Origin of the sequence: Paenibacillus sp. Y5S-9, from assembly GCF_036894235.1 — a bacterium.
Lineage (GTDB): Bacteria > Bacillota > Bacilli > Paenibacillales > Paenibacillaceae > Paenibacillus.
Window position 1 is genome coordinate 2,018,500 of sequence record NZ_CP145887.1, and the last position, 115,343, is coordinate 2,133,842.

Genomic DNA, 115,343 nt, shown 5'->3' on the forward strand with positions numbered 1-115,343 from the left:
TTCACTCTGTACATTTCAATCGTTAGCCGGTCACTGTCTACCCGTTCAAATGGAACGCCAAGCTTGGATGAAATCCGTTTGTTGTAGATCGTTTCCGGACGATCCGCTTGGGCGGAAGCCTTCTGCACAAGTGTAGACATCGTACTTGTTGTTTTATTATAGAGCTGTGTCGTTCTTTTAATAGAAGAAGAAGTCTGGACAGCAGCATCTTTTGCCCCCGCAAGCTCTTGGCTAATTGCTTGGGTCCGGGGTGTAATCGTATCCTCTGACAGTTCGGTAGGCATCAAACCTCCGGGTTCAAGTGGAGGACGAAACAGCAACAGGCATAATATCAATCCAACAAAAGGAGCGAGTGCAAGCATAAAAAAACGATTAACCTGTTTGACGGGTGTAATCATTTGAGCAGGTCCATCTTTTTCTGGAGTGTCTCCAGTTGTTTTTTGACTTCGCTCAGCTGGGTATACAGTTTGTTGCTGTTATCCGTTTTGTCACTTGCATTATCCTTGGTGAAAGTCAGCAATTCATTGAAGGATTGAACCTGTCCCTGCAGGTCTTCTACTTCCTTGGATATCGTTGTTAGCTGATTTTCGTAGTCGGTTTTTAGCGCTGCAATCTGCTGCTGATTATGGGCTTGAAGCTGGTTAATCATCTGTTGTTGGAGATGGTTACTATAATAGTAGGTTCCAACGACTCCTAGTGCAATGAGGACAATCCACATTACCAGAAACAGCTTGATTGAAGATCCAGCCTTGCCTTTGGCGCTCCGGGTGTGATGGATGTCAGAGGACGGGGCAGATGGTTTCATATCATCACTCCTGGTCATTTATAGGTACAAAAAAATTTCCAGTCCTCATTCTATCATGCCCCTATTGATTACGCAAAAATGAAATTCTTTACTTAATAGAGTAAAAAGAGATTGCATCGGAAGGAAGTCCTAGGATACAATTTCTTATAGATGCAATAAGTAGGAACTTTGGGCAGGTTTTTCGACTTTTTTAGATAGAAATGCAGGAAATTTATACTATATTTTGACCTTTCCGGGGATGGGAAGAGGGACGTCATGGTGTTTTTATAACAAAATACAGTGAAAATAGAGCTTTTTTATCGGCTTCCTCCTGTATTTTTCTGTTTTTCGACATAATCCGACCTATGCTTCTTCTATACTCGGACTGTCGCATAGACAATGGAATTATCATGACAGAAGCTAGAAGTTATTTGTCCAATACATAACAGGGGGAACAACAATGAAAAAAGTATGGCAGGTGGTCATCATAGATATCCACCCCACCAGCATGCTCGGTACAAAATTGATTTTGGAAGAGCAGCAAGATCTGACGGTACGTGGCATGACTTCGACCGGAACAGAAGGGCTCGAACTGGTGAATATTCACCAGCCTGATCTGATTCTTATGGATTATCGTCTTCCGGAGGGTCAGGCAGATCAATATATTGCCCAGATGAAGAATCTGTCAGCTCACAGTCACATCATCATTTTGACGGATGAAGACAATGTGAAGTTGTTTCGTCATCTGATGAGTCTTGGTGCAAGCGGCATGTTATCCAAACAGGCTTCCCCTAGCCAGCTGATTCATCTGATCTCTGGGTTACGTGAGGGCCATGTGTCCATTCCATTGTCGTGGTTAAACAGTGCGGAGTGGGCGCAACCTGTGGAGTCTCCGACAGAAGCACGTGTCATTGAATTAACAGAAACCGAAACTTTTATCATGGAAAGAATTGTTCAGGGTGTAACCTATGATAAAATAGCGAATGAGATCAACGTTAGCAGACGTTCCATTGATAATTACCTGCGTAAAATATACGTGAAGCTGGAAGTAAGCAGTAGAGCACAGGCCATTGAACGTTATGCCTTGCATGCAAGACAAGTGAAGACGGGATCCTGACGAAACAGGTTTGTTCTTCCCATGATCACAACAGTTCGGTATGCATCCGGTCATATTCGATGGCGCGCAGGAATAGGTTGTAGGGCTGCGGACTGCGAGTACAGTTTCGGAATAGGGACGAAAGGGGAACGGATCGATGAAATATTTCTTTGCTTCCCGTACCAACAGGCTTTTGTCATCACCACTGAGGGATATACGTGAGATGTCTGGCAGGGATTATTTCATTTCTCTGGCAGAAGAATTGCCTGCGGAGGAGTTGTTTCCTTTCAAATTGTTGGAAGAAGCAGCCGTGTCTGTCTTTAGTTCAGGCCCCTCCGCATTGCAATATGGAGAGCCAGCAGGCTATACGCCCCTAAGAGAGTGGTTGAACAAAGACTGGAATGCACGCAAAGGCATACGAACGGTACCCGAGCAGATTCTGTTGACCACTGGTACCCAGCAGGCCATCGATCTGGTGATGCGTCTATTACTTGAGCCCGGAGATTCTGTACTGGTTGAACATCCCACATCTCCAGGCTGTCTTGAGGTTCTGGAGATGCAAGGAGCCAAGATTGTGCCCGTAATGGGTGATCGGGACGGCATATTGCCAGACCTTTTGGAGCAACACATGCAGCAGGTTAGACCGAAGCTGCTTTTTGCTGCACCCAGTTTCTCGAATCCGACCGGTGCTTTGTGGAGTATGGAACGGCGGGAGGCTGTCCTTGAGCTGTGTTCGCGCTATGGTGTACTGCTTGTGGAAGATGATTCTTATGGAGAGCTCCATTTCGATGGCCTTGAGCCAACGGAATTCTATCGTAAATATCCTTCACTCTTTGCACTGGATACCGCCGATCAGGGTGGACATGTTCTCTACATTGGTTCATTTAGCAAAACGGTAGCGCCCGCTCTTCGAACCGGATGGGCCGCTGGACATCCTGCGCTGATTCAGGCAATGGCCTCGGTTAAACGGATTGCAGATGGTCAGTCCAGTCCGATGAATCAGCGGCTGTTATATCAACTGCTTGCCCATTCCCCTTTTCGTTGGAGTGATCACCTATCCATGTTGAATCGGGAGTATAAGACAAGACTCAAACTGATGCTTGAACTGTTGAAAAGACCGGGCTGGAAAGGGTGTCAGTACAATATCCCTGAGGGCGGAATGTATCTGTGGGTACAGTTGCCGGAAGGATTAGATAGTGGCGCTCTGCTTAAGGCGGCTTTGCCCAAAGGTGTATCTTTTCTTCCTGGATCACTATGCTCCACAGGTGTACAGGATCAACGTTACATTCGATTGAACTTTAGCCATCCGGGCCGTGATGAATTGCTGCTAGGCATGAACCTGATCAGTGAAGCCATTTCCGAATTTACGGCTCGTAGCTAAGTCAGATCAAAATTAGATTTTGTAGCAAAAATTAAAATTGGTTCATGACCAAAGTGATTACGTTATTGCATCCACTAACATTTTTATATATAATATGAATTAATGAGTTGTTGGTTTCTTTATATAAGCTGCAATGGTGGCCAGTTCAGAAAAAGCACTCATATATTTTATCTAACGGGGGAAAATTCAACATGTCTAATATTTTATTTGTTAAAGCAAATGACCGTCCTGCAGATCAAGCAGTCAGCGTTAAATTGTACGATGCATTCTTGAGCGCATACAAAGAGTCCCACCCAGGTGACACAGTTACTGAGTTGGATCTCTACAATACAGAATTCCCATTCTATGGTAACACTGCTATCACAGGTACTTACAAAGCAGCTAACGGTTTTGAACTGACAGCTGACGAGCAAAAAGCAGCTTCACTTGCAGCGCAATTGCAAGATCAATTCCTGGCAGCTGACAAAGTTGTATTTGCATTCCCACTGTGGAACTTCACTGTTCCAGCTCCATTGGTAAACTACATTGCTTACCTGAGCCAAGCTGGTAAAACATTCAAATACACTGCTGAAGGTCCTGTAGGACTTGCTGGCGACAAAAAAGTAGCTTTGCTTAACGCACGTGGTGGCGTTTATTCCGAAGGCCCAATGGCAGCTGCTGAAATGTCCCTGAACTTCCTGAAAACAGTTATCGGCTTGTGGGGCATTCAAAACCCTGAAGTGGTTATCGTTGAAGGACATAACGCTTCTGCAGATCGTGCTGAAGAAATCGTTACTGCAGGTCTGAAATTGGCTTCTGAAGTAGCAGTAAAATTCTAATAACACTCTTCTATATAGAACACATCAAAACACCTGTAGTCTCCAGTGGAGATTACAGGTGTTTTTTTGCATTCTCATTTTTTTCACATCCGTTACTTCAGATGATTCGGTTCAGATCTTGCCTGTATTTTTCAAGTAAAACTCCGCTGCTTCAGCGATGTGTGCAAGGTCGTCCTTATTTTCATCAGATACAGAATACGTTACATCAAGTTCATTAATGGTTCGTTCGATCATATCATTATCCTCAAGCATGTGTGCATGCTCGGTTAACGCCTGTACTCCCTTAATCGTCAAAATATACTTTCCACGGGAGAGGCGTTCAAACCAGCCATAATAATTTTTTTGCAGAATCGCTGCTGCAGAACCTACGCCTGTCTGTCTGGCAAGGTTGGCCGGGGAGGCTTCTCCGTTCGTTCGTAGAGCGGATGCGACACGTAAAGCCTTCTCACGATATGCTGTGACCAGCTGTCTTCGTGTACTGCCTCCCGTATTGTAGTCTCCACTGCGTTCGTCGAATTCTTTGAGCAATCGTTTCCGCCGAACACCGCTTTTGCGGACAAATTGATTGGCGCTAGTAAGGGGCGTCTGAGCGGAAGGTTCGCACAGTACATCAATTAGAGGGGCTTTGGTTTTGTAAAATGTGACAGTCAGCAGCCCCAGACCAAGTTGTCTGCATAGTGCAGTCAGTTCGCTCCAGCGTTGGTTCACGGCACCGCGTTTGCTACGATTGCGCTCGACGGCTAGATACACGAACGGGCTAAGCTTCAAGCGCTGCATGCCCTGCAACAACAGGGAGAGGTTAAATGTTTTTTTCATCTCCACAATCAGTGGTTCGTCCTGGTCCGATCTGACTCCGACGAGGTCACAATGTCTGACTTCCGCCTTGACGTCGAAGCCGCGCTGCTCGAAGAAAGCCTTCACAGGCGAATATAATTCGGTTTCGTATTGCACTGCCATCGTCCGTGCTCCTTTACTGAAGTGGCCTGTCTCTGACCATGTGTTGTCCGGTTTCCTGAATTTAGAACCCTCATTATATCATATTCGTTCTTTTTTTTCTGAAGGCACAAGATGTCTGATAGAACAGGGAAAAGCCAAAATTCGAAGCGGTTGATTGAAAAAAAGAGGTCAACTTATCCGAATTGCCGCATAGGTATGTAATACACTTTTCACAACAAAACAAGACGTTTGGACAGAGGGTGGCGGGACTACACAGGACCGCAAGATTGGTATTCAAGCAGGAGCCGCAATTCTATTGATTTCTTCATACCATTCGGAATGGTTGACAATCACACTAAAGGAGCCATGGGAGGTACCAAGCATGAATATTTTTGAACGCGTTGCGGAACATCGGGCAGAGAGTGACCGTTTGACATGGAACGGAACATTTGAAGATTATATTGCACTGCTGAGAGAGGACCCGACTCCGGCAATGACGGCTCACGCCAGAGTGTATGAGATGATTGAATCGTTTGGCGTGGAAGAAGTAGGTGGGCATAAGCGGTACAAGTTTTTTGAACAGGAGATCTTTGGGCTGGATCGCTCGATTGAGAAGCTGGTTGAAGAATACTTCCACTCGGCAGCACGTCGTCTGGATGTACGTAAGCGGATCTTGCTCCTGATGGGTCCTGTAAGTGGAGGGAAATCGACGCTGGTGACACTGCTGAAGCGGGGGCTTGAACAGTTCTCGCGGACAGAGAAAGGTGCCATATACGCCATTGATGGATGCCCGATGCATGAGGAACCGCTGCATCTGATTCCACTGGAGCTTCGCCCTGAAGTGGAAAAGGAAATTGGAGTCCGGATTGAAGGTAACCTTTGCCCATCTTGCCAGATGAGACTGCGTACCGAATATGGTGGTGATATCAGCAAGGTGCCGGTGGAACGGGTCATTGTTTCCGAAGATAATCGGGTGGGGATAGGAACATTCAGTCCATCCGATCCGAAATCACAGGATATTGCCGATCTGACGGGTAGTATCGACTTCTCCACCATTACCGAGTTTGGTTCCGAATCCGATCCACGTGCCTACCGTTTTGATGGGGAGTTGAACAAGGCGAACCGTGGGTTAATGGAGTTCCAGGAGATGTTGAAATGTGATGAGAAATTTTTATGGAATCTCCTGTCGCTCACGCAGGAAGGGAACTTCAAAGCAGGACGCTTCGCCTTAATCAGTGCGGATGAGATGATTGTGGCGCATACGAATGAATCGGAGTATAAGTCTTTTATCTCCAACAAGAAGAATGAGGCACTGCAATCCCGGATGATTGTCATGCCGATTCCGTACAATCTGAAAGTGTCCGAGGAAGAGAAAATCTATGCCAAGCTCATTCAGCAAAGTGACATGAAGCATGTTCATATTGCACCGCATGCCCTGCGGACTGCAGCCATTTTTTCCATACTTACCCGCTTGAAGGAAACGAAGAAACAAGGCATGGATCTCGTTAAAAAGATGCGCATGTATGATGGTGAAGAAGTGGAAGGATACAAAGAAGCCGATCTGCGCGAGATGCAAAATGAGTATTTGGATGAAGGGATGTCCGGCATTGATCCACGGTATGTCATTAACCGGATCTCAAGTGCTTTGATCAAGCAAAATCTTCAGTGCATTAACGCGTTGGACATTCTGCGGGCGATCAAGGACGGTCTGGACCAACATGCTTCGATCACAAAGGAAGAGCGGGAGCGTTATCTGAACTTTATTGCTCTTGCACGCAAGGAGTATGATGAACTGGCCAAGAAGGAAGTACAGAAAGCATTTGTGTACTCATTCGAGGAGTCGGCAAGGACCTTATTTGAGAATTACCTTGATAACATTGAAGCATTCTGCAACTGGTCCAAGATTCGTGACCCGCTCACGGATGAAGAGATGGACCCGGATGAGCGTCTAATGCGATCCATTGAGGAGCAGATCGGGATCTCCGAGAATGCAAAGAAAGCGTTCAGAGAAGAGATTCTGATCCGAATCTCGGCATACTCCCGCAAGGAGCGCAAGTTCGAATACAGCAGCCATGACCGTTTGCGTGAAGCGATTGAGAAGAAGTTGTTCACCGATCTGAAAGACATCGTCAAGATCACAACCTCAACCAAAACACCGGATGCAACCCAATTGAAACGTATGAATGAAGTCATTAAACGCTTAATTGAGGAACATGGATACACCGCAGCCAGCGCGAATGAACTGTTACGTTATGTGGGCAGTCTGCTTAACCGCTAATCGGCAACGAACCATTCCGGATCAGGCTCCTGATGCCTGTTGTGAGGCTCCTTCACAGCAGGGTCAGGGCCTTTTTAATTACATGAAGGTCATATTAATCTAAAAAAGCTGACAAATAAGGTTAATTTTAAAGAGAATTAGTTCTAATGGTATATGTATATTTAGGTATTTTAGTCTATAATCAATACATATATTTACAATTTAAAGTAATTTAGTGTTTATTAAGGAGCTGACTGAACCAGATATGAGCAGTATTTCCGCAACAAGACAGAAGCAACTTGATTACATGGGATTAACCGCAGGGGATCTAAAACTGCTTGCCGATCATCGGCCTGTTTTTAAAAAAGTCGTTAATGAAGTGGTAGATCATTTCTACAATCATGTGGGAAATTATCCTGAATTGGTAGATCTGATCGCAAGATTCTCTACCATTGATCGTCTAAAAGAAACACAGAAGATGTACTGGTTATCAATGACTGACGGAATAGTGGATGACGCATATATTGAGCAACGGATTGCGATTGGACTTGTGCATTCACGGATTGGTCTGTCTGAAGATTATTATCTGGGTACCTATATGGTCTACCTGGATATTGCAACGAGCATATTCCAACAGGTTATCCCTGATTCCTGGCATCTTGTCATTCAAGCGCTCAGCAAAATGTTTAATCTGGATTCACAGCTTGTCCTTGAAGCCTATGAGAAGAAAGAAAAAGAAAAGTTACATCAGCTTGCCGATGACCAACAACATACATTGCAGGCGATTACGCAGATTACCCAAGAGCTTACAGGCATGATTAGTGAATTAAATGAAAGTGCACTGGCGATATCAAGTGTAGCCAAAGAAACAGCGGCTTCTCAGGATCAGGCACAGGTTCTGCTCAAGGAATTGACGGGGGAGATCCAGCAGATTGGTAAAATGGGTGAACTCATTCGCGAGATATCGGATCAAAGTCATCTTGTCGGCCTGAATGCAGCGATTGAAGCTGCTCATGCAGGAGAGTTCGGACGTGGCTTCGAAGTAGTCGCTAGTGAGGTGCGCAAGCTTGCAGCCAGTTCCCGGGATGCCCAGGGTAAAATTCAGTCTAATCTGGAGCAGATCATGAAGAAACTGAGCAGTGTGCAGCAGGAGTCGGATCATACGTCTCGCGGAGCACGTAGCCAAGCTTCACGCTCGGCTGAACTCGCTGTATTTGCAACAACAATGGAGAAACTGTCTCTGGATTTGAAGAATCTGGAACAGCAGGAATAGAGCTTAAAAGCATTAGGAACCTTCCATACCGTTTCAGGCTGTTTTAAGCTATAATGGGTAGACAAACCTGCCGATGTTATAGAAAATGCAGCCGGAGACAGGGGATTTGAAAGAGGTTGAGGTGATCAGATGGCTTCTATCCATGATGTAGCCAAGGAAGCGGGAGTATCTGTTGCAACCGTTTCCAAAGTGATAAACGATTATCCTGATGTAAGTGAAAAAACACGCAAAAAAGTCAATATAGCCATCGAATTATTGAAATATCAACCCAATGTGGTCGCACGTGGACTTGTCAAACGCCGTTCATGGACGGTGGGAGTACTGTTAACGGTTCCGTTTACGAACCCTTTTGTGTCGGAGTTGCTGGAGGGGATCAAGACAGCGCTGGAGAACAGTGGATATGATCTGGTCCGGTTGTCTACTCGATTCGATGATCCGGCGTACTCGTTTATCAAACATTGCCGCAGTCGTAATGTGGATGGCGTTGTGGTATTCGGGGAAGGCAGAGAAAACGCGAGTATTCAGGAACTGGTGGATGCGGAGATTCCAACGATGTTTATCGACACGGATATGTTGGGCAAGCGTGCCGGGTACATTACTACGGATAACGCGAACGGGATCTCAATGAGTGTCAAACATCTGTATGAGCTAGGACATCGCAAGATTGCCTATATCTCAGGGACGTTAGGACCTGCCGTAGCTAATCTGCGATTGGAAGGATATCGGGAAGGGCTGCGAGAATGCGGCATCCCGTATTCTACGGTATATCTGGAAGTCTGCGATTATTCCTTCGACGGAGGAAGCAAGGCTGCCCGACGATTACTGGCACTTCAGGATCAACCAACGGGAATTGTCTGTGCATCAGACATGTCTGCTTTTGGTGCGATTCATGAAATTGAAAAGCATGGATTGAGTGTACCAGAAGATATCTCGGTTGTCGGGTTCGATAACACGTATTATGCTGAGGTATTCAAACCGGGGTTGACCACGGTGAATCAGAATATCTATTCCATTGGCATTAAGTCCATCGAATATCTGATTGCCATGATCGAGAATCCATCTTATTCTCCTCCTGTGGTGACGGAACCTTCCAATCTGGTCATTCGTCAGACGACAGCACCCTTAAAAGCCTAAAAACGTAAATAGTAAAGATGTTTACACGAAGCACAGCTAATAAGCTGTGCTTTTTGTCGTTCTATATCTCATTTGGAAACATATGGTTTATGGAGTGGTGCAAGTCCTATAGTTTAACGGGTAAACAAAGTTTACTGGCAATCGTATAATGAAAGTGCTTACAATCTTCTGTCCATTAGCATCTATCCATCCTGTATAACGATCTTGTAAAGGGCTGGCACATGGCAGAGTAAAGGTTATTCTTCACAAACAACGAACCAAGGAGGAGATCGGATGCATTTGAGAAAATGGTGGAGCTTGTGCTTGTCGGCTGTATTGATCTTCAGTTTGTTCCCAAGTGTGGGAACAGGAGGGACACGTGCTGCGGCTGCGGACGTTAAGACTGGCGATGATGAAGTACTGTTCAAGGCTGATTTTGAAGATGGTGTGTTGGGACAATGGCGTCCACGTGCGAGTGAAAAGCTTGATATCGTATCGCAAGTAGGTCACGACAGTACACGCAGCCTGAGAACCTCTTCCCGTACCGAAACGTTCCATGGACCCTTAATTGAAGTAATAGACCATGTACAGAAGGGCAGCACGGTTCATATTTCGTTTTGGGCCATGTACGATGAAGGACCGGACAGTCAGGTCATTAACGGTTCACTGGAGAAAGAGTACAATAACGACGCATCGAGTCGAGAATATGCTACGTTTGCCTCTGCAACGCTGAACAAAGGACAGTGGAAAAAAATCGAGGCAGATGTGGTGATCCCTGGAGAAAATAGCGGCATCACCGGATTCCGCATGTATGCAGAGACACCTTGGAAGACGTCAGCGGAAGTGACGTCGGCGGATACGATTACTTTTTACGTGGATGATGTTCTGATTACGGAAGCCGAAAAAATTGAAATAGAGCCGAACATTCCGAATCTCGTGGATGTTGTGGGACAACACTATGCAATGGGAGCGGCTATCGACCAGTCTGCACTGGATGCGGAAGATCCGCATTCCCAGCTGTTGACGAAACATTTTAATAGTATTACAGCTGGAAACTTTATGAAAATGGATGCGATGCAACCTCAGGAAGGACAGTTTGTCTGGTCAGAGACAGATCGCCTGGTGAAGTTTGCCGAAGCAAATGACATGGAAATCAGAGGTCATACGCTGTTATGGCATAGTCAGGTGCCGGACTGGTTCTTTACAGATCCAAATGATGCATCGAAACCTGCCACGCGGGAACAGTTGCTTGCACGGATGAAAACCCATATTCAAACCATCGTGACCCGGTACAAAGGAAAGGTTCATACATGGGATGTTGTCAATGAAGTCATCTCAGACGGAGGCGGCTTGCGGAATGAGGCCAGTAATTCCAAGTGGAGAGATATTATTGGGGATGTGGATGGCGACGGAGATGACAGTGATTACATTGAGCTGGCTTTCCGATATGCACGTGAGGCAGACCCTGATGCTGTACTGGTGATTAATGACTATGGAATGGAGGGCAATGGAAACAAGGTGAATGATATGGTGAAGCTTGTAGAGAAGCTGCTTGCCAAAGGAACACCGATTGATGCGGTTGGATTCCAGATGCATGTATCCATGTACGGACCGGATGTAAAGCTCATTCGTGAGGCTTTTGAGAAAGTGATCGCTCTTGGTGTGAATGTACAGGTTACAGAGTTGGACGTTTCGATCTATTCAAGCAATTCTGAACTGGAGATGCCTGTCACAGATGAATTAATGCTGCAACAAGCTTACCGTTATCGTGAACTGTTCGACCTGTTCGATGAGCTGGGAAAACGCGGCGTAATGGACAGTGTTACAGTATGGGGACTTGCGGATGATGGTACATGGCTTGATAATCATCCAGTCAAAGGACGCAAAGATGCACCATTGTTATTTGATCGTAAATTAAAAGCAAAACCGGCATTTTGGGCACTGGTGGACCCTACCACCCTTCCGATCTATCGTAATGAATGGACAGCATTGAAGGCCAGCCCTTCTTTCCCGGATCACAAAGGACAGGAAGATATTCTTTGGGGTGCTGTGAAAGGGCTTGAAATTAATCATCTGGCAGATGGTACATCTACGGTTACGGGTGAGGCTCGTATGATGTGGGATGCCAAAAAGGTGAATTTACGAGTGGAAGTGAAGGATACCACGCGTCGTAAAGGTGATCAGGTGCAGGTTTTCCTCGCGGAAGAAGTCAAGGGGACAGGCGCTGCAACTTCTGAAGCTGATCTGTCTGCCAAGAAGAAAAATCCGCCGTCTGCAAATGGTCAATATACGTTCAAACGGGATGGCGGTAAAGGCAAAGATAAAAATACTTACAACGTACAGGAAACAAAAACTGGTTATGTTGTATACGCATCACTGCCTATGTCAGCTGCTTTACTTACCGAAGGCCAAGTCTTGTCTCTGGATTTTCGGATTACGGATGAATATGCTGCTGGAAAGACAGCGACCATCGTTTGGAATGATATTTCCAATCAACAGCCCGACAAACCAGCCAACCGGGGCAAACTGAAGCTGGGTTCTGTCTTGAAACAAACCAAGGTCACTTATGGCAAACCTGTAATTGATGCGAAAAAGGATAACATCTGGAAAAACGCTGCATCTGTTAAAACGGATGTCTGGGTGGTCGGAAACTCCGGTGCAACGGCAACGGCACAGCTGTTATGGGATGAGAAGTTCCTGTACGTATTGGCAGATGTGAAAGATCCTTTGCGAAGCAAATTAAGTTCTAATGCACATGAGCAGGATTCGATCGAGATTTTTATCGACCCGAGCAAAGATCAGACAACATTCTATCAGGAGGATGACGCTCAGTACCGGGTCAATTTTGATAATGAGGCTTCTTTTGGAGGAAACGCACGGAAAGAAAGCTTCAAATCGGCTACCCGATTAACAAGCGGAGGGTATACAGTTGAAGTGGCAATCCCACTAGATAGCGTTCGTGCTGAAGGTCAAAGATGGATTGGATTCGATCTGCAAGTTAATGATGATGGTGCGGGGGATGGCAAGCGAAGCAGTGTGTCCATCTGGAGTGATTCATCAGGTAATTCTTATCAAGATACTTCCGGTTTTGGCAGTCTGTTACTGACTCGCAAATAGAATATTCAGTTGTGAATTAGAATATGAGAATGTTAGCTATTCGACATCGTATATCTGGAAATAAGTGTTGATTTTAAATGCTGGGACGTTTAGACTATATACATTCAAATAAACGGGTTCCAATGTATGACAACGGCTTCAACTAAGTCTGTGGTCACGAGTCAAATGATGCGGAGGGAGTGCCTGTCATCCAGACAGCGCACTCGCTTCTTTTTTACATTTTTGCATACATACAAGGCATTTCCCGGTTGAAAGGACAGAGTGAGTGGAGCACCTACATGGTACGTACAACTTAGAACTTGTTATTTTATCCTATATTATTGCATCGTTAGCTTCATACGCAGCCCTTGACCTTGCAGGCCGTGTAAGTCAGGCTAGCGGGGTGGCGCGGAATGTATGGCTTACCTGCGGTGCAGTCTCGATGGGGCTGGGAATCTGGTCCATGCATTTCGTAGGTATGCTGGCTTTTGTTCTGCCTACGCAAGTCTCCTATTCCACCGGTAAGGTTGTTTTATCTGTTCTACTTGCTATTGTCGCATCGGGGGTGGCCTTGAACATTGCGGGTAGACAATCCGGCAAGATAAGCAAGCTCATGATTGCTGGAGTACTGATGACAGTGGGGATCAGCTCGATGCATTATGTAGGAATGGCAGCGATGTCGACTCCGGTTACGTATGAACCAGGCAGAGTGGTGTTATCCATTATGATTGCAGCGCTTGCTTCATTTGCGGCATTGTGGCTCATGTTTTTCTTCCGTTATCATCAATCAAGACATACCTGGGTTTACAAGATGGGCAGCGGTCTTATTATGGGTGTTGGAATCTCTGGTATGCATTATACCGGGATGTCAGCCGCACATTTCCATCATTCACATGGCTCGATGGCAAGTTCAGGTATGCAGATTGAGCCAGGCATTCTCGCCTACTTGATCGCATCGGGCACATTTATTGCTTTGGGCTTGACGTTGTTTGGCATATTTATCAATCAGCGAATGTCACAGAAAGATCGACGGATTCATGAGAATGAGCAATGGTATCAGGCCCTGTATCATAACCATTCGGATGCTATTATTTCAGTGAATAAGGAAGGTATTGTCAAAGGGATTAATGCTGCTGTAACAACAATCACCGGATATCCTGAAAAAGGGGTCATGGATCGTTCCATTGATGAGATCGCTCAGCAAATCGATATAGAGTGGATAAGTGAATTTGATTCCATCGATTGGAATGATCATGGGCTGGAGCAGGCGCACTACATGGCCAAAATGAAAGACGTGCAGGGTGAACTTCTGGACCTTAGTATTGTTGTAGTTCCTGTTGTCATTGATGACAGACATGTGGGAAGTCACATTTTGATCAAAGACGTTACGGAGGAGAAACAGGCTCAGGAGAAGATTCGTCACCAAGCTTTGCATGATCCGTTGACGGGGCTGCCCAATCGGCGCAAGTTGGATGATGTGCTGGCTTGTACGATTCACGATTCAGCAGAAAAAGGGAATACTTTTGCCGTTATGGTGATGGATATAGATCGTTTCAAGATGATTAATGATTCGCTGGGACATTCCATTGGAGATGTATTTCTAAGAGAAGTCAGCAGCCGGATCATGAAAGCCATAGAAGCTTCTGATCCCTTGGCTATGGAGAATGTCATGCTGGCCCGGATGGGCGGTGACGAGTTCACACTCGTTGTGACCCAGGATCAAGCGACAGAAGTAAGAGTGGCAGAACTTGCAAAACAGATTGTTGAAGCCATTCAGTTACCTTATCGACTGAAGGAGAACGACTTTTACGTAACCGCCAGCATTGGAATTGCGATGTATCCGGATCATGGAGTGGGCGTGGATGCTTTGCTGAAACATGCGGACTCCGCCATGTATGAAGTGAAGAAAAACGGCAAAAATGGTTTCCAATTCTACACTGCCCAACTGGATTCCGAACTATATGAACGCATTGAGCTGGAGGGTTATCTTCGTAAAGCTTTGGAACGTGATGAGATGGTCCTGTATTATCAACCACAGATTCGTACCGAGGATAGCCGCATGATTGGTGTAGAGGCTCTTATACGTTGGAACCATCCACTCAAAGGTCTGCTCGCACCCAATGTGTTTATCCCGCTTGCAGAAGAGACAGGCATGATCTATGAGATTGGCAATTGGACGCTGCGGGAAGCATGCAGGCAGATGAAACTCTGGCATGCCAGCGGCGGACCACTCATTCCGGTATCGGTTAACTTGTCCAGCCAGCAGTTCCACCAATCCAACTTGGTAGAACAGGTCAAGAATGCACTCTTGGAGACAGGGCTGGATGCTCGATATCTGGAGTTGGAAATAACAGAGAGCATGATGATGGATGCAGCCGTATCCACGGCGATTCTTAATGAACTGACAGCACTGGGTGTCAAGATCAGCCTGGATGATTTCGGTACGGGATACAGTTCACTCAGTTATCTGAAGCATTTCCCGATTCACAAGCTTAAGATTGATCGTTCGTTTGTGACGGACATTACAGAGAGTCACAGCGATCAAGCCATTGTGGCGACCATTATATCGATGGCACAGAATCTCAAGATGGAAGTGATTGCCGAAGGCATTGAGACGAAAGGTCAGTTGGATATTCTGATGCAGAATGATTGCCGCGAGATTCAGGGATATTATTTCAGTCGGCCACTGCCGGCAAGTGAAGTGGAGCATGATTTTTTTGTGCCGCTGCGATTGCAGGGTAATGGTACACCGCCGGTACCATCCTAATTTTATGTATGCCAAGCGGCAAGTCCCGGTGTATGTCGGGAGCTTGCCGCTTTTTTTGTTTTTTTATGGTATGTCGCCATCCTTCATACGTGATACGAAGGTTCTCTTTTTTAAAAGGGAAAGGGCTGTTGGAACCTTACAAAAACTTGCGGTGGTGCTTCTTGCCATCATACGTAAACCAGATCGGTTTATCCTCGACACGTGTCTCCACATGTACGGTACGTCCCCAGAGGCGATACAGATAAGGCAGGGTGCGTTCCATATATTTCAGATCCAGCTCGATGCCCTCATATTGATGTTTGAGTACGAGTTCACCGGTCCGCAGATAGTCAGCATCTTGCACGACTAAGTAAGGAGAGCCGCCGTTGACACGTGAAAATACGAGCTGATCCCGTATGTTCTCCCAGGACTTGTCGGTGATTTTCCAGTCCGGCCCTTTTTTCTCAAATACGTAGAGGTCGAGATCCTCGGTTAATTGTTTGGTCATGTAATTGCGGATAAAGGAGGTATCGGAATCGAATTCACGCACCTCGAACATTTTGGCACGACCTTGGCCTGGTTTACGTCCCCAACGTTCCTGTTCTTCACGGGTTGGGTTATCCCAGCGCCGTTCAATATCCTCGAAAATCTTCAATCCCAAATAATACGGATTCAGACTTTGTTTGGATGGCTGCACCACGGAGGAGTTGAGCTTCGCAAATTCGATTGTATCCTCACTGTTCAGATCGAGTTCACGGATAATGCGTTGATGCCAGTAGGAGGCCCAGCCTTCGTTCATGATTTTGGTTTCCATCTGTGGCCAGAAATATAACATCTCTTCACGCATCATACTCATGATATCCCGCTGCCAGTCGGTCAACACTTCCGAGAACTCTTGTATAAACCACATGATATCCTTCTCCGGTTCAGGCGGAAAGTGATGGACCTGAATACCTTCCGCGGGTGCTTCTTCGGTCTGCACGTCATCAAGTGACCACAGATCATCATAGCGACCTTCCGGCCGTGGTGCTTTCTCACCGCGCTGCTCCCGCATTTTCATCTCCATATAGCGTTGTTTGTCCAAATGACGGGGTTTAATCAGCTGTGGGTCTACATGTTCCTGAATTGCAATCACGGCATCGATAAATGCTTCAACGGCTTCCGTTCCATACTCCATCTCATAATTGCTGATCCGATCCGCCGTAGCGGCCATACTTTCGACCATATTACGGTTGGATTTGGAGAAGCGGGCATTGTTTTTGAAAAAATCGCAGTGTGCCAATACGTGGGCTACGATCAATTTGTTCTGAATCAGGGAATTGCCGTCCAGCAGGAAGGCATAACAAGGGTTGGAGTTGATGACAAGCTCATAAATTTTGCTGAGTCCAAAATCATATTGCATTTTCATCTTATGAAATGTTTTACCAAAGCTCCAGTGGCTGAATCTGGTCGGCATGCCGTAGGCTCCAAATGTATAAATAATATCCGATGGGCAGATTTCGTACCGCATGGGGTAATAATCCAGTCCAAAACCATTGGCAATCTCCATAATCTCGGCAATAGCGTATTCTAGGTCGCGGATCTCATCTGTCATCTAACGCTGCCTCCTTCCCGTTTCTGGAAAAAGCTGCGCAAAGCTTTGTACACTTCGCCTTTTTCTTTGATCACATAATACATGAACTGATCCATCTTGATATGACGGTAAGCCGACATCAGTGTGCTGCTGCGGTTGTACTGATTCACTTCGCCGTATCCAAACATATTGCTACGCTTCATTAACTCGCCGATCAGCTTCACACACCGTTCGTTATCCGAGGTCAGATTATCCCCGTCAGAGAAGTGGAAAGGGTAGATGTTGTAGCTAGAAGGTGGATACCGGCTGTCAATAATATCCAGTGCCTTCATATATACAGAGGAGCAGATGGTGCCTCCGCTCTCGCCACGGGTAAAGAACTCTTCTTCGGTTACTTCCTTGGCTTCCGTATGATGGGCGAGGAAAACAATCTCAACTTTCTCATACTGACGGCGTAGAAAACGGGTCATCCAGAAGAAAAAGCTGCGCGCGCAGTATTTCTCAAACGAACCCATGGACCCGGATGTATCCATCATGGCAATAATAACGGCATTGGATTGTGGAATGATTTTATCTTCCCAAGTCTTGTAGCGCAGATCATCTGGACTGATGTGATGGATGCCTGGCGTACCGGTCGTTGCATTGCGACGCAGATTCTCCAGAATGGTACGTTTCTTGTCAATATTGGACTGCATGCCTTTTTTGCGAATATCGTTGAAAACTACGGTATGTGTCTCAATCAGGTCTTTGTCTTTCTGCTTCAGATCGGGTAATTCCAGCTCAGCGAAGAGCATATCTTCCAATTCCTCAATACTAACTTCGGCTTCCACAATATCATGACCAGGCTGATCGCCAGCTTTTTCGCCTTTGCCGGGTTTCTGCGAAGCAGAGGGATCACGACCGATGACGTCTCCGACCTGACTGTCACCGTCTCCTTGACCGACATGTTTTTGCTTCTGGTAGTTATACACAAAACGGTACTCATCCAGACTGCGGATTGGTACCTTGATGATTTGTTTTCCATCAGACATGATGATGTTTTCTTCCGTAATCAGATCAGGCAGATTCTGCTTGATGACATCTTTCACCTTTTGCTGATGGCGCTGTTGGTCCTGGTACCCTTTGCGGTGAAGCGACCAATCTTCCTTCGACACGACGAACGAGTAAGGCTGGTGTGAATTTGACATGTAGGCACCCCCCATTGATTACGCGGCACAGTTTGGCCTGTCGGTAATTAAGTATATTCACGGGCGAGGACGATATGTGATGAGAGTGGATATAAAATGATACAATTACGCAAGTTCACCTCAGAGGTAAGGTGAGTCGTAAGAGCAGAACTGCTCCATTTTTTACAGAAACAGTGAACAAGTGTGATATCCTTCCTTTACAATAGGAGAAAGACATCGATCTGGCATCTGATAGAGGTTGTTTAAAAAGGCCAATTACACTTTTTGAACACAGACTATAGAGATGCATGAAAAGGAAGGATTTATGTGAATAAAAAGGCGATCAAGGCTTGGATTATGTATGATTGGGCCAATTCGGCTTATGCAACAACAGTACTGGCGGCAGTATTGCCCGTATTCTATGCTTCGGTGGCTGCCGCAACACTGGATACGGATACCGCCGCCTCCTACCTGGCTTATACACACTCCATTGGCATGTTGTGCGTAGCTCTGCTAACACCGTTGCTAGGCACGCTGGCTGATTTGTCTGGACGGAAAGGCGACTTCCTGCGTGTATTTGCAATTATAGGCGTCCTTGCCACATTGGGATTCAGCGCAATCGGTGAAGGGGACTGGTTCCTTGCTTCCGCGTTGCTTGTCATATCTACGATTGGTTTTGCGGGTGGTAACACCTTTTACGATGCAATGCTGCCGGATCTGGTACCTGTGGAACGAAGAGACATGATATCCTCCAAAGGTTATGCCTATGGTTATATTGGAGGAGGTTTGCTGCTTGCGGTGAACCTGCTGATGATTCAGCAACCGGGCTGGTTCGGGATGAGCAATACACTGGCAGGCACAAGACTTGCATTTATCTCCGTCTCGCTGTGGTGGTTATTGTTCTCGATACCGATCTTTCGTCATGCTCCGAGACGGCCTGCTTCACCGGATCTTCCCGTAACGTGGAAAGGGTATGCTGCGGTGGGAGTGCGCAGACTGCGGCAAACCTTTCGTCAGATGCGGCGTTTTCCCCAGTTAATCCGCATGTTGGTGGCTTTCTGGTTTTTTAATGACGGCATTAATACCATCATTCTAATGGCTACAATTTATGGGACAAGTATAGGTATAGGCACAGCCGACCTGATGCTCGCACTACTGTTAACCCAGTTCATCGGGTTCCCGTGTACATTGTTACTGGGAGCATGGGCACAGCGTTGGGGAGCAAAGCAGGTATTAATCGTTAGCTTATCGGTCTACATATGTATTGTAATTCTCGGTTATTTCATGACACAAGCGATCCACTTCTATGTGCTCGCCGGGTTGGTTGGTGTTGTGCAGGGGGTGAGTCAATCCACAGCGCGTTCCCTATTTAGCAATCTGATGCCGGCAGGCAGAACAGGAGAGTATTTTGGTTTTGTGAATATTACAGGCAAATTCTCTTCGATCTTTGGTCCATTTGTGTTTGGTTATGTTGGGCAAATAACAGGTTCCACACGTTGGGGTATTCTGTCGTTAATTTTCTTTTTCGTCGCGGGTATTGCCGTATTGTTAACCGTGAAGGTACAGGAGGGAATGCAGGATGCTACACGTGCAGATCAGGAAGAAGAGCGAAATAGGAGCGCTGGAGCTCCTGGGAAAAGTTCAAATATAAGGTTTACCTGATGGTTGTTCACCCGTTTTCATATTAAGTTTCTCAACGGATTACGTATGGCTTCAGGCATTGTTCCTCACAGAACATGTCTGGAGCTTATTCGCGTTTGTGCAATCAGAACATAATTGATTATGAATAAGTGCTTAAATGACAGACAGCAGAATACAGTGAAAGAGTATGAATTTATGAAAAGGTGAAAATAAAAGATTGACATGATACATTTTGTATCATAGAGTAAAACTATAAATACATATTGTATCTGAGAGTTGTCGAATGTAACCATGTGTTTTGCCTCATTCCGGGGGGAGCTTCCGACGGAATATTGCAAAATGCTGACCTATAGCTTGCATATTACTCGTTTTGCCAAACACAAAGGTAGAGTCTGGTCTATCCCAGCTACATATTTATACTAATGAATAGAGGAGAGGCTGCCATTGATCGACGCTCAAGGTAACGGACTTGTTTTCTTACTATGTGTTCCCCGCAGTGGTAGTTCCTTATCCACCGTAATGCTGCAAAATCATAGTCGTATATTTGCCACCCAGGAAATGTGGTTTCTGATGAATCTTGTCGATTTACCCAAGGCTGATTCACGTGCTTATGGTGGTAGCTCCATCATTCGTCAGTTCTACAATGCCATGGTATCCGAGGATGTTTTCGAAAAGGCGTGCAGAAGTTTTGCTCTTGAAATCTACAATGGATTCCTGGAAGGGAGCGGAGCAGACTTCATCGTTGATAAATCTCCACGATACTATTACATGCTGGAATGGCTGGATCGTCTGTTCCCTCAGTCCAAGCGTATTCATCTCCAGCGTAATCCTCTGGCCGTAGCTGCATCATTCAAAAAGGTAAACCGCCACACAGGAGAAGGATTCGACCTGATTCATAGTCTGCAGAGCCCCAAATTAAATATGAAATCCGTAGATCTCACACTTGGGATGCTCCGCTTGAATGATTATTTTGCCAAACCACATCCCAATGCGTATGAATTGCAATATGAACGATTGGTATCCAATCCTCAGGAAGAACTTGAGAAACTATGCGCGTTTCTGGGAATTCGATATGAACAGGGTATGGAGCAGTATGGACAGTTTCTGGACAGTGCCAAGTCTGACATGTTCTACAGTATGGGTGTAGGTGATCCATTCCTCTCTTCGCATCAAGAGGCACATCAGGATTCTGTTAACAACTGGAAAAACATATTAGAACCCCATGAAGTTGAACTTTATTGCCGTGTGATGGGGGCAGATCTGTTCCACCGGATGGGATACAGTGAACAGCTGGCAGAAGCCGAACAATGGACGGGTGTACATTATGATGCAAGTCCAGATCAAGAGGTCATTGACCGAATCACGCATCAGTTGACAGCAGCGACCGGTTGCCAGTGGCAACAGCAATACCGAATGCAACCGGCAGATTCTGTCGTTCATGATCCGCTTGGGAATCTTAATGACCAAGTTGCCGAAGAACCGGAAAAGACAGACCCGACGCTAGCTGCACTGGTAACGATCAGACAGCTGCAAGCCGCATTACGGGCAGCAGATCATCGTCTGGAGCGGGGATACAGTGAGCGAGAACGCTTGAAAGTACAGCTGGCTTCTGCTCAAAGCAAAATACAGCGTATCAAATCATGGGTACCATTTGGTCATCAGATCAGCGCCTGGGCTTCACAGCGCAAGATTCTACGGGGAGGCAAGTCATGAGCGCCATAGCAGGAATTGTTCACAACGATGGTCAGCAGGCGCTATGGGAAGACAGCTGGCGTCTGTACGCAAGCCTGGGGCATGTCCCTGCGGATACAACAGGAGTGTGGAAAGGCAATGAGGCGTTCCTCAGCTGTCATGCCCAATGGATTACACCGGAATCGGTTAGCGAGAAGTTGCCTTTATATGATGAGGAAAGTGGTCTGACCATCACGGCAGATGCGATTCTGGATAACCGGGAACAACTGGCAGATCAATTACAGATATCCAGAGCTGAACTGGCTATGTTGGCGGATAGTGAATTGATCTTGCGTGCCTATCAGCGCTGGGGAGACGATGTGGCTGTCCGATTGCTGGGGGATTTTGTATTCGCGATATGGGATGACCGGAATCGAAAACTGTATGCAGCAAGAGATATTACAGGCATGAGAGCTTTTTATTACCGACATGATGGTTCACGTTTTGCCTTCTGCACACTCATGAATCCGTTGCTCGGGCTTGAAGGGGTACATAAAGAACTGGATGAGACCTGGTTGTCCGAATTCCTTGCCATTCCTGACATGCATGATTCAGCAGATATCAATTCGACCGTATATCGGGGAATAAGCCAGCTGCCTTCTGCACATACACTTGTCTTCCGGGATGGGAGACTGGAGCTGAAGCAATATCATCGCTGGAATGAAGTCGAACCTCTAAGGCTTAAATCCGATGGTGAGTATGTAGAAGCGTTTCGGGAGGTCTTTGGGCAGGCGGTTGGATCACGACTACGAACGCACAGACAGGTGGCTGCTGCATTAAGTGGCGGACTGGACTCGGGAGCCGTGGTTGGTTTTGCTTCCGGAACACTGAGAAGTCAGGGTAAACGGCTGCAGGCCTATAGTTATGTTCCCGTACCGGATTTTACAGATTATACGTCGAAAACGTTGCTCGCAGACGAACGGCCTTTCATACGTTCAACCATTAATCACGTCGGCAATATCACGGAGAACTACCTTGATTTTGAAGGCAGAAGTCCACTTAGTGAAGTAGATACCTGGCTCGACATTATGGAGATGCCTTATAAATACTTTGAAAATTCGTTCTGGATTCGCGGATTCTATGAAAAAGCGAGCCAGCAAGATGCAGGCATCCTGCTCACAGGCGCACGTGGTAATTTCACCATTTCCTGGGGGCCGGCTCTGGATTATTACGCCAGTCTACTGAAAAGTGGTCGGTGGTACCGCTGGTTCCGTGAAATGCAGCAGTATAGTGAACGAACGGGCATGCCCTTCTCCCGTATAGCCAAGATCACCGGGAAAAAGGCATATCCGGAATGGTTCAAGGCGCAGTCCAAAGGAGCAAGCCAGGCCGCTTCTGTACAGTTGATTCATCCTGACTTTGCGCAGAGAACAGGTGTACTGGAACGACTCAAATCCATTATCGTTCTGCAGGGCGGTGCCCAGGCTGATGCACTCAAAGTGCGTGCCGAGAAATTCAATAATCTGGCCATTGCAAACAAAAACGGCGCTGTAGCCACAAAATGTTCTCTCCGTTATCGGGCTTGGGAACGTGACCCGACCTCTGACGTCAGAGTCATCCGATTCTGCCTGTCTGTACCGATTGAACAATATGTGAAACACGGGACGGATCGTTCATTGATTCGCCGGGCTACTTCACCGGAGTTGCCTGACAAGGTCAGACTGAATCAACGGGTACGGGGTGTGCAGCCGGCAGATTGGTTACATCGCATCATTCCGAATTGGGATGCCTTTACGGCTGAGTTGCGTGCTTTGTGTTCTGACAGCAAGGTCGCTGGCATATTAAACACGGAGCGTATCAAATCTGCCCTGGCGAACTTTCCGAGTCCGAGACCAGAGCTTGCTTCACATCCAGATCTGCGATTGATGATGCATAGTCTGATTGTCTATCGGTTCATTCGGAAATTCTGAATGAGGGCACATGAAAGGAGGTGAATACGATGCAAATGGAAAAAAAGGAATGGCAAGCACCAGCTCTTGAAGTGTTGGAAGTCAATCAAACGATGGCCGGTACTGGCTACAGACAAATTGACTGGGTAACGGTTCACGATGCGGATCTGTACGATCCAACTTCCTAAGTTGTTAAGTTTTATGAAGTGTCATCATACTTAAAGGGCGGAAATGCAACAAATCCAGCTTTTCGCCTCCGCCCTTATATTGAGCAACATGAATATAAGGGCTTTTTTTACATTTTATTACGAAGGAGGCGTCGTTCATTGTTGCCTGTGCATTATGTGGCGTATGGTCTACGCTGGTCGAGCCAAATTCGAATGCCTGAACTACAGATCGCACCCAAGGATGCAGAGACTGATTTTGATGTCGTGGATGTGCACATCGAGTCTTCAGATCTGACCCCATTGTGGGAGGATTGGGATGTAGGCAACGACAACTTTGTGGCACGAGAGGGCAGTCTTTTTTTCAAAATCGAAGATACAGGTCTGTTTCTAATGGAGCAAGGAAAGCGCATTGTCGTATCCCCTATACCGGGTGCAGATGAGAAAAAGGTCAGATTATTCATTCTGGGCACATGTATGGCGGTCATTATGATGCAGCGTGGCATTCTTCCACTGCATGGTAGTGCAGTGGTTATTGATGGCTGGGCTTACGCATTTGTCGGACATTCGGGAGCAGGCAAATCGACACTGTCGGCCGCACTGGCATCACGCGGATATCCGCTTCTCACCGATGATGTTGTTGCACTGACCTGGGATGCCGGGGGAAGAGCCATCGTATCACCTGGTTACCCACAACAGAAATTGTGGCAGCCCAGTCTGGATGGTTTCGGCATGAAGGAGCAGGATTATGCAACGGTTCACGCAGAGATTACGAAGTATGCGATACCTGTTCAGCACTATTTTCATGAGATGGCCGTACCCCTAGCTGGGATATTCGAACTTGCTCCACAACCAGAGGAGAACCATACATCTGTTCAACTGGTTGAAGTGACGGGGCTAGAACGACTGCATCTGTTATGCTCGCATACGTTCCGTGGTGGGCTCGTTGCAAGGCAGGGGCTGGCACAGTGGTTGTTCGAGACGGCTTCAAGACTTTCAGCAAGTGTGGAGATTGGCAGATTGGTCAGAACGGGTGCGGAGTTTACAGCATTTGAGATGGTGGATCGGATCACAGATCATATACGTAAAGGAGTGCATACAGGACAATGACAGCGACTACGCCGATGAATGTGGAAGACCGGGTAACCCGGAAGGAAGGCAATCTGGTCAGTGATATGGGCAGTGAGAAAGTCATGATGAGCATTAGCTCTGGAAAATACTATAATCTGGGGAGTACCGGTGGACGAATCTGGGATCTGATCGCAGAAGAACGCACGCTGGGTGAAGTTGTTGAGGTACTTGCAGCGGAGTATGAGATTGAGCCAGATGTATGTCGTGAGCAGGTGGTGCAATTCCTGGAACATCTGTCCCGTGAAGGTTTAATCGACGTTACTCGCGGAGTGTAGAATCATGTTGCGAAAAATAAAGGTTTATCTCTCGCTCCCGCGGTCGATGCGTCGACTGGTATGGGAGGCCTATATCCTCCTTGGCTGGGCACGCATTCAGAAGGCTATGCCATTTGCCAAAATCGCGCCAGGGCTGGGTACGCCTATGGTAGAAACACCGATGACAGGACTCGAACGCAGCGAGGTCATCACCATACGGAATATTTCCAAAGCAATTTCGCTCGCCAGTAAATATACGTTATGGGAAAGCCGCTGCCTTGTAATGGCGATTGCCGGGATGAAGATGCTTGAGCGACGCAAGATAGAGAGTACGTTATACATGGGGACTGCACGGAATAAGCAAGGACATATGATGGCTCATGCCTGGCTGCGAAGTGGTAAATTGATCGTGACCGGAGCTGATACTATGGACCAATATACGGTTGTCGGTGTGTTTGGCAAACGGTGTCCGGAGAAGGGATCTGGGGAGATTGTCTATGATACATGAAAGTGAACTCTATTCATCAGGGTTTCCGAAGGAGCTTAAGCTGATTTTGAGCATGATTAGAGGTGATCTGACGACTCTGTCCCCTGAAGAATTCAAGGCGGGTTTGCAAGGAACCGATTGGCAGCTCTTTCTGCGGCTTGTCTATCATCACCGCTTATACTCTGTCCTTTATTTGAAAATGAAAGAATTAAACTCTGCAATCATTCCTGTAGATGTTATGGAGAGTCTGAGACAACAATATACGGTCAATACGTTTCGCATGTTACATCTAACAGCTGAAATGGAGCAGGTGTGTGGAGCTTTCCGTGAACGCGGCATCCGCAATATTACACTAAAGGGGCCAGCGCTGGCTCATGACCTCTATGGGGACGTATCCATGCGAACCTCCAAAGATCTGGATATCCTGATTCCTTTGGCTGATGTAGAAGCAGCTGAGAACATTCTGGCTACCCTCGGATACGTATCCAAGGAAGGGGAGCGGGCACCTACAGTGCGCAGCTGGAAATGGCGGGAACATCATATCTGTTACACCCATCCGGTCAAACGGACTCAAGTGGAGATCCATTGGCGTCTGAATCCGGATTCGGGTAAAGAAACCGATTTTGAATTGCTGTGGAAACGCAGCCGGTTCAGTTCATACACACAGACACCTGTCCGTATGCTTGAACAAGAAGATCTATGGGCCTATCTCGTAACCCATGGAGCACGTCATGGCTGGTTCAGACTGCGCTGGTTACTGGATATCGACCAGATGATCCGCAGCATGCCACTTGATGTGAAGAAAGTAGAACGGCGGCTGAAAGCGGAGGGACGTTTATCAATCGGTTCACAGGCTCTTTATCTGGCCTCGGAGCTGCTGAATACGCCGCTGGATGTAGAGTACAGGTCCTTAATGTCCTTGAGTGACCGTACAGGCAAGCGATTAGCCAGCGAAGGCGCAAAGTTCATGAACGATATGCTGGAAAGTCCGGCTGATATGAAGTCTTATCAATCGTATTTGTTTAAACTTCGAAGTACAAAACAGAAATGGTTTTTCTTTATTGAACGTTTATATCCAAGTACATGGGATGTGGATCAATTGCCGCTTCCGCGTTCTTTGTTTTTTCTGTACTTTCCGTTACGTCCGTTTCTCTGGTTCTGGCGGCGAATTAAAAGGTATACGGTGACGGAAAGGGGTAAAGTATGATCTCGGAATTAAGGTATTTCATGCGAAAGTTGCATCATGTTACGGGGCCCATTTTATATTGGAATCTGCTAGGGATGATCTGTATCAGTCTCATGGAAGGGATCGGCATCTACATGCTTGTTCCGATGCTGAGTCTGATTGGCATATTTGAGATGGGCTCCACAGGCTTAAACATTCCCTGGCTTGGCGACGTGTTGAATCGTTTTTCTGAAAATAGCCAATTGTTACTCGTATTGTTCACCTTTGTGTTGATTGTCTCCGGACAGGCTTGGATGCAGCGTCTCCAGACGATCCGTAATACTCGAATCCAGCAGCAATTTGTACGAACGCTGCGCATGGAAACCTATGGTGCCATTATCATGGCGCAATGGTCATTTTTTCTCCAAAAACGAAAATCCGATTTTAACCATATATTAACGACTGAACTTGCACGTGTGAGCCAGGGAACAAGCATTATGCTGCAAATGGCAGCCTCTCTGATCTTTACGGGAATTCAGATTGGTCTCGCTTTCTGGTTATCCGCCAAGTTGACGGCACTTGTGCTGGTCTGTGGATTGTTATTATTTTTTGTATTACGAAAATTCGTCAAGCGGGCCAAGCAGATCGGGGACCAGACCTCTGAATTCTCGCAAAGTTATTATAACGGTATTACCGAGCATTTCAACGGCATTAAGGATATTAAGAGCAACATGCTAGAGCGGTCACATATGAACTGGTTTGAGCGTATGTGCAGACAGATTGAACGCAACGTCATTCAATTTAGTCAATTGAACAGTGGAACACAGCTGATTCACCGGATGTCCGCGGCAATCATTATTGCGGCATTCATCTATCTTTCTCTCCGTGTAATGACGGTGCCTCCAGCAAGTCTGCTGCTCATTATCCTTATCTTTTCCCGATTATGGCCAAGATTTACGGCGATTCAGTCCAATCTGGAGTACATCAGCTCCATGCTGCCTGCATTTCGGGTAGTCAGAGAACTGCAAGCGCAGACGGCGAAGAGTCGTGAAATTAGTGCAGAGATTGCTTCGGCAGGAGACGTTGGAACTGATGGCATTCAACCTATGGAACTGAAGGAATCTATCACGTGTGAGGATGTCTGCTATCGCTATGAGGGAAGTGATACATACTCATTGAGAAATGTGCAAGCTTCGATTCCAGCAAGGGGTATGACCGCAATTGTAGGTAAATCCGGGGCAGGCAAGAGCACGCTGATAGATCTGATTATGGGCCTCGTGAGGCCTGAAACTGGTCGTATTCTGATTGACGGTGTTCCTCTGTCAGAAGAACGATTATTGAGCTGGCGAAGTTCCATCGGATATGTCTCCCAAGACCCATTCCTATTTCATACAAGTATTCGTGAGAATCTGCGTCTGGTTGATCCTAATGCAAGTGAAGAGCAGATGTGGCAGGCTTTGCAATTTTCCTCTTCTGCGGCTTTTGTGAGGAAGCTGCCTCAGGGTCTGGATACGATTATTGGTGATCGGGGTATTCGGCTATCCGGGGGCGAACGTCAGCGATTGGTGCTTGCTCGGGCCATGCTGCGTAATCCTTCGGTCTTGGTACTTGATGAAGCAACAAGTGCGCTCGACAGTGAGAATGAACAGTACATTCATGAGGCGCTGGAACGGCTAAAAGGACATGTGACCATTATCGTGATTGCACACCGATTGTCCACGATTCGGACGGCAGATCGTGTCATTGTGCTTGATGAAGGTCGGGTGATTCAAGAAGGCGGGTACCAGCAGTTATCTACTGATCCGGTAGGGACGTTCAGCAAGCTTCTTAATATGCAAGCGGGTGTTGTGGGGCAGTAAAGTAGGTTATGACATAAAGTAAAGAGGCGCGCCACTATGGGCGCGCCTTTCATGTAAGTAGGTTAGTATAATGAGCAAGAATTAATGGACCAGTTCTGTATTGGAAGGGCGCGGAAGCTGGAGAGCTCCGATCTGTTCCAAATGTTGTACGATCTCTTGCACGGCTTTCTCAATGGAAGATTGCTCCGTATCAATGATGAATGAAGGAGATTTTGGTACATCATAGGGGGCGGAAATGCCTGTGAAATGCGGGATGTCACCGTTGCGAGCTTTTTTATACAGCCCCTTGGGATCACGCCGCTCACATTCTTGAATTGAACAGCGCACATAGATTTCAATGAAATCATCTGGTTCAAATAACTGTCTGACCATCTCCCGATCCTGTTCATGAGGAGAGATAAAAGCCGAAAGTACAAACAACCCGGCATCTACCATTAACTTTGATACTTCACCGATTCGCCGCAGATTTTCTTGACGATCCCCTGCTGTAAAACCGAGATCACGGTTCAGTCCATGACGTACATTATCCCCGTCAAGAACATAACAGCGTACGCCTTGGTCGTAGAGATATTGCTCCAGGGCAAATGCAAGGGATGACTTTCCTGCACCTGATAACCCGGTAAACCATATGGCACGACTCCGGTGCCCATTATGCTTCTCCCGGTCTTGTCTGTTGATGCTGGATGATTGCCAGGTTATATTGCGCTCTTCCTTCGACATGAGTATCCCGCCTTTTCCCTACCATGGTATGTATAATATTTTAACATATTTACAAGATTATAGCACCTTACAGATTTCTTCAAAATAAGCGTGAATCGACAAAATATCGGGTATAGATGTAGTACATACATAAGCATTATGCATATATCCAAGGAGTATTTGCATTGAATGATGCAAATGCCCACAACGCAGGAGGAACAATGTCATGAACGAAAACATACAAAACATACAAGTTGGATTCAAATGCCCGGATTGCCAGCAGGATGTCCGAGCGGAATTTATAGATGAACAGGTCCGCACGGTTCGTTGTAAAGGTTGTGACAGAGCGTATACACTTTTGAAGCCAACCATTGGTGATGAAATTCTACTGGATTGGGAGCAGGAAGCTTTGTACCACAAGCTGAGGGCAGAACGATCTGAATTGGATAATCACAATATGTCGGCCTTGATTATCAAAGTTATCGAGCTGCTTACATGGCGTGATCGAGGAGATGGACAGACCCGTGCCATACAGACCGTGAGGGAATGGCTTGCTTCCAGTGGCAAACCCCAGACCTTACTTGAATTGTTTTATCAATCTCCGCCACAACCTGAAAATAAACGTTTCGATCGCTAATGATTTACATACATTGGCCGTTCCTGTGGCATATTACCTGAAGGTATTCGTGTGTGCAAACGACTAACCGAATTTTTCAGGAACAGGAGCGGATAGAATGAAGCGAATGGTTCTATATATACTGTTGGGACTGTTATCCATCAGTATGGTACCGGCACAGACTGAAGCATCACCGGTTACCGGAGCGTATCACTTTGGCTTCAAAAAAAGTCAAAATGGTCAACTGCCCTCCATTGATCAGGAAGGCTTTAAATCGATCTTACAACATAACGATGCCATTTTCCTGGGGGATACAAAGCAGAAGGAATTGTATCTCACGTTTGATAACGGGTATGAGAATGGATTCACACCTGCCATACTGGATGTTTTGCGTACCAAGAAGGTGCCAGCTGCTTTCTTTGTGACAGGTCATTATCTGAAAGATCAGCCTGAGTTGGTCAAACGTATGGCGGCTGAAGGTCATATTGTGGGTAATCATTCATGGAGTCATCCGGATATGACCCGCATCTCCAATGAAAAACTTAGAGAGGAACTTGAGAAGGTTAAGTCGGAGGTTAATCGGCTGACGGGTCAACAAGCGACCTTTCTACGTCCACCACGAGGGATCTTTAACAATCGCACGCTTGCGGAGAGTCATGCTCAAGGGTATGTGAACGTGTTCTGGTCTGTTGCTTATAAAGATTGGGATACTAATGTGCAGCGTGGTGCACAATATGCTCATCAACAGGTACTGAAGCAACTTCATCCGGGGGCTGTCATTTTGCTTCATTCGGTATCCAAAGACAACACGGAAGCACTGGCTTCCATTATTGATGAGGCACGTAAGCAAGGTTATGCATTTAAAAGTCTGGATGATCTGCGGACCAAAACTTATTGATCCATTATCATAATGAGCAATGGACCAAATGCAGGTCATACAAAAGTTTAGCAAAATATTAAAGGGCATCCTGAGCGATTAAGCTCGGAATGCCCTTTTTGGTTGTATGGGTACGCCCGTCCAAGTATTGGATGTAACCACAACAGATCCAGAAGAAAGGATTGGGTAATACGATCCGATATTACGTGTAATACTATAAAACAGTGTTATAGATGATTCCAATCGTTTTTGGGCCGCAGTGGCTGCATATTACACATCCAGCAGTGGTTAGTTCCACTCGGGCACCCGTTTGTTCCTGCAAAGACTTCTGCAAGTCAAGCGCATCCTCTTCAGCCATGGTGTGCACAACAATCAGCAGGTCTGGATCGATCTGATCCTTCTGGCTTAGCGTATTATTCAGCATTTGTTCCAGAGCTTTCTCCCGTTTACCGCGCACTTTATAGGCAGGTGCCATCTTGCCATCCGTTACCCGGATGACAGGACGAATCTTCAACAGGCTTCCAATCAGGTTCTGCATGCCCGAACAGCGTCCGCCTTTGTGCAGATACTCCAATGTATCGATGACAAACTCCGTGCGTACATTTGATTTCATCGCCTCAATCAGGTGTGTAATCTGAGTCAGGTTTTGTCCTTTATCAGCAGCATGTACAGCTTTCATCACCATCAGCGCAATTCCTGATGAGAGATTCTGTGAGTCAATGACAGAGACTCGACCTTCCGGGAACTCGGAACTCGCTAGTCGTGCATTTTGATAGGTAGAGGAAAGTTCAGAAGATAAGCTGATATATAGAATCTCATCCCCTTGATCTATGTAAGGTTGAAATGCCGTTATGAAATCAGCGGGGGAAGGTGCAGCTGTTTTGGGAAGACGCCCATCTTGGCTGACACGTTCATATAGCTGTTCAGGCTTAATCTCAGCACCGTCTTTCAGTGATTCTTCACCGAACACGACATATAAGGGGATGATACCGATATCGTGCTGCTGGATCCATTCTGGGGCCAGATCACTTGTGCTATCCGCAAAAATTTTGATTCGTGACATGTCAATCTCCTTTGAAAACAATGATTTTGGCAAAAAATATAGATTATACTTATGTGTAAACCCATTCATTTTAATTATAAGGAAACATGACGTTGATGCAAAGCATTACATCAGCGTCATGCCTACCAAAATAAGCCCAACGAATAACAGAATCATGATTCCATTTAATATGGTTCCGATAATGGCAAAAACTTTCTTTCGATTCTTGAGGACAAGACCAATAATTCCGACGATGCCTCCGGCCAGATTGAGTATCAGGCAGACCAGAATGGCTAATGAAGCCAGAACCACTGCTGGATGCAAGGCTATCTCTTCTGTCTGCAACGGGGTTAGAACTCCGATGGACTCGTTTACAGCCATGGTGGCAATAAAGAATATCAGAATATAACCCAAGATTGCAACCAATCCAATGACAAAGCTGGCGATTCCAGGTCCGGAATGTTTCAGTGGTACCATTGGTTGTCTCTCATGATCTGGCGGGTATGCTTCATACCCATTGTTATTGTATGGATCTGCATGGCCAGGGTTCTGACCCGTGTTGTTATAACCTGAATTATAAGAATCGCGATTATCCATAATGTTGACTTGCCCCCCTTAATCATCGTACTGAGTGTTATTAACCTAATCGATGAGTAATGATTCTCTCTTAAAATACAACGATGACATACCTGTTTACTTTTCCATAAATATCGATAAAAATCAAGGATTTACGCCAGTTTTCTACGATATATTACGATATATAGGGTAGGGATAGGATTAGTAAGTATAAACATACATATGTTCTATGAAGCTCCACCCCGACTGGTAAAGAAGGAGTGGATTCGCTACAATAATAGGAGTGAAGAGTAGTTGAATTAAGGGAGAGAACTTACATGCAACGAAGATGGATGATGCTTGGAGCTGTAATGACCATGCTGTCGGTGGCGATTGGTGCGTTTGGTGCTCACATGCTCAAGGATACGATTGGGCCCGCGGCCATTGCTACATATGAGACGGGTGTGCAATATCACATGATTCATGCATTGGCTTTGCTCATTATTGGCTTAACGGCTGGTCAACTTGGGGCATCGACGAAATTGAAGTGGGCAGCGCGTCTGTTGTTTATCGGAATTATCGTGTTCTCGGGCAGCCTGTATGTGCTTAGTATTTCTGGCATCAAGATTCTGGGTGCCATCACACCGATTGGTGGGGTAGCCTTCATTGCCGGATGGTTGTTATTGGCATTAGATGTATGGCAACGAGGTAAGGATCGCTCCTGATCGGTCCAAACCAATCTCGGAAGGTTCAATCCTGCATGAACTATAGAACTAAAAAAGCAACTTGCGTTAGAATGTCCCGTCATTCTAACGCAAGTTGCTTTTTGTTTTAATCGGATGAAGTTAGTTACAGAAACTCATCGATTTCATTGGTTCGGAACGTATACACCTGTTTTTCATCGACATGGTAGATGCTCACAATACTGGTATCTCGATCAAAATTCAGAATACGGCAAGGAATACTCTGATGTTTACCGTTTTTGTTATTGACAACAATACGGGTGAGTTTATTCTCTTTAATGAGCGTGTCAATCCACGCGTCAAACGAGTTTCCATCGGAAACATTGGATGTTTGGGTGGCAGGCTTTTTCTCGCTAACCGGTTTTTCTTGCTGATTCTGTGTTTTGACTGGAGCAGGTGAGGCAGGTGTCTGAGGTGCAATGGACGCCTTCTGTAATGCGTTGGCTTGTGATTTTTTGCGTTCGTTGTGAAGTGTAACGAAAGAGTCCTTCTTGGACTGGAGTGTCGCTTCAATAATTTTGCCTAGCTCTATGCCGGATTGAATCCGAAAGTCCGCAATTTGTTCTTCATTGTTTATGAACTCCAACAGGGACTGCAGTGCCAATGCATTTGAGCGGCTCTTAATAAGTATATCGACATTAAATAAAAAGCCGATGTCCTCTTGATTGGATAAGGTTTCTTTCATTCATCCCAGCCCCGTTAAAAAGTATGTCAGCTCAAAAAAACGCTTCAATTCACTATATCATTAAAAAGGAAATTATCATAGTGCTAGAGACGCAGAAATATGCCGATTCGAGATGAATCCAGTCCCGGAGTGCCCCTTAAATTCTCCCCAGAGAAGACCAAATATTCTTCTTTTTTCATCCCCTGATCGTCCTGTTTGCCTGCGCCAGTCGTGCGGGTCTAATCTATAATTTATTTAATCAGGACAGGAAGCAACAGGGGGAATCGGGAATGGGCAATGCATATCAGGATCGATTGAGATACGTTTATAAAATTACATCTTCCAGAATTAGAAAAGCGGATTATGATCTGCATCTTACTTATCAGGAAGCGACAGTAAATGGAGAAGTGGCATCTATTGGAAACCATCAGGTGTTTCGTTTTATAGATCGTATTCGAGGCTACAAGGATAGAGAGGCAGATCTGGCTAGAATCAAGTTGGAAATGCAGCAGTTAAAAACCTTGAAAACCAATGCTGAACATAAAAGAACAATGAAGAAATTGCATGAAGAACTGAAAAATCTGAAGTTTGCCGATGATTACCTGCTGGTAGTCATTGAAAACAATAAAGACTATGACCGGCTGAATTCATCGAAAGCCTTCTCCATCAACGGCAAGAAATACAAGCGTTTATTGGCTACAACAGGTGGAGCCAAAAGTTCGACGGTCATCTATGTGAATGAAGATATTCACCCGCTTTTGGAGAAACGATTGAATAACGGCAGAGACCCAAATAAGGAGTTAGTTCCTGCCAAACTGGAGGCATATAAGGCCTTGGCTTGTAGTACAAGCACACCTGTGTCACATCCCGAACGTGTATTGGTTGTTCAAGATTGCATAACTGAATTTGGCGCGGACATCATTCAGATTGATGATACCGAGACAGAGTACCCTCGCATTGAGAGTAAGAAAAATGAGCCTATTCAGATGAATATGAGTGATGGGTTCGGTCTTATCTCTCCTGCACTTAGTGAACGATGGGCAACCGAGCTGGGACATGCATATATCCCAAGTGGCTTCTGTATCCGTAATAGCTTCTGTAAAGGTATGGTCTTTACATTTGATTATCACCAATTTGCTGATCGAGTTGCAGGCAAATATATGGTGGACGATGCCTGGGGTAATCCTGTGGATATTCGAGAGGTAGACCTCATCATCACAACGTCCATGCTAAAACTCTGGAGCTCGTACAACAGTATCGACGATTATCTGTTATGTTGCGGTTATTATGGCTACACGTTCAGCGTTACGAAAGTTACACCCGAAGAATTGGAGGATGAGCGTCATTTAAACTACCAGTTTATTCAGTCGCTCCAATTGGATGATAACGAGATTGGTGAACTTATTCGTCCCACGGTAGACTCGATTAAAGATGTACTGGGTGAAGACTATCGCAAGGCACTTTTATTTCTCAAAGGAATTCACATTCATGAGAACGATTATAGAAATAGTCCAGATGATTATATTAAAGGGTTGATGGTAGACCCACGACTTATAGATGATCCTTTTGTGCGGAGCAAAATTCATACCTTAATACGTAAGCGAATGAATGAAGCCAAGATCGGAGTTCTAAGAGTGAAAGGCAATTTCAGCATTATATCTGGCGATCCCTATACATTGTGTCAGAGCATTTTTGGCATACCTTTAACAGGATTGCTGAGCTCGGGTCAGTTCTACTCCAGATATTGGAATGAACGCCATGTGGGCCGCGTAGCTTGCTTCAGAGCTCCGATGACTTGTCATAACAATATTAAGGTGCTTCGTTTTCAAAATACAGATGAGATGCAGCATTGGTATCGCTATATGAACACGGTCACGATCTTAAATTCATGGGATACGACGACACATTCCTTAAATGGTGCAGATATGGATAGTGATCAGGTCTTAACTACAGACAACCACACAATTCTTGGGGCAATTCAGGAGCTTGATGCGATTGTATGTGTACAGAAAACCTCAGCCCAAAAAATTCCGGATGAAAAGGATCTGATTCAGGCCAACAAAGACAGCTTTGGTGATCTGATCGGTTTTACAACGAACAAAATTACATCAATGTTTGATGTATTAGCCAATTATGAGGAGCATAGTGCAGAATATCAGGAAATGATGTACCGAATTCAATGTGGTCAGCATTATCAACAAAATGCTATTGATCAGGCTAAAGGGATTGAATGTAAAAAAATGCCGAAGCATTGGTATGATATTCGCGCTGCGGTAACGGACGAGTCAGCCTTGAAAATGGTAGCACACAAGAAGCCTTATTTTTTCATATACAATGACCCGGAGCAGAAAAAAGAATATACCACCTATGTAGAAAAAACGAGTCAGAAGTGCTTGCAGTTATTTGGCATGACTGTGGATGAGTTGTATTCGAAGAAGGAGCTATCTCCGGATCAGGAACAGTTCCTGGCACAGTATGCACAGAGAATGCCTGTATCCACGGCACCATCTGTGATGAACCGGTTATGCCATCAAGTGGAAGACGAGTTCAACAAGTTAAAGTTAAAACAGTCCGAGAGCCAGTTTGATCATACGATATTGATGAGTACCAAGAAATACTCCCAAGCTCGTTATAAAGAGATTCAACGTTTATATCAGATGCATAACGAAGAGCTACGTAGCTATATGACTAAATTGCGCAAGAGTAAGGTGAAAAAGGAAGAAAGATCAGCCCGATGGCAGTTGTTTGTTTCACGTTTCAAGGAGCAGGCACTGGAGATCTGCAATAACGAAGAAGATCTTTGCAATATGATTGTGGACATGTGTTATCGAAATGCCGAGAAATCAAAGCAATTTGTATGGGATGTCTCCGGGGATCAGATTATTCGCAATCTATTGCTCAGCAATGATCACATCATCCATTATCCGGTTAGAGACCCGGAGGGCGATATTGAATACGCGGGAAGAACCTTTAAAATGACCCAAATGCATGTGAAGGAGCAACGCCCTTGAAAATCATTCTGAATGAACGTCATCATGCGGAGCAGGCCATTACACATGGGAAAATGGATAAGAAGCCAACTAAAACGTTGGCATGTCTGGTTAAATATGAATTTGAACAAGGGAAGAGCGAGCATGAAGTTCATATGTCATTAGACCAATTTATGACCCAACACTATCCAGATTATAATACTGTTCAATGGGATATGTATCTAACACGTGTCATCAATCAGACCATGAGCTGGATAAAAAGGAGAAAAGAAGATCAGAAAAGTACAATGATAGAAATTAATAAAATACCGATAACGGTTGCTGAACTCCAAAAGATCAAAGCATTAAAAAGCATACGACTAGAGAAATTAGCATTTGTAATGCTTGTGTATAGCAAAATCAACAACCTTATCAACGAAAATAGTACGTATTGGGTTAATAACGATTTGAAAGAAGTATACAGTGATAGTCAAATGGCAGTTAGTAAAAAGGATCAAGGGCTGTTGGTGTATAAACTGATTCAACAGGGTTATCTCACAGGAAGCAAGCGAGTGGATTCAACAAATGTACAAGTGCAGTTTGCTTGCGAGAATGATAACATTGCTTTTTATTTGGAGCGTTTCGATGATTTTGTATTAGAGTACCTACGATGGAAAGGCGAGAATATTAAGATCTGTACCATCTGTGGTAAACGTATGTTGGCCAAGTCCAATCGAATGAAGTATTGCAAGGACTGTAAGAAAGCTGGATATCATCAAGCGGATCGTACATATCTTGCATTAGTATGATTGAGCAGTTTCTGAAGCAAATCATGGTCGTATTGATCATGGTTTTCTTTTTTATTTTCTGGTCTGCGTCTCATTAGAAAATACCTTCTAAGCCTGTCACAACAAGGGTTTCCACGTTTGTTCAAGAGAGTGTTTAGTGATAGTCAAAGGGAAAAGACTCCCATGAAGGGACCTTTGCTGTCTAGTTACCATTTATGTAGAAGGGGGACGTCAATTGGAAATGAATCCTAGTTGTTCTGCCAAAAGTTATTTTAAGCAGACACAAGTCAGGGCTGCTCCATTACTCAAAAAAGAAGGTGCTGTATGGTTCGATCCACATTCATTCAATTAAGTAGCACGAGAGAAAAGATTATTGACAAGTTGCTGACGTCAAAGGATCTGATGAAGGCTGTTGCTTATGATACAGCGGACTATCTAGAACAATCCATTGTAGCTGATCCGAAACAATACATATACAAACGGATTTTCCCGCACCGGTGCAATCCCGATGAAAATGAAGATGTACTGAAAACTGTAGTTTCTATCTCACTTGAGAATATTTTACCTGTTCAGCATCAGTATAAAGCAGGAATTCTATGTTTTAATGTGTACACTCATCGTCAGCTATGTCAGTCCAATAGTGAGCTGTTACGCACGGATTTTATTATCAGTAAAATTGATGAACTTTTCGCCAGGAATCAAGATTTAGGCTTGGGACGATTGGAGTTTTATAAGATGGATGTTCTGGATATAAACTCTAACTACTATGGGGATAGCATTGCCTATCGCATGCTGGATTTTGCTTGATGAATGTACAGTACATCAAATTAAGAACGCTGGCTAACAAACCCATCGTATTTCAAGGTCTTAATATTTTTCCCAAGTCACTGGATGAAATCGTTGAAGAAGGATATGAGAACTTTAATGAAAAGCTAAATCTGGTCAGTCTTAGGATAGAGGATATTTATCCATCCCTTTCACTGAAAGAGTATGATGGTACGTTGATCGAACTACTATTATACAGCAGGAACGAAAGCTTGGTTGCTACTTATCTGAATGCCTTTCATTATTTTCTTAACGTTGCAATTCAATTCAATTATTCGGATTCATGTATTATGGCTGGTGACATCGGCTTGTCCTATTCGGATCTGGAACATATCGTCAAAATTATTCAGATTCAACATTGTGTAGTGACTAAACAGGATGATGATTTCAATCCACTCAATGAGCGAGCAAGTGCATTAAGAGAAAAGATGCTTGCACGGAAACGCAGAGTGCGTGAATTAAAAGAAAGTTCATCGTCGGAGGATGCTTTAACTTTTACCGATTTGATATCCATCTTGAGTTCTAACGCCAATGGAATCAACATTCTTAATGTATTTGATCTGAATTTCTTTCAATTCAATGATCAGTTTAATCGTATGAAGCTATTGGATGATTATGAAGTTAACATTCAGGCTTTATTGCATGGGGCCGATTCCAAAAGTATTAAGTTAAAACATTGGATTTCTCCATTAAATTAACAAGCAGATTTACCAATCAAATTAAACTATATAAAACTATCGGAGGTATTTTTTTATGAGCAGATATGGATCACGTGAAATTTTGGATGTAGTATTGAAAGATGTTAAGACTGGGGAACCGGTTGTTTATTTGGAAAGTTTGACGACATCGTCGATGGAGTTTGCTGGACAGACCGTATATGCACGTGGTGGAAAAGGGCATCCGAAGCTAATTGGCTGGGATTCTGAGAAAGATGTAACCATGACAATGGAAGATGCGTTGATCTCTAAAGAATCCCTCGCTGTTCTTACAGGATCTAAATTTGTAAAAGGAACCAAACCTGTGCATAAAAAAGAGGTTCTTGAAGTGAGTAAAACAGGAGAAATCAAACTTAGTCATGCCCCACTTACATCCAAGTTGGCGCATTTCTTCAAAACATCAAACGGATCATCTATGGATGCCAAACTTACTGCCTCTCCTATTACAGGTACTACTGTGACATTTACAGAATCCACTCTCAATGAGGGAGATAAAGTTATTGCTGATTATTACTATGCAGCGCCAGATACTACGCAAAGTATGACGGTTGCTTCGGATGTGTTCCCAGGAACGTACCTTCTTGAAGGTACGACGAATTGGAAGAATGAAGATGGCTTCGACGTAGAGGCTGTGTACACTATTCCTAAACTGAAAGTAATGCCTGGATTCTCGATTGGGATGGCATCAACGGGCGATCCGCAACCATTTACATTTACTTGTGAAGTGCTGAAGGATACTCATTCCAAAGCGATGGTTGTTATCGACGTATTGGAAGACTAAAATTTAGGTGCAAGGATGGGGCTGGACCAACTATTGGTTCAGTCCTTTTCTGTGTTTATCCGAAGTAGCTTGAGCATTTTACAGAATTATATCACCTCGTCATATGCTTGAAATGTTGCGTGTCTTCATTCATGATCATGCGGCTTTTTCTATGTTTCGCCTGATATCATTAATAATTTGCTCAAGTACAGAGCCGTAATATCAGGAAGTTCTTATTTTAATCGGACCCTTAAATCAGAATCAGGAGTGATCATATTGACTACGACAAAAACAAAAAAATTAACGGCAGCAGCTCTAAGTACGCTAGATGCAAAAAACAATCAGCGCAAAATGATTTATGTAACAGACCATCAATATGAAGTCCAGATTCACACCTTTTTTCGGAAATCGCTAATTGATAATGTCAACACCAATTATTTATCTCTAATTGATCAACTTAGACAGAAAACAGATGTTACGGATCAAGTCATCAAAGATACAGTTGGGTTATATAACACACTTCTTCTAAAAGAATTCTCGGATCTTCCGATTCCTAGAAAGCTGGATGTGGAAAAACTCATCAAGGTAACCAACATGTTGTTAGATAACGGAATTATGGAAGAAGTACTGACACAGTTCCCGGATGTGGAACTTAGAAAGCTTGAAGAACAGTTCAAGGCATTGCAAGAGAAAATGGCAACAATGGTATCCGAGTTGGCTATGACACGTGCACAACAGTCAACAGACGAGACTATTTAACGAAATACATCTATAAAAGGAGAGTACTCATGTTAGTGTTTTTGAAAGCAAATTTGGAAAAACACATTGTATTCCTTCACCAGCTCAAGCTGGAAGCCAAGGAAAGCCGTATACGGACTCGGTTTAAAAAACTATTGGTTGAACACTATCAGCAGTTTCATGAAGAAATGGAAGAGCTGAAGGAGCAACACATGTTAAAGAACGAAGACGGCAGTTTTGTCTTAAGAAATGGCAACATGGTGCCACGAGATTCACTAACACTTCAAACAGAGCTGCAGGAGCTGCTGGAAGAGCAAGTGATGATCGAGTCCACTGCTGAACGTATGCCAATGTTACAAGCGATGTACCGAATCCTGCAGAGTTGTTCATTGCAGTTGGAGGGAGAAACAGCGGATGTCTACGACCAACTGTGCGAACAGTTCGAACAATACGCAGAATAGGGGCAATTCGTTGAATTGCTTCTTTTTGTCATAAGAGGAGTGATTAATGAATGCAGAATGAACTGGATTTAAATATAGATACCAATCAAATGATTACAGATTTGAATAAAGCTCTTCGAGAACTTTCAAATAAAATGAGCAAACTTGAGGTCAAAGTTGATTTTGATCAAAGTTTTGTACAAGGAATGAACTCTTATGCAGAGGGCATGAACAGATTGAATCGTACCATGGTTCAGAATCAATTGATGATGCAGAGTTCACTAGATGAATATAAACGAATTCAGACGATTCAAGAACGTCAGCGTCATATGACCGATGCTGAGACAGCAGCTTATGAGAAACAACGCAAATCCATTAAACGTCTGGAACAAGATCTAGAAGGCTATACAGTGACCAAGAGTAAAGCAAACAAAAATCAATTGGGTGAAATTACCGGCTACTCTAAAACATATAAAAATGATGCAGGTCAACTTCTTACCGTGAATACCAATAACGACGGTGAAGTAAGAAATTACGATAAAGTGATGGAGCGTGTAGGTCAACAGCAACGTCTCCTTAATCAACAAAACCGCTTGAACCAGCAACGCGAAATCATTCTCAGTGAAGAACAGGCCACGCGCAGAGCTTTGGAACAGCAAACAAGCCGAAACAACGAGTCCAAAGATCGAGCACATCAGCAAGCACTGCAACAGAATGCAAAAATGGATACAAATCTGCGTAATTCCATTAAGGAAACAGAAGAAAGAATTGCTCAGGCAAGTCAAAAATACAGTTTGAATGGAACAGTATCCAATGGGTTAAGATCTTTAAGCAATGAAATGCTGACACTTAACTCATCCATGTCTACGGTTGGTTATAAAGCATCTGCGGAGCATTTAGCTCGAGTCAACGAGCAGCTTAAAGCAACTACGCGCTCGTCTTCTGCAGCAGGCGGAGAAATCAAAACCTTGGGTGAAGTTATGCAGGGTGCCTCAACCATGGCTGGGGGATGGATGAGAAATGTAACCTCATTGATTCAGCCCATGGATGTCTTAAGAAAAGCAGTTCAGTCCATCATTCAAATGGATGGTCAGATGAATCAGTTAGGACGAACAATAGGGAAGTCATTCAACGAAGAGCGAATGTTGGATGGTAGTATCAATATTGCTCAATCTACGGGACGTAGCATGTCTGAGGTAAACGGGAATTTAATCGGCTTTGCCAATCAGGGATTTAACGAGTCAGATACACTAAGTCTTGGGAAAGCTGCAAGTGTGCTTCAGAATATATCCAACTTGACGCCAGGTGATTCGGTCAATACACTTACTGGCGCAATGGCTTCATTTAACATCGAAGCTAATAAGAGTATGGGAATTGCAGATAAGCTCAAGGAGGTTAGTGGGAACTACGGTGTTTCAAGTAAGGATCTGGCATTATCCTTAACTTCAGCTGGCGCAGCAGCAAAATCCTTTGGAGTTTCGATTGAGGAGCTACTGGGAAATACAGCAGCTATTAGCAGTATTACTCGGGAAAGTGGGGATGTCGTCGGACGAGGACTGAAGGCGATATATACTAGAGTTGGCTCGGATGAACAATCTGCCGGGGCTCTACAATCCGTAGGGATCTCCAAAGCTGACAAAGATGTGATCACGGTACTGGATGAACTGGCGGGGAAATGGAATCAGTTAACGAAAGCTCAGCAGCAAAATACGGCTTTCAGCTTGGCAGGACAAGATCAGACAACAACGTTTACTGCGTTGATGCAGAATTGGCAAATATCAGTGAATGCATCGGAATCAGCCCTTCATTCCCAAGGGGCGGCAATGAAAGATAATGAGCAATATATGGGTTCACTCGGTGCACGAATTCAAAATATGCAGACCGCTTGGGAGTCACTCACACTTGCGCTGGGTAACGCATTGGTATCAGACAGCATTATCACCATTACTTCACTTGTTACCGGTTTACTGAACTGGATGGCACAACTAAATAGCAGCTTTGCATTATTTGGTCTCTTAGGCATGGCCGTAGGTTTGTTAAGCGCTTCTTTACGAATTTTGGTAGTGGAGATTGCGAAGGCCGTTCTTGGTTTAATGGGAATTCCTGCTGCAACCATTGCTGCGAGTGCGGGTACCAAAGCGTTAAGTATGAGTCTTACTATATTAAAAAATTCTTTTAAGGCATTACTAGCTAGCACTGGTGTAGGACTTGTATTTGCACTGATCGGTACCGGTTTAGAGTGGTTAATGAATAAGTTCTCAAACGCGACTCAAGCCACCGAGGATTTTTCTGATCAAACAGAAGCGTTGAATCAGAAGGTATACGATCTCAATGGTTTGAAGTCTTTGTCAGCAGAGTATGAGGAACTTTCCAACCAGGCATCGCTTAATTATGAAGAAAAAACAAGGCTTGCTCAACTTGAAAGCGAGTTGTCTACCAGATACGGAATTACAACTCAGTCACTCAATGGTCAGACCAAATCTCTGAGTGAGAATACAGAAGCAATTAAAGGGAAAATCGAACAACTTGAGACAGAAATTGAGAACGAAAGATTCAAGGCTGAATTGGCATATAACAAACAGTCACGGGATATTGAGGGAAGATTAGCTGGTAATAAAGAAAAAATTAACGATAAAGAGAATTTAGTAGAGACAATTGATGTTAATTACAAAAAACAACTTAAATTGTTGAATTATTATAATCAAATAGGACCAGAGAATTATAGTAAACCTGATTACGATCAAACGGTGTACAACGTGGAATTTGGTGCCAAAAAATTCGAAAGTGAGAAAGCGAAACTTGATAAATTAAACGAAGAATTCCAAAAAGATATCAATATTAAATCTGATGCAATCAAAGGAGCTTATCAGAGCTACATAGATCTACAAGAAGCAGAAGGGACCGAGGTTAAGGCCTCAACCCGGAAGTTTGTCGATATCTATGTTGAAATGGCAGCACAGAGTGAAGCTACAGCTTTTCAGATTAAAGACGATGCAAAAGAAATATTCAATGCCCTCCAGAATCAAGAATTTAAAACACCTGAAGAAGCAATGACATTTCTACAGCAGTTGCCTAACGTTGGTGATATGACTATAGATACGTTAAATAAAGTTAATCAAGCAATCGCGGAGATTAATTTAGCACCGTTAGAGGAACCTATCAAGGTAAATACCGATTTAAGTAAATTCACCAGTGAGGTCAATAGTGTTACCTCAGAGATTGGCAAATTGAATTCTGTTATTCATGACCTATCCAAAGGACAGTCTTTGTCTGCAGATGAGATGAATGCATTAATTCTGAAATATCCCGAACTTGCTAAGCATGTGAAACAAACCAAAGATGGCTATACAATTGAGAAATCAGCCTTGGAGAGCTTGAAGAAAACAAAAGTAGATTATATTAAAACGTTAGGGGTGCTTTCACAGCAGGAATTGGTCAATAATAACCAAGCACTCGTGGCTAAATTGAGAGCTTGGGGCATCGAGATTGACGCTCTCACGACACTTGCAAAATTAAATGCTGCCAAAGCTCAGGTAAGGTTAACACTTGCTGCAGACGTTAAAGTTGAAGATTACACAGAAAAGGGAATAGAAAATCAAGCAGTACTAAATCAGTCCGAAAAGGAGCTTCAGAAACTTATAGCTCCTTTTAATGAACTTTTGGAACGTTCTTTTGATGCAAGGGCTAGTATAAATAAGTTAACTGATTCAGTAGATTTATTGGGTATTAGTAATGAGAAAAACGCGGGGTCCTCTGATAAGGCTACAAACTCCGCCAAACAAGCCAATAACACGTATACAGAAACCACGGAGGTTCTGACCGAACTCCAGAAACAAATTCAAGGTGTAGATAAATCCTTGGATGATCTGCACAATAGACAAAAGCACATGGAAACCAGTTCAGCTGCATATCGAAAATCTCTGATGGAAGAAAACTCACTGATGGAGAAAAAGATAAACCTCCTGAAGAAAGGCGTTCAGAATCCTGAGAAGTTGATATCTACCAAGATAAAAACAACTAAGGAATCAGATGATATTGCTTCTGAGAACGTTCCTACTACAATGAATTCATCAGGGAGTTACTCAGGTAAGTATGCAAACTACATTAACAAATATGCTGAGCAATACAATGTTGACCCAAAATTGATAGCAGCTATCATACAAACAGAGAGCAATTTCAAGCCTACTACAAAGTCTCCAGCAGGGGCGGCAGGGTTAATGCAATTAATGCCTCCTACGGCTAAGGAACAAGGGGTGAAAGATAGTTTTGATCCTGAGCAGAATATCAAAGGGGGCACCAAGTACTTTAAGTTTCTCTTGGATAGATACAAAGGGAACGTTGAGCATGCTCTAGCTGCGTATAATGCAGGGCTAGGGAATGTTGATGAATGGATCAAAAATGGAAATATGGATAAAATTCCATTTAAAGAGACCTATGATTACGTTCCAAAAGTATTAAATAACTATGACACCCTTAAGGGGAAGGCACCTAAGGTCGCTGCGCCTTCAACAAAAAAGAGTGGCGGAAGTACTTCTGAAATAATACCAGCAACGTCAGAAGAAAAGAAAAAGGCAGAAGAAGCAGGAAACAAGGAGATTAATGAACTCCTAAATCTACAAATCGATAATCGGTACAAGCTAATCGATTCCTGGGCTGAATATTACGAATTGGCAATCGATAAAGTACAGACAAAGATCGCAAAATCTACAAGTAAACAATCCATGTTATACATTAATTCTGATGAATGGCGCAAAGAAGAACAATCACAAATTAGTTATGTTGGTCAACAAATTAAATTGAGAGAGCAAGAGATAGCCAAGATTAAGCAACTGCTTAAAGATAAGAAAATAACTTCAGAAACGTATAATAAGCAAATTGCAGACCTGGAATCAAATAACGTAGGGGATGAATCTCAAATTTATGCTAAAAGAGAGAAAGTGATAGATTCATATATCGGAAGTTATAATGACAAGCTTTCGGAACAAGATCATCTAGTTTCTCTTTCAAATGCAAAATTGAAGACCATGACCGAAGGATCAGCAGAATATAATAAGGAACTTGCAAGCCAGATTCCTATTCTACAAGAGAAAAACCGTATCACAGAAGCAGAGATTAAATATGTAGAGCATCTGCTTTCAGGGGGCAAATTAAACGCTGATCAGACCGTTAAATATACTAAAACGCTGAAAGATTTAAACATAGCGCTAATAGACAACAATTCAGCTATGAGTGACGTAAATGAGAGATTAAAAGCCTTGCGTGAAAATGCCGCAGACAAAATTATTGAAGATTTCAAAAAAGTCATTGAGCAGCAGCGCGACTTTGCTATCGATGCCATTGATGAGCAGCGGAAAGCTGAAGACGAACGTCATAAAGAGCGAAATAAACATCTGGATGATGAGCAGAAGAAGTTCGAAACGCACATTAATGCACGGATAAAAGCACTGGATCGTGAAAATTCTTCTGTCGATTATGAGGAAGAGTTGACCAAGAAAAAGAACGAACGTCAGAAAATTGTGGACAAACTTAACGTTTTATCTTTGGATAACTCCATGGAGGCTAAGGCAAAACGAAAAGATCTGACAGAGCAACTCTCAACCGTAGATGAAGAAATCGCTAAGTACGAACGTGATCGTGAGAGAGAGCTTGTTAAGCAGGGACTACAGGACCAACTTGATGATCATAAGAACTACACAGATAAGCTAAAAGAAGAAGATAGCGATCTTCATGAGACAACGCTAGCTAATCTGGATGATGAGAAGAAGAAAACAGAACGTTACTACAAGGACATCCTTGAGGACCAAAAGTATTTTTATGATTTGAAGCAAGGATTGATGAGTAACGATGCTGCAGTCGTCAGTGCAAAATTAACCGAAATAGGAGACAGGTATAACGAATTATTTGCTAGCATTAAGCAGCATGCATTTGAAACCTCTCAAGAAATGCAGAACATGACGTACAACTTTCAGCAATCGATGGAAGGCATAGGGAAATTTAAAGCAGGAGACTATTCATCATCCCATTCAGGATCACAGGGTAACAATAATAGTGGAACAACCAATGAATTTAAAATTCAAGGCACGATGGAAACGAGAAAAGCGTGGACACATTATCTGAGTAATAAGGATCAAGCTGAAAAAATCCGAAAAGAAATGTCTTTATATAATACAGACTCTTATAAATATCAGAAACTGGAGAAGGAATTCAAAAAACTGCAAGAGGAGAACCAGGGATACCGGGATAAATATAAATTTCCTGACAATAGCTTCGCAGAACTGGCTAAGCTAAATATCTTCTCTGCGAATACTGGTGGTATGACTCCGTCGTTTGCAGGAGGAAAATTCCTGCTTGCCCATGAGAAAGAGTTGATTCTGAATCAATCGGACACATCCAATCTTCTGAAGATTGTAGATGTTGTTCGGGGGATCACAGATCGAATCAAAACTGGTCTTGATTTCAGCACATTTAAATTTTCTGAGAATAGAGTTGCCGGAAATACAGATAACCGAATCCAGATTGATAAAGTTGAAATTATGGCTAAAGATAACGATACCGGAATGAACTTGCTTGGGAAATTCGAAGAAGCGTTGAATAATAAATTAAAGTGGAGAACCATTTAGGGGAGGGCAGAAGCCCTTCCTTTTTATATTTGAGAAAGGAGTGAAGCCATATGCCAGGTGTTATAGATTATCTTAGAAAACCTATACAGCCCCAATATTTTTTAGCAAAGCCGAATCGGGAGATCATTAGCAAAATGAGTGAGATTTGCCATGACTCCATGAGTGTACGATTAAATGATGTTAGCGAGTTATCGTTCTCTATACCGTACCAACTGGATATTGCCCATGTCTTGCACAGAAACAAAAATGTAGATCTGATCAAAGAACGATATTTAATAAAAATGGTGCAGGGTACCAAGATAGAGTGGTTTACGGTAAATAGCCTAGGGGATGATCTGGGTGATGCGGACATGCTAAACGTCCGTTGTTACTCTCTAGCCAGGGAATTGTCAGACAAGCGTATCCATAGTTATCTTGCAGAATCGTATCATGCAGAACAAGTGTTGACGGAACTGCTGGCCAACACGCTTTGGAACATTGATTATCTGGATGCCGATTTTAAATTAAGTTACAGGACATTCGATTTTTCATCTAACAGTGCGCTTGAGGCTGTATTCTCGGTAGCAGAGACATATAACGCGATTGTTCATTTTAATACAGAAAAACGACTAATCAGTATGACCAAGCCAGAACTGACTGGAATTAATCGAGGACTCACCGTGGGTTATGGGAAATTGTTAAAAAGCATGAATCGAGAGACAAGTGCTGAGGAAATGGTTACGAGATTATATGCCAGCGGCAGAGATGGTTTAGGAATTCAGAAAGTGAATCCTACAGGACAGAATTATATTGAGAATTTTGGCTACTGGTTGTATCCGTTTGAACGCGATTCTTCTCGTAAAGTCATTACCTCAAGTCTTTGGATGTCTGATGGACTGTGTCATGCTTTACTTGATTACAATAACCTAGTTGAGTCTAACAAGGAGAAGTTCAATCAGTATCTGGCTCAGCTTCAACAGTATGAAAAGGATCTGATTCCACTACAGATTGATCTGAACAAGTTACAAAACGACGAGGCTGTATTGGAGGAAGTAACACTTTCCCAACAGTTTGCTGATAAAATGTTTTTTGAAAAATATACTCATTCGGGCAACTCATCTCGAACGTTTCAACTTAATTCAGATTATGCATATGCTGTCATGATACGACTTGAGCCTGCTGCTGGAGTATCCATTTCAGTGAATGGAACATGGGTCAATGCTGTATCTGGAAAATGGACGATGCTAACCAGATCTAAGGGAACTGATTCGGTTACGGTAAGTTTAAACGGGGGTGCAGCAAGTTGTTTCATTCAGGTAAACACAATAAGCCTGGTTGAGTACGAAACCTCTTCCAATGAAACTGTCATTGTGGATCGATATAGTTTGGATCAGAAAAAGAACCAGATCTCCCTGAAAGAGGTCGAAATTTCAAACCTGAATAGCAAGATTATAGCGGTGAAGCATCAAATTACACAGCTACAGACCTTATTAACGGCTGAGAACAACTTTTCCTCAGAGCAACTACAGGAGCTCAACTACTTTGTTATTGAACGAGAATTTAATGAAGACAAGTACATTGATGAAAAGGATCTGTATGAGGCAGCTCTTGAAAAATTCAGGGAACTACAGGTGCCACAACTTTCTGTGGATATAGATATAGTTAACTTTCTGGAGATTGTGGAGGAACAGCTTAATTGGGATAAACTCAATCTTGGGGATTATGTCAATGTGAAATATGAATCAGTTGGTATTGGTGTGACCGCCCGTATCAGTGAGATTCAATATAACTATGATTCGTCTTCCATCAGTCTAACATTATCCAATATCAAAAATGTAAATGATGAGTCTACCCGAATCGAGAAGTTTCTAAATGAAACCAAGAATACCTCGATCATTGTTGATGCCAATAAGACAAAATGGGGTCAAGCTGTCGTTGATTCATCCGATATGAGCAAGCTGTTCGACCGATTTTGGAATAAGGTTACGAATGAAATTAATATGTCCATTAACAACACAGTGGATATGAACAACAAGGGGATTACTATTACCGATCCGGATGATCCATTACGTTTTCTACGTTTGACAAACGGTGCACTGGGCCTTACACGATCCGGGGGGCTGAGATACGAAACAGCCATTACGGCAGATGGACTGATTGCTGAAATGGTGCTAGGCAAGATCATTCTGGGGCAGCGGGTTGTAATAGGAGATACAACAGGTGTGTTTACTATCGAGGGGTCCAGATTGATGATTGATGACCGTTGTGGACGTGAAGTTGTGAAGCTCGGATTGCTCACGGAGCAACCGGATCGTTTTGGATTTTTCCTGAATCGGTACGGTTCATCTAACTGTAATGATACGACCAAAGTTAATCGGGTTTCTATGACAGCAGATGAAGGATTCATCATCGAACGTTTTCGTAACGGGATTGCAGACAAAACATTCGGTACTTCGCTTGATGGTGATCTGTTTGTCAAAGCTGGCGTGGATGATCAGGTCTTTACAATTGATAAAAATGGTTTGGCTCTCGGGTCCAGTGTATGGGCGAGGGCTCCTTTTCATGCGGATTATTACGGTAATGTCTGGATGAATAAACTGTATGCAGATTCAGCAGAGATTCAAAACTCTTTGTTCAAAGATGGCCAGATCGAAGGATCATCATTAACCTTGCGAGATGGGGCCGGTGTGATGAAAATGTTCCCATTGAAAGGATTCTGGGCAGGCGCAGAAGAGTTTGAAGATGCTGTTGCATCCATTGCCATGGACGGTACTGCCAAATTCAAAAAGCTGAAGATAACGGATAATCAAAATACGCTGTTGATTGATTCGGAGCAACGTAAGATATTCATGAATCAATGGGACATTGTAGGTGCGGGAGCGATCGATGCAGAACTGATCGCTGCAACGATGGTTACGGCAGAGGATGGTTTCATAAGTTCAATCGTGTCTGGGAAAGTTTCGACTTTGACGCGGGCAGCAGTACAAGGATGGTCCAACTACATCAAGATTGAAGGGAAAGAGTTAACCTTTCTGACGAGTATGGTTGAGGCAGGAACGGGTACACATAAGGCATTATCGGATGGACGTAGGTTATATTGGCGTAATGCCAGTCAATCTGGTGAAATGACAACGGATGTAACCAGCTGGCCAGTGATGGTCTATGGAATGACAGACAAGACCAAAATGAAGCTGTATTTTGAAGGAGATGGACAGACAGCCTATCCGATTATAAGTATGGGTGAGGGAGACGCAAGGCAATATGGCAAAGGTCTAATAACCAAACCCAACGGGTCCCTCGAACTGTTATATTCGGCACAATCCAATGGAAGAGGAAGAAGTCTGAAATTCATGGATGACAAAGTGATTATGGAGTCTGAATCCGGACCAGTTGAAGTAAGCGGTAAAGAAATTATTTTCAAAACAGAAGCCGGTTCAACCATTCATATGAAAAACGATGGTGATATTGAAATCAAAGCTAATCGCAATATTAAAATTAACGGCCAACGTATAGACCTGAATTAACAGTTGATCTGGAAAGGAGGTGATTACGATAACCATTAGGGATGCACTTTATTTTTCGTATGCAGGCCAAAAATCTGTGGACTTTGGCATCATTAATGTCAATCTTAGCAGCGGTATGTTGGAAGAGAACTTTGCGCCTTCCCGGAGTATTGTAGAAGAGAAAATCAAGGGAAGGGATCAACCTTATTTTATGAGGACTGAGGTTGAACCGCTACAATTTTCGGTCTCTTTTGCATTTGAAGAGAGTTGGGACTCAGACAAGATCAGGGAAGTGGCGAGATGGTTAACGCAGCATGACTATTATCAGGAATTAACATTTACTACCGAAGAAGGGTTGAATCCTGAAAGGATTTTTTATGCACTCGTTGTAGATGAAGCAACACTTATACACAATGGACTGAGGCAAGGTTACATTACATTGACGTTCAGATGTGATTCACCGTATGCCTACTCCCCGGTAATGACAACGCGAACGTATGAATGGAAAGACCGGATCTATGAGTGGAAACCGACTTTTCAAACAGGGATAGATTCCAAATCGGTGATTGTGAATTCAGAAGGTCATCTCACTCTAAATACGAACCGACCTAAATGGAGCGATTACCCCAAATATACAACATGGATTGAACTGAACTGAATTCGGAAAGGAGAGAATTATGTCAACCAATACATCCAAGCTTCAATTAAAAATACCAGCATTTACAGATGAGATTGAGAACACCATTCGAGATTTGGGTGAAAACTTTCAAAAGTTGGACCAGATATCCGATGACTTTGTAACAGACATCCCTATTCGTGGAGACTATCTGCAAAATGCGACACTACGTAATGCCAACTGCGTATATGGCAGTTATTACGGCTGGGTAAACACACGTACTGGTAAAGCTGCTCCCAAATGGGAGAGTGTGCATTCTTACAAAAATGGAGATTACATCGTGCCAACGGTGGATAATGGTCATGTGTATCAATGCATCCAGTCCGGTTACTCCGGTTATCGGGAACCTGTTTTCCCAATATCAGAAGGGTCTGAATTTCAGGATATTCGGGCAACGAGTCAGTGGGCTTCAACCACCTTGTATCAGAAAAATGATATGGTGTTGCCTTCAGTAGATAACGGCAGGTACTACATATGTATCCAGGCAGGAGAGTCCGGTGATCAAGAGCCAATATGGACTACGATTGATGGAACAACAACGTATGACAAGAATGCAGTCTGGTCCACCCATCGAATCGCAAAATGGAAAGAAATCGGTTCAGCTGCCTGGTTTCGACCTTTTGGGAAGATTGAGTAGGTGTTTATATGGCTAATTGGCTGTCAGTAACACATCAGAAAGGTCATTATGAATCTCGTCCAATTCAGATTCCTATTGAATCAGGAGGCGTGTTAAGTCGGGTGAGTTGGGTTAGTGAAGTTAGTTCGGAGAGTTCCAGAATTACCGTACAGACGAGACATTCAATGGATGGAATGGAATGGAGTTCTTGGGAAACGTGCATCAATGATGGAATTGTACCTGGACTGAATGAAGACACAGCGGTCGATCAGCATCATTTTATGTATCGTGTCTTGTTTGATACAAGTGACTTGAGTAAATCACCGAAATTGAAAGAAATCACTTTTTCGTTTGAGCCGGTTCTTGTGATTTTCAATAAAGGAGATCAGGTCTGTAAGCCTGAAATTTGGATTCACAAGCAAGGGAACGGTGACTTTCAGATTGACAATCAATCCCGGTATGCTCAAGAGTTTCGTTTCAAGAATCTGGTACATGATGAGGAAGTGTATGTGGATAACGAGAGACAACATATAGAATCCTCTCTTCCCGTAACGTATAGATATAAGGATTTTAACGATCAATTTCTAAGTTTGTCTGTTGGGAAAAATATTTTGCGTGTTCGTGGAGATGCACGAATCCAGTTCAGATATCAATTCAAGTTGTTACAGTAGGAGGTTATATGACTGGAGTAGCTTATAATGGTTCAAGTGTAAGTCAGACAAGTAAAAGTGGGCATGTTACATACGACATTGAAAATTGGATAGAACCTTTTTGTACAGTCAGGGACGAAGAAACAGGGGCATGCCTGGACTGGGGAGGTGGAATTTGGACTTCAGGTGGCAGTGGAAGCACCAATGCAGTCATATCCTCATCGGGGACGGTATCCAACTCCACTGTGTATGTGAACGGACGGGCAGTTACATGTGTGAACGACCCTTCTCCAGATACATGGACGGCAAGTCCTGCTGTACCAACGAGTAATGGTTCAACAAGATATATTAACATAAGACCCTCCACATCGGGCAGTGGACAGGGAAGAGTTGCATCAGGGAGTACGACCGTATTTGCAGGAGCTAAAGCCATTGGCAGTGTCAATTCGACAGTTACTACATCATTGGGTACTTCGGCTCGAATCACGACTGGAAGCATCAATGTATATACAAACTGAGTATTAAACGAAAGGAGGTGAACTATTGTCAAATTTACATACACATATGCAGTATAATGATCCTCTCACAATTATTGCCCGCAAGGGGGATGCTGTAGATCCATTTGTGGATCGGACAGATTCGTTACCTGTCATTAATAGCATGATTACTTTACTTGAAATCCCTTCATCTACCGATAAGGTTGTTATTAGTGGTTTTGTTGAGATTGACCAACATGTATATGAGAAAAAACAGAAGTTGTCAGAGAATGAGTTTCTCGTTCATTATGGCATGGGTACCATTCAATTTCACCCTTCTCAAGAAGGGAGGGTTCATCTATGTCGCTATAAAGGTAGAGGACTCATTATGTATCCTGCTTCACGAATTTATGCAATGATTACACGTAATCCAGATGTTGTCAAAACATTGCAAGATTTTATAGAAGAATCACAGCGTAAGCTGGATGAGACGCAGCTGGCGATGGAACGAGTAGAAGAAGTCATTCAGCAGTCCATAGACCAGACAGGGCAAGCGCGGCTTGCTACGGATCATGCCAACCAGGCAGCAGATGAAGCGTTAGAAGCTGCTAATCGAGCCAAAGATGCCTATCAAACCACTCGACTCGTGTATAAAAGTCCGGTATCGGATCTTCGTGAACTACGGGACACTTACCCTTTTCCTGAGACAGGATGGACGGTTCAAACTTACAAGGATGGCATAAGATATCGTTATAATGGAAACAACTGGATTGAAATTGATGTGTTTGGCCAGAATTTGCAGGTAGTTAATCCGTATAAGGATGGCTTAATGAGTATAGCCGAGCATCTGAAGTTAAACGAAATTCCACTGGAAGTCCAAGACCGTGTAATTGTATTTTGCAAAGAGTCTTATGTCTTTCAGGAAGTCATAGGGGTAGTAGCTCCTTTCCCATTCCATGGTGAGATCCTGGATGTGAAGGGTTTTTGTGGTGTCTATGGAGAAACAGAGACGGAGATCAGAATTGAGAAATCCAGAGATTTAATCAACTGGGTGGATATCATGGACTCTCCATTGGAGTTTAATGCACTAGCTCATGTTGACAACAAAAAGGCAAAGTTTAGTAACAAACAAGTTTCGGCAGGGGATTTATTTCGGATTCAAATTATCAAAGCAGGACTTGATATTCAACATCTTACAATTCAATTAACCATAAGAACATAAAAAAAGGAGATTGATTATTATGACACAACCAATTATTACATGGATGGACGCAACACATAGCAAGGAGATTGTAGCACCGTTTGATTATGGTGTTATTGATGCAGATACCAAAAGTGAAATTCGTATTTTTAATGTGTGGAACAACAAAGGTGGTGCGACGGATGTGTCCAAAATGGAGGATTGCACTTTTACAACGCGGGATATGGACGGGGGCACTGGTGATACGGTTAAATACGATATCGAAGCTGTTAAAAACAACTGGTTTCATGTGCAAGTGGACTCACTTGGGGAGAACGATTTGGATGAAGAGAGCTCTCGTGTAGGCAAGGACTTTTCGAAGCCTATTGGAACTACGGGCAAAACTACGGTGGATCATTCAGGAACACCTTATGCAACACCGCTAGTACCGGGTGCAAAAGAGATTTTGGGAGTCAACAACAATGGAAATCAACAAGACGCCGCAGGTAACTATGTAACGCTGTCTATTCAATGCGAAGTACCCTTGAATGCTCGTAGTGGTAAACAAGAGTTCAAGAAACGTATCTCCTATCGTTACGTTTAAGAAAAGTTAATGATGCAGACAGGCTATTATAGCCTGTCTTTTTATTTATCTATGAGGAGGAAAAACTGTGATTTTAGGTCAGAAACAGTACTCTCGTTCACCTGTATCTCAAGCTTATATATGGATTGCCGATTATTATGATGGAACGTATCTGAGTGAGTATGATCTTCAGACACAGCATCCACACCGCTTTTATGATATCAACAAAGAGAAGTTGGTGTTATTCGGATTGATGGGTCAAGGATCCCAAGTTTATTACAATGTTGCCAATGGGGTTTTTCACATTAATGCTGATCGTTACTCCATATCTTATGAATGTGAGGGGCAGGAGTACCCTTTAACCGGGAGAACGTTTGTATACAATGACATCATTCAATTCAAAAATGGATCCTCAGAAGCGAATATGGCTGGATTTTCAGGGCAAGGGAATTCAGGGGCTTTCAGAAATACGATTGAATGTTTTAACTTTGGTTACAAAAAAACAATGAACCTGAATGATGCACAAATTAATTTTCAATGCGTATGTTCCCTGCCTCTAAAGGAATCCGTATTCTTTCAAATAAAAATTTCTTCTAACCTGGACTTGCCTGGGCAACTCGTTATTCGTAAAAATGGGTTTGTCGTAGATCGAATCATAGCCCCTCTGAAGGCAAATCATGCGGGGATCATAAACTGGGACATTCGTTGAGCTGGATTTTGATATGAGATAGGTGGTGAAAATATGGCAATTCAAGAAATTGCACTGGATATAGATCTATCTGTAGGTGTTTTTCAAGATACGATAGTTGAGGATCAGAGGTTGAAATTAAGAGAACTGGGTCATGATGTGGACGGGAATTCAATCTATCCTGCTACTGGATCTTGGGAGTCCACCGCGATTCGAATTCAGGATAAGATCGCATCATTTAAAGGTGTGGCTGCAAAGGTAGATGTTGCGGGGGGCGCAGCATACAAGATTTACTGGAGTACATCTGAAGACGGCTTTGAGTGGCTGGAGTATGAGGAAATCTCTGCTAGTAGCACTATGTCCAAATCGCCTGCAAAGTATGCGAAGGTGAAAATTGAGATTTTTGCAGAAAAGAAATATTCGAACTTTTACATAGACGATTTTAACAAGAAGGATAAATACAGTAATTCTTTTATTGAAAGTGAATCTGGTTCACTAGGCTTAAAGAAACTATATCAATTGAACATGGAACGAGCCTTGGATACTCCAACAGGGATGGTGCTACGTCAGAAGGTTGAAAAAGCGAAATTTCAAAAAGTAGATAGAATCAGAGTGAGTAAGGGGTGATTTTATGGCAGTTCCAGCGACTATAGGCGTATTGAGATCGAATATAAGTGATATGGAGATTGGCGACTATATTGTATGGAGATATGATTCTTCTGGAGAGCAATTTATAGATGGCACTCTAGGAATAAACGAAATACCTGTAAATGGGTTGGTTGGTACTACAAGTTTAAACAACTACTACTGGTACGCTATTAAAGTAGATAAAGGTCTTTTAATCTCTGATCGCATTAGACATCATACTGTCACTTGGGATTCAATGAATGCAAATAAGATTATCGAAGGGTTGCCTAAAACCTTTGGTGGTGTCTCAGGAATTGTCCGTAGTATATCTGGTGGAGTAGGATATGCAGATAAGGATGGAAAACTGAGTATGAAGGACTTAGGATTGGGAGCATTCCCTACAATTAATGAGTGGGATGTGTATATCAAAAATGGTCGTTTGGGTGGAAAGGTAAAGCCCAATGACGATAATGTTTGGCATCATCTAAATGTTTTTTCTTGGACTAAAGAATCTCCAGCTATTGGCACATGGACTACAAATGCTGGAACATCATTAAGTGCAACTAATACTTCAAGAATTGTACGTGGATATGAATCAAGATCAGACAATCGAGGTGTAGCTTTTACAGGTTCTTCGGCATCACAAAACTATATTGGTTTTCGTCCAGTATTTGAATATAAAGAGGTGTAGTAGATGGCAGTATTAGGAGATCAATTAGTTGCACCCGAATCAGGGTGGAGACGCTATGATGATACACATGTTGGCTTAAAGTTTACAGGAACTTGGACCACCCCATCCCCATCCAATACAGTTTATTATGGTGGCAGTATAAGAGTAACTAGCCGAGCTGTCGACAATAACTATGTTACATTTTCTTTTTTCGGAACAAAGCTTAGGATTATCTCTGACTTTTACTCAGATAGGCATTCTGATAACTCTATCACGATAGATGGTGTAACAGAGATGTATAGTGCGTTTCGTGCAGTAGGTTCCCCTAGCCTTCAGCAATCCATAGTGTATGAAAAGACTGGATTACCTCTTGCATTTCACACGGTTACTATTGCAACAGGTCATAATCGGATAAATTTCACTTTAGATGCTATAGATATTGATGAAACGGGGTATCTGTATGGACACGCTCTAACCTCCCCTGAAACAGGATGGAGAAGATTTGATGATACACACGATGCTTTTGCTTATCTTGGAGCGAATTGGATTGCTTATACAGGGGCAAATCAAGGTATTTACAACAATAGTCATCACTATACATCTCAAGGAAAAGGTGACACTGAAATTAGGTTTAAATTTTACGGAACCAAATTTAGACTAATTTCAAGCATAGGTCCGGCTTTTGCAAATGATATTTCAGTGGTCATTAATGGAGTAACTGAGAAGTTTAATCCAAGAATGCCAACGACAGCAGACGAAAGACAGAAAGTAACCTATGAAAAAACCAATCTACCATTAGGTATTCATGAAGTTAATCTTATCAGCGGAACGAACGGAGATTGGAGGTTGGATATTGATGCTGTAGATATTGATGATAACGGTTATTTGGTAGCACGTGTCGGACAACAACTGACAACACCAGAGCCAGAGTGGAAGAGGTATGACACGGATAACTACGCACTGTATTTGGGTACAGATTGGAAGACAGTAACGAATTCCACGGGGCGTGTATTTGAAGGTGGCTCAGTTAGGTATAGCAATGTAACTGGGAATTATATAAAATTTTCTTTTACAGGAGACAAGCTTAGACTCATTGCAGAGTATGGTAGCGCATATGATACAAATGTTGAAGTTAGCATTGATGGAGTAATAAAATATATCGACCTAACAACTTCATCTTCTTCTAATCAATATCAACCTCAAAGGATCGCTTTTGAACAATTAGGTTTAACTGATGGGGTTCATGAGGTTATAGTTAAAAAAGTTAGTGGCACAGGTAATTTTCATATTGATGCAATAGACATTAATGTAACTGGACGCATGGTAAGACTTATTGGAACCCAATTGACTACACCAGATGAGGGTTGGAGAAGGTATGATGATAGTGTATCTTCTATTAAATATGTTGGAAAATTCACTAACGGTGTTGGTGCTGGTGCATACAATGGATACTCTAATTACACTTCGACAATAGGAGACAAGATTGTCTTTGAATTTGAAGGAACCAAACTAAGATTAATTGGAGCAAGATATACCAATCGAAGTGATTTAATCGAAGTTTATGTTGATGGAAAATTGCATGGGACTCATTCGCAACTAGGGACAGAACTTGCACAAGTACTTCTAGTTGATATTGTGGGATTACCGAAAGCAAGACATCAAATAGAAATTGTGAATAAGTCCAGTGGATCAACGACTACTTTTATGGCTCTTGATGCAATTGACATTGACCTTGATGGTCGGTTATTTCATCTAGACGAAGTGACAAGTATTACTGAACTTGAAGTTGGCAAACGCATCAGATGTAACTATGTTGCGTTAACTTCTGGTGTGGCTGGAGAGTTCAAAAATATAGGAAAACAAACATCTGACTTGATCTCAACAACATCTGTTCCAAGTGTGCTTAATGGCGATTTCTATTTCATTGTTGCTGACGAATACAATAAGAAGAAGATATTGATTGCAGACAGACCTATTCAAGCGGCTGTCACATGGGATGCATTAAATAGTAATGGTCTTGTATTTGGCGTTCAAAAGGATTTAGGAGAGAAGAATTATATGTTCGTTGCAAGACTCCTATCTGGTGGATATTCGGCGGCAGACAAAGATAATGAGTGGGATCAGTACATTGTAAACTCAACGTTAAATGGTAATATTATTGCTGGAGACGATAGAGTATGGAATTGGAGCGCAGGATACAGTTCAACAAGCACAACAAATGTTATTAGTGCGAACAGAATTCGCAGAGGATCAACTGGAGCGGCAGCGTATGGTGTAATAACTTCTGCAACTGTTAGTGGATATAGACCATTAGTGGAACTAGAAACTTTGCCAATGTTTAAATCCTTCGTCAAACATGATGGAGCCTATAAAAGGCTTGATACTGGAACTTTAGAATGGAATACAATTTCTGCAACTTTACCTTCAGAAGACACTTTTATTAATGACGGAATGGATGATTTCTCTGTATTAGATAGAAAAAACGAAGTTTTCATTCAGACCATGACTGCCAATGGATCACTGGGATTAGGCAAGTTATTTAAAGAAAGAATCGATCTGAAAAAGTATTTCGAAATAACAAACTTGAGTGTGAAGTAGAGTGTGATTGCTCTACTTCTTTTTGTTTTTTAAATAATGATTCCAATTAGAAGGGAGATGAATAAAGATATGAGTATATCATGGAGATCATTTACTGGCGTATCCTTGAGTAACAATGATTTAACCGCTACACTTCCCACGCATTTACAATCTACCATAGCAACAGGCAATGGAGTGTCTTCGGGTAAATGGTACTGGGAGGTGTTAGTTCAAAGTGCAGGTGCAATTGTAGGGGTGACTAGCACTACAGTAGGTGGACAGATATGGAATACTGCAAATCATAGAGGTTACTTTAACGGTGCGGCAAAATGGGGAGGAACTTCGGGTACTTCTTATGGAGCCACTTTTGGTCTAGGAGATGTTATAAGCGTACTTCTGGATATGGATGCTGGAACAATTGAGTTTTGGAAGAATGGTGTAACGCAAGGTATAGCATTCGATAACATTAAATTCCTTGGAACTGTATATCCTTTTTACGGTAACCCAACAGGAACTAGTGTACCTTCAACTGCAACCGCTAGATTTGATAGAAAGGATTTCTCATATGTACTTCCGCAAGGATATTCGCATTATGATATAAAGCACAAAATCTTACTTTCATCAGGCGATAAATTTTATTCACTATTAAACGATGGCATTCAAGAAACAACCTCCATACCTAAAATGACTAGCAATACAACTCCAGAAGGTGAGGTGCTTGTCAGTAACGCACCTAATGGAAGTTTTACTATCGGATGGGAATCATTCGATGGAATTTTAACTAGTGGGTGGGGAAACAACACCCTTGTTACTACTATGCCAAAGTGGATAGGATATAAATTTACAAAACCAAAAGTGATAGTAAAGTATAGGCTTTACGTTACAAACACAACTTATTATCCCCGAAATTATGAATTTCAAGGAAGTAATGATGGTGTTAACTATGATACTCTTCACTCAATTGTTGGTGGAGCTAGTGGTGTATTAGATTACATTATTCCGAATAGAAAATCTTATACTCATTATAGACTCTATATAACTTCATTAAGCTCAGGTGCAACTTTACCAGTCGTAATGGAGCTTCAAATGTTTGAAATGAAACCATCTTATCTAGTTCAAATGGAATCCGCAACCGAAAAAGATTTTTTGAATCGTGGTGCAGGAGATATAAACGACTTCAATCAAATTTTAAAAACAAAGAAAAATTTTAAAAAAGGAAATACTGTGCTTGGCTCAGGCAAAACCTTTGAACACACAATTGATATGTCAAAGCGCCGAGTAGATAAAATTACGCTTGGCTAAATTTGAGAACACATCTATACGATGTGTTCTATTTATTTTGAAAGGAGATGTGTAAATGGTAACATATACAGATAATTTGATTCCTATTATGACATCAATGACTGCTCCAAGTGGTAGGGCTTTTTCTAGCAGTTATGCTACAACAGGCAATAATGCTGACAAAGCATTCGATAACTCTGATGTCTATGGTTACTTGAGTGGAAATGGTAGTGTAGGACATATTGGATATGAGTTCATTAGCCCTGTTGTAATTGGAAAGTACGTTGTTAGAAGTTTATCTGCGACTTACTTTCCTCACATGCCGAAGAATTGGACATTTGAGGGTTCAAATGATGGTGTCAATTGGGTAGTTTTGGACGCACAAGCAAATCAAACTTGGACAACTGTAAATACAAATAAAGAATATGTTGTTGATATGGGCAAAGTTAAATCTTACAAAATGTATCGTTTAAATTGGACTGCCAATAATGGTGGATCGCAAACTGTAATAAATGAATTAAAAATGTATGGATTGATTTATTCCAGTAAATTCTTTATTTCATCTGAAGATAAGACATATTCATTGTACAAAAAGATAGGTAAACCTTTGGTTCCGTTGATGAATGGATATGATAGTGAAGTTGGTAGTGTTATTGGATCAGCAAGTTATTCAACAGGTTACACTTGGCAGGTTTTTGACAATGATGATACTACTGTTTATACAACTAACTTCATACCAGATTCCTCAAAACCAGTATATATAGGCTACAGATTCAATGATCCTGTATGCGTTAAGAGATATTCATTTCTAGCTGGACTGAGAACATTTAAATTTATGGCTTCTAACAATGGAACAACTTGGGATACGCTAGATACACAAACAGCATTGGTTTCAAATACAACTACTTATCAAACATTTGATATTAAAAATGAGAAATTTTATAATTATTATAAAATTGAAGCGACATTAGCAACTAGCGGTAATGCTTGGATAAGTATTCCTTCTGTTCAGTTTTATGGATTGATGCCTTCTATTCTACTAGAATGTCCTTCTAGCGAGGGAAGTTATATTCGGAATGGTATGGACAAAGGATTTCAAATCGATACAGTTGAAGAGTTGAATATTACGCAACAAATTAAAGAGGATTCAATTTCGCTGGGATCAGGAAAACTCTTCAGGCAACCAATCGAAAGGTCAAAGCACAAAGCGCACAAGATTATATTAGGCTAAATTTATGAACACATCTATATGGTGTGTTCTATTTATTTTGAAAGGAGATGGTTGAATGGCAACAGTAGGAGATCAACTGCTCAATCCCGAATCAGGGTGGCAAAGAGTTGATGATGCAAATAAGAGCATCAAATACAATGGCAACTGGCTTTCTGTTACGGGAGATCCAAATACGTATGCAGGAACAGCTCATTACTTTACTCTGAGTGGGGCAACAACAAATTCCATCGAATTCTATTTCTATGGAACAAAGTTAAGAATAATTGATATGTATTGGTCAAACAGAGTGAATAACGTAACAGTAGAATTGGATGGGGTTATATCTTCATACAATCCAAATAACTCTACAAACAAATACAGGGTAATTGTATTCGAAAGACTAAACTTACAATATGGTTTTCACAAAGTAAAGCTAACAACAACAAGTACAAGCAATAACTTCTCTCTTGATGCCATAGACATTGACTCTAACGGTGAAATTGTTTCAGGTTTGAATAAATTCTTGATTTCATTCGAAGATAAGCACTATAGCGTTACAAATAAATACAAAGATAATGCTATTCCTGCAATGACATCTAACACTAGTCCGAACGGTATTGCTGATGCAAGTTCGTTTTACACGACATTTTACCCATGGAAAGCATTTGATAGAATTGTTGATCAGAACGGATGGGTTACTGCAAGCGGAGTTTTAGTAGGTTGGCTTAGTTATGAATTTCCTTCTACTGTAACTATAACAGGCTATTCTATAAAATCTGGTACAACTCCAGCTAATAGACTCCCGAAGAATTGGACTTTTGAGGGATGGGATGGAGTAAAATGGATCGTTCTTGATTCGAGAGTAAATCAACCCAACTTTGCCGCAGAAGAGTTTAGATTCTATGGATTTAAGAATAAGATTGCATACAAGAAATATAGAATTAATGTAACTGCCAATCAAGGCGCAGGAGATTTTTTATCGATTGGTGATTTAGGTATGTATGAACTCGATAAATACATATCTTCCGTAGACAATTCAGAAACAAGTTTTCTTGAACATGGGATGAACAAAGGAATGATTATTGATTTGGAGGATGAATTCAGCGAAAGAAGGTCATTGGTTAAAGATAGTGAAAAAATCGGTTTAGGCAAAGTCTTCAAGCAAAAAATCGACACAAGTAAAACACCAATCAAGAGAGCATCGATCACATAAGTAAATGAAATGAACTATCTATTTATAATTCAGAAAGGAGTTGGGGTGACAAATGGCAACTTTAGGTCAAGCACTGCCTTTTCCAGAAAAAGATTGGATTAGACACGATGATACCAGCAATATTTTCAAGTATTCTAGTGGATTCGTTTCCTCTCCAAACGCTGTATATTACAACGGAACTTCTAGGCTTTCATCGTCTATAAATTCAACTGTAGAGTTTCAATTTGAAGGCACTAAGATTAGACTAATTGGCAATAGTCATAATATGGGATCATCTAATATCTCTATTATGATTGACAGAGTTACTGAAATTTACAGCCAATATAACCAAAATTCTGTCCTTCAGCAAGTATTGTTATACGAAAAAACATTGAGCAGAGGTATTCACACAGTTAAAATAACAACAAATGACGCTTATTACGTTCTTTTTGATGCAATAGACATTTATGACAAGAAATACTATAATACACTTTTTCATTTTAGTGGGTCATATTACTATTATTCAAATTCATGGAACAAGCTATCTAACAATACACCAACGGAGCAAGATTACATTGACTATGGGATGGAGGACATCTCCATCATACCTGAATCCGCATGGTCACAACTCACTGGCGAAGTCGAATTATGCTACTACACGGATGACCTAACAAAAACAGAAGTATCCTTTAATATCGAAACAGAACCTTTTACTCTTGAAGAGGAGTGGGCAGACAAGGATATTGAAGTACTTTATTATACTGATGATCCATCGATAACAGAATCAGTGGTTACAATTGAAACTGATCCCTTCACCCTAGCCGAAGAATGGGAAGACAAAGAGATCAAAATCATCGAATACACCGATGATCCGAACCAAACTGAATCAACGATTACAATCGAAACCGAACCGTTTACCCTCTACGATGAGTTGGGTGATAGTGTAGACGTTTTATACTACACGGACGATCCCTCCAAAACATCAGCGGAACTAAATATCACGGCTAACTACTCCCCATTGGATGAACTTGAGGGAGATTTTGACGTGGTAACGTGGACGAATGATGAAGAGGTTGTTGCCGGAACCCGGGACATGATGCTAACGTATAACGCGCTACCGTTTGAACAATTAATTGTGCAACCAACAGACATAGCGTTATATGGAGACGTGAAAAAGGTTGTCGCTACGAAAGTAACGGAGAACAGTCCGAAAGGTATATTAAGAATGGCTGCTTCGTTCGATTCAGGGCTCACATGGAAGACATACCGTTTCAACAAGTGGTTCGATTTGGATATCCAGGATACTACGCTGTTCAAAAGAAAAGGAATGAATCTGGACACACTCAACGCCATCCCTGAAAAGGATTTAATAGCTATAACACGAATCGCCTATTACTTCGATAGCAGCAAGCATTATGAAAACAGTTATTCGCTGGACGAAGTGAAGATGGTCGTTGATGCACCGCGTAATGCAGTGGAGTTGAGCGATATGTCACTGCAACTGTTAAACACCACTGCCGCAATCGAGCTGACCTTCTCTGGTAACAAACTAACAGGTGTGCTTGATGATGCAGATCAGGGCAAGGTGAAGTACCGCGTGTTATTGAACGGTAAAACGTATTATCCGGCGGATGGCAATTTTACGCGATTAGCAGCTTCACCATTCAATATTGAACTCAATATTGACGAGAGAAATGTTAATTTTGGCGTAGAGAATACCTTGAAGGTTGAATTTCAGGACTATTGGGGTGCCATAGACTCTAGGGAAATCAAGTTTATCGGATCGTATTCAGGATTAATGTTCATGGACGAGTCGGGAGACTTTCTGTCAGATACCTTTGGCGCTATTTTGAAACAACTTGATTATGGGGTGATCATCGCCGGACAGACGACGTTAACGAAGAAAGTCAGAATCAAAAACTTGCTTGGATATGCTGTGGATCATGTATACCTGGAGATGGATAAGAAATTCGAAACGGACGGTGTTGACGTCCAATTATCCAGACAGGCCGACCCGTTTCTTCCGATCGATTATCTGACCTATGGTCTGATTCAACCGGAGGATAGCATCGATTTTTATATTCGTATCGCAACAGATATTCATGCCAAGCCGAACCCGAATGGTAATTTTGAAATGAAGGTCACAGCAGACCGTGTATAGCTCTCAATACAATGAGACAGGAAGTGAATGAAATTAATAACGGGGAGACTCTATTAGATAGTTTTATACATATTAAAAGTCCGGAAAATCGTTTTGCAGCAAAGTATATCCTGTACAATCAAATGGATGACGACCTGTCTTCGACTCTAATAGCTGCTACAAGAAAAGTGTCCGAGATCGTATCCAGTATATCCGTACGTGTCAGACGGTCACAGGAATTGAGCAATTCGCTATATGTAATGTACAAGGCGCAAGGAGATCTGAGCGCAACCATTCAAGCGGCATCCAAAGTTGATCTTGAAGGCATGTTGTACGTTCGACCACATAACCGTGCACACGGCAAATATGAATTACTGGAAGCACCGCGTGTAACTGTTAATCTTAAGCCTGTTGCTGATGCAACCACGCGAAGTCAAACTCACTTGCAGACGATCAACTTTGGTGATACACAGCGTATGATGATCGGTAGAGACGAGATGGAGCAATTCGAATCGTTTATACATTTCGGTGATCTGGATACCAGAATACCCGATTTGTTACATTTGGAAGAAGCTAAATTGAGGTTATATTACACAGGAACCCTGGCACCAGGAGCACACATTGAGCTGCATCAGCCGGATACACTGTGGCGGGAGTACGGGATTACGTATGCGAACAGACCTCAGTCCATACAGCTCTTATCGTCCAGTTATGTCATTGATACGACTGAACGTTATGTTGAGTTTGATATGATGGCATTACTCCAAATGTGGAGAGAAGGTATTCTTTCAAATGTTGGAATGATTATTCAGTCTAGCGGTAACACGCCGATTTATTTCAACACTCGTGAGTCTTCCAAACCACCTGTTTTGCAGATCAAATATATCACTTCTCAGATCTATTCCATCGGTCGAACCGAAATTGAAAGTGAAGTTTTTATTTATGGTGTAGGTCGCAAGGATATTGCTTCAACGTTAGTTGTGCACAGTGATATTGGGCTGGATTGGCTCAAATCTCAGTTGTACGTTCACCGCTATGAGGATCACATGCATCATGATATACCTCAAGTAATCGCAGTCAGCCGTCCGGACCTGGATGTAGATCTGATAGTAGCTAAACGTATAGATGCGGAACTGGATTCGAACATTTCTATTGCTGAAAGTAGGACAGAAGAGAAGGAAACATGGGTTGCTGTTTCTAAACCCGAGCTTCATTCGCAGTTCATTACTGCTATACGAACAACTAAGGATACAGACGGTAATCTTGCCGTTAGAACAGGTCTGGACGACGAAAAAACTGTAGAAATCACAGTGTCTCATCCTGACTTGTCTTCAGTTATTACGGTAGATAGACAAATGTCTCTGGTCAGTACGTTAACGATATCACAGCTGTTCGATGATGGACGGGATACGAGTTTAATTGTATCCATACCTGATCTTCATGCTTCATTGGAAGTCTCCAATTATATAAAAGCAACTTCAACGTTGGGGTCTTTGCTAACGGTCATGTACGACGGTGATTCGACTGTGATTTCGGAGATTATGGTTAATAAGCCTGATCTGAATAGTGTTCTTCAAGTCAGAGCATTAGATCATGATGAGAGGGCAGGCAGTCTTGAGATTCCTTATCTGGAAGAACAGCCTGGGCAATTATATATCTCCAGACCTGATTTGCTTTCCAGCATTGAGGTCAAGTATATGGATGTTTTGGATGGCCACATTAGTATTAAGGAAAGAGAATACTTGGATGGCTATCTTCAGGTACGAGAGTGGAAGGATATGCATTCTACGGTAGATGTGAGACAGATTGTGGATATGGCTACTGAAATGACAATTTCCAAGCCTGATCTGGCCGCGTATCTCCTACCAAGAGTTATTGCGAATGAAGAGTTAGATTCAATTGCAAGTATCCGTAAACGGGATGCCAGTGATTTAGTGACCACAGTGATTGTGAAGAGTCCAGGGAATCAAGCGTATTTTTACATTTTATAAAGTGAGTTAATTATCAAAGAGGGCGCCGGCCCTCTTTTTTTTTGCGTTTAGGCTCTGCCCAGCTCTAAGCATCTGTATTTTATTGTGTAACAGTCGTCTTCTCGTTATGATACAATGTGTTCATCACATATTAAGGAATGAAGACCATGCGTCAAGAGGACAGCGTATTTGAACAGATTATGAAGCAGAAGAGATTGAAGCCTATCAAACCTGAAACTAATAAACTTCAAGTTAAACCAATACATAAAAAGAAATTAGCTCGTGAACAATTAAGTGAATCAGACGTCCAGTTCAAAAAGTCGGTTGCTGAATCAATAGATCGAAGTGTACTTCATAGACGTGTACTGGGAATTAGAAGAGAGTTAACGGAGATAAGGCGATTAAAGAATGATGAGCATACGTTTTAAGGTAGGCCCACTTTGACCTTCCTTGGATGAGGGGGTCTTTTTTTATGGGTGTTTATTCCCTGTGTAAGGAGTCGCAAATGGATTTGGGATAGTCCAGTAACCATAAATACTCATAGTGTGCAAAAGGATATTGGGAATGGGAATGACGCTCTCAAGAGATTATACAGAAGTATGGGAGATTGACGTTGTAATCCAAGATATCTTTACGGAGGTTTGCAGACATGCCGGGAAAAAGGGATTGATGGGTAGCGTAGTCACTTCAATCATTTCTCAAGAAGGCAAAGATAAGTAAAAGAAGCAATAAGCTGATTTTTTTCTACTTCGGTATTTTGTGTTCATAGATGGTATTTATAAAAACCATATCTTTGGGTGAAAGTAAGAAAAACTATCTTTAGACTATAGAATCAAAAGGGAGACCAGAGATAATTATCTCAGAGATCTCCCTTATTCTTTATGCAGATTCAACGAAAAAATATAAAATTCCCATAACGACCATTATAGCTACTATAACTATTACAATCCACATAAGTCCATTTTTTTTCAAGTTATCATCACCTTTTGAGAAAATTTAGAATAACTGTTTCAAACTTCCTAATTAATGGTAACATATTAATATCACCTTGCCTATACTACTATATAACCAATTGAAGGGAATTGATTCAATGTTAAGGAAATTATCAAAAAGTTCGCTAGTACTAGTTCTAGTAACAACGTTATTTGCATCTACGGCATTAGCAGATGCTTCATCTGAACCAGTAAAATATACTGCTGAGGAATATGTGAATTATTTAAATCAACTTATTAGTGAGGGAGATACAGAAGCTACTGAGACTTTGGAACAGTTTACCAACTTAGGGCCCTCTAAGCAAAATGCTTTCCTGAACTTTATCGCATCAGAAGATTATGTAAATGCGATAGGCGATATGTTATCTGGTAAGGAGGGTTCATTATATGAAGACAAGTATAAGGAAATTTCTATTGAAGTTGAGACTATCACAACAGAAGATAGTCAAGCAAATCAATTTTCAACGAATGCTTTAGCCGCACAAGCCAATCAACATGCATCAGTTAGCCGCTCTGTTAAATTAGCAGCTTTTGGCATTGATACAACCACTATCACTCTGACAGTCAGTTGGGAGCACAATGGAAGCGTGGCAGTAAAACCTCTTCAAGTTATACAAGGTCATACGAATAAGAATCCATTATATCTTTTGAGCGAAACATCAAACAATAGTCCGGGTTTCATTTCTGAGGGCTACTTCAATGCATCGGGCACTTGGACTATGAGAGCAACAGGGGCTGCTGGCTTTTTAAGCGATACATTAGGAATAAACATTAAAGCTTCAACGCCATCACATAGATATTACTCTTTCACTACCAGTCATTCTAATATGACACCTACCAATGGTTGGGTAGCGTTTTAATAATAGTTTTTAAAAATGGCATGGTGATAAATGCAAGGGGATTATTGATCCCCTTGTTAAATTACAGAAAAAAATTGAAAAGTAACATGATAATAAACTGAATAAATTTGAGATGATAAATTGCAACTGTCTTATTACCCTATAAGTACATACAGTGAAGGCGCTCATAATTGCGTCTATTTTAATATGACGTTAACCAGTTGAGTGCGTGAAACGCGCAAAACAAAAAAACACATGTTGGAGAGGTGGTATGATTATTTCAATGAAAGCATATTTCTACTAAAGTCTGCGAGGAGAATTACCAACAATTGAACTGTAAGTACCTACATTTTCTCAAACACGGCAGGTGTCCACACGACAATACAGAATGAGGCATACAATTATCGTGACCTGTGGAAGAGGAGGTGGATCGGGAAATTATGGTGACGATGGAGCCCATTGTAGTTGGAGAGCATGTATTGGTTGGGGTAGAAGTCAAGCTGCCCAAAACAACGTTGTTGACCATTAACACATCCAAAGGATATATCATGTGCGGAGCAACTACCGTATCCTATTTTGGATTAGAGTCGCAAAGTACTGCTATACGTCATGGACCCATATGGGACAAGCTTTCATTCGTTTTCAAAAGTGTTTAAAAAGACTTGGGAAACGCTAAAAAAAATCAATTGTGATTCAATTTTGTGACGCTTTTTGTGACGCTTTAGAAATGGGGCAAGCTGTTGACTGGTGTGGATTTGTAAGGCGAATTAATCTTTTCCTGTGACGGTTATTATGCGTATTTTATGATTGCTATCAACCCTTTTGACATATTGTCAAAACCCTCACTTGCATATACGGTTACAATAAAAAATAACCCAAATAACTTTTAAAAGTGTAGGGGATTATTATTCTAAACGATTTAGTACTGGAATAGTTTAGGCATTAGGACTTTAACGTAATGGAGAAAAGCCTCCAATCTTATGCTTAACAGTGGGGGGGGGATGGCTACTAAATTCAGAATAAATCTCAATAATTTGTCTCTCCAACGTGCAAGGCCGATTGTTACGTATAACAGGATGATAACTGTTTGGGAAGACGCAACAGATGAAGAGGTTGAAAGAATAATTCTTAAAGACCATGAATATTACATGATTCACGACGAACGTTGAATTTCAAGAAAAAAGCTACCACGAGGGCAGCTAATATTTAGGGAATGTAGCATCATTTTTGAGGCTTAAGTATTGTTGTCTACAAGTCCTATGAAATCCATCTAGTTTTACTGAGTGGCCAGTTTTGATTTTAGCTAAAGGATAATCTTTCAAGACATTACCCAATAGATCGATCATATGTATAGCCATGTTTGATAAGCTTACTAAATGTATTTTTGTAAGTATAAAGCTGGTCTCATCAAAAACAGAATTATAGGTTTTATTGTCAATGTAGTGCACATTAGTTAAAGCATCTGTTAGATTTGAGTGTGCAAAATGTTTGTTTATATGCTCGCTTTTAATGCTTCTCAATTTATCGGAGTGGGAAGGATAATTATTGTTCAGCCACTTATTTACTTTATCTGAAACGCCTTTTTTCGCAATAAGATGTCCTGGAAATTCAGGATTATCTAAAACGTAGTTATTTTGATTGGGCTTGTAAAGTGAGTAACTTGCTAGTCCTACAGACTCAATTGCATTTCTTAGTGATTGGTATGCTTGAATTGTGTGAAGTCTAATTATTGATAGTAAAGAAAGGGACAAAGATTTATTCATTTGGGTTGAGAACGCATTAAATACATATGCAGTGGCATCAATCTTTTCAATAAAAGTCCAAGAGTATTCTATAACTTCTTTTGTAAATGTAAAATAACGACCATGGATATCTTTTGCATTCTGAATTAATCTGTCCTCTTCTTTGGAGAGATCATAAATTGAAAACATTTAAAAACTCCTTTTTTATTCAAATATACCATCTCGAATAATTTAAAACTATATACTGTACTTCTTTCAAACGAAAGTCTGATTTCGTTTAAAGTTCTTTTTAGTATGTTAAACTAATTCATAAAGAGTATAATTAGGTAGTGTAGCTGATGGATTAACTTACCACCTTATGAGATTAAAAGAGGAGGAGAAATGAAATGTCGAAACATGTTATAGTACTTGAGAAGAACAATGGAGAAGTTCTATATTTCAAAGAGTTTGATGAAAAATCTAAAACTCCGCATTTTACTGCTGATTCCAAAGAAGCAAAGGAGTATTTAGAAGGCTCATCTGATCTTCGCTCTGAGCACTATGTCAAACTAAGAGTGCAAGGATATAATGTCAATGTTTGTGAAGTAGTTAATGGATTGCCCAAATAACCTTCTAGTGATATTTGTAATGTGTATAATCTAATTGATGACACCCATTAATTTCGACGACTCCCGCAAAAAAAGAGGGAGTCTTTTATCTGTCTTAGTGTTTTTTCGTTTCCTAAGAAAGATTAATTTTAACAATAATTAAGCAGTCCTAATGGATTGCTTTTTTTATTTTATGAGAGGGAATAAAAAGACGATCCATTACGTACTATATCGCATTTCATCCTGTTAGAGAAAAGTTGACGGTAGAATTTAAGCAAAATAGAAAAACAACAAAAAAAGACCCAATTCATTTTGAGTCAGGTGCATGATCTATGTCTAGTACTTCTTCAAACTGAATCAGCTCAGATATGTCTTTGATATCTAGTGCAGCGGCTATCTTTGTTAGCATATCAAGGTTAACTTCTTGTCTGTCAGCCTTGGCAAGTTTCGAAATTCTGGCTTGACTAACCCCAGACATAGATTCAAGTTGTTTTTGTGTTAGATTGCGTTGTTTAAGTACCTCTTTAAGTTTAATTTTAACCTTAAGCATAAATTACCTCCAGACAGTTGACAATATATGACCCTAAGTGTATATTTTAATTATGACCACAAGGTCATAATTTGGATGAATTGAACAATTAACACCTGTGTACACATTGTACACTATCTGTAACTTTTCATCATCAAAATTTGTACCATGTAACTTGTGCTTAGATTCCGAAAAGCAAATCAAAATAGCAACAACATACTTCAAATATTGTTCTTATAACAATTACAGAAAGACAAATTAATGACGTTTTACAAAGTTATTCAATCAGAAAGGAGCGTCGTATGCACATGTATAAACATGGCAAGTTGATCAAAGGGCAGTTATGCGTTCGTAGCATTCAATTAAACAAATCCAAACTTTAAAGGAGAAGAATATATATGACAACCGAGTATATCAGACCAACTTGGACAATTGAAGAGGTTATCGTTGATTGTAACGTAAGTAAAAAGGCTATTGCTCTTATCGACAATTTTAAGGCTATCTTGGTTACTGAAGAGTTGCGCTATGAGTTCATGATGCGTGTTCCATTTGATCCCAATGGACATCAAGTTTTCGATCTTCTACACGAAATGAGAAAAGAGCAACTTTGTCTTAACCCAATGTCAGATGAGTCGTTTCTTGATATGTACTTGTTAAATCCAATTCAAGCATTACGGCAATATTTTAAACATAGCATTGTCCCTGCTCATGAAGAGCGTATCCAGCAATGGAACATCGATCTAAAAGAGTTGGTTAAACTGAAACAAACGGATTACTCAATTCATCTTAATAGGGCGTTGACAGCGTTGTATAAGTAAATTCAATTTTGTCAGTAACATTTTACTAGAACGGATAACGTTGTAACGTAGAAAAATCTTATCAATCTGATTACAACAAGTTAATACATAAAAATTCTGTGAAATGACGATTTGATTCACACACTTATAAGGTAATACCAAATTGGTACGTGAGTTTTGAAGTAAGCACAGTTTGTGACGAAAAGGAGATAAACATATGAAACCAATACAATTTATCAAAAACCTAATTAAAGAGTATCGTTACAAGCGTTATGAAGAAGAGTATTACAACTTATCAGAGCAAGAGCAATCTTACTGGACACTAGATACGTATCAGATGCAACGTGAAGCCATTGATGTATTCTTCAGATATCCTTCACCATGTGCTATGCTCACATTAGCATTACTGGATCGTGCAAGACAGCCACAATGGACAGTGTTAATGAAGGTAATGGATACTAAATTGAGACAAAATCATAAGAGACAATCCTTTATTCTGGAAACGATGTACACAGAGATTCTTGAAGATACATTGATTCCAGCGACATAGGAAGGGGATATAAGTTGGATGTCTTATGAAGAAACACTGTTTGAAACGATAATGAATTTGGAGTACAGGGATGTTCCGTATCAGTGGGATAGAAAGTTAAATAATCAGGAGAGTGCAAAGGCAATTAATGAAAAGAAGTTTATCAATCGAAGAAATAAGAATACCAGTACAACTGAATTGGATAGTTTGTATCATGACTTGGTTAAAGAAGGATCACGCTTAGACATCTCAATTGAACGTAGGGTGGAGATTAGAAAGGAACTCACACTAATCAGGAAACAGAAACGACTAATGGAATAGGAGATAACAAGACAAGATATGTATGTTTGAAGAGGATGGTGCTAAGTTACGCTGTCCTTTTGTTTTATATATGCATGTTCCCCCAAAAAACTGACGGTAACTGAAAAAGGTGGTATGTTGAACCTACATCCTTTGGTTGGACGTTGTGTCCAACTTGAACACGAGTGTCCATATTGAACATTCGTTGTACGCAATGTACAGCCGTTTAACGCTGTGTGAAACGCACTGAGAGAAATATCCTCGTAATGGTCTCTGGGACATGGTGTCCCAGAGTGAATGATTTCCTGCTTTTTAGTTTTAAAACGAACAACGGGAGACTTAATCTACCTCACTGAATGTTTGACCATAGACAAAATATCCACGGAGTTGAAGTCCGTGGTTAATCGTAGCAACCCCGAATGCTACCTTCTTGAAGAAGGAACCCTCCAATAACTTCGATCATGTGATTGATGCCGACCATATGATAATCCACGCCAATAACTACTAAGTGGAAAACTATCCACCTTGTAAACCTTTTCACCCACATGGACGTTAACCTTTATGTCTAATTGGAACATATGGTTGATTATTACTTGATTCTCACTCGACAATTCTGTTGGATGAAGGATTAATCATACGGTGTGGGTTGAAACCACATTGTTAACTAATATGAGAACGGAATATTCCGCTTTCTAACTTCAAAGATAAAAAGTACTTCATTGCAGATTTAACTATAACGAACATTGTTGTTCGATTTGCTTTTTATTTTGATTCGACTAGGTGGATAATTTTCCACTTTGTAATCACCTTACATTATGTAGTGGTGATATAATAATGTTGCCTACATAACTGAGTGAGAACCGTAACCGATACGGATATAAACAAGGGGATACGAGAATGAAGAAGAAGGTTGTATCAATAGTAATGGCAAGTATGTTATTTGCAGGGGCAGTAAGCGCTGCTAGTGTTTGGGGAACATATAAGGGAAATCAAATTATAAGAATCACATCTAACGGAGTAGCATTAAAGACACCTGACGTTCCAGCAATTAGCTACAATGGACGAACAATGATCCCAATTAGTATGGTGGGTCAACTTGGCGTTGGGTACACTTGGGATTCGAAGAATCAAACTGTGGATGTAACTGTTGGACAGACTTCGGGGACTAGTGATTCATTACCTCTTAAAACTTACGTAGCTACAGCAAATAACTTTAAAAGATTGAGCGACCTAGGAGAAGCTTTAAAAACGATATCTAACGGTTATAGTCTTGCGTATCAAAGCATAGGTTTGAATCAAAACCCAACATTAACCATTAGCAACATGAATAAACGATTGAATGAAACAATAAACGCTTACAATTCATTGCAAAACGATTTGAAAAATAATCCGATCTACAACGAAGTAATAATCAATTACTTTGCTGCAATTGATTATTTTAAATTAACAGATACTGCTTTGAATAAATACTTTATCTCTAATAGTTCCACTGATTTCAAAAATTATCTCACAAATTCATCCAAAGGGTTTGACTCAGCGCATGCAGGGATTTTAATATCAGAGCAGCAATACAAGTCATATATCAAAATGGCTTTGTACGAATAGATATTCGCACCCTTCGGGGTGTTTTTTTATATTAAAGAATAAATGGACAAATAACATTTGAGAATTAGTAAGTTTTGTTTTATAAATCTAGGTGGCTTTACACCTGTTGTTGTATAATTGTGGTAGCAAAGTGAGTTCGTTAAAGTGAGGTCTGGTTGATGTGCACGTTGTTTATATAAGTTAAGTGGGCATTGCCCTATGAAGGTTTCAGTCTATAAGAAGAAATCACTTACCTCAAGATAACTAATTCTGACTCTTCTGAATTCTTAGGTCAACCCATACATCAACTTTAAAAAAATGATTATTAATATGAAAGGGTTTGAACTGTACTTTGACATTAAACAATACAAAGAAAAGGAAGTCACTCGGAGTGAAATTGTTACTTCTTGTAGTAATAATTTTGATTATACTATTACCGCATACGTCTTATTTCCGTGAACAGTATATATTCTATAGCGTATCAACTAGCTATTTAGAGAAAAGGGAGTACGTGGAAGCATATTATTTTTTGGATTTGGTGACGACTCCCATTTTCTATAAGAAGGAACAGTACAAGAAACAAGCTATTTCTGGTCAAATAAGAAAATCAAACGAATACTATGAAAAAGGTGATCTTGATAAAGCATTACGATTATTAATGGCTATACCTGAAGAAGCATACGTTTATATTGATCAAGATATTCAGAAAAGAATTACTATACTAAATGAGGAAAATAATAAACTTAAACTAGATGAAGTGGAAAATGATAAAGCTGTATATGGGAAAAGCTCTCCATTTGTAGGAATGCCAGAGAGGTACATAAGTTACACGATTTTGGGAGAGGCATCGCTAATTGATTCACACAGATACAGCTTGAACAATGCAGGAAGGGCAGAAAAGCACGTAGTGAATACTTATAGTTTCAAGGATGGATCTAAAGTGGTTGTGAAAGATGGTAGAGTTGATAAAATTTATTAGTATGAAACTGATCATTCGTAAGTACGAGGGTACAAGAGAAGCAAAAGCGGAGCGATGCTAACTGGATGACCAAACTTAACCATTTGTTGCATGTCAAAATGTAGATGTTGCTGCTGCTGAATGGTTCCATAATTCATTAATATATATGTTACATATAGACGGAGGCATGTTTTGAAAATAACTAACCCATATTCTAAGAACAGGTTTTCTCGAATAGATAAGTTCCAACGTTACCTAACAGGAAAACTTTCTCTCCTCAAGCTCAAAGAAAGAAATAATCATGATTTTCTTTCGAGTATTTATTGGGGAACAAGGGAGACGGGAATCAGTTCTGATAGTGTTTCAATTCCTGATGATACTCAAGTTGAACTTCTGACTGTTACAGTAGCTGAATTAATTTCAGTAGAAGAGTTGGCAGATATGAAAGATGGTATGAAGAAATTAATATCACTATATCGTCCCTCACCATTCTATTTTAATGATCCCAATCAAATTGATGAATTTTACAATAAAGTAACAACGGATATTCATGGGAGACGTTGGAGTCTGCTTGGTAATATTAAATTCAAAGAAAATACAGATATAGGCGATTACATTGAGCATGTTCAAATTCAAGCCTCACAAGTCTCTTCTTCAATCATTGTTCTCATATTCCAAATACATCCATCAAAGCTATATTTATCCGAATTCGATAATGTTATAAAAAAGAATGTTCAGGAAGAAAGAATATTAAGACCAAAGTTAAAAGGGCTATTCAAATTTTGGGGTAGTACAACTGAGTTCCCCGAAACAGTAAAAAATAGAATTGTGGAAGATCATATTTTAGAGCTGAAATGGAAGTTTTTTTCTGAAATCAGCAAATATCTACCTACTTTTTTTCATGAGAATGAACTTGTTTCACCAAGTGTATTACTGTATAAAATAAAACAAGAAGATCGATCTGAAGATAGCTCAAATCTATTTTGGGATTCAATCGGATTACCCCAAAGTGTTTTAAGTTATAAAAATTATGTTCACGATCAATGGAATCTAATAGCAGAACTAGACAGAAGTTTGGACGACTCCATTAAAATAACTTGCAATTCTGAAAATAATCCGGAATCTGAATTTTCTTCAATCGAATCTCAAATCATTTATGAAGGAGACTATTTTATTAGAGAAGTGTTACCCGTACTTGCTATACGAAAATACACTCTCTTTATAAGTGAGCAAATCGCTAATTTTAGAATTAGCACTTTCAAATCAATATCCAATAAGAAAGTTAACTATAAGAATATAATTTATCTGAGATCGACAATTGAACGAAAAGGTTACATGTTAAACAGAATTAAAGATGAGTTTAATCCAGATAGTTTGAAAAGGAGATTAATAAGATCTTCATTTGAATGGACACCAACAAATACTGAAATCATTAGTACTCCTTTTCATGAATTTATAGTCAATAATACACTGTATCTTATTAATGAAACCTTCAAGCATTCCGAATCATTAGTAAAGACACTAGATAGCACAGTGGAAATATTGACTCTCCAAACTAACTTCTCAATACAGCGTAAAACAGTGATGCTAACAATTGTCACCATTATACTTGCAATTGTTGCCATTTATTTAACCTATTATCAAATATCCGAAAATACTCCTAATGACTTATTGAATTTAATTAAAGAACAATTAATTTAGTTTGGTTGAAAAAATAGAATAGTAGAGCGTACACTAAAAGCATCCATTGGGGTGCTTTTCTTATGTAGACATTAAGTATAGCTAACATTGAAATCTCAAGGATAGAATGAGTAGTAGTCAAGTTGACCACCACTGAACACTTCTGCTCCGCTATATCTGTTGCCCAAACCACGAATCGACTGTAATTATGACGGTGAAAATGTGTATCGTATGACTTGTCTATGTGGATGAGTCTATTCCTATTTGTATAGTTTTCTTCAAACATAGTAGATGGTAACTTGTTGTTGTATAATTGTGGTAGTTATGTAGATGTAGTATGCACAGTTTTACCATTATTTATCTAGGTGAAATAATACTTTTATAAGGAGAATACTCAAATGAGTCGGTTGCAAAAAATGGATGTGCCCCTTGATCAAATTAGAGGGCTTGTGTTGGAAGTTTTTAAGAATGAATCACAAAGCCAGTATGTCAGAGTGTGTAATGATGTAGCACAACTTGCAGTGAGTAAAGAAATAGTACTTGATAGAGAAACCAGTAACGGCGGTTATTTTGGAAGGGAATATGTTTTAGATGGAGATGACCAGGATCGTGTTAGAGAAATAATATGGAATCTGATAGTTGAAGGAATATTGATGATTGGAATTAATGCAAACAATTCTGAATGGCCATTCCTTAAACTTACTGACTATGGAAATTCCGTTGTAAATTCAGAGATGCCTATGCCGCATGACCCATCAGGGTACTTAAATAGCATAAAACAAGATATCCCTGAGATTGACGACTTAATTATTACATATATGACTGAATGCCTAAAGGCTTATCGAATAAATCTTTTGTTGTCCTCGACAATTATGCTTGGTTGTGCATCTGAAAAGGCTCTGCTTTTACTTATTGATTCATTTATCAATTCATTTGAAGATGATGTGAAACGTAAGCAAATTCATGATAAATTCGCAAATAAGATGATTAAGAGACAATTCGATGAATTGACCAGAAGTCTCACGACAATTCAATCGGGTATCCCGAAAGATATCAGTGATGGTTTAAGTAATGTATTGCTTGGAGTTTTTGAAATGATCAGAAACTATCGTAATGATGCTGGTCATCCGACAGGAGTAACCATCTCGAAGGAACAAGTTTATGCCAACATTCAGGTGTTTATTCCGTATCTTAAGAAGATATATCAATTAATAAATTACTTTAAAACGCTATAAAAAAATCTTTTATCAGAATATTGTAATTTTTTTTTAGAGACAATGGATTTTTTAATGATTTTTCTATCTGACTATTGAGAGGAAGTAAAATAATGAAAATTACACTAACATTCAGCGAACTTTCAAAACTTGGAGTATGGATTAAATACTGTGATATGACAGATAAGGATTTTGAACTAGTACGTGATAATCTTTCACACACAGACCAAGAATTCGTCTTGACAAAGGAACAGTTAGATTTACTTGGTCTTCATGTTTCCGTCACAAGATCTGAATAAATTAATAAACATATGGAAAATTGATCATTGTTCTTGATGATCTAATGGCTGGAATTAGATGAGGTAATATCAGTTGAAATGAGTCTTTCATAATAATTAAGGAGGTACTTATGATAAACTTCACGTCACAAATTTTAAATGTAACCACTAACTCAACGGATCAAGGCTTAACTTTATATGTAACACTGATAGGTACTGTATTAGGCTCTTCTGTTATAGCTGCAATCATATCTAATGTGGCATCAAAACAAACTAATGACAAAAACCAATCATTAAAATACATAACTGAAGAGAGAGGAAAGTGGAGGGATTTCGTTAAAAAAAGTGTAGCGAAAATTTGTTCTAATAAATATAAAGAGGGTGAAACAAAAGAACAAGTAATTACTGAGCTCTTGTTGAGTTTAAACCCTTCAGAATCCCAAGAAAACAGACTCGATAGAGAAATCATTAAGTTACTGGAAGGTATTAGAGTTCAAAAATCAGAGCCCGAAGATGACCAAAAAATTATGTTAAGAATCTGTTTCAGCTACTTGTTGAAGCATGATTGGGAGCGTTCTAAAAATGAAACAAAAAGGAGAGGAGATAAAAAGGAAATTGAAGAGAAAATCAATCAATTAAAAGAAGAATACACAGAATATTTGGACAAAATAAATAAAAAAGAACCAATGTAATGAATCTTTCATAAGGAGTGTATATTCAATGGAACTCACAGCAAGCCAAATCAATGTAATTGAGATATTAACTGAGTCAGAGGGTCTTGATTTTGACATTGCCAGAAAGATTGCTATTGAAACAAATGGAGACCTTTCTAAAGCACGGATTGTAGCCTCAGATTACAAACTGCACGAGAGCCACAAGAGTAAAGGTGAAATGTGAGCTTCATATACCTATGAATGAGGAATGTAATTAATGAAGAATTTTGTGAGTGTAGTTATTAAAGCTCTTTTATCAATTACAGAACAGAATGTAAGTGGAATAGAAAAAGTGCAAAATAGATATAAGCTTGGACGTTTCTTAGGAACAAACATATTTCTTTTGTCGGCTCTCTTGATTATTTTTGGTACAACACTAATACACTATAAGTATTTACATGAATATTTTAAGTTTTCACTTGCAGTACCATTGATTTCAGGTGTGATATATACATTCGTTTTAGAGCGCACGAATTCAATGAAAAGTAAGACCGCTGCATTATTTGTAATTAATCTGTCCCTCGGTGTTGCTTTCTCTTTGGCACTAACCGAGGCTGTTACTAAGAATCTAAACAGAATTTTTGAACCTCAAATGTTACTATCAATTATTGGTATTTTTTTGTTGCTTTTATGGATGCTTTTTTTACTTCTTAAAACTTCTAAAAATCTTGGAATTGTTGCTATAGATCAATTTCATCGCACGCGATATGTGGTTTGCATACTACTCGTCAACAACACTTCAATTGAAGGGGAGATTTTGACAATTACAAATAAGGGCGATTTCATTTTAAGAATAGTTAGTAAAAAAAGCGAAATCTTTATTAAAAGTAGTAGCATTGCAACCATAAAAATTGTAAACGAAATATGATTTTCTTGAAGTGAAAAGAAGATTTAATTGGACGGAGGAGAACAAAAAAAATGATTCTTAATTTAAATGCGCAAAAAGTTAAAGCTATTCATTCTATGATTGAATTGGTTGAAGAGTTAAAAGTGTTTCCGGAATTAAAAATGATCGACTATCCAAATTACATAGAACAATGCAATCAACTTAAAATTGTATTGTTGAGATTGCTTGAGTCAAAGGAAGAAATAACCATCACTATTAATGCTGGCGAATTGTATGTTAGAGAACATGTTTTGCCTAACGGTGAGACATATGAATTTGCGTGGAGCATTCCACTTTTGAAGAAAATGATAAAGAATAATGAGAACAAAGTAATAAGGAAAAAATTTAAGATTGGGGAAGTTAGACAGTTTGTAGATTCTAATGGATTAGAAATAGATAGATTTGATCACGCTCTTCGAAATTCAAATCCAATATATGTTGTCGATTATGCTCCATCAAACTTATCTTTAATGGTTGATGGGAACCATAGAGTAGCTTCAAGATATAGAACATTCAACGATGAAGAAATGCTTATACCTGGGATATATTTCCCAGCAGAAGTTCATATAAAATCAATGGCAAGCAATCATCAAAAAATAGTTTTCAGAGTCTTATCTAATACAAATCGAATTTACACTTATTTGAAGACGTTATCAGAAGGTATGAAGACAAAGAAGCCAAAACTGTTTAACATGGAGTCGTTTCTTTAGGGAGAAAGTACAACACAAGTGGGTTTTCAAAATTAGATAAAACTTACATTTGATGAGAAAGTGAGGTTAGAGAATTGAAATATTATTCGATGCCTGAAAATGTTAAATACAGTTGTGGTTAATCTATATGCTAGTCAGGATGACGCGGAAGAATACATAAACAGGAACGTGAGAGTTAATTCTGATGAGAAGCTGGATAAAGAGGAACTGGCACAACGAGCAGCAAATGTAGTGCATGGATTAATTGAGTCTCGTGCAAAGTTTCAGAGTTATGATCAAGTTCAGGTTGTGGGAATTACTTTTGCAAATGCATACGACAGTGAGTTGAAATGAAATTTCGAATAGGGAAAAGTAAATTATAGATTACTGTTATAGATGTCTATAAGTTTTAGAAAGGAGGATCAACTAAGTGGATGATACGTTTCTTCACATTAACTATCCTACGATAGAGCAGCTTCAAAAGATAGTTAATGAGAGTAGACCTTTACAATTCCTTAGTGAAGATGCGCTTAACATCACAGGTGAAGTATCGAAAGAGTGGATGATTAACCAAGAGATATCGGTATGGAAAGAGACATTCACTATAAGATTAGTTGAAGTTCAGAGGAGTCTAGCTTATTTAGTTCACTTCAAATCTCTAGGAATAAACGATTCAACATGGCTTCACAAAGAAAAGGGCAAAGTGACATATTTTCCTGATTTCGATGAGAAAAATTATCTTCATAAAGATTTCTTTAATTTTTATGTTGATGTGTTTTTTAGTAAAGGTTTCTCAAGCTTAGAGATACTTGCCCACATTTTGTTTAAAAGTTTTGATATTAGAACCAAAAAAAATATTTCTTTTTATGAGGCAAAGAAGGGGCTGATGGATAAAGACCCTTTGCTACATGAAAGGTTGACAGAGGTAACAGATTCAGAGGAAATTAAGAAAGGAAAGAGGTTTAGAGATAATATTATTCATAACTTTCCAGGTACACAAATATCTTCCCCCTTTTTGACAAACATCAACAAGATTACACTCATAAATGATGAGAAATACGAAATAAAACATTCTTTTGGAGCTGATAATCTTGAGTACACAACCTCTGATGATGTGGTGACAATCTGTAAAGGGTATTGGTCCTGCTTGATGGACATAGTGTGTATTATTAACAAACACTACGAGTAAATGATTAGATTATTGAGAAATAACTATTTCATGAGGTGATTGCGAATGGTTTGGAAATTGAAATATGGGAAGGTAGGATTTCTAGACGAAGAGGAATACTCATTAGTTCGATCAAGTTTAGCATCGCATTTAACAGTAAATGTGGCTTCGAATAATGAAGTATGTACTTATACTGATATAGCTCGTTACCTTAAACTACAATTTGATCTCAATGAAGATCCTATATCAAAATCACTAGCGGGTCTTCTCGGAGACATTTCTGTTGATGAAAACAAACAAGGACACCCTATGCTATCTGTTATTGTGGTTAACCAAGAAACTAAAATACCAGGCGATGGATTTTTTAAATTAGCTAAAGATTTAGGGCTCTACGAAGGTTTACTAAATAATATAGAGCAAAAAGATGCGTTTTATATATCGGAGCTAAAAAAAGTTCATAGTTTTTGGGAAAGAGAATATGATCCAGAATGGTCTGAATATCTTCGTTTAAAAAAGAAGTTTGAAGGTTGAGCAAATGGCTATTTTAATGATATGAGAAGGAGTGTATATATTGGAGTACGCTGTACATTATATTTCACCAGATGATTCGACAAAGATATTCCATGAAAAATTACCAGATGATTTAAAGAGCAGGTATAGAAACATGAGCTATATCTACAAGGTGATATATGAAGTTTATACAGGGGAAGAAGAGAGTTTGGAAAAGTCAATTTCATTGACGAGTGAGAAGGAGCTGAACATCGATGAGTTATCAGACAGGGTTGCGATTATATATGACAATGAAAGTGAGTTTAATGATTATCGTCTATATCAACTTGTTGCTATTTATGTGAAAGCTGCATATAGAAATTATTAGCATTTATATGTTTACGTGAGTCCAGTAAAAGATGTGTTTCACAGGGAAGGATGTGCGACCATGACAGATAAGATCAACCTATACGTTGACGACCTCAGAGACTATCCAGAAGGCTTCGTGGTCGCTCGTACATATTATGAAGCCATTCATATACTTGAGACTAGAAAGGTGGCTATTCTTACATTAGACCACGATCTGGGTGAGGATGTAGATGGTGTAGAGTTGCCCAATGGATATGACTTGGTTAAGTATTTTTGTGAGCATGGATTAAGAGCTGATAAGATATACATACACACCGATAACCCAGTGGGAAGACAGAACATGTATGAGACTTTGTTAGCAACTCAGCGGAGAGGGTTCATTGCGGAGGATATAGAGATATACCATTATCCGATAACGGTGAATAGGTATTCTGGTAAGTAGCATTTTTAAATAACGGGGGTACTCAAATGAAATATGGTCTATTGGAGAATGGAATCGATTCTCTAAAGCAAGCTTATACATGTATTGAAAAACTTGAAGCGGGACTACATGAGGGCGTTGAACATAACTTGAAAGACGCAATCCTCTCATTGAATCATGCAATTGAGATATTATTTAAAATGATCCTTAAAAACGAAAAGGAGTACTTAATTTTTAGCGACATTGGAAAATACATGGCAGCTAAAAACCAGATGATCAAGCAAGGCAAACAAAATGTATTTGAGGTCGGACACGATTTAAAGACTGTTTCGTTAACAGAGGGTGTTAAACGGTTGGAACTACTCTGTGATTTAACTATTCCAGATATACTTAAGGGAGCCATTGATGATTTTAATAAAACGAGAAACAAACTTATGCACTTTGAATTAGAATTGTCTGAAGATGAGGTTAATTTAACTATTAGAAATCTCAAAGGGTTCTACGAGGAGGCTGTTAGCTTCTTAGGACAACATGTAGAAAATATCGAGGAGTTGCTAGATAAAGCCAGATTTGAATACTCTGATGAGGACTATCAAGACGAAATGTATGATCACTATGAGGAAATGATGTATGAAGAGTACAGAGAGATGATGTTGGAACGTGAATAGTCTGATGAAATGCAAGATTGATTAAAGGCATGATTCATATGAGATGATAGGGAGTGAATACAGTGAATTACGCTAACGCAGTTGAGTTTGTACCTTTTAATAAAATTCAATCACAAAACAAATTACTTCCATACATACAAAAGTATTATGAAGGTGAGAATCTAGGCGAACTGTATATTGCACTCATAAAAGATAAATTTGGAGACGAGGTTGTTGTTTCTGTACAATTACATAAGTTTATAATGGATTTAGATACTAGCGTTAATCTTAAACTTTTTTTTGATGAGATAACCCCTTCTACAGCTGCCTTGGCTTATAAATGGTCTGAAGAAATGATGGTATTACATGATATTAACTCACTGAAAAGAAGAAGATGGCATGGTTCAATTTTATTAAGGCAGGCTCTGGTATTGTGCCGCTTAATGAATGAGTACACCCTTAAGAGAAATCAAAAGTTTATTGAAGAATATAAAGATAATTTGGAGATTTTAAATTATGTTAATAATAATATTACTAACTATGTAAGACCACTAATACAAACTTTAGAGGGAGAGGTTGCTCCCGATCCTACTATACCGATGGATGGATTGCGATCCTTTTATACGTACAATAATGGTCTGAAAGATGACAGAGTAAGTTTCGAAGTTTATTAGTACACAACTAATATGATCTGTAATCAAGCAGAGCTAATCAATTTAGATATCCATGAAAAGGGCACTCAGACGAATTAATCTGGACGCCTTTTTGTGAGTCAACTTTTATTCGGGTTGAGGTACATCAAGACAGAGTTAACCCCTTTATGAGATTTTAGACAAATAACTATAAACTTCCTTTTACAAAGAAATTTTTCAAAGCTTGATGAGCTATTTCATGCTCTTCTGGATCACCTGAAATTTTGAGTGTAATCTTAAAACCTCGGCTGTTCTTCTCAGTATACAATAGTTTAGATCCATCTTCGAACTCAGTGTATTCGAAAACGTCACCTGCAAAAATAACTTTTTCCATTAGTATAATATCCTCCTATGTTTCCTATTGTTATTCTTTAATATATTCAATTTGTTTGAAAATTATACTAGTACTCTATAACACTCAAAATCAAATAAGGAGGTTTTCTGATTTGCTTGTATTGTGATGTATTCATCTAAATAGAAGTTATCAGCGTTTTTAATTCTTATTCGGAATAAATGTGAAATAATCCATAAATAAGTCATCATTTTAGATAATCCTGTTACTATACGATTGATATTTTAAAATACGCTGAAATCCCTTGTCCTACCTACATTTTTTGATATTTCAATCGTAAACTTACAAAATTTTCTAATACGTTAAAATCGTTGCTACGACTAGCTTTTTAGTTGTTGTTGATCATTCTACGATTGCGCTTACGATATAGGATAAATTGACCTGACAAAGAAGCTAAAACGTTGATTTAACTGCATAAATGGATAGTTGTTGTATCGTACACGATTGGAATCACGATCCATGTGATTATAATTTGTTGATTCTGTCATATGAACAATTTGGTATGACATTGCACCGCTTGGTATTAGGAAAGCTATTTGAAATGTTTTCTCTTCCTTAATCAATTGATCGTGATGGATTGTTTCTTAAACAGAACACACTGTCCCAAACAGTGGTGAACTATCGTGAATATCCAGACAGTTAAAAGTAACCATCCTAAATGACCGGTTAGTGACTTCGGAAATTACGATGTTGTTCCAGTACCATATTGTTACACTACTACAAGTGGACAATAAGGAATCGAACTTCGATTTCCGAACTGTAACCTCAAATTGAAGTTAGCAGCCATTAATCCTCAAATATATCATTGTCGCAGTCCGGAATAGACATTAATTTATTTTGCAGCATAATATTAATTATGTTGCATTTCGTGATGTATAAGGGTAGAATAAGAGTATGTAATGCAACATAATTTAGTGGTTATACGCCTTTACATAATGCAACATAACTGATAGGGAGTGAGCTAATGATTCAATTGTTTGAGCAGCAGCTAATAACCGATGAACTAAGTACCAACACAATTAAAAGCTACATACTAAATGTTAGAGGATATATTAAATGGTTTGAGGAAAGTAAGGGAGTCGAGTTTAAGAAAGTACATAGAGAGAATGTTAAAGATTACATAAGCTACTTGAAAACGATTAAGAAGAACAGTCCAACATCGATCAACGCTAAGATAAGTGCATTGATTAAGTTTAATGATTATCTCATTGAAACGAATGTCCAAACTGAACAGGTGATAAGCAAGAAGGATATGTTAAAGCTACAGAAACAATATGCTTCATTGGCTACGGTTGGGCTTGCTGATATAGAGAAATTCAGACAACTGGTATTAGAGAGTGAATCTAAGCGTAACTATGCTATCGTTTCATTACTGGCCTATTGTGGTCTACGTATTAGTGAATGCTTAAACATTGGGATGAATGAATTCAATCTAACATCCAGGGAATTGATTGTGTCAGAGGGTAAAGGGAAGAAACAGCGGAATGTGAATATAGGGAGCAAAGCAAGAACAGCGTTGCAAAGCTGGATCAAGGAAAGAGAAGAGAAGGGTATCAAAGGAGAATACTTGTTTGTCAGTAACCGTGGAAGCAAACTAGATAGAACAGTAATCAATAAACTGTTTAAGCATTATTCAGGTATCATAGGCAAAGATATCACGCCACACGATTTGCGTCACTTCTTCTGTTCCCATGCATTAGAGAATGATATGTCAGTGCATGAGGTAGCCAATCAAGCCGGGCACAGTAACATACATACTACGTTGCTGTACACTAACCCAACAAGAGAGAAGATGCTTGCTAAGATGGATAGACTATAAAAGTAATGATTAGCCTAGATATTCTTGCTAGGCTTTTTGTTGTTTTGGAATTGATTCTTTTCCTGAATGAGCTTAGTTGGAGTTTAGAGCATATAATAACATTATACATAGGGGGTACATTTACACCCAGAAACTAATAATATCTGGAAAATAATCCGCTAGCACTTGTCAATTGATCACTAAGTTATTGCATTGACCATACATAGATATATGGGGGGTATTTTAAATTTGAAATAGTGTCCATTTTACAGAATAGTAGCCTAGCACTTCCACTGCGACACGAGAGTTGAATTTTAACGAGTGAAATTCTATTGGATAAAACCGACACTATAATGCCATCCCATCTACACAAAATAGCCCTCCATAGAGGAGGGGGAATACACTATTCATTCCAGAGGACACAGAGGGGAGGTCATTTTTTTAACTTGTGAATGTTTTCTTGGAGCACCTGTCTACAATATGGTGGACTTAATTCATAATCTTTATAAATCTTTGTAAGGGACAACCCTTCAACATAGTGTAGATTATAAATCCTCTCAAAGTCACGAGCTCGTCTTTTCATGCCTCTTTCTTTAGTTGTAAGCAAGATGGCTCCCTTAGCTTTAAACATTTGCTTAATTGTCCACCAATCTGTTTCGGTTGATTCAGCTATCTGTTCGAAACTAAGCAACTTTTCGTTGTACATTTTCACCATCTGAGGGTAAAGGTGCTCAATCTCGCTCCATTTAGCAGGAGGGGATTCAACTACCCACTTAAGCTTATTTAAGTTGACTGAATCAGAGACATAGGGATCATTTCTAACTAATTTACTTTCAGCGGTGAATTTATATAGTATCTCGATGCGTTTATCGTCATGTAAGACTACTTTATCGACAAGGACGCCCACTATTTTTCTCATGTCTATCATTTGTAATTCGTAATTAATAATATTTTGATATTTTTCAAGCAATGTTAGTCTAAGTGGCATACTAGTATTTTGTCCACTGTTCAGATCTAGGTTTTTGTTCAAAACGGATAGTTCTTTTTTCAATTCAGTAAGTTCTTTCTCAATTGGTTGAAGCTTCTTCAAAAGTTCCTCTTTTGTGATAATTAAGTCACCACAAAGATCGATATACCTATTTCTGGACATTTCCTTTTCAGCAATATCTTTGATAATAATGTTTATATTTAGTATAATCTCATCTAATCTACTTCTATCTGATAATCGTTCAGATAATTCTGGAATCATTGGTTCGGGATTACCTATGATTTTCAATACCTCATTCCAGACTATCGAGTCCACTATGTCAACTCGCCAATTCGATCCCTTGCATGTGGTGTTGGATAATCCAGTTTCAACACTATATGATTTTTTGGTCTTTCTTGTACATGTGTAGTATTTTAATATGCCATTCTGAGTTTTGGTTACTACTCCTGAAGATACAGCAGCTCCACATCTCCCGCATCGTACAATACTTCTTAATAAATAATCCTCCGATGGTCTCCCACTATTCTTTACGTTTCCATCTAGAGCTTTTTGCAATCTCTCAAATGTAACCTCATCTATATATTGTGGAATATCAATTTTAGACCATTCATTTCGCAGTTTTGGTATTTGTATTCTTTTTCCGTTAGTTCGAACAATTTCTGTCTTACCATAAAAGAAAGTTCCCATGTAGGATTCATTTCTAAGTATCCTGCTAATTGTAACCTGATACCATTTATCTCCTTTAGGGGCAGCATATCTTTTCTTAGAAAAGTGACGTGCTATTTCTGAACAAGTGGCTCCTTCAAGAATCATCTCTACCATGATTAGGTATCTCTCTTTTTCTAATTCATTCTCTACTAGAGTGTTCAATTCCTTATCATAGGTGTATCCATATATTCTATTCATCCCCGGAATCTTATTGTTTGCTACCATTGTTTTTCTACCGCGCTTTGTATTCGCCAGAATCTTAGCCTTATTATATTGAGCAATAGAGCCTTGGATATTGTAGTTCAGCATCGACTCTGCATTTCCTTTTTGAAGATCAAACTCCACAAAATGTAGATCGCAACCTAACTCCCAAATCCTATGTGTGATTTGCTGTTGTAAATGCAAGTGTCTACTCAATCTATCTGGATGCAGGAAGATAACTTTTGTCCCCAATCCCTTTTCAAGTAGAAACAGTATATAATTCAGCATTGGACGATTAGGATTGTCCCCAGATTCGGCTTCTTCTCTTAATACAATAATTTCATCTTTGTTGATATCAAACTTAGTCTTTGCTTCGCTAATACAGATTTCAATCTGCGATTCTAACGAGTAATTGTCTATTTGGATATCAGATGATACACGAGTATAAACAATAGCCCTGATCTTACCGATCAAGGCTGAGATTTCTTCCCTGGTTAGTTTTTCATGATCTTTGAGTACTCTCATCAAAAAATCAATCCTCCGAATTTCGACTGTTTTCTATTTGGTTCTCACTGGAATAACTCAGTAGAACATGCTCCATCCAATTGAGGATTTGCGTCTCTATAATTTCTTCTGGAACTGCTAGGTTTTCGTCTGGATAACGTGAAATAATCTTATATTCATACCTTTTCTTATATCTCATAATGACCACCTTAATAAGATCAATTACTACCTGAATTTATTATCGTCCAATTATAATAATCTATTCTTGTTGCCGCTAGAGAATAGTGCCATGCAGCTGACGATATTGCTTTCCGGGAATTGCCGGTCATTATGAATTAGCAGTAACAACATAGAGTTGTATGGGATAGATGAGTTAATGAAAAGAGAACTAAATGTACAATGTTTCCTCATTGAATATTAAAACGAAGCGTTCAGTAATTCTCTATAAAATGGAATATAAAGAAGTTTCAAAAAAGTGTTGACTAATCGATTAGGCATTTGTTATATTGTATTTAAGAGATTTGCCTAACTGATTAGCCAAAGGCGGGGGAGAAATGATTGGTCTTGAATTTATAGTGAAAGTATACAATGGTACGTACAAAAAATTAGCCGAGAAACTAGGTATTGCTTCTCCGACAATAATGGGGTGGTTAAGTAAAAAAAGACCAATTCCACAGTCAAAACTTGAGGCTCTATCAAAAATGTTCGGGATTGATGAAGTTTATTTTCAAAAGGAACTATCGGAAGTGGAGAAAATCGAGATAGAAATCAACTATCTCAACAGACTTTCAAAAAGAGATTCTGTACAAGTTCCTATCCAAATTATTGATGAAGAAGGTATCAAACATGAAGTTTTTGAAATGTTCGACCCACATGAGCAAGTTATTCGAGCCATGCATGAAGAACTGGCGATACAGAAACTAATCTTACGGTTACGAGGCGTTCTTTATAACGAGTCAATGACCAGTGAATTTACTCTAACAAGCCATTTTAACTTGGTAAGTTCTTTGTGCGATTTTCTTGAAAAGGATATATATTATGAAAATACAAACAATGGAATAACAGTCGAAGATAATTCAGCCGAAGTGAAAGCAATTGAAACACTACTTTACATATTCGAAAATAAAAATCGGCTTGCATTTGGTATCCCATCAGAAAATAGTTTTACCTTGGAATTAGAAGAATTACTGTATAAGCACAAGTTACTGCCTCCAGGTCATGTTCTAGGATTCAAAGAAGATCCGTTTTTTAAGGATGTTGAGTAACTGTTACTAATAATTGCTCTTTGATAATTGAATATCTTTTAACCAATCAAACATAGGAAGGAGAAGTATATCTTTTTGAATATTGATAATACCAGGGAGTTCTTTGAAACCGGATTCGGTAGTGGGAAGATTAATTTTGAGTACATATTAGAAGGAAAAAAACATAGTAAAGTGTACAAGAGTAAAATGAAATATTATAGCAAAGAAGCTATTAAAGAATTCGAAGAATGGAATGAACAAGGTTATGGAATATTTTATCTACCTAACGGTGGAGGTTATAAAAATGAAGAGATAACAGATTTTCGGACGTGTTTTGTAGATATAGACATAAAAGATGAATTGGAACATGAAATTGTGGCCTCAGGCTTCACAGGAACACGAAATGATTTGCAAGAGTTAGTTAAGGCAGGGTTTAGCTCTTTAAACAACGAACAAAGGATTGATTACAAGAAGTTATTCAAAGAGCGCATAATCGAGTTGGGAGAATGTGGGATTCCGCCTAGTGCTGTTGTAGAAACGAAGAATGGCTATCATGTGTATTATTTACTTGAAACTGGAGCTCAAAAACATCAATTTGAAACACTAGAAGGATTACTGATATACATATTTAATGCTGATGCCGCAGTCAAGAATCCAGCAAGATTATTAAGGGTGCCCAATACACTGCATTTAAAAGAACCGAATGACCCATTCACGATAAAGCTTGGAACATTTAAAAGAAACATTAGGTATGATGCAGAAGAACTTAATGTACGTCTAAGAGAAATCATTGAAAAAGTAACCATTAAAATGGACTCGCAGTTATGTGTCAATCGAAACAAAGCACTTACATACAATAATAAGTTACTTCCTTCTAAGAGGGGACTTCCAGCTAGAATAGGCATAGACTACTCGAACATGGACATGGGGAACATCTCATTGATAAGCCGTGGGTTTGAGGGTTTACCAGAATTAAAGAGTAGGTTAGGTGTAGATAACCAGCCTGAGCTTTGTTACATTGATCGCAATGATATCAGACAATTTTTAAAAAGACGGAATTTAAAACAATTATTAGGAATAGAATCTGATCGTTTTCTTTGTATCTTTCACAATAGTAGTAATTCAAGCAGTGGAAACATCTACAAGTATGAAGACAAGTGGTTTTACAAATGCCATTCGAGTAGATGTGGTGTCCATTATGATATCGTGCAAGTAATAGAACGAATGACAAGATTACCTATACATAAAGCATTTGATTATTTAAAGCAACTATACAACATAGCTGAGGTCAAAACAGAATGGCAAATGGATCAGGAACAGTTGATTGATTTTAATATCGAATTTCTTGAACGGTTTAGGTATGACGTAGATTTACATAACAACTACCCATTTTTGAGTAAGTTTTTACGAACAAAGGGTACACTCAGTCTTCTGATTCAGATACACGAAGTTGCGAGGAGAAAGTTACCCCAGCTTTCGACAATGAAAAGTCTAGAGGTCAAGAATACCAATGCAATAGTGTTTGCGCCAATTCGAAAAGTGATTGAAGAAGTATTAAATGACGACTCAAGCGCACAGAACATTAATAAGGCCAATACTAAAGTGATTATTATGATCTTCATGTATCTGCTTAACACAATTGGTATAGATGAGCTGCCTGATGAGATGCAAAAGAAAGTAAAGGAGTACCAAAAGAGTTCATTTAGAAATGGAGAGACATTTAGAAATTTAGCTAGATATTACGAGATCGTGAGTATGGATACAGAGCGACTTATGCTTGCTGAAGAGATGAGTAAGTTTTTTTATTCTAACCATTTGACGATTTCGAGTTTTAAAAGGGAACAGCTTCTTGGTCTATGTGGAGTGGAGGAAACGAATCGTGTATTCCCTGAACGTGTAGAGGAAGACATTGCTGAGATAAATCAGAGACTTTCTAACTTAATATACAAATTGGTTAGCAAGAAAATAGGGGTTCAGGGCTGGACATGTAACTCAGAGATAGTTGAACTTCTAAGAAGTGAGAATATTGATTACAAGCAAATGTACAAAGACAATTTCAAGTTTAAATCGAATATGAAGTCAGAACTGGATTTACTAGAAGTAGATGATTATGATGATGGATTTCAACGCTGGTTGCATACATTTTTACTGAGGAAAATGGCAGCATATATGCCTGTAATATTAGTTAAAGCAGGATATTTGAAAGCAAGAGTTAACAAAGAAGTGAGAAGAAGATTAAATATTCCATTACATATTAAAGGTTCTGTGTATCATCAGGTATTCGATTTGGAAGAAGAAAAAGACGATAAGGCTTCAATAATTAGAAAGTTGAAGCAAACTGATACAAGTTTATCTAACTCTAAGATTGCTGAGTTAGTGAGCTGTTCGAGACAATATGTATCCAATGTTTTGAAGATACAAAATAGATGATTACTATCATTAATAGTATTAGTATTGCTTGTCAACTAAATTGTCGTTATAAAGCACCCTGTATCATTAGACTAAAGAATAGTTAACTCTATGTGGTGCTTTTAGATGCTCATTTAGTTGACAGATTTTAATGTTTATTGAAAGGAGGTGAGTAATGAATGTAAGGATACGTATATTGTATTATAAGTTTTTTTAGGGAGTCACGTTTACGTTTTTAATTCTCTGAATTAAACTGACTGCATAAGGTTAACGAATTCTAAGGCAGACTCTTGGAGCCTATGAATACAATTGAATGGGAGGGATGAGATACGTGGATGGTTAGATATAGATGGTACAAGTTGATGCAGCGGTTAGGCTGGAAGTGATCCAGGAAGAATTAGCAAGGACAATAGGGATGAAGGAGAGCATTAGGCAGCAGGGACGAAGAAGAGGGAATAACCGTAGATCGTGAGAGTCTAAAATAATACATAATGAATTGGAGATTTGTGAATATGAAAGTGAAAATCATACTGAAAGATGGCAGAGGCATTGTAAGTAGAACAAGCGATTATGGAAGAGAGCACATCGACGGAATGTTGATGTCCATTGAAAATGATTTTGATATGTATGTGGAAGGAAATTATGTATGTAAAGGTAATGAAGTAAAAGCGCTTTTGGTCGAGTTTTAAGTCATAAATGTAAGGAGATTTTTTTTGAAAATACCTAATTATCATATACCATGGTTGGGGAAATATATCCTCAACCTTAAGATGAATACTCAAGGTGAAAGAATGAAGAACCGATTTTTAAACGAGATACTATCTCCATTGAATGACAAATGGAATAAGGAAATCGAGAGTCTTACTATGCTACATGCTGAGAGAGACGAATACGGGAATTTTATCATACTCGAATCAAATGAAGTTGGAGATAGGCTTTCTATGAAAGACAAGCGCGCATTCATTAAAGATTACAATGATCTTGCTCTAGAGAATGCCTACATTTCTACTGAGGGAGAAAACGAAGACGTTGTTATTCACATTGCGAAAATGTTCCTTGAGATGGAATGTCTTGCTCAAACACCAGAAGCCTACGAAATATATGAGATATATCGAAACAAGTTCACTAAATTCATAAATACTAAAAAGGGAGTTGTTTAATTGAGTTATTGTCAGGTTATGTTTAACAAAGATTTTCTTTATATGGGTGCAGATACGGCTATTTCTTCTAAATTGAACGGTATTTCCTACCGTCTACATAACAAAGGAGAGAAGATTCATCATATTGATGATATGATTATTTTTTCTTCGGGGGATGCAGATTTATCAAAAATCATCATCGATGAGTTCAAGACTAAGGAAGACAGAAGCATTAATACATTGAAGGAAACCATAAAGTATTGGTTTGAGCGCTACTATCTTAAACGACCGGGTGTAAAAGAAATAGTTAATAGCGGCAAGATAGCAAATATGACAGTTGTCGCAAAATTTGAAAATGGTTCTCCTGTGTTATATGAGCTGGATCAAAGAAGTGAATTTGAGATTAAGAAGATTAAGGCTCATGATAAGGTCGCATACTACAATGCTGGTGTGAACTGTAAATATGATAATGAGTTTTTCATTGACCAAACAGAAACAGCAAATGATGTTTTCGAAGCTTACAGAAATACATATGCTAATGCAAGCAGTGAGAAAATTGGTGGAAACTTGGAACTGTACGTTCTAGCCAAACAGGGCATTCGAAAGATTCTTGATGAGAAAATTGAAGAAAAACCATTCCAGTGGTATCCGGGTGATAGAGGAGTCTATGACAACACCGAGAACATTAAAAAAATGATTGTGGCACATGCACAGATCGAAGGATCATCTCTTACCTTACGCGATGGTACAGGAGTGTTCAAGATTTTTCCCCGCATTGGGATGTGGGCTGGGGCTGAAAATTTTCATGATGCACCCTTTAGCGTAGACCTTTTCGGGAATTTGGTAGCCCATAAAGCAAAATTCATTGGTAAAGCCGGCGAAATTTTATTTGATACTGATGCTGGATATCTCGATATGGACAAGTTGGATATTATCAATGTTGGTAAACTGATGGCTGAGATGCTAGAAGTAAACACTATCCTTGCTGATGATGGCTATGTCAACAACCTAACCGTTAACAGACTGAAAACTATTGGTAAAGATGCAGATGTAGGGCAGTTCATTGACTACATTGACATCCAAGACAATTATCAACGATGGATTACTGCTCAAGTCCAATCAAAAGAACAGGCTAAAGATTCCCGTGATCGTTTATTGTTCTGGCAAGATAGTGAAAAGCGCATTCTGACTACAGAAGATACGGGTATCGTTGCTTATGCATATAAGTTGAAGAATGAGAAGATTAAGCGAGAGATTAGTTTTGATGGTTCAGGAGATGCCGCTCAACCTACTGATGTTATCGGTACTGGTGATGGTGGGGCAGATAATCGGGCTAAGATGGTAAACACGAAGTACAACGGTGGTTATAAGCAACTTTATAAAGCAAGCAATACTGGAAAAGAGCGCAGTGTTGACTTTAAAGATAGCGGTGTCTATCTAGATTCTCAAGATGCAAAAATGGTATTCACAGCCAAGGAGCTAACAGCAATGGCTGATGGAGGGCCAATGAAGATCGGTAACACGAATGGTTATATTGAGATTACAGCAGATGGTACGTTTGAATTCCATGGTAAAGCATTCAATTTTCACACAAACTAATCAATAAAGAGGAAGATACATATGAGTAAAAACTATGAGCTAGAAAAAGCATTAATGACGGAACTAATTGAAACGAGAGACTTGTACGAAACGACCATGAACGAAAGTGATATCCTTATGAATTTTGTCATGGAGTACAATCTTACAAAGATGCTAGATAACTACATCTATGAACAAATTAAAGAATACACTGAGCCTGACATGTTAAATAGTTACATAAGCCTGATCACACATGAACCAGAAGAGACTAAGGAGCCAAACCTTAATATTGGTAAAGAGGTTTACATCAACGGAGTAAGAGTGAAGTAGTAAAGTAATAAAATCATTCGTGTGACCGATATATGGGATATACTGTATCTAGATTTTACTAGGTATATCCCATATTAAATTGGAGGTACATAAGATGAAAAAGATGTTTAAGAAACTACCAACATTTCTATTTGGAGCAGTTGTTGGAGTTGCAGTTACAGCAGGAACAGCGGTGGGGGCAGCTACATATCTTAAAGCAACTCAAAGCAATGTTAAAATTGTTGTAGATGGCACTCAAGCAAAACTATCTGAAAGTCCAATGAATATTGGAGGAAGACTCTACCTTCCAGTGAGAGACACAGCAAACGCTATGGGCTACTCTGTAGAATCTGTTACAAGTTCTCAGGTTTCTTTAAAAGAGGGTGTTACGGCTAACAGCACAACAAACACTGGTCCTACGGGTGTTCAATCTGGAACAGTCGTTACTACTCCAAGCATCAATAACACAAATACAACCGCAAGCAAAAAGGTGAAGGATTTGAAAGAGATTTACTCAACTGATAATAAATTAGATGCTGAGAAGATCCGTACAGCATTGAATAATGGAACACTTGATGTAAACGCCCAAGACTTATCTAATGGTGGTAATACACTGCTAATGTACGTTATTGAAGAGAATAATTACGAAGCTTACAAAGCAATTAAGAGAAATGCCCTCGATGTTAATGTTCAACGTGATGACGGAAAAACGGCGCTAATGTTGACCGTAATTACTAAGAATGATTTCTATTTTGGGGAAATGACAAATTTGAAAGCAGATGCAAAAATCAAAGACAGTTCTAAAAAGCAAGCAATAGATTACGCTGACTATAACTCAACTGAACAGAGGTATCTTAAAATATACATGATGTAAGAAAGGAAGATTATTATCGCAAGAATAGCATTACAAGGATCAACGACACAGGATTCAACTAAGAGTGGACATGTCTCATATGTTGAAAGATATCCATCTGGATCTGAATGCTCATCTTGGGATCAATTTGGAAACTGTACAGGTTATAGTACCGTTTATGACACAACGACACATACGACGGGAGCAAAGGTTACGGGCACTTTAGCATCCAACAATAACAAGTTTACGGTTAATGGTGTCTCGGTTGCATGCGTAGGAGACTCTACCACTGAACAATGGGTTGCTGATCCATCACCATCGCCACAAAGAGGTGGAAGCATCATTTCAATTAGTCCTGGTGCGAGTGGAAGTGGTCAGGGACAAATTAAAACAGGGAATGATGCCAAGGTTTACTTGAATGGTAAATTGATTGCTATCCAAGGATCAATCGTTCAAACCCATTTGGGAAGTGACACTACCATTGAGGAAGGGGATAGCTCAATCAATATGTAATCAATAGGGGTTGGGCGAGAAAATAGCCTGATCCTATATTCTAACCTTTAAGATATTGAATTCAAGGGGTGTGGACAGTAGTGGCAAGTGGACTTCATTGTTATAAAAGTTTGTTCGAAATGAAGATTTGATTAAAGTAAAAAAGTATAAGAGGATAAATCCCTTATACTTTAATGAAACTATAGAACCATGTGTATATTTAAAAAATCTTGTAGAGCCTTTTTCATTTCTTTTCTCTTATTGTCGTTATTCTCTTCTACATAAAACACAACTCTACCTGTATTATGAGCACTCACACCTACGGTAGTCAAAAACGATTTAAAGAAATTACGAAGATTTGAAGTCATCGAAACCTGATGTGGAACAACTACTCCATATGTGACATCCGCAATTACTAAGACGCATGGGACTTCAGGATAAGTTTGAAATTCAGGATATACTAATTCTTTCCAGTCCCAATTTTGCATTTCTTCTGGTAGTTCGCTGGTTCTCACAACAAACATTTTGTTTTTCATTTATTAATCCCTCCTAATAGTTATATCGGCAATAACGAGGAATTGATAAATTTGATAATTCACGAAGAAAGGAAGAGAGTATATTTGGCAAAACGTCTCATTGAAGATGTAGTATTAGAAGAATGGATAGCTACGTTTGGTGATCAAAATTTTGTTGACTATAAGTTACGAGCACTAGCATTCGCTGAAAAATGTTTTGAGGAAGGCACAATAACATATAACGAGAAATTCAGTGCATTTCTCCTCCATGGCAGTATTTACAGTCGGATAACCAATTGTAAATATAACTCTGGTATGTACAAGTATGTTGAATGTAGTTGGAAGGATGAAGAGGAGACTTTTTTAGCTATTCTAGATAAGAAGAAAGAGTTCTGGTTGTCTTGGAAAGAAGTCACAGAAGAATACATGAAAAATGATTTTAAGCATTCTTTCAGGCCAACTATAGACAGGATTAATGAAAAAGAGGGATATAGCTTAGACAATATACAAGTATTAACAAATGCAAAGAATTGCGCTAAAGCAACTAGCTTTCCTCACTATCTATTTACTGTAGTAAATACTACTGATCCAACGAAACAGCAAACTTTTCGACGATTTGATTCTAAGGGCGCGGCATTTAAACATATAGGCTTACCCTACGCCAAGTCTGACACAGGAAGATTTCATCAGGTAGGCAACGCTCTTTATTTGCTCCAATCGGAAGATGTTACTCTAGGAAGAACAACAATAGAAGAATATGAAAACCCTGAAGATTTAAGCTATACGGGATCTTTTTCAATAACTACAGAGCATCCACATGGTGGAACAATAACTATCAGTAGAAATTTCACTTATGAGAGAATGGCGATTATTTTAAAGCAAGACCAACAAATAGTACATAGTTAAAGTAGATAGAAGATACGAAGTTAGATTAGATTTTTAAAACGATCTTAATAGCTACATTTGAATATATACATAAAAATTTAAACAGTAATAAGACAAGTTAATACATACATAGGAGTTAACGAGGTGATGAGTGTGAAGACACCTAATGAAAAAGAATTGTTATGTACAAAGGACATTATGTTGCGACTGAAATTAGGGAGAAATGCGGCTAGAGAAGTAATGGGAAAATTGAATCCAATTCAAATTGGTAAGCGATCGTACGTTCCTAGCCAAGTCCTAGAAGAATGGATTAAAACAGCAAAAGTCAATTAACTGAAAATGGAGCCAGTAATGTGATAAAGTTAAGTAACAGTCACTTGCTCGGCTCCATTTTCTTATAACGTCACAATAAGAAAATAGGAGGAATCGGAATGGCATCTGTAAAGAAAAACAAGGACACAAAGAAGTGGTATTTCGTCTTTGATTACTATGAACCCACAGGGAAAAGAAGGCAAATTAAGCGAGAAGGATTTGATTCAAAGCGTGAAGCTGATCTGATCATGTCAAAATTACAACAAGAAATCGAGAACGGTGATTTTGTGAAGAATGATAGCTCTACATTAGGTAGCTTTGCGCTTTATTGGCTAGAAAATATCCGAAAGTTGGAGTGTAGTGAAGTAACATTTTACAATGACCGTCTATATTATAAGAATCACATCAAGGATTCAATTGGAAATGTTAAGTTACAAAAACTTGATATGAAGACTTGTCAGCAATTTGTTACTAATTTACATTCTAAAGGGTTCGCGAGAAATACAATTGAAAGAATAACAACGTTGATTAAACGAGTGCTGGATAAAGCCATTGAGTATGGTTTATGCAAATCAAATCCGATGAGGAAGTCTACCTTACCCAAAAAAACTAAGAATGAAGTTAACATTTGGTCAATAGATCAGGTAAATCAATTCCTTGAAGCAAATAAGGACCGAAGATACTTTTGTGTTTATGCATTGGCGCTTTTGACTGGCATGAGACAAGGAGAGATTCTAGGACTCAGATGGAAAGACATTGATTATGACAACAAGGTTTTATACGTTAATCAAACTTTATCGAATTATGGAAAAACTCTAAAGTCAGGAGCTAAAACTTATGCAGGAGTTCGTAGAATATCTATTCCGAATCAATTGGTTGAAGTCCTAAAAACACAACAAGAAAAGTATGATGCTTTGAAAAGTAAACTGGGCAGAGAGTTTCTTGATCTCGATTTGGTTATATTCAATTTGAAAAATGGCGGTACTGTTTTTCCGAGTAATATGATGAAAATCTATCCTAAAGATGTTAAAAGAGCAGATCTTCCACATATAAGATTTCATGATTTGCGACATACACATGCAACCTTACTGTTGTCTAAGGATATCAATGTTAAGGTGATTTCCGAACGATTAGGACATAGTAAGATTTCAGTTACCCTGGACACGTACAGTCATGTGATACCAAGCATGCAACAAGAAGTAACAAACACTTTAGAGGAAATCGTATTTCTGTGACGCTTTTGTTACGCTGAGCCTATTCAGAGCCTGAAAACGTTGATGTACCAAGGTTTTTTGAGGAATAATATCATGTGCGGAGCACTCGACGTGGGATTACTTAATGAGAAGCTCGGGGATCGCAAAATTATTGCAGCTCGGGCGGTTGGTGTGCGTACACTGGAGCAATTGTTGCATGCACCTATGGAGTCGGTGACAACAGAAGCCGAGGCCATGGGCATTACAGTTGGCATGACGGGTGTAGAGGCTTTGTTGAAAATGATCTAAGCACTAACAAAAGGGCTCCCCATATGGGAAGCCCTTCTTTAGCGTCTTAGCGTTCTAATACAGAGCCGGGCACATCAGTAGCCACGAGCTCTATACACGAACTTTTTCTTAAATACTCTTATTAAATTAAGCTTCTTCCTTCGCGAACAAGGCAGCCAGGTTTTCTTGGAAAGGTGCGCGAACAACACCTTTTTCTGTGATGATAGCTGTTACATACTCGTTAGGCGTTACGTCAAATGCTGGATTGTATACTTTAACACCTTGAGGTGCTGTGCGTTTGCCAAATCCTTCGGTTACTTCCTCCGCAGCACGTTCCTCAATTGGAATCAGGTCGCCGGATGGAGTAGATAAGTCGATAGTCGACAATGGGCTCGCTACATAGAACGGAATATTGTGAGCCTTGGCAAGCACGGCCACGCTGTAGGTTCCGATTTTGTTAGCTACGTCACCGTTCGCTGCAACACGATCAGTTCCGACGATAACGGCTTGAATCCAGCCTTTGGACATCACCATGCCTGCCATGTTATCACAGAGCAGCGTAACGTCAATGCCGGCTTGCTGTAACTCAAATGCAGTCAGGCGTGCACCCTGAAGTACAGGACGAGTTTCGTCTGCAAATACTTTCAGGTGAATGCCACGTTCCTGTGCGAGATACATTGGAGCAGTTGCCGTACCGTATTTCGCCGTAGCCAGTCCGCCTGCGTTGCAGTGAGTGAGCACACCCATACCATCTTCGAATAAAGGCAGTGCATTCTCGCCGATCATGCGGCATACTTCTTCGTCTTCCTTCTGAATCAACAGAGCTTCTACTTCAAGAGCATCATTGCCCTCTTCCAGGCTCAGGCCGGATTCAACGACCTCATTTGCTTTTTGCATCATGCGATCCAGTGCCCAGAAAAGGTTCACCGCTGTTGGTCGGGAAGTAGCCAGATGAGCACATATGGATTTCACGTGGTCCAACCAACCTTGAACGGTTGTTCCGTCATATGATTTGGCTCCCAATACAACACCAAATGCAGCAGCAATACCAATCGCCGGAGCACCGCGTACTTTCATGGAGTGAATGGATTCCCATACTTCCTCGGGTGTGTACAATTTCAGCATGAGGATGGTCTCGGGCAGCAGACGCTGGTCAAGCATTTCAAGCTTGTCCTTTTTCCAGATGAGAGAGGACAGAGGCTGATATTCAGGGGTTGTCATGGGTGGTTCCTCCGTTCCTTATGTTAAGCCTTAGTAGTAGTAACAGCTGTGGATACAATATCCAGTACTTCGCCGATGGTATTCAAGCGACGATTGTTCTTGATCAATGCTTTACCAATGGACAACGCTTTACGCTGAGCATGTTCACGTTCAGTCGCATTTGGAATAGTATCTATATCCGCCACGTGAGCGAGTCCCACGATACGACGAACCATTTTGGCACCTGCGAAGCCAATGGAATCTCTGAACAATTGTTGCACATACAGATCCTGATACCCTGGCGTTTTTGCCATCGGATCAACGAGGTCATTAACCCAGAGGGCACGGAAACGAGATTCGAATTCAGTCCATACATCACGAACCATATTCAGCAAAAGCGTCTCACGCTCACGCAAAGCAGTCTCATCCTGAATCCATCCTGGCAGGGATGCGTAATTCAAGAGCAGGTTCGCAAGGACTGCACCGACATCAAATCCCATGGGGCCGTAATATGCAAATTCGGGATCGATGACTTTGGTTGATTCAGGTGTAACAAAAATGCTGCCTGTATGCAGATCTCCATGAAGCAGTGCCTGTCCATGTGTCAGGAATTTTTCCCGTAGCAAGGCCACTTCAAGGTGAAGCTCTTCATCCGTGCGAAGGGCTTCAGCCTCGTCTTCAATGGAAGCATCATAATTATTTTTCTCGGCGATCCGGTAGGGTTCATCAAAGATCAGATCCTCCGTTATTTTGCATTGATCCGGATTAATGAATCTGCCCTGTTGTTCCTTCTTCAATTGCTGATCCATGCCCAAGTCGGATGTGAAAAACAGCGTTCTTGCCATGAATTCCCCGATATGCTGTGCAAAAAGAGGATAGGAAACACCTTCGATCAGGCCTTTGCGCATGATCATATGATCACTCAGATCTTCCATAACCGTTAACGCAAGGTCATCATCGTAATGATACACTTCGGGTACCATCCCTGGACACAGACGATACTCTTCCTGCAGAATTTCACGTTCAATGCGGGCACGTACCAGAGAGAGCGGCCATGATTCTCCAACCACTTTCGCATAAGGAAGCGCCTGTTTGATAATGATACTTTTATCGGAGTTCTGATCCGTGATGTGGAAAACCAAATTCAGATTGCCGTCGCCGATCTCGTGACAATCCAGATTCGCATCTGCCGCAAATGGACCCGGTAATGTTTTGGCCAGTTCAATTGCATCCTGGGGGGTAAACGGGTGATATTGGGACAAAGGTGCCACCTCCATATATATGAAGAAACAGGAAAACCCACTTCTTTGCTTGGTATATGTCAGTATATCGGAAATAACGCGGTTTTTGAACTTTTTTTTGAGACAAGCCAAGTCGATCCTGATTCGAACTTCCTGTTCCAGGGTAAAAACAAATAGGCCGGACGGTTGAGAGAAACACCGTTAGCAAGCCTCTCCGCTACATGCGGTGACACATTATTAACTCTCTGTTATGCATTGCGGAACAACCTGCTTATCATGGCATGACAGACTAATTTTAAATAAAGGATGGGATTAATATGGCTACAAAAAACAAAACAGATCAAGCAAAATCGGTGGAACAAGTACTTAATCGTCAGGTAGCTAACCTGAACGTATTGTATGTCAAAATTCATAACTATCACTGGTACGTTAAAGGACCTAACTTCTTCACGTTGCATGTGAAATTCGAAGAGTTCTACAACGAAGTTACAGTGCAAATGGATGAAATCGCAGAGCGTATCCTCACGCTGAAAGGTAGCCCAGCCGCTACAATGAAAGAGTATCTGGAGCTTTCCTCTATCCAGGAAGCAGCAGGTGGCGAAGACGCGAAGACAATGGTGCAAAACCTGATCGAGGACTTCGCTACACTTTCGAATGAATATCAGGAAGGTATCGAAGTTGCAGATGCAGCTGAAGATCAACCAACATCCGATATGCTGACAGGCTTCAAGGCTGACCTTGAGAAACACATGTGGATGCTTCGCTCTTTCCTGGGTTAATACAGCCCCAATTTAATCTGAAACTAGCATGTTTCTTACGTAAGCCTTCTGCTCCCCGATTTGTTGTCAGAAATGCCCTGAGCGTCTATACTGCTGACAAGAACGATAGGGGAGGGAACCGCTTATGTTAGAATCAACGATACCGGCTTTAAAAGAATGGGCTTCTGCAATCAAAGCACTGGAATCGGGTCGCCAAATAATGGTGATGCGCAAAGGTGGCATTGTAGAGGAAACCCGACATTTTGAGCTGAAAAGTCCAGCGTTTTATCTGTATCCGACTTATGAACATCAGCGTAAAGAACTGATTAAGTCCTCGGATCAATCCTATGTTGAAGAATCACTGGCCGAATGGGTGCCCGAAGCTTCGACAATCCGTATTACTGCATATGCCGAAGTAACGCAGGATCTGGAGATACGAGATCAGGAGATGCTGGATCGACTTCTTGACTTTCATATGTGGACAGCGGATTTTGCCGAGGACCGTTTGAAATGGAAACGGAAAGATCCGCTCCATGTATTGATTTTACGTGTGTACCTTTTGAAAGAACCGATGGAAATCCCCATACTGCCTGAATATAACGGTTGTCGTTCATGGATTTCTATTCCGAATGGTCCGGTGCCGCGCGAAATGACGCCGGTGGTGGACGTTGCGGATTTTGACGAACAGGTACAGAAGATTAACGAGATGCTCAAATTGTAAATGGTAACGTTATTTAACGGAGGGACTTGTCCATAATATGGATGAGTCCTTTTTTTAGATTAGTGTATAGCAGATGACATAAAAGCTTGAATTGCTGTGATTTTTCTCACTGTGCATTTGTGCGTAAGATGTTTTCTGATTTGATTCAATTTGTCTTTTACTATAGAATCAGAAAGAATAAGGTTTCATGCAAGAGACAAAGGTTCTTAGGAAATGACTTGATTATCATTGAGAATCAGTTTAGAATTATTCTAAAGTGTTCTTGCTTTGAAGATTCAAGTACAGGAGAAATTCAGGGGAAGCCCTGTTCAGATATAATAGGCGCTTTTTCGTTTTCGACAGCAAACATCAATTTAATCAATGGAGGGAAACAATACACATGGCTACGAATTTCGTCATTGAAGGTCTGAAAGCGACGATCGAAGGTAAGGAAATCCTGAAAGGCATCAACCTGGAAATGAAAGGTGGAGAAATCCACGCAATCATGGGTCCGAACGGAACAGGTAAATCAACTCTGGCTTCTGCATTGATGGGCCATCCGAAATATGAAGTAACTGACGGTACAATTACACTTGATGGTGAAGATGTATTGGATATGGCAGTAGATGAGCGTGCACGTGCAGGTCTATTCCTGGCTATGCAATACCCAAGTGAAATTGCAGGTGTTACAAACTCCGACTTCTTGCGTAGTGCAATTAACGCACGTCGCGGCGAAGGTAACGAGATCTCCCTGATCAAGTTCATTCGTCAAATGGAAGGTAAAATGAAAGAACTCGACATGAACCCTGAGTTCGCTCACCGTTACCTGAATGAAGGTTTCTCCGGTGGTGAGAAAAAACGTAACGAGATTCTGCAAATGATGCTGCTTGATCCGAAAATCGTAGTACTTGATGAAATTGACTCCGGTCTGGACATCGATGCTTTGAAAATCGTAGCAAACGGTGTAAATGCAATGAAGAGCGAAGATCGTGGTTTCTTGATCATCACTCACTATCAACGCCTGCTTAACTATATTACTCCTGACTACGTACACGTTATGATGCAAGGTCGTATCGTGAAATCCGGCGGACCTGAACTGGCACACCGTCTGGAAGCTGAAGGATATGACTGGGTTAAGGAAGAGCTGGGAATTACAGACGAAACTGTAGGTCAAGAAGCGTAAAGACAAAACGGAGGAGGATTAATCAATGACTACACAAACAATTCTTCCGGTTGAATCTGAAGCGCTTCGCGCCTTGTCGGAAAGCAACAATGAACCCGGCTGGTTGACCGAACAGCGGCTCGAAGCTTTAAAGCTTGCGAGCGGGCTTGCGCTTCCTAAACTGGAAAAACAAAAAATCGAACGCTGGAATGTCAGCGAGTACGGAACATATAAAACAAGTGAAGCTATTTCTTCTTTGACAGAAGTACCTGCTTCTATCAAAGATCTGGTTCAGGATCAAGCGGAAGGCAGTCTGGTTATCCAGCGCAATTCCGGTACAGTATACTCCAAAGTGTCTGCTGATCTGGCAGCAAAAGGAGTTATCTTTACGGATCTGGCTACAGCGGTTCGCGAACATGGCGATCTGGTAAAACCATATCTGAACACAGCAGTGAAAGCCGATGAGCATTCCCTCGCTGCATTGCATGCGGCACTTTGGAATGGCGGGGTCTTCCTGTATGTTCCGAAAAATGTCGAAATCGAAGTACCACTGCAAGCAGTGTTGCTTACGGATGACGCATCTGCAACGTTTGCACCTCACGTGCTTGTGGTTGCAGAAGCGAACAGCTCAGTAACTTATGTGGATAACTATGTATCTGGCGAATTGTCCGCACCTGTTTTCCATAATGGTGTTGTGGAAGTATTCGCAAAATCCGGTGCTAAAGTACGTTTCGCATCGGTTCATCAACTGAGTGTGAATGTAACTGATGTTTCATTCCGTCGTGCAGTGCTGGAGAATGATGCTTCCATCGAGTGGATTGTAGGCGAAATGAACAATGGCGACACAGCGAGCAACACGATGACCGTGCTGAAAGGCAATGGATCAAGTTCTGATTCCAAAGTCATCGCTGTAGGTTCCGGTTCACAGAAAATCAACTACACCACAGAAGCTCGTCACTTCGGCAAGAATACACCAAGTCAGATGATTACACGTGCAGTTATGCGTGAAGAAGCTTCTGCAATCATCAACGGGATCACGAAGATTGAGAAAGGCGCTACCAAAGCCGATGGACAGCAGACAGAGAAAGTGTTGATGCTGAGCCCTAAAGCACGTGGAGACGCCAACCCAATCCTTCTGATTGATGAGGATGATGTAACAGCAGGTCACGCGGCTTCTGTTGGTCAAGTCAATGCCGAGCAGATTCATTACTTGATGTCGCGCGGAATTAACCGTACGGATGCCGAACGCCTGATCATCTATGGCTTCCTGGCTCCGGTGGTGGCGGATATTCCTTTGGAAGCACTGCGCACCCAATTGCAGTCCCTGATTGAGAAGAAGCTGGGACAATGAACCCGTCCATTCGCGAGCAGTTCCCGATCCTCCACCAGGAAATTAACGGACACCCGCTCGTATATTTAGATAGTGCTGCGACTTCACAGAAGCCTCGTGCTGTGATCGAAGCAGTCAAACATTATTATGAGTATGAGAACTCCAACGTACATCGCGGTGTTCATACTCTTGGAAGCCGTGCAACGGACGCTTACGAAGGCGCACGTGAGAAGGTAGCCAAGTTTATCAATGCCCGCCGTACACAGGAGATTATCTTTACCCGCGGGACAACGACAGCCCTGAATCTGGTGGCTTCATCTTATGCCCGCGCCAATTGCAAAGAAGGCGATGAAATTGTTATCACGCAAATGGAGCACCATAGTAATCTGATTCCTTGGCAGCAGGTTGCCAAGGAGACAGGTGCAACATTGAAATACATCCCGCTTCAGCCTGATGGTCACATTGAATTGGCTGATGTTGAGAAGACGATTACAAACAATACTAAAATTGTAGCGATCGCTTATGTATCCAATGTTATGGGGCTGATCCATCCTGTGAAACAAATTGCTGAAATTGCACACCGCAATGGTGCTGTCATCGTTGTTGATGGCGCACAAAGTACACCTCACATGAAGGTGGACGTTCAAGATCTGGATTGTGATTTCTATGCATTATCCGGTCATAAAATGTGCGGACCAACCGGAATCGGTGCACTCTACGGCAAAAAGGCGCTGCTGGAGTCCATGGAACCCATTGAGTTCGGCGGTGAAATGATTGATGATGTGGGTCTGTACGAATCCAACTGGAAAGAGCTTCCCTGGAAGTTCGAGGGTGGAACCCCGATTATCGCAGGTGCGGTAGGGTTGGGAGCTGCCATTGATTTTCTGGAGCAGATTGGTATGGATGAGATCGCACATCATGAGAGTGTGCTGGCAGCTTATGCAACAGAACGACTGGCCGAGATCGATGGGTTAACGATCTATGGCCCAGCGAAGCGGCATGTGGGTGTCGTTACCTTTAATCTGGGGGATGTTCATCCGCATGATGTGGCAACCGTTCTGGATGCGAGTGGCGTAGCCATTCGTGCCGGACACCATTGCTGTCAACCGCTAATGCGCTGGCTTGAAGTTAGCTCAACAGCTCGTGCCAGCTTCTATCTATACAATAACGAACAAGATGTAGATCGGCTTGTCAGCGCCTTAATCCAGACAAAGGAGTATTTTGGCGATGCAACTTGATGATCTGTACAGACGTGTTATAATGGACCACTACAAAAATCCGCGTAACCGCGGAACATTTGATAATGACGCTGTCACGGTGAATTTGAACAATCCAACGTGCGGCGACCGGATTTCACTGCAAATTTTGCTGAAAGACGGAATCGTTCAGGAAGCCAAATATACGGGTGAAGGCTGCTCCATCAGCATGTCCTCTGCATCAATGATGACGGAGGCTGTCAAAGGCAAAACGATGGAACAGGCACTCGATATCGCTAACCGTTTTTCCTCACTGATGAAAGGTGAAGAAGTCGATTTCGACGATTATGAAGATCTCGAAGCCCTATCCGGTGTGAACAAGTTCCCTGCACGCATCAAATGTGCCACTCTGGCCTGGAATGCATTACGCAAAGGGATTGACGAAGAGAACAAAGTACAATAACGATAGGGAGGTAGAGCAAGATGGCTAAAAAAGCACCAGAAATGGAAGAGTACAAGTATGGTTTTCGCGACGAGCACAAATCCATCTTTCAAACCGGTAAAGGTCTGACTGCAGAAGTGGTTACCGAGATTTCCAAGATTAAGAATGAACCGGATTGGATGTTGGAATTCCGTTTGAAATCCTTGAAACAATTCGAAAAGATGCCAATGCCGAAATGGGGCGGAGATCTCGACGGATTGGATTTCAATGAAATTCAGTACTACGTTCGTGCTTCTGAAAAACAAGGTAAAACATGGGAGGAAGTTCCTTCCGAAATCAAGGAAACCTTTGATAAATTGGGTATTCCTGAAGCAGAGCAAAAGTTCCTTGCAGGTGTATCGGCTCAGTATGAATCCGAGGTTGTATACCACAACATGCAAAAGGAATTGGAAGACCAAGGTGTAATCTTCATGGATACGGACACGGCTCTCAGAGAGCATCCGGAAATCCTGCGTGAATATTTTGCAACGGTTATTCCACCAGCAGATAACAAATTTGCTGCTTTGAATAGTGCGGTATGGTCCGGAGGAAGCTTCATCTACGTGCCTAAGGGCGTTAAATGTGAAGTGCCTCTGCAAGCCTACTTCCGGATTAACTCCGAGAACATGGGACAATTCGAGCGTACACTCATCATTGCGGACGAAGACAGCTTCGTTCACTATGTAGAGGGCTGTACAGCTCCAATCTACAGCACGAACTCACTGCACAGTGCGGTCGTTGAGATCATTTGTAAGAAAAATGCTCGTGTTCGTTACACAACGATCCAAAACTGGGCACCAAACATCTACAACCTCGTTACGAAACGTGCGGTTGCAGAAGAAAATGCAACGATGGAATGGGTCGATGGTAACATCGGTTCCAAACTGACGATGAAATATCCAGCGGTTGTACTGAAAGGCCGTGGAGCTAAAGGTTCCGTACTTTCCATCGCTGTTGCTGGTAAAAACCAGCACCAAGATGCAGGTGCGAAAATGATCCACTTGGCTCCGGATACAACATCTACGATTGTATCCAAGTCCATCAGTAAACATGGTGGTAAAGTAACGTACCGTGGTTTGGCTTCCTTTGGACGTCAAGCTGAGGGCGCGAAATCCAACATCAAGTGTGATACACTCATTCTCGATAATGAGTCTACATCGGATACAATTCCTTACAATGAAATCATGAATGATAACATCATGCTGGAGCATGAAGCTACAGTGTCCAAAGTGTCTGAGGATCAACTCTTCTACCTGATGAGCCGTGGTCTGACTGATGCAGAAGCAACACAGATGATCATCATGGGCTTCATTGAGCCATTCACGAAGGAATTGCCAATGGAATACGCCGTTGAGATGAATAGATTGATCAAGTTCGAAATGGAAGGCTCTATTGGTTAATCCAATGCAGCGCCATTCGAAGCCGTGAAGCTGAAGCTAGTTGCTGATGTTAAGCGGTAGATATAATTTCATGTGATCGAATACCCTCTAGAGCAGACTCTTTAAAAAGTCTTCTAGGGGGTATTTTTATTCAAAAAATCTCGTGATAACAGCGTTCAGAAGGTTATTCTGTCATTGGAGTGGCAAGTGAAAATGTTCTTTAGTTCAATTTGTATATTTACAAATGAATAGACCAGCGTTATTCTTCCATTAACGAATATTACATATATTTGAATAGATTCTAATATGAGGAGGTATATAATGCGAATAAGTATGGTTAAAAAAGGAGCAGCATTGGTAATGTCTGCTGTTGTTGCCTTTACGAGCTGGCCTTTATTTTTATCAACGGCGAGTGCAGCAGAAGGTGGAACGATATCGGGTTCATTCAAGGTACTTAGTTACAATGTAGGTGGTCTTCCGGATCTGGTATCCAGTTCCAACCCCAAGGAGTACACCGTTCAGATTTCCCCGAAATTAAATGACTATGACATTATTAATGTGCAAGAGGATTTTAATTATCATAATGAGCTGATATCTCAGGTCACTCTGCCGTATCTGACGACGACAAGCGGAATTGCGGGTTTTGGTAGTGGGTTGAACAGTCTGTCCAAATATCCATTCCGTGACTTGAAACGTATTACCTGGGATAAGCGATCTGGTCTTTTTGACAATGGAAGTGATGAATTGACTCCAAAAGGATTTACAGCAGCTACATATGAGATCACACCTCAGGTGAAAGTGGACGTGTACAACTTGCATGCGGACGCAGGTAGCGATGATAAATCGCTTGAGGCAAGACGAGATAATATCAGACAACTCTCCAATTACATCAAGGAGCACTCGGACGGGAACGCGGTTATCGTATTTGGGGATACCAATACACGGTACACCCGTGCCGCTGACAATATAGAGCTACTCATGTCTGAGAATGGATTAAGAGATCCGTGGATCGATTTGATTCGAGGTGGAAGTATTCCCGCTGATGGGGATGCTCTTATGGATGCAAGCGATATACATGGCCCGAACTATGAAATAGTCGATAAAATTTTGTATCGCGGAAGTAGAGCATTGTCCCTTAATGCACAGAGTTATCGTTTGGAAAATCAAACGTTTGTTGATCCGAGTGGGAAGCAACTCTCCGATCATTATCCGATTACAGCGGAATTCGTGTTTAACACATCTTCTCAGTACCAACTAAGTTCAACAATCGGAGGATCCGGAGGAACTGGGTTTAATGATCTAAATCATATTCCGGAGTCCAGACCTAGCTCAGTGGTGCTTAACTCAGGCAATCGTGTAGACGGCATTTCAACGTTGTACAGGGATGGAACGAACCTGGCACATGGTGGTCAATCAAACATTTCCACATTGAACTTGGCAGACGGAGAGTACTTAACCCAGGCAACCATTGGTCAGGGGACACGAAATGGAGATAAACGGATCTTTTACGTGGAGTTGTTGACCAATCTTGGAAATAAAATTGAAGGCGGACAAAAGACATCGGATCAAATTAAACTTGAAGCACCAGCAGGGTGGTATATAGCCGGATTTTATGGAAGAGCAGGACAGGAATTGGATCAGCTAGGGGTCATATACAGACCTCTGAATTAGGAGTGTATAGTGGTTGGAATTAAAACTTAGTATATGTAACTGATAGAGTAATCATAGTAGCATAGCGCCGCTTGGAATATACGTTGGAGAGAGACCATAAGGTTTCCCAAATGTATTCTGAGCGGTATTTTTGTGGAATAAAATAAGACCAATAGCACAAGCCATTTCATAGATTTAAGCATTTAATGATAGAAAAGGATGTGAGTGTATGAGCGTAAACCCTTTCGAGGGCTATCGGATTACAAGTTCATTCGGCTATCGAATTCATCCCATTCATGGTGGACAGACATTTCACCGCGGAATTGATCTCGTGACAGAGCCCTGGAATGGCCCCGTCTACGCCTTTATGGAAGGTAGGGTACGTTTTGCTTCCGAAGGAGTTACAGGCTCCGGATTCGGCGGTTACGGGCTTACCGTTGCTCTTCAAGATCATCGTGGCTACTTGCATTGTTATGCTCACCTTTCGCGAATTGCCGTAACCGTTGGGCAGCGGGTGAAGCGAGGCCAGCTTATCGGTAATCAGGGAAGCACGGGTCAGAGTACTGGCCCGCATGTACATTATGAGATTCGTAAAACAAGTGCACCATCTTACGGGTATACACCCAGCGATGATGGTGTGACGGAACCAGGTGCATATCTACAGGCCGAATACGGAACTGCATCTCAGGAAGAGGAGGCTCCGCCGATGACCACTGAGCAGAAGAAAATGTTTGAAGCCATGCAGAAAACGCTGGAGATTCAAGGGGGATGGATTCAGCAACAGCAGCAACTTTCCAATATGGATTGTCCCGCATGGGCGCAGCAAGCATTTGATTATTATCGACCGTTTATTATGAACGACAAAGGCAGTTATGAATTTTGGAGATTACTTGTTATCATGTACCGCAAGGAAAAGGGCATCCAGGTTCATTCGGATTCCGACATATAGATCCCTGCAAAGAACAGGAATAGCAAAAGGATAATCCACTCAGGTAGATGCAGACAGACAACCATTTATCGAATGTTGCCTGTTCGCCCGGTTCATTCCACCGGAAACGTCATATGTTAGGGTATACCTGATGAAGAGGAGGCAATCACATGAGCGAAGTAGGATATGGCTGTGGTGGCAACGTAGGCGGAGTAGGCGGCGTTGGCGGATACAATATGTTCACAAACACTGGTGCAATCTTGGTACTGTTCATTCTGTTGGTTATCATCACAAAAGCATTCTGCGTGTAATCCAACATGATCGAATCGGAATAGACAAAAGGGAAGCCGATTACGGCTTCCCTTTGTCATATGCAAACCTCAGAGTTGGTTATTCAAGCTACTTCCTGTTTGTTGCTTCGTATGCATACTGTGTGCTGTGTAAAATGAACAGATAGGCTTGTTACATAATTACTGTACATAAATTTCAACGATAGCAATATCTCTTTCCTTCGCTAAATCGATAAAGGCCGTAGAGGTCTGAACGAGTGGTCGGAAATAATCCGCAGGATTATTCATGACAATGAGCCCCGTCTGACCTGTGGTGAGCAGAACCCTTTTACCGATAAAATTAGGCAGCATGTGTTTGATCAGTTCTTGCGTTGCTTCAGCATTTAACTGACCGAAGCTGAGGCTGTACAGTTCACACAGAACAGAGATCAGTTCCTGTTTGGTCTGGTACACCCGATTCGTCGTCATGGCGCTGTAAACGTCCGCTACAGCAGTTATACGGGCATATGGGTGGATCTCGTCTCCTCGCAGTCCATGAGGATAACCACTTCCATCCTCGCGCTCATGATGCTGAAGTGCAACCATTGCCAGAATTTCATCCTGCGTGGATTCTTTAATGATATCGTACCCATAGAATGTGTGTTTCTTCATTTCGTCAAATTCTTCCGTGGTCAATTTACCAGGTTTATGTAACATTTCAGAAGGAATCTTGGACTTGCCGATATCATGAAGATATCCTGCTTTGGCTACCGTTAGACATTCCTCGGGGTTGTAACCCATCCAGCCGGCGATATAAAAAGCGAGCATTCCGACTTGCAAGGAATGGTTGTACGTATAATCGCTATCCCCGTCCAGCATAAGCAACAAGGAGACAACATCTTTTTGTTTTTCCAACTGTTCTGTTAGGGTGAACAAAATCTCATCGACCTGTGTCTCATCAATAAAACCCTTCTCCATTGCTTGTTGAAATAGAGATTCAGTACCTTTGATCGTATCGTTAAACAAGTTAGTTAACAGACGGGTTTGATCGGAAGGTAAGGTTTGTGCATCAGAGTGTAGGTCGGATGTTGTGTGTTCTACATCTGCGTACTCGATTCCATGTTGCAACAGTTTGGATAGGTCATCTTCACTGAGGGTGGAACCTTTCATCAGCATGTGGAGACCCGAACTGTTGTATACATCATTTTTTAACAGGTCACCCGGTTTAAGATCAGTAACATGCACTCTCACGTATAAACCACCTTTTCTCGACTAATATCGACACATATGATTATAATAACAAGAAAAAAATGGGTTGACAACGACTTATTTACTATTAACCCACTCTGTCTAAAAGGTGTAAAGGCTCATTATTTAGTTCTTCATGGGGTTCCATGGTCCTAATTGATGTCCTTTCCATTCAGATCCATCTTCCCAAATTTCCTTTTTCCAGATCGGAACGGTCTGTTTGAGTCTCTCTATGGCGTAACGGCTTGCATCATAACAGTCGTTGCGATGAGGCGAGGAAACGGCAATGACTACACTAAT

General features: G+C 40.9%; 105 protein-coding genes and 2 pseudogenes (2 of these 107 only partly in view). 89 read left to right on the forward strand and 18 right to left on the reverse strand.

All coding sequences use genetic code 11. The features are described 5' to 3' along the window. Together V6669_RS09065 and V6669_RS09070 are read right to left on the reverse strand one after the other, a co-directional pair. Positions 1 to 398: the beginning of a phosphodiester glycosidase family protein gene (locus V6669_RS09065; protein ID WP_338593034.1), read on the reverse strand. The gene continues 667 nt to the left of window position 1, outside the view; 398 of the gene's 1,065 nt are visible here — the first part of the coding sequence; its start codon is at positions 396 to 398; its stop codon lies off the left edge, out of view. Further along, positions 395 to 805: a uroporphyrinogen-III C-methyltransferase gene (locus V6669_RS09070; protein ID WP_017689578.1), complete on the reverse strand. Its 411-nt coding sequence runs from the start codon at positions 803 to 805 to the stop codon at positions 395 to 397. Before V6669_RS09070 ends, V6669_RS09065 begins: the two co-directional genes overlap by 4 nt. A 439-nt stretch (positions 806 to 1,244) precedes the next feature. Here V6669_RS09070 and V6669_RS09075 point away from each other — a divergent pair, with 439 nt between their 5' ends. From V6669_RS09075 to V6669_RS09085, 3 genes are all read left to right on the forward strand, one after another. Continuing rightward, positions 1,245 to 1,901, forward strand: a complete 657-nt coding sequence (locus tag V6669_RS09075; protein WP_338593040.1) for a response regulator transcription factor — start codon at positions 1,245 to 1,247, stop codon at positions 1,899 to 1,901. Positions 1,902 to 2,037: 136 nt separating this feature from the next. Further along, positions 2,038 to 3,261, forward strand: coding sequence for a PLP-dependent aminotransferase family protein (locus V6669_RS09080; RefSeq protein ID WP_338593042.1), 1,224 nt, complete (start codon positions 2,038 to 2,040; stop codon positions 3,259 to 3,261). Between the two features lie 191 nt (positions 3,262 to 3,452). After that, complete coding sequence (locus tag V6669_RS09085; RefSeq protein ID WP_074094326.1) at positions 3,453 to 4,079, forward strand: FMN-dependent NADH-azoreductase; 627 nt, start codon at positions 3,453 to 3,455, stop codon at positions 4,077 to 4,079. A gap of 111 nt (positions 4,080 to 4,190) precedes the next feature. Here the strand turns inward: V6669_RS09085 and V6669_RS09090 are convergent, their stop codons facing one another. Further along, a complete protein-coding gene (locus V6669_RS09090; RefSeq protein ID WP_338593046.1) occupies positions 4,191 to 5,036 on the reverse strand; it encodes a DUF2161 family putative PD-(D/E)XK-type phosphodiesterase in 846 nt (281 codons plus the stop codon). 361 nt (positions 5,037 to 5,397) lie between these two features. Between V6669_RS09090 and V6669_RS09095 the strand changes: the two genes are divergently transcribed. The 5 genes from V6669_RS09095 (at position 5,398) to V6669_RS09115 (ending at position 15,521) form a co-directional block, all read left to right on the forward strand. Then, the gene (locus tag V6669_RS09095; RefSeq protein WP_036610009.1) at positions 5,398 to 7,293 is read left to right on the forward strand and encodes a PrkA family serine protein kinase; all 1,896 of its coding nucleotides are present in this window, start codon (positions 5,398 to 5,400) and stop codon (positions 7,291 to 7,293) included. A 244-nt stretch (positions 7,294 to 7,537) separates the two neighbouring features. Beyond that, positions 7,538 to 8,545 (forward strand): globin-coupled sensor protein, encoded by a 1,008-nt coding sequence (locus V6669_RS09100; RefSeq protein WP_338593051.1) that lies wholly within the window; start codon positions 7,538 to 7,540, stop codon positions 8,543 to 8,545. A 129-nt stretch (positions 8,546 to 8,674) separates the two neighbouring features. After that, a complete protein-coding gene (locus V6669_RS09105; RefSeq protein WP_338593054.1) occupies positions 8,675 to 9,679 on the forward strand; it encodes a LacI family DNA-binding transcriptional regulator in 1,005 nt (334 codons plus the stop codon). Positions 9,680 to 9,952: 273 nt separating this feature from the next. Further along, on the forward strand, positions 9,953 to 12,775 hold the full coding sequence (locus V6669_RS09110) for an endo-1,4-beta-xylanase (protein WP_338593056.1): 2,823 nt from the start codon (positions 9,953 to 9,955) through the stop codon (positions 12,773 to 12,775). Between the two features lie 265 nt (positions 12,776 to 13,040). Beyond that, on the forward strand, positions 13,041 to 15,521 hold the full coding sequence (locus tag V6669_RS09115; protein WP_338593059.1) for an EAL domain-containing protein: 2,481 nt from the start codon (positions 13,041 to 13,043) through the stop codon (positions 15,519 to 15,521). Between the two features lie 136 nt (positions 15,522 to 15,657). Here V6669_RS09115 and V6669_RS09120 read toward each other — a convergent pair whose 3' ends face one another. Both V6669_RS09120 and yhbH read right to left on the reverse strand, forming a co-directional pair. Further along, positions 15,658 to 17,094, reverse strand: coding sequence for a SpoVR family protein (locus V6669_RS09120; protein ID WP_289391852.1), 1,437 nt, complete (start codon positions 17,092 to 17,094; stop codon positions 15,658 to 15,660). Further along, a complete protein-coding gene (gene yhbH, locus V6669_RS09125) occupies positions 17,091 to 18,260 on the reverse strand; it encodes a sporulation protein YhbH (protein WP_036609998.1) in 1,170 nt (389 codons plus the stop codon). The genes V6669_RS09120 and yhbH overlap by 4 nt, the downstream gene beginning before the upstream one ends. Before the next feature lie 306 nt (positions 18,261 to 18,566). On the opposite strand from yhbH, the gene V6669_RS09130 reads away from it, so the two are divergent. From V6669_RS09130 to V6669_RS09170, 9 genes are all read left to right on the forward strand, one after another. Beyond that, the gene (locus V6669_RS09130) at positions 18,567 to 19,901 is read left to right on the forward strand and encodes an MFS transporter (RefSeq protein ID WP_338593065.1); all 1,335 of its coding nucleotides are present in this window, start codon (positions 18,567 to 18,569) and stop codon (positions 19,899 to 19,901) included. Between the two features lie 423 nt (positions 19,902 to 20,324). After that, complete coding sequence (locus V6669_RS09135) at positions 20,325 to 21,593, forward strand: sulfotransferase (RefSeq protein WP_338593068.1); 1,269 nt, start codon at positions 20,325 to 20,327, stop codon at positions 21,591 to 21,593. After that, positions 21,590 to 23,521 (forward strand): asparagine synthase-related protein, encoded by a 1,932-nt coding sequence (locus tag V6669_RS09140; protein ID WP_338593071.1) that lies wholly within the window; start codon positions 21,590 to 21,592, stop codon positions 23,519 to 23,521. Before V6669_RS09135 ends, V6669_RS09140 begins: the two co-directional genes overlap by 4 nt. A 35-nt stretch (positions 23,522 to 23,556) precedes the next feature. After that, positions 23,557 to 23,688, forward strand: a complete 132-nt coding sequence (locus V6669_RS09145) for a paeninodin family lasso peptide (RefSeq protein ID WP_105408482.1) — start codon at positions 23,557 to 23,559, stop codon at positions 23,686 to 23,688. A 138-nt stretch (positions 23,689 to 23,826) separates the two neighbouring features. Continuing rightward, positions 23,827 to 24,774: an aldolase gene (locus V6669_RS09150; protein ID WP_338593074.1), complete on the forward strand. Its 948-nt coding sequence runs from the start codon at positions 23,827 to 23,829 to the stop codon at positions 24,772 to 24,774. After that, positions 24,771 to 25,070 carry a lasso peptide biosynthesis PqqD family chaperone gene (locus tag V6669_RS09155; RefSeq protein WP_017689560.1) on the forward strand — a complete coding sequence of 100 codons (300 nt, stop codon included), beginning with the start codon at positions 24,771 to 24,773 and terminating at the stop codon, positions 25,068 to 25,070. Before V6669_RS09150 ends, V6669_RS09155 begins: the two co-directional genes overlap by 4 nt. A 4-nt stretch (positions 25,071 to 25,074) precedes the next feature. After that, on the forward strand, positions 25,075 to 25,557 hold the full coding sequence (locus tag V6669_RS09160) for a lasso peptide biosynthesis B2 protein (RefSeq protein ID WP_074094340.1): 483 nt from the start codon (positions 25,075 to 25,077) through the stop codon (positions 25,555 to 25,557). 52 nt (positions 25,558 to 25,609) lie between these two features. Further along, positions 25,610 to 26,743 (forward strand): nucleotidyltransferase family protein, encoded by a 1,134-nt coding sequence (locus V6669_RS09165; RefSeq protein ID WP_338594885.1) that lies wholly within the window; start codon positions 25,610 to 25,612, stop codon positions 26,741 to 26,743. Then, a complete protein-coding gene (locus tag V6669_RS09170; RefSeq protein WP_338594886.1) occupies positions 26,743 to 28,560 on the forward strand; it encodes an ABC transporter ATP-binding protein in 1,818 nt (605 codons plus the stop codon). The genes V6669_RS09165 and V6669_RS09170 overlap by 1 nt, the downstream gene beginning before the upstream one ends. Before the next feature lie 81 nt (positions 28,561 to 28,641). Here V6669_RS09170 and cysC read toward each other — a convergent pair whose 3' ends face one another. After that, entirely contained in the window at positions 28,642 to 29,280 is a 639-nt protein-coding gene (gene cysC / locus V6669_RS09175) for an adenylyl-sulfate kinase (RefSeq protein WP_338593081.1), read from the reverse strand. A 205-nt stretch (positions 29,281 to 29,485) separates the two neighbouring features. Here cysC and V6669_RS09180 point away from each other — a divergent pair, with 205 nt between their 5' ends. Together V6669_RS09180 and pdaA are read left to right on the forward strand one after the other, a co-directional pair. Further along, complete coding sequence (locus V6669_RS09180) at positions 29,486 to 29,896, forward strand: hypothetical protein (RefSeq protein WP_338593084.1); 411 nt, start codon at positions 29,486 to 29,488, stop codon at positions 29,894 to 29,896. A 97-nt stretch (positions 29,897 to 29,993) separates the two neighbouring features. Then, positions 29,994 to 30,773, forward strand: a complete 780-nt coding sequence (gene pdaA, locus V6669_RS09185) for a delta-lactam-biosynthetic de-N-acetylase (protein WP_338593086.1) — start codon at positions 29,994 to 29,996, stop codon at positions 30,771 to 30,773. Positions 30,774 to 30,966: 193 nt separating this feature from the next. Here pdaA and V6669_RS09190 read toward each other — a convergent pair whose 3' ends face one another. Beyond that, the gene (locus V6669_RS09190; protein ID WP_338593088.1) at positions 30,967 to 31,815 is read right to left on the reverse strand and encodes a DegV family protein; all 849 of its coding nucleotides are present in this window, start codon (positions 31,813 to 31,815) and stop codon (positions 30,967 to 30,969) included. 105 nt (positions 31,816 to 31,920) lie between these two features. Then, complete coding sequence (locus V6669_RS09195) at positions 31,921 to 32,391, reverse strand: hypothetical protein (protein WP_338593090.1); 471 nt, start codon at positions 32,389 to 32,391, stop codon at positions 31,921 to 31,923. A 296-nt stretch (positions 32,392 to 32,687) separates the two neighbouring features. Here V6669_RS09195 and V6669_RS09200 point away from each other — a divergent pair, with 296 nt between their 5' ends. After that, positions 32,688 to 33,074 carry a DUF423 domain-containing protein gene (locus V6669_RS09200; protein WP_017689551.1) on the forward strand — a complete coding sequence of 129 codons (387 nt, stop codon included), beginning with the start codon at positions 32,688 to 32,690 and terminating at the stop codon, positions 33,072 to 33,074. A gap of 124 nt (positions 33,075 to 33,198) precedes the next feature. On the opposite strand, the gene V6669_RS09205 is transcribed toward V6669_RS09200, so the two are convergent. Continuing rightward, positions 33,199 to 33,777 carry a hypothetical protein gene (locus tag V6669_RS09205; protein ID WP_338593093.1) on the reverse strand — a complete coding sequence of 193 codons (579 nt, stop codon included), beginning with the start codon at positions 33,775 to 33,777 and terminating at the stop codon, positions 33,199 to 33,201. Between the two features lie 269 nt (positions 33,778 to 34,046). On the opposite strand from V6669_RS09205, the gene V6669_RS09210 reads away from it, so the two are divergent. From V6669_RS09210 to V6669_RS09340, 27 genes and pseudogenes are all read left to right on the forward strand, one after another. Next, complete coding sequence (locus V6669_RS09210; RefSeq protein ID WP_338593096.1) at positions 34,047 to 36,767, forward strand: hypothetical protein; 2,721 nt, start codon at positions 34,047 to 34,049, stop codon at positions 36,765 to 36,767. After that, positions 36,764 to 37,534 carry a hypothetical protein gene (locus V6669_RS09215; protein WP_338593099.1) on the forward strand — a complete coding sequence of 257 codons (771 nt, stop codon included), beginning with the start codon at positions 36,764 to 36,766 and terminating at the stop codon, positions 37,532 to 37,534. Before V6669_RS09210 ends, V6669_RS09215 begins: the two co-directional genes overlap by 4 nt. 303 nt (positions 37,535 to 37,837) lie before the next feature. Continuing rightward, entirely contained in the window at positions 37,838 to 38,320 is a 483-nt protein-coding gene (locus V6669_RS09220) for a hypothetical protein (RefSeq protein ID WP_338593101.1), read from the forward strand. Continuing rightward, positions 38,320 to 39,036, forward strand: coding sequence for a hypothetical protein (locus V6669_RS09225; protein ID WP_338593103.1), 717 nt, complete (start codon positions 38,320 to 38,322; stop codon positions 39,034 to 39,036). The genes V6669_RS09220 and V6669_RS09225 overlap by 1 nt, the downstream gene beginning before the upstream one ends. A gap of 55 nt (positions 39,037 to 39,091) precedes the next feature. Further along, entirely contained in the window at positions 39,092 to 39,835 is a 744-nt protein-coding gene (locus V6669_RS09230) for a hypothetical protein (RefSeq protein ID WP_338593105.1), read from the forward strand. A 255-nt stretch (positions 39,836 to 40,090) separates the two neighbouring features. Beyond that, a complete protein-coding gene (locus V6669_RS09235) occupies positions 40,091 to 40,573 on the forward strand; it encodes a hypothetical protein (RefSeq protein WP_338593108.1) in 483 nt (160 codons plus the stop codon). Between the two features lie 29 nt (positions 40,574 to 40,602). After that, positions 40,603 to 41,013 (forward strand): hypothetical protein, encoded by a 411-nt coding sequence (locus V6669_RS09240; protein ID WP_264929884.1) that lies wholly within the window; start codon positions 40,603 to 40,605, stop codon positions 41,011 to 41,013. Positions 41,014 to 41,063: 50 nt separating this feature from the next. Continuing rightward, complete coding sequence (locus tag V6669_RS09245; protein WP_338593115.1) at positions 41,064 to 47,612, forward strand: phage tail tape measure protein; 6,549 nt, start codon at positions 41,064 to 41,066, stop codon at positions 47,610 to 47,612. Between the two features lie 134 nt (positions 47,613 to 47,746). Then, positions 47,747 to 51,115: a phage tail spike protein gene (locus V6669_RS09250; RefSeq protein WP_338593118.1), complete on the forward strand. Its 3,369-nt coding sequence runs from the start codon at positions 47,747 to 47,749 to the stop codon at positions 51,113 to 51,115. Between the two features lie 19 nt (positions 51,116 to 51,134). Then, a complete protein-coding gene (locus tag V6669_RS09255) occupies positions 51,135 to 51,752 on the forward strand; it encodes a distal tail protein Dit (RefSeq protein WP_338593121.1) in 618 nt (205 codons plus the stop codon). Positions 51,753 to 51,771: 19 nt separating this feature from the next. Beyond that, complete coding sequence (locus tag V6669_RS09260; protein WP_338593124.1) at positions 51,772 to 52,407, forward strand: hypothetical protein; 636 nt, start codon at positions 51,772 to 51,774, stop codon at positions 52,405 to 52,407. An 8-nt stretch (positions 52,408 to 52,415) separates the two neighbouring features. Next, the gene (locus V6669_RS09265; RefSeq protein WP_338593126.1) at positions 52,416 to 53,057 is read left to right on the forward strand and encodes a hypothetical protein; all 642 of its coding nucleotides are present in this window, start codon (positions 52,416 to 52,418) and stop codon (positions 53,055 to 53,057) included. Positions 53,058 to 53,065: 8 nt separating this feature from the next. Beyond that, positions 53,066 to 53,554 (forward strand): hypothetical protein, encoded by a 489-nt coding sequence (locus tag V6669_RS09270; RefSeq protein ID WP_338593129.1) that lies wholly within the window; start codon positions 53,066 to 53,068, stop codon positions 53,552 to 53,554. 25 nt (positions 53,555 to 53,579) lie between these two features. Continuing rightward, positions 53,580 to 54,734: a hypothetical protein gene (locus V6669_RS09275; RefSeq protein ID WP_338593131.1), complete on the forward strand. Its 1,155-nt coding sequence runs from the start codon at positions 53,580 to 53,582 to the stop codon at positions 54,732 to 54,734. 19 nt (positions 54,735 to 54,753) lie between these two features. Next, the gene (locus tag V6669_RS09280; RefSeq protein ID WP_076330305.1) at positions 54,754 to 55,296 is read left to right on the forward strand and encodes a hypothetical protein; all 543 of its coding nucleotides are present in this window, start codon (positions 54,754 to 54,756) and stop codon (positions 55,294 to 55,296) included. A 67-nt stretch (positions 55,297 to 55,363) separates the two neighbouring features. Beyond that, entirely contained in the window at positions 55,364 to 55,984 is a 621-nt protein-coding gene (locus V6669_RS09285; protein WP_338593134.1) for a hypothetical protein, read from the forward strand. 33 nt (positions 55,985 to 56,017) lie between these two features. Continuing rightward, a complete protein-coding gene (locus V6669_RS09290; protein WP_338593136.1) occupies positions 56,018 to 56,590 on the forward strand; it encodes a hypothetical protein in 573 nt (190 codons plus the stop codon). A gap of 4 nt (positions 56,591 to 56,594) precedes the next feature. Next, entirely contained in the window at positions 56,595 to 57,281 is a 687-nt protein-coding gene (locus V6669_RS09295; protein WP_036609950.1) for a hypothetical protein, read from the forward strand. Between the two features lie 3 nt (positions 57,282 to 57,284). Then, positions 57,285 to 59,858 (forward strand): hypothetical protein, encoded by a 2,574-nt coding sequence (locus V6669_RS09300; protein WP_338593140.1) that lies wholly within the window; start codon positions 57,285 to 57,287, stop codon positions 59,856 to 59,858. 69 nt (positions 59,859 to 59,927) lie between these two features. Next, the gene (locus V6669_RS09305) at positions 59,928 to 61,139 is read left to right on the forward strand and encodes an SPRY domain-containing protein (protein WP_338593143.1); all 1,212 of its coding nucleotides are present in this window, start codon (positions 59,928 to 59,930) and stop codon (positions 61,137 to 61,139) included. Between the two features lie 55 nt (positions 61,140 to 61,194). After that, the gene (locus V6669_RS09310) at positions 61,195 to 62,349 is read left to right on the forward strand and encodes a hypothetical protein (protein WP_338593146.1); all 1,155 of its coding nucleotides are present in this window, start codon (positions 61,195 to 61,197) and stop codon (positions 62,347 to 62,349) included. Positions 62,350 to 62,404: 55 nt separating this feature from the next. Beyond that, a complete protein-coding gene (locus V6669_RS09315) occupies positions 62,405 to 63,541 on the forward strand; it encodes a hypothetical protein (RefSeq protein ID WP_338593148.1) in 1,137 nt (378 codons plus the stop codon). 370 nt (positions 63,542 to 63,911) lie between these two features. Further along, positions 63,912 to 65,681 (forward strand): hypothetical protein, encoded by a 1,770-nt coding sequence (locus V6669_RS09320; protein ID WP_338593150.1) that lies wholly within the window; start codon positions 63,912 to 63,914, stop codon positions 65,679 to 65,681. 23 nt (positions 65,682 to 65,704) lie between these two features. After that, complete coding sequence (locus V6669_RS09325) at positions 65,705 to 67,651, forward strand: DNRLRE domain-containing protein (protein WP_338593153.1); 1,947 nt, start codon at positions 65,705 to 65,707, stop codon at positions 67,649 to 67,651. A gap of 146 nt (positions 67,652 to 67,797) precedes the next feature. Continuing rightward, positions 67,798 to 68,058 (forward strand): hypothetical protein, encoded by a 261-nt coding sequence (locus tag V6669_RS09330; RefSeq protein ID WP_338593155.1) that lies wholly within the window; start codon positions 67,798 to 67,800, stop codon positions 68,056 to 68,058. 662 nt (positions 68,059 to 68,720) lie between these two features. Beyond that, the gene (locus tag V6669_RS09335) at positions 68,721 to 69,482 is read left to right on the forward strand and encodes a hypothetical protein (RefSeq protein WP_133384171.1); all 762 of its coding nucleotides are present in this window, start codon (positions 68,721 to 68,723) and stop codon (positions 69,480 to 69,482) included. Between the two features lie 419 nt (positions 69,483 to 69,901). Beyond that, positions 69,902 to 70,021: pseudogene (locus V6669_RS09340) on the forward strand (DUF1805 domain-containing protein); the annotation flags it as partial. Positions 70,022 to 70,660: 639 nt separating this feature from the next. On the opposite strand, the gene V6669_RS09345 reads toward V6669_RS09340, so the two are convergent. Next, positions 70,661 to 71,392, reverse strand: coding sequence for a hypothetical protein (locus tag V6669_RS09345; RefSeq protein WP_338593161.1), 732 nt, complete (start codon positions 71,390 to 71,392; stop codon positions 70,661 to 70,663). Positions 71,393 to 71,589: 197 nt separating this feature from the next. Between V6669_RS09345 and V6669_RS09350 the strand changes: the two genes are divergently transcribed. Beyond that, entirely contained in the window at positions 71,590 to 71,811 is a 222-nt protein-coding gene (locus tag V6669_RS09350; protein WP_338593163.1) for a hypothetical protein, read from the forward strand. A gap of 286 nt (positions 71,812 to 72,097) precedes the next feature. Here the strand turns inward: V6669_RS09350 and V6669_RS09355 are convergent, their stop codons facing one another. Beyond that, positions 72,098 to 72,340, reverse strand: coding sequence for a helix-turn-helix transcriptional regulator (locus tag V6669_RS09355; protein ID WP_111271496.1), 243 nt, complete (start codon positions 72,338 to 72,340; stop codon positions 72,098 to 72,100). Between the two features lie 377 nt (positions 72,341 to 72,717). On the opposite strand from V6669_RS09355, the gene V6669_RS09360 reads away from it, so the two are divergent. From V6669_RS09360 to V6669_RS09450, 19 genes are all read left to right on the forward strand, one after another. After that, positions 72,718 to 73,137 (forward strand): hypothetical protein, encoded by a 420-nt coding sequence (locus V6669_RS09360; protein ID WP_111271497.1) that lies wholly within the window; start codon positions 72,718 to 72,720, stop codon positions 73,135 to 73,137. Between the two features lie 196 nt (positions 73,138 to 73,333). Next, on the forward strand, positions 73,334 to 73,666 hold the full coding sequence (locus V6669_RS09365; RefSeq protein ID WP_338593170.1) for a hypothetical protein: 333 nt from the start codon (positions 73,334 to 73,336) through the stop codon (positions 73,664 to 73,666). 18 nt (positions 73,667 to 73,684) lie between these two features. Then, positions 73,685 to 73,966, forward strand: coding sequence for a hypothetical protein (locus V6669_RS09370; protein WP_338593172.1), 282 nt, complete (start codon positions 73,685 to 73,687; stop codon positions 73,964 to 73,966). Between the two features lie 876 nt (positions 73,967 to 74,842). Then, entirely contained in the window at positions 74,843 to 75,550 is a 708-nt protein-coding gene (locus V6669_RS09375) for a stalk domain-containing protein (protein WP_338593175.1), read from the forward strand. A 370-nt stretch (positions 75,551 to 75,920) separates the two neighbouring features. Beyond that, positions 75,921 to 76,508 (forward strand): hypothetical protein, encoded by a 588-nt coding sequence (locus V6669_RS09380; RefSeq protein WP_338593177.1) that lies wholly within the window; start codon positions 75,921 to 75,923, stop codon positions 76,506 to 76,508. A 171-nt stretch (positions 76,509 to 76,679) separates the two neighbouring features. Then, entirely contained in the window at positions 76,680 to 78,188 is a 1,509-nt protein-coding gene (locus tag V6669_RS09385; RefSeq protein ID WP_338593179.1) for a hypothetical protein, read from the forward strand. A gap of 377 nt (positions 78,189 to 78,565) precedes the next feature. Next, complete coding sequence (locus tag V6669_RS09390; RefSeq protein ID WP_338593182.1) at positions 78,566 to 79,402, forward strand: hypothetical protein; 837 nt, start codon at positions 78,566 to 78,568, stop codon at positions 79,400 to 79,402. 92 nt (positions 79,403 to 79,494) lie between these two features. After that, a complete protein-coding gene (locus V6669_RS09395) occupies positions 79,495 to 79,680 on the forward strand; it encodes a hypothetical protein (RefSeq protein WP_338593185.1) in 186 nt (61 codons plus the stop codon). Between the two features lie 110 nt (positions 79,681 to 79,790). Next, positions 79,791 to 80,351, forward strand: coding sequence for a hypothetical protein (locus tag V6669_RS09400; RefSeq protein WP_338593187.1), 561 nt, complete (start codon positions 79,791 to 79,793; stop codon positions 80,349 to 80,351). A 28-nt stretch (positions 80,352 to 80,379) separates the two neighbouring features. After that, positions 80,380 to 80,556 carry a hypothetical protein gene (locus V6669_RS09405; RefSeq protein WP_338593190.1) on the forward strand — a complete coding sequence of 59 codons (177 nt, stop codon included), beginning with the start codon at positions 80,380 to 80,382 and terminating at the stop codon, positions 80,554 to 80,556. Between the two features lie 33 nt (positions 80,557 to 80,589). Continuing rightward, a complete protein-coding gene (locus V6669_RS09410) occupies positions 80,590 to 81,240 on the forward strand; it encodes a hypothetical protein (RefSeq protein ID WP_338593193.1) in 651 nt (216 codons plus the stop codon). A 50-nt stretch (positions 81,241 to 81,290) separates the two neighbouring features. Further along, on the forward strand, positions 81,291 to 81,968 hold the full coding sequence (locus V6669_RS09415; protein ID WP_338593195.1) for a hypothetical protein: 678 nt from the start codon (positions 81,291 to 81,293) through the stop codon (positions 81,966 to 81,968). 168 nt (positions 81,969 to 82,136) lie between these two features. Then, positions 82,137 to 82,301: a hypothetical protein gene (locus V6669_RS09420; protein ID WP_338593198.1), complete on the forward strand. Its 165-nt coding sequence runs from the start codon at positions 82,137 to 82,139 to the stop codon at positions 82,299 to 82,301. Positions 82,302 to 82,377: 76 nt separating this feature from the next. Continuing rightward, positions 82,378 to 83,136 carry a Cthe_2314 family HEPN domain-containing protein gene (locus V6669_RS09425; RefSeq protein WP_338593200.1) on the forward strand — a complete coding sequence of 253 codons (759 nt, stop codon included), beginning with the start codon at positions 82,378 to 82,380 and terminating at the stop codon, positions 83,134 to 83,136. Between the two features lie 45 nt (positions 83,137 to 83,181). Then, positions 83,182 to 83,646, forward strand: coding sequence for a hypothetical protein (locus tag V6669_RS09430; protein ID WP_338593203.1), 465 nt, complete (start codon positions 83,182 to 83,184; stop codon positions 83,644 to 83,646). Positions 83,647 to 83,686: 40 nt separating this feature from the next. Then, positions 83,687 to 83,992: a hypothetical protein gene (locus V6669_RS09435; RefSeq protein WP_338593206.1), complete on the forward strand. Its 306-nt coding sequence runs from the start codon at positions 83,687 to 83,689 to the stop codon at positions 83,990 to 83,992. Between the two features lie 60 nt (positions 83,993 to 84,052). Then, positions 84,053 to 84,415, forward strand: a complete 363-nt coding sequence (locus V6669_RS09440; RefSeq protein WP_338593209.1) for a cyclic-phosphate processing receiver domain-containing protein — start codon at positions 84,053 to 84,055, stop codon at positions 84,413 to 84,415. A gap of 26 nt (positions 84,416 to 84,441) precedes the next feature. Further along, positions 84,442 to 85,062: a hypothetical protein gene (locus V6669_RS09445; RefSeq protein WP_338593212.1), complete on the forward strand. Its 621-nt coding sequence runs from the start codon at positions 84,442 to 84,444 to the stop codon at positions 85,060 to 85,062. Between the two features lie 62 nt (positions 85,063 to 85,124). Continuing rightward, positions 85,125 to 85,715: a hypothetical protein gene (locus V6669_RS09450; RefSeq protein WP_338593214.1), complete on the forward strand. Its 591-nt coding sequence runs from the start codon at positions 85,125 to 85,127 to the stop codon at positions 85,713 to 85,715. Between the two features lie 166 nt (positions 85,716 to 85,881). Here the strand turns inward: V6669_RS09450 and V6669_RS09455 are convergent, their stop codons facing one another. Next, complete coding sequence (locus V6669_RS09455; RefSeq protein ID WP_338593216.1) at positions 85,882 to 86,067, reverse strand: hypothetical protein; 186 nt, start codon at positions 86,065 to 86,067, stop codon at positions 85,882 to 85,884. A gap of 982 nt (positions 86,068 to 87,049) precedes the next feature. Here V6669_RS09455 and V6669_RS09460 point away from each other — a divergent pair. Further along, positions 87,050 to 87,904, forward strand: a complete 855-nt coding sequence (locus V6669_RS09460; RefSeq protein ID WP_338593218.1) for a tyrosine-type recombinase/integrase — start codon at positions 87,050 to 87,052, stop codon at positions 87,902 to 87,904. A gap of 412 nt (positions 87,905 to 88,316) precedes the next feature. Here V6669_RS09460 and V6669_RS09465 read toward each other — a convergent pair whose 3' ends face one another. Beyond that, a complete protein-coding gene (locus V6669_RS09465; protein ID WP_338594888.1) occupies positions 88,317 to 90,305 on the reverse strand; it encodes a recombinase family protein in 1,989 nt (662 codons plus the stop codon). A 533-nt stretch (positions 90,306 to 90,838) separates the two neighbouring features. Between V6669_RS09465 and V6669_RS09470 the strand changes: the two genes are divergently transcribed. From V6669_RS09470 to V6669_RS09500, 7 genes are all read left to right on the forward strand, one after another. Next, entirely contained in the window at positions 90,839 to 91,549 is a 711-nt protein-coding gene (locus V6669_RS09470; protein ID WP_338593220.1) for a helix-turn-helix transcriptional regulator, read from the forward strand. A 75-nt stretch (positions 91,550 to 91,624) separates the two neighbouring features. Further along, positions 91,625 to 93,958, forward strand: coding sequence for a hypothetical protein (locus tag V6669_RS09475; protein WP_338593223.1), 2,334 nt, complete (start codon positions 91,625 to 91,627; stop codon positions 93,956 to 93,958). A 491-nt stretch (positions 93,959 to 94,449) separates the two neighbouring features. Continuing rightward, positions 94,450 to 94,626 (forward strand): hypothetical protein, encoded by a 177-nt coding sequence (locus V6669_RS09480; protein ID WP_338593225.1) that lies wholly within the window; start codon positions 94,450 to 94,452, stop codon positions 94,624 to 94,626. A 24-nt stretch (positions 94,627 to 94,650) separates the two neighbouring features. Continuing rightward, positions 94,651 to 95,097 carry a hypothetical protein gene (locus V6669_RS09485; RefSeq protein ID WP_338593227.1) on the forward strand — a complete coding sequence of 149 codons (447 nt, stop codon included), beginning with the start codon at positions 94,651 to 94,653 and terminating at the stop codon, positions 95,095 to 95,097. Then, on the forward strand, positions 95,098 to 96,675 hold the full coding sequence (locus V6669_RS09490) for a hypothetical protein (RefSeq protein WP_338593229.1): 1,578 nt from the start codon (positions 95,098 to 95,100) through the stop codon (positions 96,673 to 96,675). 21 nt (positions 96,676 to 96,696) lie between these two features. Further along, on the forward strand, positions 96,697 to 96,984 hold the full coding sequence (locus tag V6669_RS09495; RefSeq protein WP_338593232.1) for a hypothetical protein: 288 nt from the start codon (positions 96,697 to 96,699) through the stop codon (positions 96,982 to 96,984). 94 nt (positions 96,985 to 97,078) lie between these two features. Continuing rightward, entirely contained in the window at positions 97,079 to 97,837 is a 759-nt protein-coding gene (locus tag V6669_RS09500) for a stalk domain-containing protein (RefSeq protein ID WP_338593234.1), read from the forward strand. A gap of 671 nt (positions 97,838 to 98,508) precedes the next feature. On the opposite strand, the gene V6669_RS09505 is transcribed toward V6669_RS09500, so the two are convergent. After that, positions 98,509 to 98,844 carry a hypothetical protein gene (locus V6669_RS09505; RefSeq protein WP_338593236.1) on the reverse strand — a complete coding sequence of 112 codons (336 nt, stop codon included), beginning with the start codon at positions 98,842 to 98,844 and terminating at the stop codon, positions 98,509 to 98,511. A gap of 84 nt (positions 98,845 to 98,928) precedes the next feature. On the opposite strand from V6669_RS09505, the gene V6669_RS09510 reads away from it, so the two are divergent. The 4 genes and pseudogenes from V6669_RS09510 to V6669_RS09525 form a co-directional block, all read left to right on the forward strand. Then, complete coding sequence (locus tag V6669_RS09510; protein ID WP_338593240.1) at positions 98,929 to 99,729, forward strand: hypothetical protein; 801 nt, start codon at positions 98,929 to 98,931, stop codon at positions 99,727 to 99,729. A gap of 126 nt (positions 99,730 to 99,855) precedes the next feature. Beyond that, positions 99,856 to 100,041, forward strand: a complete 186-nt coding sequence (locus V6669_RS09515) for a hypothetical protein (RefSeq protein WP_338593242.1) — start codon at positions 99,856 to 99,858, stop codon at positions 100,039 to 100,041. 98 nt (positions 100,042 to 100,139) lie between these two features. After that, a complete protein-coding gene (locus tag V6669_RS09520; RefSeq protein ID WP_338593244.1) occupies positions 100,140 to 101,255 on the forward strand; it encodes a tyrosine-type recombinase/integrase in 1,116 nt (371 codons plus the stop codon). A gap of 69 nt (positions 101,256 to 101,324) precedes the next feature. Continuing rightward, positions 101,325 to 101,522: pseudogene (locus V6669_RS09525) on the forward strand (YunC family protein); the annotation flags it as partial. Positions 101,523 to 101,648: 126 nt separating this feature from the next. On the opposite strand, the gene mtnA reads toward V6669_RS09525, so the two are convergent. Further along, the gene (mtnA, locus tag V6669_RS09530; protein ID WP_338593246.1) at positions 101,649 to 102,722 is read right to left on the reverse strand and encodes an S-methyl-5-thioribose-1-phosphate isomerase; all 1,074 of its coding nucleotides are present in this window, start codon (positions 102,720 to 102,722) and stop codon (positions 101,649 to 101,651) included. A 23-nt stretch (positions 102,723 to 102,745) separates the two neighbouring features. Next, positions 102,746 to 103,963 carry an S-methyl-5-thioribose kinase gene (mtnK, locus tag V6669_RS09535; RefSeq protein ID WP_338593248.1) on the reverse strand — a complete coding sequence of 406 codons (1,218 nt, stop codon included), beginning with the start codon at positions 103,961 to 103,963 and terminating at the stop codon, positions 102,746 to 102,748. Positions 103,964 to 104,259: 296 nt separating this feature from the next. Between mtnK and V6669_RS09540 the strand changes: the two genes are divergently transcribed. From V6669_RS09540 to V6669_RS09585, 10 genes are all read left to right on the forward strand, one after another. Beyond that, entirely contained in the window at positions 104,260 to 104,721 is a 462-nt protein-coding gene (locus tag V6669_RS09540) for a Dps family protein (RefSeq protein ID WP_017689542.1), read from the forward strand. A 124-nt stretch (positions 104,722 to 104,845) separates the two neighbouring features. Beyond that, entirely contained in the window at positions 104,846 to 105,421 is a 576-nt protein-coding gene (locus tag V6669_RS09545) for a DUF1802 family protein (RefSeq protein ID WP_338593250.1), read from the forward strand. A 379-nt stretch (positions 105,422 to 105,800) separates the two neighbouring features. Continuing rightward, positions 105,801 to 106,583: a Fe-S cluster assembly ATPase SufC gene (sufC, locus tag V6669_RS09550; protein ID WP_062833524.1), complete on the forward strand. Its 783-nt coding sequence runs from the start codon at positions 105,801 to 105,803 to the stop codon at positions 106,581 to 106,583. Between the two features lie 25 nt (positions 106,584 to 106,608). After that, entirely contained in the window at positions 106,609 to 107,913 is a 1,305-nt protein-coding gene (gene sufD / locus V6669_RS09555; protein ID WP_091032628.1) for a Fe-S cluster assembly protein SufD, read from the forward strand. Beyond that, positions 107,910 to 109,130, forward strand: a complete 1,221-nt coding sequence (locus V6669_RS09560) for a cysteine desulfurase (protein WP_076318350.1) — start codon at positions 107,910 to 107,912, stop codon at positions 109,128 to 109,130. The genes sufD and V6669_RS09560 overlap by 4 nt, the downstream gene beginning before the upstream one ends. Beyond that, on the forward strand, positions 109,120 to 109,551 hold the full coding sequence (gene sufU, locus V6669_RS09565; protein WP_017689537.1) for a Fe-S cluster assembly sulfur transfer protein SufU: 432 nt from the start codon (positions 109,120 to 109,122) through the stop codon (positions 109,549 to 109,551). Before V6669_RS09560 ends, sufU begins: the two co-directional genes overlap by 11 nt. 20 nt (positions 109,552 to 109,571) lie before the next feature. Continuing rightward, the gene (sufB, locus tag V6669_RS09570) at positions 109,572 to 110,969 is read left to right on the forward strand and encodes a Fe-S cluster assembly protein SufB (protein ID WP_076209130.1); all 1,398 of its coding nucleotides are present in this window, start codon (positions 109,572 to 109,574) and stop codon (positions 110,967 to 110,969) included. Between the two features lie 300 nt (positions 110,970 to 111,269). After that, the gene (locus V6669_RS09575) at positions 111,270 to 112,619 is read left to right on the forward strand and encodes a jacalin-like lectin (RefSeq protein ID WP_338593261.1); all 1,350 of its coding nucleotides are present in this window, start codon (positions 111,270 to 111,272) and stop codon (positions 112,617 to 112,619) included. Positions 112,620 to 112,827: 208 nt separating this feature from the next. Next, a complete protein-coding gene (locus V6669_RS09580) occupies positions 112,828 to 113,547 on the forward strand; it encodes a M23 family metallopeptidase (protein ID WP_338593263.1) in 720 nt (239 codons plus the stop codon). A 149-nt stretch (positions 113,548 to 113,696) separates the two neighbouring features. Then, positions 113,697 to 113,837, forward strand: a complete 141-nt coding sequence (locus tag V6669_RS09585) for a hypothetical protein (RefSeq protein ID WP_017689533.1) — start codon at positions 113,697 to 113,699, stop codon at positions 113,835 to 113,837. A gap of 159 nt (positions 113,838 to 113,996) precedes the next feature. Here V6669_RS09585 and V6669_RS09590 read toward each other — a convergent pair whose 3' ends face one another. Together V6669_RS09590 and V6669_RS09595 are read right to left on the reverse strand one after the other, a co-directional pair. Then, positions 113,997 to 115,046, reverse strand: a complete 1,050-nt coding sequence (locus V6669_RS09590) for an HD-GYP domain-containing protein (protein WP_338593265.1) — start codon at positions 115,044 to 115,046, stop codon at positions 113,997 to 113,999. A 123-nt stretch (positions 115,047 to 115,169) separates the two neighbouring features. Then, positions 115,170 to 115,343: the 3' end of a molybdenum cofactor biosynthesis protein MoaE gene (locus V6669_RS09595; protein ID WP_338593267.1), read on the reverse strand. 573 nt of this gene lie beyond the right edge of the window; only the last 174 of its 747 coding nucleotides appear in the window; its start codon lies beyond the right edge, outside the window; its stop codon occupies positions 115,170 to 115,172.

Excerpts from the sequence above, each read along its gene's own strand:
- V6669_RS09195 (WP_338593090.1), bottom strand. The coding sequence starts at position 32,391 with ATGGATAATCGCGATTCTTATAATTCAGGTTATAACAACACGGGTCAG.
- V6669_RS09105 (WP_338593054.1), top strand. The coding sequence starts at position 8,675 with ATGGCTTCTATCCATGATGTAGCCAAGGAAGCGGGAGTATCTGTTGCA.
- V6669_RS09495 (WP_338593232.1), top strand. The coding sequence starts at position 96,697 with ATGAGTAAAAACTATGAGCTAGAAAAAGCATTAATGACGGAACTAATT.
- V6669_RS09310 (WP_338593146.1), top strand. The coding sequence starts at position 61,195 with ATGGTAACATATACAGATAATTTGATTCCTATTATGACATCAATGACT.
- V6669_RS09220 (WP_338593101.1), top strand. The coding sequence starts at position 37,838 with ATGGTTCGATCCACATTCATTCAATTAAGTAGCACGAGAGAAAAGATT.
- V6669_RS09355 (WP_111271496.1), bottom strand. The coding sequence starts at position 72,340 with ATGCTTAAGGTTAAAATTAAACTTAAAGAGGTACTTAAACAACGCAAT.
- V6669_RS09300 (WP_338593140.1), top strand. The coding sequence starts at position 57,285 with ATGGCAGTATTAGGAGATCAATTAGTTGCACCCGAATCAGGGTGGAGA.
- V6669_RS09205 (WP_338593093.1), bottom strand. The coding sequence starts at position 33,777 with ATGAAAGAAACCTTATCCAATCAAGAGGACATCGGCTTTTTATTTAAT.
- V6669_RS09430 (WP_338593203.1), top strand. The coding sequence starts at position 83,182 with ATGGTTTGGAAATTGAAATATGGGAAGGTAGGATTTCTAGACGAAGAG.
- V6669_RS09455 (WP_338593216.1), bottom strand. The coding sequence starts at position 86,067 with ATGGAAAAAGTTATTTTTGCAGGTGACGTTTTCGAATACACTGAGTTC.
- V6669_RS09290 (WP_338593136.1), top strand. The coding sequence starts at position 56,018 with ATGGCAATTCAAGAAATTGCACTGGATATAGATCTATCTGTAGGTGTT.
- pdaA (WP_338593086.1), top strand. The coding sequence starts at position 29,994 with ATGAAGCGAATGGTTCTATATATACTGTTGGGACTGTTATCCATCAGT.
- V6669_RS09210 (WP_338593096.1), top strand. The coding sequence starts at position 34,047 with ATGGGCAATGCATATCAGGATCGATTGAGATACGTTTATAAAATTACA.
- V6669_RS09190 (WP_338593088.1), bottom strand. The coding sequence starts at position 31,815 with ATGTCACGAATCAAAATTTTTGCGGATAGCACAAGTGATCTGGCCCCA.
- V6669_RS09240 (WP_264929884.1), top strand. The coding sequence starts at position 40,603 with ATGTTAGTGTTTTTGAAAGCAAATTTGGAAAAACACATTGTATTCCTT.
- V6669_RS09085 (WP_074094326.1), top strand. The coding sequence starts at position 3,453 with ATGTCTAATATTTTATTTGTTAAAGCAAATGACCGTCCTGCAGATCAA.
- V6669_RS09250 (WP_338593118.1), top strand. The coding sequence starts at position 47,747 with ATGAGTGAGATTTGCCATGACTCCATGAGTGTACGATTAAATGATGTT.
- V6669_RS09095 (WP_036610009.1), top strand. The coding sequence starts at position 5,398 with ATGAATATTTTTGAACGCGTTGCGGAACATCGGGCAGAGAGTGACCGT.
- V6669_RS09390 (WP_338593182.1), top strand. The coding sequence starts at position 78,566 with ATGAGTCGGTTGCAAAAAATGGATGTGCCCCTTGATCAAATTAGAGGG.
- V6669_RS09365 (WP_338593170.1), top strand. The coding sequence starts at position 73,334 with ATGAAACCAATACAATTTATCAAAAACCTAATTAAAGAGTATCGTTAC.
- V6669_RS09230 (WP_338593105.1), top strand. The coding sequence starts at position 39,092 with ATGAGCAGATATGGATCACGTGAAATTTTGGATGTAGTATTGAAAGAT.
- sufD (WP_091032628.1), top strand. The coding sequence starts at position 106,609 with ATGACTACACAAACAATTCTTCCGGTTGAATCTGAAGCGCTTCGCGCC.
- V6669_RS09120 (WP_289391852.1), bottom strand. The coding sequence starts at position 17,094 with ATGACAGATGAGATCCGCGACCTAGAATACGCTATTGCCGAGATTATG.
- V6669_RS09090 (WP_338593046.1), bottom strand. The coding sequence starts at position 5,036 with ATGGCAGTGCAATACGAAACCGAATTATATTCGCCTGTGAAGGCTTTC.
- V6669_RS09395 (WP_338593185.1), top strand. The coding sequence starts at position 79,495 with ATGAAAATTACACTAACATTCAGCGAACTTTCAAAACTTGGAGTATGG.
- V6669_RS09500 (WP_338593234.1), top strand. The coding sequence starts at position 97,079 with ATGAAAAAGATGTTTAAGAAACTACCAACATTTCTATTTGGAGCAGTT.
- V6669_RS09445 (WP_338593212.1), top strand. The coding sequence starts at position 84,442 with ATGAAATATGGTCTATTGGAGAATGGAATCGATTCTCTAAAGCAAGCT.
- V6669_RS09165 (WP_338594885.1), top strand. The coding sequence starts at position 25,610 with ATGATTAGAGGTGATCTGACGACTCTGTCCCCTGAAGAATTCAAGGCG.
- V6669_RS09145 (WP_105408482.1), top strand. The coding sequence starts at position 23,557 with ATGGAAAAAAAGGAATGGCAAGCACCAGCTCTTGAAGTGTTGGAAGTC.
- V6669_RS09270 (WP_338593129.1), top strand. The coding sequence starts at position 53,066 with ATGACTGGAGTAGCTTATAATGGTTCAAGTGTAAGTCAGACAAGTAAA.
- V6669_RS09070 (WP_017689578.1), bottom strand. The coding sequence starts at position 805 with ATGAAACCATCTGCCCCGTCCTCTGACATCCATCACACCCGGAGCGCC.
- V6669_RS09160 (WP_074094340.1), top strand. The coding sequence starts at position 25,075 with ATGTTGCGAAAAATAAAGGTTTATCTCTCGCTCCCGCGGTCGATGCGT.
- V6669_RS09180 (WP_338593084.1), top strand. The coding sequence starts at position 29,486 with ATGAACGAAAACATACAAAACATACAAGTTGGATTCAAATGCCCGGAT.
- V6669_RS09200 (WP_017689551.1), top strand. The coding sequence starts at position 32,688 with ATGCAACGAAGATGGATGATGCTTGGAGCTGTAATGACCATGCTGTCG.
- V6669_RS09410 (WP_338593193.1), top strand. The coding sequence starts at position 80,590 with ATGAAGAATTTTGTGAGTGTAGTTATTAAAGCTCTTTTATCAATTACA.
- sufC (WP_062833524.1), top strand. The coding sequence starts at position 105,801 with ATGGCTACGAATTTCGTCATTGAAGGTCTGAAAGCGACGATCGAAGGT.
- V6669_RS09350 (WP_338593163.1), top strand. The coding sequence starts at position 71,590 with ATGTCGAAACATGTTATAGTACTTGAGAAGAACAATGGAGAAGTTCTA.
- V6669_RS09315 (WP_338593148.1), top strand. The coding sequence starts at position 62,405 with ATGGCAACAGTAGGAGATCAACTGCTCAATCCCGAATCAGGGTGGCAA.
- V6669_RS09140 (WP_338593071.1), top strand. The coding sequence starts at position 21,590 with ATGAGCGCCATAGCAGGAATTGTTCACAACGATGGTCAGCAGGCGCTA.
- V6669_RS09470 (WP_338593220.1), top strand. The coding sequence starts at position 90,839 with ATGATTGGTCTTGAATTTATAGTGAAAGTATACAATGGTACGTACAAA.
- V6669_RS09225 (WP_338593103.1), top strand. The coding sequence starts at position 38,320 with ATGAATGTACAGTACATCAAATTAAGAACGCTGGCTAACAAACCCATC.
- V6669_RS09575 (WP_338593261.1), top strand. The coding sequence starts at position 111,270 with ATGCGAATAAGTATGGTTAAAAAAGGAGCAGCATTGGTAATGTCTGCT.
- V6669_RS09400 (WP_338593187.1), top strand. The coding sequence starts at position 79,791 with ATGATAAACTTCACGTCACAAATTTTAAATGTAACCACTAACTCAACG.
- V6669_RS09305 (WP_338593143.1), top strand. The coding sequence starts at position 59,928 with ATGAGTATATCATGGAGATCATTTACTGGCGTATCCTTGAGTAACAAT.
- V6669_RS09370 (WP_338593172.1), top strand. The coding sequence starts at position 73,685 with ATGTCTTATGAAGAAACACTGTTTGAAACGATAATGAATTTGGAGTAC.
- V6669_RS09440 (WP_338593209.1), top strand. The coding sequence starts at position 84,053 with ATGACAGATAAGATCAACCTATACGTTGACGACCTCAGAGACTATCCA.
- V6669_RS09295 (WP_036609950.1), top strand. The coding sequence starts at position 56,595 with ATGGCAGTTCCAGCGACTATAGGCGTATTGAGATCGAATATAAGTGAT.
- V6669_RS09335 (WP_133384171.1), top strand. The coding sequence starts at position 68,721 with ATGTTAAGGAAATTATCAAAAAGTTCGCTAGTACTAGTTCTAGTAACA.
- mtnA (WP_338593246.1), bottom strand. The coding sequence starts at position 102,722 with ATGACAACCCCTGAATATCAGCCTCTGTCCTCTCTCATCTGGAAAAAG.
- V6669_RS09155 (WP_017689560.1), top strand. The coding sequence starts at position 24,771 with ATGACAGCGACTACGCCGATGAATGTGGAAGACCGGGTAACCCGGAAG.
- V6669_RS09545 (WP_338593250.1), top strand. The coding sequence starts at position 104,846 with ATGTTAGAATCAACGATACCGGCTTTAAAAGAATGGGCTTCTGCAATC.
- V6669_RS09075 (WP_338593040.1), top strand. The coding sequence starts at position 1,245 with ATGAAAAAAGTATGGCAGGTGGTCATCATAGATATCCACCCCACCAGC.
- sufU (WP_017689537.1), top strand. The coding sequence starts at position 109,120 with ATGCAACTTGATGATCTGTACAGACGTGTTATAATGGACCACTACAAA.
- V6669_RS09405 (WP_338593190.1), top strand. The coding sequence starts at position 80,380 with ATGGAACTCACAGCAAGCCAAATCAATGTAATTGAGATATTAACTGAG.
- V6669_RS09330 (WP_338593155.1), top strand. The coding sequence starts at position 67,798 with ATGCGTCAAGAGGACAGCGTATTTGAACAGATTATGAAGCAGAAGAGA.
- V6669_RS09540 (WP_017689542.1), top strand. The coding sequence starts at position 104,260 with ATGGCTACAAAAAACAAAACAGATCAAGCAAAATCGGTGGAACAAGTA.
- V6669_RS09560 (WP_076318350.1), top strand. The coding sequence starts at position 107,910 with ATGAACCCGTCCATTCGCGAGCAGTTCCCGATCCTCCACCAGGAAATT.
- V6669_RS09585 (WP_017689533.1), top strand. The coding sequence starts at position 113,697 with ATGAGCGAAGTAGGATATGGCTGTGGTGGCAACGTAGGCGGAGTAGGC.
- V6669_RS09260 (WP_338593124.1), top strand. The coding sequence starts at position 51,772 with ATGTCAACCAATACATCCAAGCTTCAATTAAAAATACCAGCATTTACA.
- V6669_RS09375 (WP_338593175.1), top strand. The coding sequence starts at position 74,843 with ATGAAGAAGAAGGTTGTATCAATAGTAATGGCAAGTATGTTATTTGCA.
- V6669_RS09280 (WP_076330305.1), top strand. The coding sequence starts at position 54,754 with ATGACACAACCAATTATTACATGGATGGACGCAACACATAGCAAGGAG.
- V6669_RS09110 (WP_338593056.1), top strand. The coding sequence starts at position 9,953 with ATGCATTTGAGAAAATGGTGGAGCTTGTGCTTGTCGGCTGTATTGATC.
- cysC (WP_338593081.1), bottom strand. The coding sequence starts at position 29,280 with ATGTCGAAGGAAGAGCGCAATATAACCTGGCAATCATCCAGCATCAAC.
- V6669_RS09480 (WP_338593225.1), top strand. The coding sequence starts at position 94,450 with ATGAAAGTGAAAATCATACTGAAAGATGGCAGAGGCATTGTAAGTAGA.
- V6669_RS09465 (WP_338594888.1), bottom strand. The coding sequence starts at position 90,305 with ATGAGAGTACTCAAAGATCATGAAAAACTAACCAGGGAAGAAATCTCA.
- V6669_RS09100 (WP_338593051.1), top strand. The coding sequence starts at position 7,538 with ATGAGCAGTATTTCCGCAACAAGACAGAAGCAACTTGATTACATGGGA.
- V6669_RS09265 (WP_338593126.1), top strand. The coding sequence starts at position 52,416 with ATGGCTAATTGGCTGTCAGTAACACATCAGAAAGGTCATTATGAATCT.
- V6669_RS09245 (WP_338593115.1), top strand. The coding sequence starts at position 41,064 with ATGCAGAATGAACTGGATTTAAATATAGATACCAATCAAATGATTACA.
- V6669_RS09460 (WP_338593218.1), top strand. The coding sequence starts at position 87,050 with ATGATTCAATTGTTTGAGCAGCAGCTAATAACCGATGAACTAAGTACC.
- yhbH (WP_036609998.1), bottom strand. The coding sequence starts at position 18,260 with ATGTCAAATTCACACCAGCCTTACTCGTTCGTCGTGTCGAAGGAAGAT.
- V6669_RS09360 (WP_111271497.1), top strand. The coding sequence starts at position 72,718 with ATGACAACCGAGTATATCAGACCAACTTGGACAATTGAAGAGGTTATC.
- V6669_RS09515 (WP_338593242.1), top strand. The coding sequence starts at position 99,856 with ATGAGTGTGAAGACACCTAATGAAAAAGAATTGTTATGTACAAAGGAC.
- V6669_RS09080 (WP_338593042.1), top strand. The coding sequence starts at position 2,038 with ATGAAATATTTCTTTGCTTCCCGTACCAACAGGCTTTTGTCATCACCA.
- V6669_RS09520 (WP_338593244.1), top strand. The coding sequence starts at position 100,140 with ATGGCATCTGTAAAGAAAAACAAGGACACAAAGAAGTGGTATTTCGTC.
- V6669_RS09415 (WP_338593195.1), top strand. The coding sequence starts at position 81,291 with ATGATTCTTAATTTAAATGCGCAAAAAGTTAAAGCTATTCATTCTATG.
- V6669_RS09580 (WP_338593263.1), top strand. The coding sequence starts at position 112,828 with ATGAGCGTAAACCCTTTCGAGGGCTATCGGATTACAAGTTCATTCGGC.
- V6669_RS09345 (WP_338593161.1), bottom strand. The coding sequence starts at position 71,392 with ATGTTTTCAATTTATGATCTCTCCAAAGAAGAGGACAGATTAATTCAG.
- sufB (WP_076209130.1), top strand. The coding sequence starts at position 109,572 with ATGGCTAAAAAAGCACCAGAAATGGAAGAGTACAAGTATGGTTTTCGC.
- V6669_RS09505 (WP_338593236.1), bottom strand. The coding sequence starts at position 98,844 with ATGAAAAACAAAATGTTTGTTGTGAGAACCAGCGAACTACCAGAAGAA.